Origin of the sequence: Pseudoxanthomonas sp. CCNWLW251 (genome assembly GCF_037402255.1) — a bacterium.
Classification (GTDB): Bacteria; Pseudomonadota; Gammaproteobacteria; order Xanthomonadales; family Xanthomonadaceae; genus Pseudoxanthomonas_A.
This window is the reverse complement of sequence record NZ_JBBEGA010000005.1, coordinates 170,976-284,031: the sequence shown is the minus strand read 5'-3', so window position 1 is coordinate 284,031 and position 113,056 is coordinate 170,976. Positions and strand designations below refer to the sequence as shown.

104 protein-coding genes and 1 pseudogene (2 of these 105 only partly in view) are annotated in these 113,056 nt (G+C 66.7%); 37 read left to right on the top strand and 68 right to left on the bottom strand.

The features are described 5' to 3' along the window. The 3 genes from WBN46_RS17855 to WBN46_RS17845 all read left to right on the top strand — a co-directional run. Positions 1-418, top strand: partial view of a hypothetical protein gene (locus tag WBN46_RS17855; protein ID WP_337732745.1) — the final stretch only. Its footprint begins 1,751 nt before the window's first position; 418 of the gene's 2,169 nt are visible here — the last part of the coding sequence; the start codon falls outside the window, past its left edge; its stop codon occupies positions 416-418. Between the two features lie 228 nt (positions 419-646). Further along, positions 647-3,829 carry a DUF11 domain-containing protein gene (locus tag WBN46_RS17850; RefSeq protein ID WP_337732744.1) on the top strand — a complete coding sequence of 1,061 codons (3,183 nt, stop codon included), beginning with the start codon at positions 647-649 and terminating at the stop codon, positions 3,827-3,829. Between the two features lie 139 nt (positions 3,830-3,968). Continuing rightward, positions 3,969-6,842 carry a serine/threonine-protein kinase gene (locus WBN46_RS17845; protein ID WP_337732743.1) on the top strand — a complete coding sequence of 958 codons (2,874 nt, stop codon included), beginning with the start codon at positions 3,969-3,971 and terminating at the stop codon, positions 6,840-6,842. Between the two features lie 175 nt (positions 6,843-7,017). On the opposite strand, the gene WBN46_RS17840 is transcribed toward WBN46_RS17845, so the two are convergent. The 7 genes from WBN46_RS17840 to glyQ all read right to left on the bottom strand — a co-directional run bounded on the left by WBN46_RS17840 (position 7,018) and on the right by glyQ (position 19,823). Further along, the gene (locus WBN46_RS17840) at positions 7,018-7,221 is read right to left on the bottom strand and encodes an oxidoreductase-like domain-containing protein (RefSeq protein ID WP_337732742.1); all 204 of its coding nucleotides are present in this window, start codon (positions 7,219-7,221) and stop codon (positions 7,018-7,020) included. Continuing rightward, on the bottom strand, positions 7,218-9,362 hold the full coding sequence (locus WBN46_RS17835; protein WP_337732741.1) for a S46 family peptidase: 2,145 nt from the start codon (positions 9,360-9,362) through the stop codon (positions 7,218-7,220). The genes WBN46_RS17840 and WBN46_RS17835 overlap by 4 nt, the downstream gene beginning before the upstream one ends. Positions 9,363-9,435: 73 nt before the next feature. Further along, entirely contained in the window at positions 9,436-10,488 is a 1,053-nt protein-coding gene (locus tag WBN46_RS17830; RefSeq protein ID WP_337732773.1) for a winged helix DNA-binding domain-containing protein, read from the bottom strand. Positions 10,489-10,493: 5 nt separating this feature from the next. Beyond that, a complete protein-coding gene (locus WBN46_RS17825) occupies positions 10,494-14,324 on the bottom strand; it encodes a translocation/assembly module TamB domain-containing protein (RefSeq protein WP_337732740.1) in 3,831 nt (1,276 codons plus the stop codon). Further along, complete coding sequence (locus tag WBN46_RS17820) at positions 14,321-16,105, bottom strand: autotransporter assembly complex family protein (RefSeq protein WP_337732739.1); 1,785 nt, start codon at positions 16,103-16,105, stop codon at positions 14,321-14,323. The genes WBN46_RS17825 and WBN46_RS17820 overlap by 4 nt, the downstream gene beginning before the upstream one ends. A 546-nt stretch (positions 16,106-16,651) precedes the next feature. After that, entirely contained in the window at positions 16,652-18,748 is a 2,097-nt protein-coding gene (gene glyS / locus WBN46_RS17815) for a glycine--tRNA ligase subunit beta (protein WP_337732738.1), read from the bottom strand. A gap of 145 nt (positions 18,749-18,893) precedes the next feature. Further along, on the bottom strand, positions 18,894-19,823 hold the full coding sequence (glyQ, locus tag WBN46_RS17810; protein WP_337732737.1) for a glycine--tRNA ligase subunit alpha: 930 nt from the start codon (positions 19,821-19,823) through the stop codon (positions 18,894-18,896). An 83-nt stretch (positions 19,824-19,906) separates the two neighbouring features. Between glyQ and WBN46_RS17805 the strand changes: the two genes are divergently transcribed. Further along, entirely contained in the window at positions 19,907-20,632 is a 726-nt protein-coding gene (locus WBN46_RS17805; RefSeq protein ID WP_337732736.1) for a glutamine amidotransferase, read from the top strand. Between the two features lie 32 nt (positions 20,633-20,664). Next, positions 20,665-21,546: a BPSS1780 family membrane protein gene (locus WBN46_RS17800; protein WP_337732735.1), complete on the top strand. Its 882-nt coding sequence runs from the start codon at positions 20,665-20,667 to the stop codon at positions 21,544-21,546. A gap of 36 nt (positions 21,547-21,582) precedes the next feature. On the opposite strand, the gene tatC is transcribed toward WBN46_RS17800, so the two are convergent. The 4 genes from tatC to WBN46_RS17780 form a co-directional block, all read right to left on the bottom strand. After that, positions 21,583-22,338 (bottom strand): twin-arginine translocase subunit TatC, encoded by a 756-nt coding sequence (gene tatC, locus WBN46_RS17795; RefSeq protein WP_337732734.1) that lies wholly within the window; start codon positions 22,336-22,338, stop codon positions 21,583-21,585. Continuing rightward, positions 22,335-22,805: a Sec-independent protein translocase protein TatB gene (gene tatB / locus WBN46_RS17790; RefSeq protein WP_337732733.1), complete on the bottom strand. Its 471-nt coding sequence runs from the start codon at positions 22,803-22,805 to the stop codon at positions 22,335-22,337. Before tatB ends, tatC begins: the two co-directional genes overlap by 4 nt. A gap of 24 nt (positions 22,806-22,829) precedes the next feature. Further along, positions 22,830-23,051, bottom strand: coding sequence for a Sec-independent protein translocase subunit TatA (tatA, locus tag WBN46_RS17785; RefSeq protein ID WP_062353690.1), 222 nt, complete (start codon positions 23,049-23,051; stop codon positions 22,830-22,832). A gap of 84 nt (positions 23,052-23,135) precedes the next feature. Further along, a complete protein-coding gene (locus tag WBN46_RS17780; RefSeq protein WP_192203270.1) occupies positions 23,136-23,993 on the bottom strand; it encodes a lipid-binding SYLF domain-containing protein in 858 nt (285 codons plus the stop codon). 170 nt (positions 23,994-24,163) lie between these two features. Here WBN46_RS17780 and hemH point away from each other — a divergent pair, with 170 nt between their 5' ends. Continuing rightward, on the top strand, positions 24,164-25,126 hold the full coding sequence (gene hemH / locus WBN46_RS17775) for a ferrochelatase (protein ID WP_337732732.1): 963 nt from the start codon (positions 24,164-24,166) through the stop codon (positions 25,124-25,126). Beyond that, on the top strand, positions 25,123-25,968 hold the full coding sequence (locus tag WBN46_RS17770; protein ID WP_337732731.1) for an alpha/beta hydrolase: 846 nt from the start codon (positions 25,123-25,125) through the stop codon (positions 25,966-25,968). Before hemH ends, WBN46_RS17770 begins: the two co-directional genes overlap by 4 nt. Here WBN46_RS17770 and WBN46_RS17765 read toward each other — a convergent pair whose 3' ends face one another. The 4 genes from WBN46_RS17765 to ttcA form a co-directional block, all read right to left on the bottom strand. Beyond that, a complete protein-coding gene (locus WBN46_RS17765) occupies positions 25,969-26,568 on the bottom strand; it encodes a hypothetical protein (RefSeq protein WP_337732730.1) in 600 nt (199 codons plus the stop codon). A 146-nt stretch (positions 26,569-26,714) separates the two neighbouring features. Beyond that, positions 26,715-27,503, bottom strand: coding sequence for a SprT family zinc-dependent metalloprotease (locus tag WBN46_RS17760; RefSeq protein WP_337732729.1), 789 nt, complete (start codon positions 27,501-27,503; stop codon positions 26,715-26,717). Between the two features lie 81 nt (positions 27,504-27,584). Then, positions 27,585-28,487, bottom strand: coding sequence for a recombination-associated protein RdgC (locus WBN46_RS17755; protein ID WP_337732728.1), 903 nt, complete (start codon positions 28,485-28,487; stop codon positions 27,585-27,587). Positions 28,488-28,649: 162 nt separating this feature from the next. Then, complete coding sequence (gene ttcA / locus WBN46_RS17750; protein WP_337732727.1) at positions 28,650-29,573, bottom strand: tRNA 2-thiocytidine(32) synthetase TtcA; 924 nt, start codon at positions 29,571-29,573, stop codon at positions 28,650-28,652. Positions 29,574-29,623: 50 nt separating this feature from the next. Here ttcA and WBN46_RS17745 point away from each other — a divergent pair, with 50 nt between their 5' ends. Together WBN46_RS17745 and WBN46_RS17740 are read left to right on the top strand one after the other, a co-directional pair. Then, complete coding sequence (locus WBN46_RS17745) at positions 29,624-29,830, top strand: YdcH family protein (RefSeq protein WP_142122766.1); 207 nt, start codon at positions 29,624-29,626, stop codon at positions 29,828-29,830. A gap of 276 nt (positions 29,831-30,106) precedes the next feature. Then, entirely contained in the window at positions 30,107-30,826 is a 720-nt protein-coding gene (locus WBN46_RS17740; protein WP_337732726.1) for a hypothetical protein, read from the top strand. An 86-nt stretch (positions 30,827-30,912) separates the two neighbouring features. Here WBN46_RS17740 and plsB read toward each other — a convergent pair whose 3' ends face one another. The 4 genes from plsB to WBN46_RS17720 all read right to left on the bottom strand — a co-directional run bounded on the left by plsB (position 30,913) and on the right by WBN46_RS17720 (position 36,552). After that, positions 30,913-33,597 (bottom strand): glycerol-3-phosphate 1-O-acyltransferase PlsB, encoded by a 2,685-nt coding sequence (plsB, locus tag WBN46_RS17735; protein WP_337732725.1) that lies wholly within the window; start codon positions 33,595-33,597, stop codon positions 30,913-30,915. A 125-nt stretch (positions 33,598-33,722) separates the two neighbouring features. Beyond that, positions 33,723-34,664, bottom strand: coding sequence for a hypothetical protein (locus WBN46_RS17730; protein WP_337732724.1), 942 nt, complete (start codon positions 34,662-34,664; stop codon positions 33,723-33,725). 257 nt (positions 34,665-34,921) lie between these two features. Continuing rightward, entirely contained in the window at positions 34,922-35,647 is a 726-nt protein-coding gene (gene pyrF / locus WBN46_RS17725) for an orotidine-5'-phosphate decarboxylase (RefSeq protein ID WP_337732723.1), read from the bottom strand. Further along, positions 35,644-36,552 (bottom strand): 5'-nucleotidase, lipoprotein e(P4) family, encoded by a 909-nt coding sequence (locus WBN46_RS17720; protein WP_337732722.1) that lies wholly within the window; start codon positions 36,550-36,552, stop codon positions 35,644-35,646. Before WBN46_RS17720 ends, pyrF begins: the two co-directional genes overlap by 4 nt. A 117-nt stretch (positions 36,553-36,669) precedes the next feature. Between WBN46_RS17720 and WBN46_RS17715 the strand changes: the two genes are divergently transcribed. After that, positions 36,670-37,323: a DUF480 domain-containing protein gene (locus WBN46_RS17715; RefSeq protein WP_337732721.1), complete on the top strand. Its 654-nt coding sequence runs from the start codon at positions 36,670-36,672 to the stop codon at positions 37,321-37,323. Positions 37,324-37,326: 3 nt separating this feature from the next. Here WBN46_RS17715 and WBN46_RS17710 read toward each other — a convergent pair whose 3' ends face one another. Beyond that, positions 37,327-37,869 carry a DinB family protein gene (locus WBN46_RS17710; protein ID WP_337732720.1) on the bottom strand — a complete coding sequence of 181 codons (543 nt, stop codon included), beginning with the start codon at positions 37,867-37,869 and terminating at the stop codon, positions 37,327-37,329. 160 nt (positions 37,870-38,029) lie between these two features. On the opposite strand from WBN46_RS17710, the gene WBN46_RS17705 reads away from it, so the two are divergent. Together WBN46_RS17705 and WBN46_RS17700 are read left to right on the top strand one after the other, a co-directional pair. Beyond that, the gene (locus WBN46_RS17705; RefSeq protein WP_337732719.1) at positions 38,030-38,650 is read left to right on the top strand and encodes a hypothetical protein; all 621 of its coding nucleotides are present in this window, start codon (positions 38,030-38,032) and stop codon (positions 38,648-38,650) included. A gap of 52 nt (positions 38,651-38,702) precedes the next feature. After that, positions 38,703-40,109, top strand: a complete 1,407-nt coding sequence (locus WBN46_RS17700) for a DUF2235 domain-containing protein (protein ID WP_337732718.1) — start codon at positions 38,703-38,705, stop codon at positions 40,107-40,109. A 16-nt stretch (positions 40,110-40,125) separates the two neighbouring features. On the opposite strand, the gene WBN46_RS17695 is transcribed toward WBN46_RS17700, so the two are convergent. Genes WBN46_RS17695 through WBN46_RS17685 form a run of 3 tightly spaced genes read right to left on the bottom strand, consistent with a single transcriptional unit; the run spans position 40,126 to position 42,956 of the window. Then, complete coding sequence (locus tag WBN46_RS17695) at positions 40,126-40,500, bottom strand: VOC family protein (RefSeq protein WP_192203256.1); 375 nt, start codon at positions 40,498-40,500, stop codon at positions 40,126-40,128. A 34-nt stretch (positions 40,501-40,534) separates the two neighbouring features. Beyond that, a complete protein-coding gene (locus tag WBN46_RS17690; RefSeq protein WP_192203255.1) occupies positions 40,535-40,921 on the bottom strand; it encodes a hypothetical protein in 387 nt (128 codons plus the stop codon). A gap of 58 nt (positions 40,922-40,979) precedes the next feature. After that, the gene (locus tag WBN46_RS17685) at positions 40,980-42,956 is read right to left on the bottom strand and encodes a UvrD-helicase domain-containing protein (protein ID WP_337732717.1); all 1,977 of its coding nucleotides are present in this window, start codon (positions 42,954-42,956) and stop codon (positions 40,980-40,982) included. A gap of 97 nt (positions 42,957-43,053) precedes the next feature. Here WBN46_RS17685 and WBN46_RS17680 point away from each other — a divergent pair, with 97 nt between their 5' ends. Together WBN46_RS17680 and WBN46_RS17675 are read left to right on the top strand one after the other, a co-directional pair. After that, positions 43,054-43,761, top strand: coding sequence for a hypothetical protein (locus WBN46_RS17680; RefSeq protein ID WP_337732716.1), 708 nt, complete (start codon positions 43,054-43,056; stop codon positions 43,759-43,761). A 31-nt stretch (positions 43,762-43,792) separates the two neighbouring features. Then, positions 43,793-44,416: a thymidine kinase gene (locus WBN46_RS17675; RefSeq protein WP_337732715.1), complete on the top strand. Its 624-nt coding sequence runs from the start codon at positions 43,793-43,795 to the stop codon at positions 44,414-44,416. A gap of 6 nt (positions 44,417-44,422) precedes the next feature. Here the strand turns inward: WBN46_RS17675 and WBN46_RS17670 are convergent, their stop codons facing one another. The 4 genes from WBN46_RS17670 to WBN46_RS17655 all read right to left on the bottom strand — a co-directional run bounded on the left by WBN46_RS17670 (position 44,423) and on the right by WBN46_RS17655 (position 49,555). After that, the gene (locus WBN46_RS17670; RefSeq protein ID WP_337732714.1) at positions 44,423-47,227 is read right to left on the bottom strand and encodes a serine/threonine-protein kinase; all 2,805 of its coding nucleotides are present in this window, start codon (positions 47,225-47,227) and stop codon (positions 44,423-44,425) included. A gap of 24 nt (positions 47,228-47,251) precedes the next feature. Next, the gene (locus WBN46_RS17665) at positions 47,252-47,818 is read right to left on the bottom strand and encodes an ECF-type sigma factor (RefSeq protein WP_142122751.1); all 567 of its coding nucleotides are present in this window, start codon (positions 47,816-47,818) and stop codon (positions 47,252-47,254) included. 83 nt (positions 47,819-47,901) lie between these two features. Next, positions 47,902-48,729 (bottom strand): bifunctional DNA-formamidopyrimidine glycosylase/DNA-(apurinic or apyrimidinic site) lyase, encoded by an 828-nt coding sequence (gene mutM, locus WBN46_RS17660; RefSeq protein ID WP_337732713.1) that lies wholly within the window; start codon positions 48,727-48,729, stop codon positions 47,902-47,904. Beyond that, positions 48,722-49,555 carry an ATP-binding cassette domain-containing protein gene (locus WBN46_RS17655; protein ID WP_337732772.1) on the bottom strand — a complete coding sequence of 278 codons (834 nt, stop codon included), beginning with the start codon at positions 49,553-49,555 and terminating at the stop codon, positions 48,722-48,724. Before WBN46_RS17655 ends, mutM begins: the two co-directional genes overlap by 8 nt. 120 nt (positions 49,556-49,675) lie before the next feature. Here WBN46_RS17655 and WBN46_RS17650 point away from each other — a divergent pair, with 120 nt between their 5' ends. Next, the gene (locus tag WBN46_RS17650) at positions 49,676-50,008 is read left to right on the top strand and encodes a calcium-dependent protein kinase 21 (protein ID WP_337732712.1); all 333 of its coding nucleotides are present in this window, start codon (positions 49,676-49,678) and stop codon (positions 50,006-50,008) included. 6 nt (positions 50,009-50,014) lie between these two features. Here WBN46_RS17650 and WBN46_RS17645 read toward each other — a convergent pair whose 3' ends face one another. From WBN46_RS17645 to WBN46_RS17635, 3 genes are all read right to left on the bottom strand, one after another. Further along, on the bottom strand, positions 50,015-50,395 hold the full coding sequence (locus WBN46_RS17645) for a tautomerase family protein (protein WP_337732711.1): 381 nt from the start codon (positions 50,393-50,395) through the stop codon (positions 50,015-50,017). Positions 50,396-50,517: 122 nt separating this feature from the next. Next, positions 50,518-52,179 (bottom strand): MFS transporter, encoded by a 1,662-nt coding sequence (locus WBN46_RS17640; RefSeq protein ID WP_337732710.1) that lies wholly within the window; start codon positions 52,177-52,179, stop codon positions 50,518-50,520. An 11-nt stretch (positions 52,180-52,190) separates the two neighbouring features. Then, positions 52,191-53,576, bottom strand: coding sequence for a DcaP family trimeric outer membrane transporter (locus WBN46_RS17635; protein ID WP_337732709.1), 1,386 nt, complete (start codon positions 53,574-53,576; stop codon positions 52,191-52,193). A 321-nt stretch (positions 53,577-53,897) separates the two neighbouring features. Here WBN46_RS17635 and acs point away from each other — a divergent pair, with 321 nt between their 5' ends. Beyond that, a complete protein-coding gene (gene acs / locus WBN46_RS17630; protein ID WP_337732708.1) occupies positions 53,898-55,841 on the top strand; it encodes an acetate--CoA ligase in 1,944 nt (647 codons plus the stop codon). Between the two features lie 116 nt (positions 55,842-55,957). After that, positions 55,958-56,626, top strand: coding sequence for a response regulator transcription factor (locus WBN46_RS17625; RefSeq protein WP_192203304.1), 669 nt, complete (start codon positions 55,958-55,960; stop codon positions 56,624-56,626). 23 nt (positions 56,627-56,649) lie between these two features. Here the strand turns inward: WBN46_RS17625 and WBN46_RS17620 are convergent, their stop codons facing one another. Further along, a complete protein-coding gene (locus WBN46_RS17620; RefSeq protein ID WP_337732707.1) occupies positions 56,650-57,042 on the bottom strand; it encodes a Na+:solute symporter in 393 nt (130 codons plus the stop codon). An 87-nt stretch (positions 57,043-57,129) separates the two neighbouring features. Next, positions 57,130-57,525, bottom strand: coding sequence for a hypothetical protein (locus WBN46_RS17615; RefSeq protein WP_337732706.1), 396 nt, complete (start codon positions 57,523-57,525; stop codon positions 57,130-57,132). A 130-nt stretch (positions 57,526-57,655) separates the two neighbouring features. On the opposite strand from WBN46_RS17615, the gene WBN46_RS17610 reads away from it, so the two are divergent. Together WBN46_RS17610 and WBN46_RS17605 are read left to right on the top strand one after the other, a co-directional pair. Continuing rightward, on the top strand, positions 57,656-58,717 hold the full coding sequence (locus WBN46_RS17610) for a Gfo/Idh/MocA family oxidoreductase (RefSeq protein ID WP_337732705.1): 1,062 nt from the start codon (positions 57,656-57,658) through the stop codon (positions 58,715-58,717). Further along, positions 58,714-59,871, top strand: a complete 1,158-nt coding sequence (locus WBN46_RS17605; protein WP_337732704.1) for an NAD-dependent epimerase/dehydratase family protein — start codon at positions 58,714-58,716, stop codon at positions 59,869-59,871. Before WBN46_RS17610 ends, WBN46_RS17605 begins: the two co-directional genes overlap by 4 nt. Positions 59,872-60,171: 300 nt before the next feature. Here WBN46_RS17605 and WBN46_RS17600 read toward each other — a convergent pair whose 3' ends face one another. Continuing rightward, complete coding sequence (locus WBN46_RS17600) at positions 60,172-60,441, bottom strand: DUF2798 domain-containing protein (RefSeq protein ID WP_337732703.1); 270 nt, start codon at positions 60,439-60,441, stop codon at positions 60,172-60,174. Positions 60,442-61,452: 1,011 nt separating this feature from the next. Here WBN46_RS17600 and WBN46_RS17595 point away from each other — a divergent pair. Beyond that, positions 61,453-61,596, top strand: a complete 144-nt coding sequence (locus tag WBN46_RS17595; protein ID WP_337732702.1) for a hypothetical protein — start codon at positions 61,453-61,455, stop codon at positions 61,594-61,596. Positions 61,597-61,651: 55 nt separating this feature from the next. On the opposite strand, the gene WBN46_RS17590 is transcribed toward WBN46_RS17595, so the two are convergent. From WBN46_RS17590 to WBN46_RS17500, 19 genes and pseudogenes are all read right to left on the bottom strand, one after another. After that, the gene (locus WBN46_RS17590) at positions 61,652-62,089 is read right to left on the bottom strand and encodes a hypothetical protein (protein ID WP_337732701.1); all 438 of its coding nucleotides are present in this window, start codon (positions 62,087-62,089) and stop codon (positions 61,652-61,654) included. Between the two features lie 69 nt (positions 62,090-62,158). Beyond that, positions 62,159-62,509: a hypothetical protein gene (locus tag WBN46_RS17585; protein WP_337732700.1), complete on the bottom strand. Its 351-nt coding sequence runs from the start codon at positions 62,507-62,509 to the stop codon at positions 62,159-62,161. 880 nt (positions 62,510-63,389) lie between these two features. Continuing rightward, on the bottom strand, positions 63,390-63,695 hold the full coding sequence (locus WBN46_RS17580) for a hypothetical protein (RefSeq protein ID WP_337732699.1): 306 nt from the start codon (positions 63,693-63,695) through the stop codon (positions 63,390-63,392). Positions 63,696-64,921: 1,226 nt separating this feature from the next. After that, on the bottom strand, positions 64,922-65,290 hold the full coding sequence (locus tag WBN46_RS17575; RefSeq protein ID WP_337732698.1) for a hypothetical protein: 369 nt from the start codon (positions 65,288-65,290) through the stop codon (positions 64,922-64,924). Between the two features lie 68 nt (positions 65,291-65,358). Further along, on the bottom strand, positions 65,359-65,610 hold the full coding sequence (locus tag WBN46_RS17570) for a hypothetical protein (RefSeq protein WP_337732697.1): 252 nt from the start codon (positions 65,608-65,610) through the stop codon (positions 65,359-65,361). A gap of 918 nt (positions 65,611-66,528) precedes the next feature. Further along, complete coding sequence (locus WBN46_RS17565; protein ID WP_337732696.1) at positions 66,529-66,858, bottom strand: hypothetical protein; 330 nt, start codon at positions 66,856-66,858, stop codon at positions 66,529-66,531. Positions 66,859-67,716: 858 nt separating this feature from the next. Next, entirely contained in the window at positions 67,717-67,989 is a 273-nt protein-coding gene (locus tag WBN46_RS17560) for a hypothetical protein (RefSeq protein WP_337732695.1), read from the bottom strand. Positions 67,990-68,102: 113 nt separating this feature from the next. Further along, complete coding sequence (locus WBN46_RS17555) at positions 68,103-68,471, bottom strand: hypothetical protein (RefSeq protein ID WP_337732694.1); 369 nt, start codon at positions 68,469-68,471, stop codon at positions 68,103-68,105. A gap of 21 nt (positions 68,472-68,492) precedes the next feature. Further along, a complete protein-coding gene (locus WBN46_RS17550; protein ID WP_337732693.1) occupies positions 68,493-68,924 on the bottom strand; it encodes a hypothetical protein in 432 nt (143 codons plus the stop codon). 1,157 nt (positions 68,925-70,081) lie between these two features. Next, a pseudogene (locus WBN46_RS17545) lies at positions 70,082-73,552 on the bottom strand (PAS domain-containing hybrid sensor histidine kinase/response regulator). 65 nt (positions 73,553-73,617) lie between these two features. Further along, a complete protein-coding gene (locus WBN46_RS17540; protein WP_337732692.1) occupies positions 73,618-75,015 on the bottom strand; it encodes an FAD/NAD(P)-binding protein in 1,398 nt (465 codons plus the stop codon). 64 nt (positions 75,016-75,079) lie between these two features. Next, entirely contained in the window at positions 75,080-76,489 is a 1,410-nt protein-coding gene (gene cls / locus WBN46_RS17535) for a cardiolipin synthase (RefSeq protein WP_337732691.1), read from the bottom strand. Between the two features lie 253 nt (positions 76,490-76,742). Beyond that, positions 76,743-76,907 (bottom strand): 50S ribosomal protein L33, encoded by a 165-nt coding sequence (gene rpmG, locus WBN46_RS17530; RefSeq protein WP_027070918.1) that lies wholly within the window; start codon positions 76,905-76,907, stop codon positions 76,743-76,745. A gap of 13 nt (positions 76,908-76,920) precedes the next feature. Beyond that, positions 76,921-77,157: a 50S ribosomal protein L28 gene (gene rpmB / locus WBN46_RS17525; protein ID WP_142125930.1), complete on the bottom strand. Its 237-nt coding sequence runs from the start codon at positions 77,155-77,157 to the stop codon at positions 76,921-76,923. A 359-nt stretch (positions 77,158-77,516) separates the two neighbouring features. Next, positions 77,517-79,289, bottom strand: a complete 1,773-nt coding sequence (locus tag WBN46_RS17520; RefSeq protein ID WP_337732690.1) for a DUF885 family protein — start codon at positions 79,287-79,289, stop codon at positions 77,517-77,519. A gap of 223 nt (positions 79,290-79,512) precedes the next feature. Beyond that, on the bottom strand, positions 79,513-80,409 hold the full coding sequence (locus WBN46_RS17515) for a ParB/RepB/Spo0J family partition protein (protein ID WP_192202826.1): 897 nt from the start codon (positions 80,407-80,409) through the stop codon (positions 79,513-79,515). Continuing rightward, entirely contained in the window at positions 80,409-81,206 is a 798-nt protein-coding gene (locus tag WBN46_RS17510; RefSeq protein ID WP_142125932.1) for an AAA family ATPase, read from the bottom strand. The genes WBN46_RS17515 and WBN46_RS17510 overlap by 1 nt, the downstream gene beginning before the upstream one ends. Positions 81,207-81,392: 186 nt before the next feature. Further along, positions 81,393-82,049: a 16S rRNA (guanine(527)-N(7))-methyltransferase RsmG gene (gene rsmG, locus WBN46_RS17505; protein ID WP_337732689.1), complete on the bottom strand. Its 657-nt coding sequence runs from the start codon at positions 82,047-82,049 to the stop codon at positions 81,393-81,395. After that, the gene (locus WBN46_RS17500; protein WP_337732771.1) at positions 82,049-82,672 is read right to left on the bottom strand and encodes a 4'-phosphopantetheinyl transferase superfamily protein; all 624 of its coding nucleotides are present in this window, start codon (positions 82,670-82,672) and stop codon (positions 82,049-82,051) included. Before WBN46_RS17500 ends, rsmG begins: the two co-directional genes overlap by 1 nt. Before the next feature lie 177 nt (positions 82,673-82,849). Here WBN46_RS17500 and WBN46_RS17495 point away from each other — a divergent pair, with 177 nt between their 5' ends. Next, the gene (locus WBN46_RS17495; protein WP_142125935.1) at positions 82,850-83,107 is read left to right on the top strand and encodes a GlsB/YeaQ/YmgE family stress response membrane protein; all 258 of its coding nucleotides are present in this window, start codon (positions 82,850-82,852) and stop codon (positions 83,105-83,107) included. A gap of 96 nt (positions 83,108-83,203) precedes the next feature. On the opposite strand, the gene xth is transcribed toward WBN46_RS17495, so the two are convergent. The 3 genes from xth to WBN46_RS17480 form a co-directional block, all read right to left on the bottom strand. After that, positions 83,204-83,974, bottom strand: coding sequence for an exodeoxyribonuclease III (xth, locus tag WBN46_RS17490; RefSeq protein ID WP_337732688.1), 771 nt, complete (start codon positions 83,972-83,974; stop codon positions 83,204-83,206). A gap of 28 nt (positions 83,975-84,002) precedes the next feature. Then, positions 84,003-85,559 carry an MFS transporter gene (locus WBN46_RS17485; RefSeq protein WP_337732687.1) on the bottom strand — a complete coding sequence of 519 codons (1,557 nt, stop codon included), beginning with the start codon at positions 85,557-85,559 and terminating at the stop codon, positions 84,003-84,005. Positions 85,560-85,657: 98 nt separating this feature from the next. Next, entirely contained in the window at positions 85,658-87,055 is a 1,398-nt protein-coding gene (locus tag WBN46_RS17480) for a coniferyl aldehyde dehydrogenase (protein ID WP_337732686.1), read from the bottom strand. A gap of 56 nt (positions 87,056-87,111) precedes the next feature. On the opposite strand from WBN46_RS17480, the gene WBN46_RS17475 reads away from it, so the two are divergent. Together WBN46_RS17475 and WBN46_RS17470 are read left to right on the top strand one after the other, a co-directional pair. Beyond that, a complete protein-coding gene (locus WBN46_RS17475; RefSeq protein ID WP_337732685.1) occupies positions 87,112-87,660 on the top strand; it encodes a gamma carbonic anhydrase family protein in 549 nt (182 codons plus the stop codon). 42 nt (positions 87,661-87,702) lie between these two features. Next, positions 87,703-88,083, top strand: a complete 381-nt coding sequence (locus WBN46_RS17470; protein WP_337732684.1) for a VOC family protein — start codon at positions 87,703-87,705, stop codon at positions 88,081-88,083. 13 nt (positions 88,084-88,096) lie between these two features. Here WBN46_RS17470 and WBN46_RS17465 read toward each other — a convergent pair whose 3' ends face one another. Further along, positions 88,097-88,294 carry a proteinase inhibitor gene (locus WBN46_RS17465; protein WP_298120827.1) on the bottom strand — a complete coding sequence of 66 codons (198 nt, stop codon included), beginning with the start codon at positions 88,292-88,294 and terminating at the stop codon, positions 88,097-88,099. 230 nt (positions 88,295-88,524) lie between these two features. Here WBN46_RS17465 and WBN46_RS17460 point away from each other — a divergent pair, with 230 nt between their 5' ends. The 7 genes from WBN46_RS17460 (at position 88,525) to WBN46_RS17430 (ending at position 96,451) form a co-directional block, all read left to right on the top strand. Beyond that, the gene (locus WBN46_RS17460) at positions 88,525-89,205 is read left to right on the top strand and encodes an RDD family protein (RefSeq protein WP_192202834.1); all 681 of its coding nucleotides are present in this window, start codon (positions 88,525-88,527) and stop codon (positions 89,203-89,205) included. After that, positions 89,202-90,200, top strand: coding sequence for a stage II sporulation protein M (locus WBN46_RS17455; RefSeq protein ID WP_192202835.1), 999 nt, complete (start codon positions 89,202-89,204; stop codon positions 90,198-90,200). The genes WBN46_RS17460 and WBN46_RS17455 overlap by 4 nt, the downstream gene beginning before the upstream one ends. After that, complete coding sequence (locus WBN46_RS17450) at positions 90,190-91,752, top strand: DUF4129 domain-containing protein (RefSeq protein WP_337732683.1); 1,563 nt, start codon at positions 90,190-90,192, stop codon at positions 91,750-91,752. The genes WBN46_RS17455 and WBN46_RS17450 overlap by 11 nt, the downstream gene beginning before the upstream one ends. Continuing rightward, on the top strand, positions 91,749-92,948 hold the full coding sequence (locus WBN46_RS17445; protein ID WP_337732682.1) for a DUF4350 domain-containing protein: 1,200 nt from the start codon (positions 91,749-91,751) through the stop codon (positions 92,946-92,948). Before WBN46_RS17450 ends, WBN46_RS17445 begins: the two co-directional genes overlap by 4 nt. A gap of 38 nt (positions 92,949-92,986) precedes the next feature. Next, positions 92,987-93,946 carry a MoxR family ATPase gene (locus tag WBN46_RS17440; protein WP_192202983.1) on the top strand — a complete coding sequence of 320 codons (960 nt, stop codon included), beginning with the start codon at positions 92,987-92,989 and terminating at the stop codon, positions 93,944-93,946. Between the two features lie 163 nt (positions 93,947-94,109). Further along, the gene (locus WBN46_RS17435) at positions 94,110-95,408 is read left to right on the top strand and encodes a DUF58 domain-containing protein (RefSeq protein WP_337732681.1); all 1,299 of its coding nucleotides are present in this window, start codon (positions 94,110-94,112) and stop codon (positions 95,406-95,408) included. 8 nt (positions 95,409-95,416) lie between these two features. Beyond that, on the top strand, positions 95,417-96,451 hold the full coding sequence (locus tag WBN46_RS17430) for a DUF4380 domain-containing protein (protein ID WP_337732680.1): 1,035 nt from the start codon (positions 95,417-95,419) through the stop codon (positions 96,449-96,451). Between the two features lie 6 nt (positions 96,452-96,457). Here WBN46_RS17430 and WBN46_RS17425 read toward each other — a convergent pair whose 3' ends face one another. From WBN46_RS17425 to aroE, 4 genes are all read right to left on the bottom strand, one after another. Next, positions 96,458-97,231 carry a ThuA domain-containing protein gene (locus WBN46_RS17425; protein WP_337732679.1) on the bottom strand — a complete coding sequence of 258 codons (774 nt, stop codon included), beginning with the start codon at positions 97,229-97,231 and terminating at the stop codon, positions 96,458-96,460. A 79-nt stretch (positions 97,232-97,310) separates the two neighbouring features. Next, a complete protein-coding gene (locus tag WBN46_RS17420) occupies positions 97,311-97,661 on the bottom strand; it encodes a hypothetical protein (RefSeq protein WP_225591164.1) in 351 nt (116 codons plus the stop codon). A 112-nt stretch (positions 97,662-97,773) separates the two neighbouring features. Continuing rightward, positions 97,774-98,166 (bottom strand): hypothetical protein, encoded by a 393-nt coding sequence (locus WBN46_RS17415; RefSeq protein ID WP_337732678.1) that lies wholly within the window; start codon positions 98,164-98,166, stop codon positions 97,774-97,776. Then, the gene (gene aroE, locus WBN46_RS17410; protein ID WP_192202842.1) at positions 98,163-99,011 is read right to left on the bottom strand and encodes a shikimate dehydrogenase; all 849 of its coding nucleotides are present in this window, start codon (positions 99,009-99,011) and stop codon (positions 98,163-98,165) included. Before aroE ends, WBN46_RS17415 begins: the two co-directional genes overlap by 4 nt. A gap of 363 nt (positions 99,012-99,374) precedes the next feature. Here aroE and WBN46_RS17405 point away from each other — a divergent pair, with 363 nt between their 5' ends. Then, positions 99,375-100,100 (top strand): porin family protein, encoded by a 726-nt coding sequence (locus tag WBN46_RS17405; RefSeq protein ID WP_337732677.1) that lies wholly within the window; start codon positions 99,375-99,377, stop codon positions 100,098-100,100. Positions 100,101-100,170: 70 nt separating this feature from the next. Here WBN46_RS17405 and WBN46_RS17400 read toward each other — a convergent pair whose 3' ends face one another. The 4 genes from WBN46_RS17400 to WBN46_RS17385 all read right to left on the bottom strand — a co-directional run bounded on the left by WBN46_RS17400 (position 100,171) and on the right by WBN46_RS17385 (position 103,056). Next, positions 100,171-100,632 carry a GNAT family N-acetyltransferase gene (locus tag WBN46_RS17400; protein ID WP_337732676.1) on the bottom strand — a complete coding sequence of 154 codons (462 nt, stop codon included), beginning with the start codon at positions 100,630-100,632 and terminating at the stop codon, positions 100,171-100,173. After that, positions 100,633-101,622, bottom strand: coding sequence for a porphobilinogen synthase (gene hemB, locus WBN46_RS17395; protein ID WP_337732675.1), 990 nt, complete (start codon positions 101,620-101,622; stop codon positions 100,633-100,635). A gap of 95 nt (positions 101,623-101,717) precedes the next feature. Next, entirely contained in the window at positions 101,718-101,966 is a 249-nt protein-coding gene (locus WBN46_RS17390) for a hypothetical protein (RefSeq protein ID WP_337732674.1), read from the bottom strand. Between the two features lie 70 nt (positions 101,967-102,036). Next, complete coding sequence (locus WBN46_RS17385) at positions 102,037-103,056, bottom strand: pteridine-dependent deoxygenase (protein ID WP_337732673.1); 1,020 nt, start codon at positions 103,054-103,056, stop codon at positions 102,037-102,039. Positions 103,057-103,188: 132 nt separating this feature from the next. Between WBN46_RS17385 and WBN46_RS17380 the strand changes: the two genes are divergently transcribed. Then, positions 103,189-103,650, top strand: a complete 462-nt coding sequence (locus WBN46_RS17380; protein WP_192202848.1) for a hypothetical protein — start codon at positions 103,189-103,191, stop codon at positions 103,648-103,650. A gap of 61 nt (positions 103,651-103,711) precedes the next feature. Here WBN46_RS17380 and WBN46_RS17375 read toward each other — a convergent pair whose 3' ends face one another. From WBN46_RS17375 to WBN46_RS17365, 3 genes are all read right to left on the bottom strand, one after another. After that, complete coding sequence (locus tag WBN46_RS17375; protein ID WP_337732672.1) at positions 103,712-104,164, bottom strand: cytochrome c oxidase assembly factor Coa1 family protein; 453 nt, start codon at positions 104,162-104,164, stop codon at positions 103,712-103,714. Positions 104,165-104,180: 16 nt separating this feature from the next. Then, positions 104,181-106,406 carry a DPP IV N-terminal domain-containing protein gene (locus WBN46_RS17370; RefSeq protein WP_337732671.1) on the bottom strand — a complete coding sequence of 742 codons (2,226 nt, stop codon included), beginning with the start codon at positions 106,404-106,406 and terminating at the stop codon, positions 104,181-104,183. 140 nt (positions 106,407-106,546) lie between these two features. Beyond that, a complete protein-coding gene (locus WBN46_RS17365; protein WP_337732670.1) occupies positions 106,547-107,257 on the bottom strand; it encodes a glutathione binding-like protein in 711 nt (236 codons plus the stop codon). A gap of 106 nt (positions 107,258-107,363) precedes the next feature. Here WBN46_RS17365 and WBN46_RS17360 point away from each other — a divergent pair, with 106 nt between their 5' ends. The 4 genes from WBN46_RS17360 (at position 107,364) to WBN46_RS17345 (ending at position 111,280) form a co-directional block, all read left to right on the top strand. Next, positions 107,364-107,993, top strand: coding sequence for a TIGR00645 family protein (locus WBN46_RS17360; protein ID WP_192202852.1), 630 nt, complete (start codon positions 107,364-107,366; stop codon positions 107,991-107,993). A 7-nt stretch (positions 107,994-108,000) separates the two neighbouring features. Next, positions 108,001-108,504 (top strand): GNAT family N-acetyltransferase, encoded by a 504-nt coding sequence (locus WBN46_RS17355; protein WP_337732669.1) that lies wholly within the window; start codon positions 108,001-108,003, stop codon positions 108,502-108,504. Between the two features lie 49 nt (positions 108,505-108,553). Continuing rightward, positions 108,554-110,755: a DNA helicase II gene (gene uvrD, locus WBN46_RS17350; RefSeq protein WP_337732668.1), complete on the top strand. Its 2,202-nt coding sequence runs from the start codon at positions 108,554-108,556 to the stop codon at positions 110,753-110,755. Positions 110,756-110,833: 78 nt separating this feature from the next. Then, positions 110,834-111,280: a universal stress protein gene (locus WBN46_RS17345; RefSeq protein WP_337732667.1), complete on the top strand. Its 447-nt coding sequence runs from the start codon at positions 110,834-110,836 to the stop codon at positions 111,278-111,280. A gap of 9 nt (positions 111,281-111,289) precedes the next feature. On the opposite strand, the gene WBN46_RS17340 is transcribed toward WBN46_RS17345, so the two are convergent. After that, positions 111,290-111,583: a DUF2782 domain-containing protein gene (locus WBN46_RS17340; RefSeq protein WP_337732666.1), complete on the bottom strand. Its 294-nt coding sequence runs from the start codon at positions 111,581-111,583 to the stop codon at positions 111,290-111,292. Between the two features lie 107 nt (positions 111,584-111,690). On the opposite strand from WBN46_RS17340, the gene polA reads away from it, so the two are divergent. Continuing rightward, on the top strand, positions 111,691-113,056 hold the beginning of the coding sequence (gene polA / locus WBN46_RS17335) for a DNA polymerase I (RefSeq protein ID WP_337732665.1). 1,400 nt of this gene lie beyond the right edge of the window; the window shows 1,366 of its 2,766 coding nt (coding positions 1-1,366); the start codon lies at positions 111,691-111,693; its stop codon lies off the right edge, out of view.

Genomic DNA, 113,056 nt, shown 5'->3' with positions numbered 1-113,056 from the left:
TGCGACGCCGGACCTGGCCGCGCGCACGGTCGCGCTGGATGCCGCCGCGACGGCACCGGGCAGCGACATCGTGTGCACGTTCACCAATACCCTGCAGCAGACGGATATCCAGGTGGTGAAGACGGCCTCGCCGGATCCGGTCGTCACCGGGGATGTGGTGAGCTACCAGATCGTGGTCAGCAACAACGGTCCGCAGGCGGTCACCGATGTCCTGCTGACCGACGTGGCAGGGGCAGGGCAGGACTGCACCACACCCAGCACGACCGCGACCTGCCTGGCCGGAGGCGGCGCGAGCTGCCCGTCGCCGACGGTGCCGGTGAGCAGCCTGCTCGGCGCGGGCGTCACCATCCCGACCCTGCCGGTCGGGGGGGCGGTTACGTTCGGCTTGCAGTGCAGGGTGACCGCCAGCGGCCTTTGAGGCCGCAATCGCTTCGCTGGTTTCCGGCGCAAGAAGGGTCTGGAAAGCGCTGTGATGTCCTTGAGCGGGCACGGCGCCGCAATGTGATGTCCTGAGGGACAAGCCGAGTACGATCTACCCAACCATCAATGTGACAAGCGGCGTTGCGGCTTGTTGTCCGGTGTGGCAGTTTGTCGCACGGCGCCGCAAGGTGCCGTGGCGATACAGGATTCGCCAAAGGGGGCGGTGATGGATGGAGTGATCGGGACTGCGGACTGGCGCGATCCCGTTCGCGGCGCGCGCGTAGTCGATATTACGCAGCAGCAGGAAAGCTGCCTCCCTCGGCACAGGCCGCTGCAGGCCACCGGCCGCATGCTGTGCTGGCTGGCCATGGGCATTCTGCTGTTGCTTGCGCCCCGAGAACTCTGGGCACAGGCGGCCAACCAGTGCACGCTGGCCAACACACTGCCCATCATCACCTCGCCGGCCGACAGCGGCTGGCTCAACGACAATTCCCCGGGCCTCACCCACACGCCGACGCTCAACGGCAACCAGACCAGCACGCGCTATGGCATCCAGACCAATGGCGCCATCGTGATTGCCGGCGACCTGCAATGGAACAACCCCGCAGGCGGCAACTCCGGCCGGGCCACCATGGAGATCCGGGTCAACGGCGTGACCTACGCCACGTTGTTCACCTCCGAAGCGGTTGCGGGCACGAACAGCACCGCAGGCGAGTTCTGGCCCGGCAACGGCTCGCTCGTTTCGGTCAGCGGTAGTGCGGAAACCGCGACGCAGCAGGCATTCGTGGGCGATGCGACATCCATCGGGCGCACGTATCGCCCCTTCACCGTTCGCCTGCCGACGACGGTCACGCAGGTCACCAGCGTGCAGTACGTCTACCGGTCCGACTACAGCGACAACACGGCCGACGACGATATCCGCTTCCGCAACATCCAGATCAACCAGTGCAAGGCCACGCTGCGGTTGCAGAAGCAGATCGTGACCGGGCGCGAGAGCGGCACCGACCAGTTCGCGCTGTCCATCGCGAGTGGCGGGTCGCCGCTGGCGAGCACCACGACCACCGGTGCCGGCACCACGGTCACTGCCGGGCTTGCCACATTGGCGCCGTTCAATCCCGGCGTGCTGCATACGCTGTCCGAAGCGGCTTCCGGCACGACGGACCTGAGTGACTACACCTCGACCTACAGCTGCGCCAACGCATCCAGTGGCACGGGGACAGTACTGCCGAGCGGCACGGGTACCAGTTTCAGCCTGACACCCGCCTCCGGCGATGACATCACCTGCACGGTCGTCAACACGCGGCGGCCCGTCACCCTGACGCTGACGAAGATCAGCCAAGGCGGTACACGCGCCTTCACTTTCACCGGCAACAACGGCTGGACCAGCCAGACGCTGACCACGACGGCGACCGGCGTGGGCGTTACCGGTACGGCGCAGACGCTCACCAATCCCCTGGTCGCCACCACGATCAACGAAGCGTTGCCATCCGGGTTCCAGCTGAGCAATGTGACCTGCACCGGCATGGGCACCGGGGGCACGGTCACGCAAGGTGCAAGTTCGTTCACCCTCAATGCGGCGGCGGTCGATGCGGGGAGCAACATCGCCTGCACCATCACCAATGCCGTGCAGAGCCAGCCGGCGTTCGCATCCTGTTCGTCCGGCATGTACCTGTCGCAGAGCCCGAACATAAACACCAACACCACGCTCTACGACATCGTCACCGCTACCAATCCCTTCACGTATCCGCCGATCGGGCAGGGTTCCAACGTCTACAACGCCATTGGCTTCAATCCCGTGGACAACTTCATCTACGGTATCAATGCGGGTGGCGGCACCGGCAATCGCTTGATCCGGGTCGGCGCAGACGGCAGCTCTGTCGACCTTGGTCCGGTGGGCGGCGGGATGGCGACCGACAGCTGGATCATGGGCACGTTCTCGGACACGGGCGTCATGTATGCGCTGGCAGGCGGGGGGTCGACCAACCTGCGGGCGATCAATGTGCAAACCAACACATCGACGCTGATCACGCTGTCGTCGAGCGTGCAGGCTTCGGACATGGCGTGGATCGGCGGATTGATCTACACCGTGCAGGGTAATGGTCAACTGCGCTCAATCAATCCTGCGACAGGCGTAGTGACCAATATCGGGTCACCCACTGCGGCCGTTGACTATGGCGCGATGTTCGGCTCGCCCACCGGCCTGTTTGGCAGTGCGAACGGCGGCGGCTTCTATAGTTTCGATCTTGTTACCGGCGCCCGAACATTGATTTCCGGCTCACCCGGTTCGAACGTGAATGATGGCGCCAGTTGCCCGACAGCGCCGATCCAGTTCAGCGCGGACCTGGCGGTGACCAAGACCAATACGCCCGCATCGGGCCCCAGCGATCTGGCCGGCGACGGTTATGTGCCGGGACAGGCGCGCACGTACAGCGTCGTGGTAACCAACAACGGTCCGTTCGGGGCACAGAACATCACGGTGAGCGATCCGGTGCCGGCGGGAATCAATGCCGCGACCATGAGCTGGACCTGTGCATCCACATCGGGCGGCGCGGCATGCGGCGCCGCCAGCGGAACCGGGGCCCTGAACGACACGGGACTCGATCTGCCTGCCGGCGCGGTTGCAACTTATCTGGTGACCATGACGGTGCCGACCGGCTTCACTGGCGATCTGGTCAACACGGTGACCATCACGCCACCGGTCACGATCAATGACACGAATGCGGCCAACAATTCCGCCACCGACGTAGACCAGTCCGTACCGCGGCTCACGATCCGGAAGATCAGCGTGGGCGGCGTGGACAGCTTCGGTTTCAGCGGCGACAACGGCGTGCAGACGCAGACCCTGACCACCACCACCGCCGGTACGGCTGTGGCGGGTGCCACGCAGACACTGGCCGCCGCCGCAACCGTCACCACGATCATCGAAAGCACGTCGCCCGCGACGTACCAGGTCACCGGCATCACGTGCACGGGGCTGGGTGCGGGTGGAACAGCCACGCCGGATCTGGCTGCCCGCACGGTGGTGCTGGACACGGCGGCGACGGCGGTTGGTGCCAGCATCGAGTGCACTTTCACCAATACCCTGCGCCAGGCGGACATCCAGGTGGTCAAGACCGCTTCGCCGGATCCGGTGGTCACCGGGGAGGTGGTGACGTACCAGATCGTCGTGACCAACAACGGGCCACTGGCCGCTGACGGCGCGGTGCTGACCGATGCGGCCAGTGCCGGGCAGGACTGCACCACGCCCAGCACGACTGCGATCTGCGCCGCGACAGGCGGCGCCAGCTGTCCCTCGCCGACCGTGCCGGTGAGCAATCTGTTGGGCAGCGGCATCACGCTCCCCGTCCTTCCGGTGGGGGGGCAGGTCACCGTCACATTGCAATGCACGGTGACAGCGAGCGGCCTGTGAGCGCCGATGCGTATTGCCGACAGCGGGCGCTCGCTGGACCGCACCACGCGGTCAAGGCGAGAACGGCTCTTTTCATGACGTCGGCAAGAGGGAGTGTGTCGTTCCTGCTCGCCCAGGAACGGCCGAGTGGGAGCGACCGATGAATCCCGCCAGGATTCGGGCGCTCGCTCTTCTGGGCGACTACCTCGCTCTCAAGGCCAGTGATCGGGAAAGAGAGCTGCGCGCGCTCGAGAAGCGTGAACCCGAAGTCCACCGTCTGGTTGCCGCCATGCTCCGCATGGACCAGGCCGAGCATCCACTGGATCACCTTCCCAGCGAGGTGCTCGAGCGCCTTGAGAAGACGGACCAGACGCACGCTGAGGCGCGCCTTGGTAGCCGATTGGGGCCGTGGTTGATCACGGATGTTATCGGTACTGGCGGAATGGGGACCGTGTACAAGGCCAAGCGGGACGACGGGCAGTACGAACAGCAGGTCGCGCTCAAATGCGTGCGCAGGGAGTTGACCTCGGAGGCGCTTGTGAATGCCTTCATTCGCGAGCGCAACACCCTGGCCCGGCTGAGCCATGTTGGAATCGCGCCCCTCCTTGATGGAGGCGTGGACCTGCATGGACATCCCTGGTTTGCCATGCGACTGGTGGACGGAGAGCCCATCGACCAGTGGTGCGACAGAAGAAGGTCGAGCATCGAAGCGCGCGTGCGGCTTCTGGAAAAAGTCTGCGAGGCACTCGATTACGCGCACCGACACATGGTTCTGCACCTCGACATCAAGCCGTCCAATCTGTTGGTCACCGCGGATGGCAACATCCAGATCGTCGATTTCGGGCTTTCCACGGTGCTTAACGGTGAGCGTGAAGCGCCTCGCATCGCCGTCTCTCCGGGGTACACGGCGCCGGAGGCGCTGACCGGGACCCTGCCAACCGCAGCGTTGGACATCTACTCGATGGGCATGGTGATGCGCCGCCTCCTGTGGGGGGCGCTGCCGAAGGATGCAAGCCCGCTTCGCATGGTGGATCCGTCGGGGCCGATGACCCACGAGACGGCATCGATTGCCAACTCCGGCACGCTCAAGGATGCCGAGGCGCGGGGGCTCCCAGACGCCCGGGCATTGGAGAAGCGCTTGAGTGGCGACCTTGAAGCCATCGCGGCGTGCTGTACCTCCTACGATCCAGCGACGCGATATACGTCATTGCTGGAGCTTCGGGACGACCTCGACGCATGGCTGCATGGAATGCCGGTACGTGCTCGAAAGGGGGGCGCGGCCTATCGAGCCATGAAATTTCTGCAACGGAACCGGGCCACGGTTGCAGTGTCCGCCCTTGCCGCAGGACTGCTGGTCGCAGGTGCGCTGACCCTCCACATCCAGGCGAAACGCTCCGCGGACGAGGTGCTCGCCCATGACGCCATGGCGGCCATCTTCAGCAAGACGCTGGGGATGGCTACGCTCTCCGGGCTTGCACAAAGCCCCCACTCATCGGATGACCTGCTGCGGAAGACGGAACTGCAGATGCGGAGCCTGTCGTTGCAGGAGCATCCGGAGATCCTGGCACGGGGTCTGCTGGCTCTGGCAAGAAGCCATTCCATGATCGGCCAGCATCGCAGGGCGAAAGTCCTGGCCGATGAAGCGGCGCAGCTGGCGGAGGAAAAACCGCTCGTGCAGGCCGAGGTTCAGGCGACTCGCGCAGCCCTGTTCAACATCGAAGGAGAGCCGAAGAACGCCTTGGCCGTGGCCCACTCTGCCCTGGGTGTCCTGCCCGGCCCGAACGAAGAGCAGTGGGTGCCAGTGCGGCTCCAGCTCATGGTGGAGCTTGCCCGCGCGCAATGGAATCTCGTCCGCCACAGGGAAGCACAAAGTACTCTCGACAAGGCGCTTGACCTTGCCAGGCGCCATCAGTCGGCGTCTCCGGAGCCCTACATCGAGCTCCTCACCATCCAGGGGTACTGGTACTTTCAACAGTATCGATTCGGCACCGGGATAGAGCATCTGCGAACGGCCATAGAACTGGCCGAGCCGAGGTATCCCCTGCTCGCCGCAAACGCGGAACGCGTTCTTTTCGAAAGTCTCGCGCACCTGGGAAAGACGGAAGAGGCAAGGAAGTACGCCGAGCTGCAGTGGAACAGCACGCTCAAAGCCGTCGGCGAATCGCATCCGAGCATGGGGAGCGCCTGGCTGGTGCTTGGCAACGCAAGATGCAACGCAGGGGAGCTCGTGCGTTGCCGCGAAGCCATCCGGAAGGGTGAGGAGCGCATTCTCGCGGGATACGGTGAAAGCCATCCCGAGTACGCCCTGGCACTGACCTACCGTAGCTGGCTGATGAAGTTCGAAGGCGGCCAGCGCGAAGAGATGCTTGCGCTTACCCGAAGGTCGCTGGCGATTCTCCGGCAGTACTACCCGCTGTCTCACGAGAAGGTCGCGAGCGTACAGGTTGGATTGGCAGGCCGGCTCGTCAACAACATCGAGAGCGAGCCCGAGCAGGAGCGCATGGCCGCCATCCAGGCGTCCATGGCACTGCTCAATGAGGTGATGAAGGCATGTCGCGAGGATGGTGTTCCACCTCCACCTTTTGCCCGGCGAACCCTGGCTACGCTCCACGTCATGCTTGGACGGGAAGAAGATCTTCAGCGTGCGCAAGAGCTCCTCGAGGAGAACAGGGACTTCATCATCGAGCACGAACTGGTTGAAACGTTCTACTACAGCACCAACCAGATGGCACTTGCACACCTCTACTTCAAGCGGGGGCGCCTTGATGACGCGGACAGTCTGTACGGAAAGCTGCAGGCCAGCGCTGTCGGGAAACTGCCTGACCCGAATGCCTACAGCAGGCTCAATGCAGCCGTACTCATGCGCGCCGATATCGCATCCAGGAAGGGGCGTGTGGATCAAGCGCTCGCACTGCTGCGCAGCACCTATCCGAGCCTTGCGGCGCAGTATCCGGACGACCACCGGTATGTCACGGGCATGCAGGACGCCATAAGGCAGCTCGAGACGACAGGCAGGCTCAGGCCGCAGTTGTGAGATGGACCGGGCGGAGGGTGCCCGCCGCACCCGGCAGGGCCGGCTAGATCTGGCCGTCGTTACGAGAGCGGTTCGCCGCCATCGGTTTTGAACCGCTCCCGGACCCGTGCTTCCGCAAAAACAGAAGGGCTCACAAGAACGGGCCCCGAGCGTTGTTCATGTCGAAAGTCCGGCTCTATGACCCGCGGGGCTCTGGGTCATGGCCATCAAGGTCCGGCGTTGCGGGATGCCTGACATTCCACGCCGCCAGCTGTTCGCGGTAGTGCTGCAACTGCTCCGCATACAGGTCGTGCACGCAGATGGGACAGCCGCTGTTGCAACAGTCGCTGGGCAACGGCGGTTCCGGTTCCACCGGTCGCGGGTCGTCGTCCGGGGTCACTGTGCGCCCATCTCCTCCAGCAGGTGCGGCGCCGGATAGACCTTGCCCATCAACCAGCGCAGGTAGCGCATGTCGACATGGACGGCGCGTTTGTAGCGCGGATCGAACATCCAGCTGGCACTCACGGATTCCCAGTTGCTGTCGAAATTGAGACCGATCAGTTCGCCACGCGCGTTGAGCACCGGTGAACCGGAATTGCCGCCCGTGGTGTCCAGGTTGGTCAGGAAGTTGACCGTCTGCGTCTTCAGTACGGGATCTTCCGTGCCGGCGAAGTCGCCCTTCGCGATGGCATCGAGCAACGGCCTCGGCGCGTCGAACGGCACGTCACCGGTGTTCTTCTCGACGATGCCGGCCACCGTCGTCACCGGCGTATACCGCACGCCGTCGCGCGGGGAGAAACCATCCACCCTGCCGAAGCTGACGCGCAGCGTGCCGTTGGCGTCCGGATACAGCGCACGCCCTTGCTGCTGCCGCCAGGCGAACAGTGCGCGCATGTAGGCGGGACGCAGGCGCAGCTGCTCGCCCTCCCGGGTCTTGCGCTCCTGCTCCAGCGCCAGTTGCACGGGCACCAGCTTCGCGGCGAGGCCGATCAGCGGATCGGCGGCCATCAACTTGCCTTCCCGTGCAGCAGCGAAACGCGACAGGCGTTCGGCTTCGTCGCCCAGTTTCGTGCCGGCATACAGCGTGTCGAGCGCGTGCTTCAATGCGGCCGGCGTGCGGCCGAAGGCAGCATCGAACCCCGGCAGCCGCTGCGCATCCGGCAGTTGCTGGTAGCGCGTCAGCAGCACCGTGAGCAGGGCTTTCTCCACGTCCGGCGCATAGCGGCGCTGCACCTGTTTCAGGAGGCCTTCGATCAGGGCGTGGTCGCGTACCTGGTAGCCGCTCTCGCGTTCGGCATCCGGCTTGGCGGATTCCACCCGCAACCGTTCCAGCGTGATCGCCGCGCGCATCAGCTGGGACTGGGAACCGAACAGGGCCAGCAACAGCTCGCGTTCGCGCACGGCCGAACCGTCGGCGATCGACGCATTCAATGCATCAATGTCCGTCCGTTCCTTCGCGGCCGCCTCGGTAGCGAGCATGTCGCGCTCGTCGTCGGCACGGACGCGGACCGCATCGCTGCGACGCAGGCCTTCCAGCTCGCCGACGGCGCGCTTGCGATTGTTCTTCAGCGACTGCAGCTGTGCGGCGTACCGCGTCTTCGCGTCGGCATCCCGGACACCGGCCATTTCCACGACATCGATCAGCTGGTCGAACACGGCCACGCGCGCGGGCAGCGTCCAGTTGACCTGTTCGTCGAATTCGGCGGCGGTGCGGTGGCGGTAGGTGGTGCCCGGATAGCCGGCCAGCATCGCGTAGTCGCCCGCCTTCGGGCCGTCTTTCGCCAACGGCAGGTGCGCTGGCGCGCGATAGGGCACGTTGTCGGCGCTGTAGGCGGCCGGCTTGCCGTCCTTGCCCACGTAGGCGCGCAGCAGGGTGAAGTCGCCGGTGTGGCGCGGCCACATGAAGTTGTCGATCTCGTCGCCGTAGTTGCCGATCGCGCGCGGCGGCGCGTAGACCAGGCGGATGTCGCGCAGTTCCAGCTGCCGGATGCGGTAGAAGTCGGTGCCGTAGTACATGTTCGCCACGCTGCAACGCACGCCGCCTTCCTGCTCGCACTCGGCGACGATGGCCTTGCTGGCGCGATCGATGGCATCGAAGTACGCCCGCCCGGTCTTGCCGGCCGCATCCTTCAGTACGGCGTCCGTGACCTTGTCGTAACCCACCGTCACCAGGACGCGGAAGTCCGGATTCGCCGGTAGTTCGCCGGCACGGTCGGCGGCGGTGAAGCCATCGTCGATCAGGTTGCGCTCGGGCCTGCTGTTGTACTGGATCACGCCGTACGCCACGTGATGGTTGGTCAGGATCAATCCGTCCGGCGAGACGAACGCACCCGTGCCGCCGCCTGCGCGCACCACCGCGCTCAGCGGGGCGGCGGTGACGTCGGCCAGCGCCTGCGGTCTGCCCTTGAAGCCCGCCTCGCGCAGCGGCTTGGCCAGTTGCGGCAGCTGCGAGGGCATCCACATGCCTTCGTCGGCATGGGCGGGCAGGGACAGGGCGGCGCCCAGGGCGAGGGCGGAGGTCGAGAGTCGGCGGCGCATCATCAGGCTCCGGCGGAGAGGACTGCGACGATATCGGCAGAGCCGGGATGCGGCAATGCCGGAAGCCATCGAATGATCAGCGCGCGGTGTCGAGGAAGTGGTGCTGTCGCTGCGCCGCGCGACGGATGCCGGTGTGTTCCGCCTCGCTCAGGATACGCAGGGGAGCGAGCGTGATGTCGTCGCCGGCCGCATCGCGTTTCCATGTCGCGGCCACCCGGCCACCGATGATCGCCGTTGCGCTGACCAGGCCGTTCACGCCGATCACGCGCCGTGTATGTGCGGCGTCAAGCACGGGCGTGCGGTCGCGGTAGCCGATGAGATATTCATCGAATGCCGGCAACAGATGCACCGCATTCGAGCGCGCAGGCGCAGCCGCATCGGCATGCGACCACCACGTCGTCCCGTCATGCGTTTCCTGCACCAGCGCGGATGCGGCGGATGCAAGGGCCTGCATGGCCTCCTTGCGCGTCAGTCCCGACCACCATGCCAGGTCGGCCGCTGTCGCCGGCCCGTGCCCTTGCAGATAGCGCAGTGCCAGCTGCTGGAGTGCTTCGTCGCGAGCCAGCGGTGCGCTCGGCGGCACCCATGCATCGAGCAGGACGAACGTCGGCTGCTTGCCATGGCGCGGCCCCTGGCAGATGACGCCCTCATGCGCCAGCCAGTTCAGAAGATGCAGGCCCCGCTGGCCGCCGCTGGGAATGCCGGCTGCCTCCATGCAGGCATAGAGGTCGGCGCGGGTAACGGGCACGCCTTCCTTCAATGCCTGTTCCAGCACGCGTCGACCGTGCATGAGCGTGGAAGCATCCAATCCGAGATCGCGCGCGATCCGCGCCGCATTCGCGGCCTGCACGCGGGGTGCCAGCAATGCCACCATCCAGCGGACGTCCTCGCGCGCGAGCCAGTGCAGGGTGCCGCGCATCGGCCAGGTGCGGACGATCTTGCCGCACGCGATGGCGTCTTCCACCGTTGCCCGCGTCGCGCCGCGGGTGCGCAGGCCGATGGCCCACAGCGATGCCGCATAGTCTTGCGCCTGCATTGCCCCCATGCGGCGGACGGCATCGGCCGGATCCGCCGCCATCGGTGCCGCGATGCCGTGCCGCTGCAGGCGGCGGGCCGTCAGGGACGGCATCACGCCTACTTTTCCTTGCGCCAGTTGATCGAGCCGCGCGTCTCGGTGGTGCTGGACTCGATCTCCACGTCGAAGCCCTTGCGCAGCAGGTATTTCAGCGTGACCGCGGAGCCCGATCCGACCATGGAGACGCCATAGCTTACGTAGAGCTTGGGCGACAGGTATTTGCCCACGCCGAACACCGAGCCGCCGAGCGTGCGTGATTCCAGCACGCCGGCATCATCCAGGCCGATCTTCGCGCCGAGCTGCGATGCCAACAGGCCCGCACCCGCGCCGAGCGCGGACGAAGCGGCGTTGATCTGGCGGCTCTCGTCGCTGCTGGCGGTGTTGAGCGAACGGCCGAGCACCAGGTACGCCAGCGCTTCGGATTCGGACATCGACGGATTGGACCAGACGCGGGCGCGCGGCTGGCTGGCGCGGCCGGTGACGTCGATGCCGGCAGTGACACTGGCGCTGACCACTTCGCGTTCGGCGCGGATGTTGATGCGCGGATCGGAGATCGCGTTGTTGCTCCAGGTCAGTTCGCCACGGGTGATGCGCAGTTTCTGCCCGTAGGCTTCGTAACGCCCGTCCACGTCCAGGCGACCCGTGCCCAGCATCTCGCGGCCGGGCTGCGAACGCACGTGCAGGGTGCCGGCCAGCGTGCCTTCCAGGCCATAGCCTTTCAGGTTGACCTCGTCGCCGACCTTCAGGGCGAGGTCCAGGTCCAGTCGCGAACTCGGTGCGCGTTCGGGATCGGCGGGATCCAGCACCACCACGTCTTCCGACGCGGACACGCCGTCATCCAGTTTCTCCACGTCGATGGTGGCCGAAGGAATGCCCACTTGGCCACGCACGCGGATGGTGTTGTCGGCGAAGCCCACCTGGATGTCCGGGGACGCGACCGCACGCAGGTCGGTGGTGTCCGCCACGAGCACGTTGTCGCCGCGCACCTGGAACTGCAGCGGCGTGGTGTCGTTGTTCCAGCCCAGCGTGCCGGACACGTTGAGCACGCCGCCGGTCCCGGTGCCGCCGGTCGACGAGACCGTCTTCATGCTGCCGTCGATGCGCGCGCTGCCATCCGACAGCGCGACCAGTTCCGCGCCGCCGTCCGCCAGCGACACGCCGAGCGCGGGCAACTCGCCGGTGAATTCGGTGAGCGTGGCTTCGCCGCTCAGCAGCGGATGGCCCCGCGTGCCGGCAACGCCGATGTGGCCGGCCAGCTTGCCGCGCGGGCGCACCAGGTCCGGCGAGAACAGTTCCATCCAGAACAGGCGCGAGTTGTGGAAATACAGGTCGCCCTTGAGCGGCGCGAACGCATCCCAGCCGGTGGCGAAGGTGGCATCGACATAACCGTCGCCCTTGAAGCCGGTACCGAGCCGGCCCTGGATGCGCTGCGGGTTGAAGTCGGCATCGAAGGTGAAGTTGTCGTAGCGGATGATCTCGCCGCGGGCGCTCGTGCCCATCTTCAGGCCGCCATCCAGCGAGGCCAGGTGCACTTCGCCCTGCCATGCATTGCCGGCGGGCCGCAGCGTCGCGTCGAGGGTGAACTCGCCGCGCAGCGTCAGCGGTCGCCCGCTGCTGGGTGGCAACCAGGGCTGCACCAGGGCCAGCGACAGCGCTTCGCCACGCACCACCAGTCCTTGCCGTGGCCAGTTGGCGGTGGCGCAGAGGGCGCCGCCGATGTCGGAGCCCAGGCAGCTCTCGGACAACGTCCACGCGCTGCCGTTCTGCGCGTAGCGTGCGGGTTGCCGCAGCGTCCACGGGTTGCCCTTGGACGGCGCGATGCGCAGCGAATCCAGCGTGCCCTGCCAGTTGGCGCCACGCTTCCGTGCGCTGCCCGACAACGCCACCGCCCCCATCGCATTGCGTGCATCGCCGTCGACCCGCAGGTCTTCCACCGCGCCGCGCGCGCTGATCTGCACGCTGTCCAGGACGGTGCCCACGTCGACGGCGCTGCCCTGCAGGGTGAGTTCGCCATTGCCGCTGCGCCAGGGCAGGTTGCCGCGCAGGCTCAGACTGCCCGCGCTCCAGTCGTTCCAGCGCAGGCCGTCGCCGCCGAGGTCGGCATTGAGGGTGGGTGCCGTGCGCGCGCCGGTCAGTTTCAGCGTGCCGGCCAGGGTGCCGCTGGCGTCGGGTAGCAGGTCGGCCAGGTTGAGCGGGCGGAACGTCGCATCGATATCCAGGGTGTCGCCGACCTTGCCCTGCGCGGCGACGCGGCTACCACCCAGCGACAGGTCCAGCTCGCCTTCACCGGCGTTGCCGTCGAGCGCGAACGTGCCGCGTGCTTCCAGCGCGCGGTCACGCAGGCGGCCCGTGAGTTTCGGCACGTCGAGCGTGCCCTGGAACTGGCCGTCCTCGCGCTGGCGTCCCTTCGACGCCAGCGCGCCCGAGAGGTTGCCCTTCCAGCCTGCAGCGAAGTAGCCCGGATCGAAACCGGCCAGCGTCGCCTTCACGTCCCAGTCCAGCACGGGGGACCAGCCCACCATGCCGGTGGCGTCCAGCGTGCCGGTGGGCATGCGTGCCTGCAGTTTCTGCAACTGCACGCGCTCGGCATTGCCACGGCCATCGAACTCCACCACCGCGCTGTCGTCGCCGCGGGTCAGCGTGGCCTTGCCGATGGCGGCCCATGCTTCCAGTTTGCCGGCCACGCCGAAATCGCCCTCGGCACCGATCATGCTGTCCGCTTCCGTGCCCCAGCGCAGGCCGCGTGCGTTCACCGCGAAACGGAAGGCGGGGTTCTCCGGCACGGTGAAGTCCGCGCGACCCCGCAGCGCGGCATAGCCGTCGAACGCACGGATCGCCAGCGGCTCCACGGTCAGGACTTCGCCGTCGATGCGCGCGTGCGAAGGTTCGATCACCACGGCGATGTCGCCCTGCTGCACGGTGCCCTGCAGGTCCGCGGCACCGCCCGCGCCCTTGGCCGCCAGGTCGAAAGAGACGGGCGTGCTGTCCTCCATCACGCCGAGCAACGACAGGTCCAGTGCTTCCGTCTTCGCGGCGAGGGTCCATGTCGGCCGGGTTTCGCCGCGCAGCGTGAGCGTGACGCGCAACGGCGCGGGCGCGGCACCGGAAATGCCCACGTTCATGCGGGCGCGATTCCCGCGCGCGACCAGTCCGATGCGGGCGGGGGTGCGCCCGGCAGCGGCCGCGAACACGCCGGTGGCCGTCAGGTCGGTGTCGTAACCGTCGCGGGGTTCGTAACGGCCGTGCACGCCGAAGGTGCCGCGATCGCTCGCGATGGCCAGCTTCTCCGCATGCACGTAGCCGTCGCCGATATCGATGCCGCCGCCCGCATGCGCGATGTCGATCAGGGGCTGCCCGCTCTGGCGGATCAGGAAGCGGTCCACCTCCAGCCGGTCGGCCTGGATCGCCAGCGGCATCTCGATCTGCGGCAGCATGTCGGGCCAGTGCGGCAGCTCGAACGGTTCGTCGCTTTCCGGCACATCGAGCATCGCACCGCGCAGCTTCAGCACATCCAGTCGCAGGCGCTTGCCGAGCAGCGGGCGCAGGTCCGGCTCCAGGTAGACCTCGTCGGCGGTGAAGCGGATCCTGTCCCAGCGGAAGTCGACGCCACGCAGCGTCAGCGGGCCCGCGATCGGGCCGTCCACTTCCCTGTATTCCAGCGAGGCGTCGGCCGGCAGCCGTGCCTTGATCTGCGCGAGCAGCATGTCGCGGCCCGCGACCGTCTGCAGCAACCAGTACAGGCCGATGCACAGCAGCAGCGTCAGTACGCCGGTGCCGATGGCGCTGCGGATCGCCAGCGTGCGCATGCGTGCCCTGCGGCGCGCGCGCAGTTCGGCGATGCGGGCGTCGCGCTCTTCCGGCGTCAGGTTGTCGGGTACGCGCTTCTTCACAGATCGGTCCCGATGTTGAGGTAGATCTGGAAGCTGGAATCCGGATCATTCAGCCCGTGCGCCACGTCCAGGCGCACCGGGCCCACCGGCGAGCGCCAGCGCAGGCCCACGCCGATGCCGGTGCTCAGGTCCGGGCGGGTGCCGTCGAAGGCGCTGCCGGTATCCACGAACACCGCGCCACCGTAGGGGCCGCCCTTCGGATAGAACTCGTACTCCACGCTGCCGGTGACCACGTTCTTCGCGCCCAGTGCGTAGTCGCCACGGCGCGGGCCGACTTCGCGCCACGCATAGCCGCGGACGCTGCGGTCGCCACCGGCGAAGAAACGCAGCGACGGCGGCATCGCCACCAGCGAACTGGTGAACGTATGGCCATACTCGCCGCGCACGATCAGCGCGCTGTTGGTCTTGTACCGCTGCGACCAGCGCGCACGCATGTGGAACTGCAGGAAGTTCGCATCCGAGCCCGCGCCATCCACGCCGCCGCGCAGCAGGATGGACCCGGCCAGCTGGTCGGGACGGTTCGAGCCGACCGGCGAGTTGGTGTAGTCCGCGCGCAGCGAGGGGTAGGTGAAGGTCGCGTACTGCACGGTGGTGTCGGGCAGGCCGGTGACCGGATCGTCTTCGACATAACGCCAGCGTTCGCGCAACGCGTGGATCGACGCCACCGCAGTCCAGTCTTCGCTGACCTGTCCGCTGCGGCTGCCGGTGAATTCGACATGGCGCAGGTCGATGTAGTCGGTCTGTTCGTCGCTGGCCTGCACGCCGACGGTGTACCAGCCGTCCAGCCATTTGAACGCGGGGATGCGGTACTGGGTCAGCAGCGTCTTGCGCTTCTGCGCGTAGTCCAGGTGCGTGGACAGCTTGTGCCCGCGCGAATTCACGTAACGGCGATCCAGCCCCAGCCGGATACCGGGCCCGCTCTCCGTGCCGTAGCTCACGCCGGCGGTGTAGATGTCGCGCTTGGCCAACTCCAGGTTCACGTCGACCGGCACGCGACCGTCCACGGCCTTGTCGGGGTTGGCCTGGATGTCGATGTTCGCGAAATAGTCCAGGCCGACCAGCGATTCACGCAGGCGGTCCAGCTTGCCCTGGTGGAAGTAGCTGCCTTCTTCCCAGTACACCAGCTTGTCCAGCAGGCCCGGATCGAACTTGTCCTGGTGGAACGTGGTCGGCCCCATGTCATAACGGATGCCGCTGACCCAGCCCAGCGCGATGTCGGCGGCGTGTTCGGCCCGCGTGACTTCCACCCGGCGGTGGGTGAAGTCCGCATCGAAGTAACCGCGATCCGCCAGTCGCCGCACGATGACCAGTTTGCTGGCTTCGTAGGTGGTGTGGTCGAAGACCTCGCCGACCTTCGGCGCGAACGCGTCCAGGTCCTCCTTCAGGTAGCGGTCGTCGCCGCCTTCGCCTTCGATGGACAGGTCGCGTCCACGCACGCGGACGGGTTCGCCGAGGGCGATCCGCAGGGTGATGGTGAGCCGCTCGTCGTTGGCGCCTTCGGTGCGCGGCGCATCCACGGTGATGGTGGGCGAGTAGTAGCCGAACGGCTCCAGCGCTTCGCGCGTTTCAGCGACGGCTTCACCCAGCAGGTATTCCAGACGCGACTCGCCCAGCCGCTTGCCGAGCGAATCGTTGAGCGACAGCGCGGTGTTGACGTTCTCGATCATCAGCTCGTTGTCGAGCCCTTCGATCTGCACCTTGTCGACGATGGCCGCGGCCCAGGCCGGACCGGTTGCGGCAAGCAGGACCACGGCGGTGGCGAAGCAAGGGAGTCGACGCATGCGGGCAGGATAACCGGTGAGGGTTAAGCGGGGTGAAGGGGGGCGGCCGTTGCGCGAGTCGTGGTTCACGAGAAGTCACACTGTTGGCGTATGCGGAATGATCCCTCGCCCCGCATGCGGGGCGAGCAACTGTCTTGATTCAGGCACTGTGGGAAAAGGAAGTTTTCCGCAGGCATCCGGTGTTCGGTCAGCCGACAGTGGCTGCGCTGCAAGGGTCGGCGCGAAGAGCGCCCCTCATCCGCCCGCGTATCCAGTACGGGGCAGGCTCTTTGGGCACCTTCTCCCCGCAGGCGGGGAGAAGGGAACGGATATGGCATGCGCGAGAGGCGGCGCTGCAGTCCGGGTGCATCCAGGATCCGTGGAGTTTGACTCCCTCTCCCCGCGTGCGGGGAGAGGGTGCCGAAGGCGGGTGAGGGGCGAACGGAGGGGTGATGGTGCTGCGCCCGATGGGGTACAGCGCTCGGTCCCTCATCCGCCCCCGTCTCAAGTAAGGGGCAGGCCCTCCGGGCATCTTCTCCCCGCATCTGCGGGAGAAGGAAACGCGGCTCAGTTCGACAGATGCTCGATCGCCGCAACCGCACGGAAGCGGTCGGCCAGGCGCTTCAGCAGGGCCAGCCGGTTCGCGCGGATGGCCGGGTCGTCGGCATTGACCATCACGCTGTCGAAGAACGCATCCACCTGCGGGCGCAGGCGGGCGAGGTGGTTCAGCACGGTGACGTAGTCGTGGTGGTGCAGGGCCTCGTCGGTCTCGCCGAGTACGGCTTCCACCGCTTCGGCCAGCGCACTTTCCGCCGGATCGGTCAGCAGCGCGCGGTCGATCGCGTGCGGGATGGCGATGTCGGCCTTCTTCAGGATGTTGCCGATGCGCTTGTTGGCCGCAGCCAGCGCTTCGGCTTCCGGCAGCGTGGCGAACGTGCCGATGGCGTCGAGGCGCGTGTCGAAGTCGTACAGCGACGCCGGCTTCAGTTCCGCCACCGCGGTGAAATGCGCGGCCGGAACGCCCTTGTCGGCATAGTAGCCGCGCAGGCGATCGAGGATGAAGTCGTAGAGTTCGTCCGCGTCCGCCGTGGCAGTTGCGCCGTTCTTGCCGGTCGGCAGCGGGCCGATGGCGTCCACGGCCTTCGCGATCAATTCCTTGATCGAAACATTGAACCCACTCTCAATCACCGTCCTTGCCAACCCCAGCGCATTCCGCCGCAGCGCAAACGGATCCTTGTTGCCGGTCGGCTTCAAACCCGCCGCGAAGCCACCCGCCAGCGTATCCAGCCGTTCCGCAATCGCCAGCACCTTGCCCAGCGGCGACAGCGCGATGTCGTCACCGGCGAAGCGCGGCTGGTAGGCCTCGTCGATGGCCAGCGCGATCTCCTTCGGCTCGCCCGCCGCAATGGCGTAGTGGCGACCCGCGATGCCCTGCAGCTCGGGAAACTCGTTGACCATGCGCGACTGCAGGTCGTTCTTCGCCAGTTCCGCGGCGCGACGCGCCTGTGCCGGATCGGCGCCGACCTGCGCGGCGATGGTTTCCGCCAGCGCCGCGACGCGCGCGACCTTGTCGGCGACACTGCCCAGCTTGGCCTGGTAGGTGACGGTCTTCAGGCCGTCGCCCATCGATACGAGTCCCTGCTTCAGGTCCTCGTCGAAGAAGAACTTCGCATCGCTGAAGCGCGGACGGATCACGCGCTCGTAGCCCTTGCGCACTTCCTCGACGTTCTGCGATTCGATGTTGGCGATGCCGATGAAATGCTCGGTCAGCTTGCCGCCGTCGCTCAACACCGGGAAGAACTTCTGGTTGATCTCCATCGTCTCGATCAGCGCTTCCTGCGGCACGGCCAGGAACGCGGATTCGAAACTGCACAGCACCGCCGCCGGCCATTCGGTCAGGCAGACCACCTGTTCCAGGTTGTCGTCGGTGATGCGCGCGCTGCCGCCGGCCTGCGCGGCGGCCTTCTGCACGTCGGCGACGATGCGCGTGCGGCGTTCCTCCGGATCGACCAGCACGCGGGCGCCACGCAGGGCGTCCACGTAATCGTCCGGGTCGCCGATCCATACCGGCTTGTCGTGTTCGAAACGGTGCCCACGGCTCATGCGGTCGGACGTCACGCCCAGCACATCGGCCTCCACCACGTCCTTGCCCAGCAGCAGCACCAGCCAGTGCACCGGCCGCGCGAATGCATAGTCGTGGTTGCCCCAGCGCATCGGCTTGGGGATCGGCATGGCGGCCAGCGCTTCGCGCACGATGTCGGCCAGCAGGTCGGCAGTCCTCGCGCCCGGCTTCACCGCGCGGTGGACGAAGCGCTCGCCCTTGCCGTCGGTGGTGCGCTCCAGCTGCGTCCAGTCGATGCCGGCCTTGGCGGCGAAGCCTTCCAGCGCCTTGGTCGGCGCGCCGTTCGCGTCCAGCGCGATGTTGAGATAGGGGCCCAGCACTTCGGACTTCTGTTCTGGCTGTTCCACGTCCACGGCGGGCAACAGCACCGCCAGGCGGCGTGGCGTGTAAAGCGGCTTGGCATCGCCGCGCTCGAAGCCGATGGCGCGCTTTTCAAGCGCGGCGATCACGCCGTCGAAGAACGCCTGCGCCAGCCCGGGCAACGCCTTGACCGGCAGCTCTTCGGTGCCGAGTTCGACCAGCAGGGATTTTTGTTCGCTCATGTGCATGCAACCTTGAGTTGTTCCCTTCTCCCAGTGGGAGAAGGTGCCCGAAGGGCGGATGAGGGTACGGCGGAGTCCGTGGCAGTCAACCATCCGGGTGTCGCCGGACCCTCTCCCCAACCCCTCTCCCGACGGGAGAGGGGCTTCAAGCGGATTCTTTCTTCAAACCAGGAAACCCCAGCTTCTCCCGCTGCGCGTAGTACGCCTCGGCCACCGCCTGCGCCAGCTTGCGCACGCGCAGGATGTAGCGCTGGCGTTCGGTCACGGAAATGGCGCGGCGCGCATCCAGCAGGTTGAAGCTGTGGCTGGCCTTGCAGACCTGCTCGTAGGCGGGCAACGGCAGGCCCACGTCGACCAGTTTCAGCGCTTCCTTTTCGCACGCGTCGAAACGGTGAAAGAGCTCGGCCACATCGGCGTGCTCGAAGTTGTACGTGCTCTGCTCGACTTCGTTCTGGTGGTACACATCGCCGTACTTCACCACGCCCTGCGGACCGACCGTCCACACCAGGTCATACACGTTGTCGCAGTTCTGCAGGTACATGCACAGGCGTTCCAGCCCGTACGTGATCTCGCCCAGCACCGGGCGGCATTCCAGGCCGCCGGCCTGCTGGAAGTAGGTGAACTGGGTGACTTCCATGCCGTTGAGCCACACCTCCCAGCCCAGGCCCCAGGCACCGAGCGTCGGCGACTCCCAGTTGTCCTCGACGAAGCGCAGGTCGTGCACGCGCGGATCGATGCCCAGCGCCTTCAATGAACCCAGGTACAGATCCTGGATGTTGTCGGGGTTGGGCTTCATCACTACCTGGTACTGGTAGTAACGCTGCAGGCGGTTGGGGTTCTCGCCGTAGCGGCCATCGGTGGGGCGGCGGCTGGGCTGCACGTAGGCGGCATTCCACGGCTCCGGCCCCAGCGCACGCAGGAACGTGGCCGGGTGGAAGGTGCCGGCGCCCACTTCCAGGTCCAGCGGCTGGATCAGCACGCAGCCCTGGTCGGCCCAGTACTGGTTCAGCGTCTGGATCAGGTTCTGGAATGTCAGGCCCTGGAAAGTTGCCGGTGAAATTGTCTGTCCGGTCATCGACTTATCGTGCACTGCGGAAAAGCGGGCTAGTATACGGGCAAGCCCTTTTCCCGCTGATGTTTGCCGTCGTGGATGCCGCCGTGAAAGCCCCTTTCCTCATCGTTGAAACCGGCCAGCCGGTGCGCTCGATGCGACGGTATGGCGGCTTCCCGCACTGGATCCGCGTGGCGGCCGGGCTGGAGGCGGACGAAACCGTGGTGGCGAACGTGGAGCGGGGCGACGCATTGCCGCGTCGCGAAGGTTTTGCCGGCATCATCGTCAGCGGCTCGGCCGCGATGGTCACCGACCGGGCCGACTGGAGCGAACGCAGTGCGGACTGGCTGCGCGACGCGGCCCATGAAGGCCTGCCGCTGCTGGGCATCTGCTACGGCCATCAGCTGCTGGCGCACGCGCTGGGCGGCGAGGTGGCCTACAACCCTGCCGGGCGCGAATCCGGCACCGTCCACATCGACCTGCATCCGCAGGCGCAGGACGACCCGCTGTTCGGCGCGCTGCCGCTGAAGTTCACCGCCCACGCCACCCATGTGCAGACCGTGGCGCGGCCGCCGGAAGGCGCCACCGTGCTGGCGCGTTCCGAGCAGGACGATTGCCATGCGTTCCGCTGGCGCGACCACGCCTGGGGCGTGCAGTTCCATCCTGAATTCGCCACCCACCACATGCGCGGCTACGTGCATGCCCGCGCCGACCACCTGCGCAGCGAAGGCCGTTGCCCCGGCAGCATCGCCCGCAGCGTGACGGCGGCGCCGCAAGCCCGCAAACTATTGCGGCGGTTCGTCCGCCATGCGCGTGGCCTGCACGCGCGCTGAGTCCACCGCTGCACCCTCTCCAGAGAACCCCGATGTCGACGATCAACAAGGTGCCGGCCAGTGCCGGCGCGGAATGGCTGCTGGCGGGCTTCGCGCTGCTGAAGCGCGCGCCGGTGCCGCTGGCCACGCTGGCCGTGCTGTGGGGCCTGCTGTCGATGGGCGTGATGCTGGTGGCGGTGTCGCTGCCGGCCATGACGCTGGCCATGCAGTTCCTGCTCGTACTGGCGGGTCCGTTGTTCTTCGCCGGCATGCTGTGGGCGGTGCGCGAGGTTGACCAGGGTCGCGCCGCACGGCCCTCCAACCTGCTGCAGCCCGTGCGCGACGGCCATGCGCCGGCCTTGTTGGCCACCCTGCTGCCGCAATTGCTCGCGGCCCTGGTGATGGGCGCGCTGCTGTTCGTACTGGTGGGCACCGAACAACTGCAGCATCTGGCCGACGTCTACCAGAAGATGCAGACCATCGCCGAAGCCGGGGGCCAACCCGATCCTTCCCTGGTGGAAGGCCTGCCTGCCGGTCGCCTGCTGTTGTGGCTGCTGCTGGTGGCGATCGTCTTCGTGGCCGTGAAGTGGATGACCTTCATCGCCTCGCCGCAGATCCTCTTTTCGGGCACCCATGTCATGGAGGCCATGCGCAACAGCCTGCGCGCCTGCCTGCACAACTGGGCCGCGATGCTGGTGTTCTACCTGCTGGCGGGGATCGCCATCTTCGCGGTCGGCGTCGGCTCCTTGCTCGTGGCCTCGATCCTGGCGCTGGCAGTGGGCGCGACCATCGCGATGGGGCTGTGGCAGTTCACCCTGATGGCGGTGGTGATGCCGGTGCTGGCCGGTGCGGCGTACGCAGCATGGCGGCAGATGCTGGGCGAGGGCGTGGTCGCTCCGGGTGCATCGGTGGCGCCGACCAGGATCGAAGTCTGAGCTTCGACATCGCCATGCGGCGGGCCAGGGCCCGCCCTACGATGCGGATTGTTCTTTCGGTTTCAGCCAACCCGCCGCGATGATGCCCAGTTCGTACAGCAGGCACATGGGGATGGCGAGCATCAGCTGCGACACCACGTCCGGCGGGGTGATCAGCGCGGCGACGACGAACACGCCGACGATCGCGTAGCCGCGGCCCTCGCGCAGTTGCTGCGGTGTCACCCAGCCCAGCAACACCATGATCACCAGCGCCACCGGCAGCTCGAAGCTCACGCCGAAGGCCAGGAAGATCACCATCACGAAGTCCAGGTACTTCGCCGGGTCCGGCGCCAGCGTCACGATGTCCGGCGTGAACACCGTCAGTGCGTGGAACACGCTGGGCAGCACCAGGAAATACGCGAACGCGCAGCCTGCATAGAACAGCACGATGGCCGACGCCAGCAACGGCACCGCCAGCCGCTTCTCATGCTTGTACAGCCCGGGCGCGACGAAGCTCCACGCCTGGTAGAGCAGCCACGGCGAGGACAGGAACAGGGCGGTGAAGAAAGCCAGCTTGATCGGCGCGAAGAAGCCCGAGGTCGGGTCGCTGGCGATCATCTGCGCGGCCTGTCCGGCCGGCAGCTGCGAAATCAACGGCTGCGCCAGGCGGTCGTAGAGCTGGCGCACGAAGGGCAGCAGCGCCAGCAGGATGACCCCCGTGCCCGCCAATCCGCGCACCAGCCGCGTGCGCAGCTCCAGCAGGTGTTCCATCAGGCTGCTTTCGGCTTCCTGGTTCGAGGATTCGCGGTTCATCGCGTCTCCCTCGGCGGGAACAGGTCGGGCGTGGTGCCGGTCTCGGGCGTGTCGGTGGCATCCGTACCGGCGGGCGTGTCGGTAGCGTCAGGCACCTCTCCGGTCGCCGCCGGCGGCCTTGCCAGCGCGGGTGGCGTGATCGCCGATGCAACGTCGTCATGCAACGCCTTCGCGTCGTCGCGCGCGGCCTGGCGCACTTCCTCGAACTGCTGCTCGGTTTCGCGGGCGCTGTCGCGGATGCGTTGCTCGGTCTCGCGCATCGCGTCCTTGGCGTCCTGCAGGTTGCGCTTCAGTTCGTCGGCGGCGAGTTCGCGTTCCAGCTCGTCCTTCACCGAATACCACTGCGCGCGCGCGCGCCGCACCCACAGGCCGGCGAAACGCGCTGCCTTGGGCAGGCGCTCGGGGCCCAGCACGATCAACGCGACGATGGCGATGACCAGCAGTTCACTGAAACCGATGTCGAACATGGCCGCGGCCGCGATGCCGCGCGATCAGTTGGCGTCGCGGTCGCGCTCTTTGGCGGCGCTGGATTCATCGGTGCGCGACTGGTCGTTCAACTGGCCGGCCGGCTTGTCGTCGTCCTTCATGCCTTTCTTGAAGCCCTTGACCGCCTCGCCCAGGTCCTGGCCGGCGTTGCGCAGGCGCTTGGTCCCGAAGACGAGCAACACGACCACCAGCACGATGATCCAATGCCAGATGCTCAAACCGCCCATGGTGTGTACTCGCAGGAAAAGTCGGGGCGCTCAGGATAGCGCAGGCGGACCGCCGGGATGGCGATCCACCGCCCATTACTTCCGTTACGGGTTGCCGTCCAGCGGTTCGGTGCGCACTTCGCCGTCCTGCACCGGCTCGAAGCCCTGCGCCTGCGCGGGGGCTTCCACCACGACCGGCGCGGTGACAGGCGCGGGCGTGGAGGCCGCCACCTGCGTGGACGTCCCCGTGGTGCCGCGGTTGCCCCGCGCGAGTTCGGTGACTTCTTCCAGCTGGTCGCGGAAGCCGACCACGGCGCTGGAAGGCTGGCCGGCGCGGCTCTCGAAGATCGCGCGTGGCGTCGCGGCGCTGCCGTAGACCGACGTGTTGGCCTCGTCATCGATCTGCAGCACGGCGCCATCCAGTGCGACGCCGGCGAACAGGCCGCGCGCGCGCGACCACGACCAGATTTCGGCCTTCAGCTGACCATCGGTGGCGGCACTGGCGTTGCGGCCCACCGGACCCGCCGCCACGCCGGCATCCGCACCCAGGGTGAACTTGCCATTGACGATGGAGTCCAGCGAGCGGTCATTGCGGAACACCAGCACCACGTCCGAAGACTGCACGCCGGCCTGGAAACCGATGCTGCCGCCGGTGAGCTTGACGAACACCGGCTGCGACCAGCTGCCATCGGCGCTTTTCACCGACATCAGACCGTGGCCACGACGGCCACCGATCACCAGTCCCGCCTTCAGCGTGTCCGGGATGACGATGATGGCCTTGCCTTCGTCCAGCAGCTTGTCGGGGATGCCGTTCTCCGGAATGCGCTGGATTTCGTTGAGCACGCGCACCGCGTTGTTCGCGCGCTCGTCCTCCTTCGGACCTGCGATGGCCTGCCCGGCGAACAGGGCGGCGGCGAGCGCGAGGGCGGTGGGCGGCAGCAGGCGGCGGGACGTGCGGTTCATGGGGGGCTCCAGAAGCGGATTGGCAGCAAGTTACTGCAATCGCTTGAAAATAGGCGTGAATGGATGAATCGCCACTGACGCTGGACGGTGCTCGCCGCGGTTCGCGGGGTTGATAGCCGCACTGGGATTTCCGGATCGGTGTGCGTGCACGGCTCTGCCACAATAACGGGATGCCCGATACCTCTCCCACCGCCTTGCTCGCCGTCAATCTCGGCACCCCGGAAGCGCCGACGGCGCCCGCCGTGCGCCGGTACCTGTCCGAGTTCCTGCACGACCATCGCGTGGTCCAGCTGACCCGCTGGCTGTGGTGCCCGCTGCTGCATTTCCTGATCCTGCCCCTGCGCGGTCCCAAGGCGGCGGCGAAGTACGCGAGCATCTGGATGCCGGAGGGTTCGCCGCTCGCCGTGTACACCCGTCGGCTGGCCGGAGCGGTGCAGGCGCGGCTGCCGGACTGGCACGTGGTCGATGCGATGCGTTACGGGCAGCCCTCCGTGCGTGCGCGCCTGGAGGCGATGCGTGCCGCCGGAGTGCAGCGCGTGGTGGTGCTGCCGCTGTATCCGCAGTACTCCACCACCACCACCGAATCCGTGCGCGACGTGGTTACCCGGGAAGCCGCAGGGCTGGAGGTGCACTTCATCGAGGACTACTCGGTCGATCCCGGATGGCTGGCGGCCGTGACGGCATCGATCCGGCAGTGGCGGCGGGCGAACGGCGCCGGCGAGCACCTGCTGTTCTCGTATCACGGACTGCCGCAGCGGCTTGCCCGCAATGGCGATCCGTATCCGCAACGCTGCCAGGCGAGCACGCACGCCATCGTGCAGGCGCTGGGACTGCGCGACGACGAATGGACCCTGACCTACCAGTCGCGCTTCGGCAAGGAACGCTGGCTGGAACCTGCCACCGACGTGACCTTGCGCGAACTCGCTGCGCGTGGGGTGCGCAAGGTGGACGTGGTGTGCCCCGGCTTCGCGGTCGACTGCCTGGAAACGCTGGAGGAGGTGGGGATCGGCTTCGCCGAGGAATTCGCGCATGCCGGTGGCGAGCTGCGCTACCTGCCCTGCCTGAATGACGATCCTGCCCATGCCGATGCGCTGGCGGCACTCGCGCAGCGCGCCGTCGGCACCCCCGCATGATGTTGCGCGAGTTCGAGGTCGACATTCCGCTGGGCCGGGTCACGGGACTTCGTGGCGACGATGATGGCCCGCGCGTGCTCGCCCTGCATGGCTGGCTGGACAACGCGGCGAGCTTCATTCCGTTGGCCGCCCACCTGCCCGGGGTGCAACTGGCCGCGCCCGACCTGCCGGGCCACGGCCGCAGTGCGCATCTGGCGCCGGGAGCGGAGTACACCAGCGGCGTGGCGGTCAATGCCGTGCTCGACATCGCGGATGCGCTGGGATGGGACACGTTCTCGCTGCTCGGTCACTCGATGGGTGCCGGCATCGCGAGCCTGGTGGCCGCGTCGGTTCCGGATCGTGTTCGCCGGCTGGTAGCCATCGAAGCCTTGGGCGGGCTGGCCGAAACCGTCGAGCGCACGGCCGACCGATGGCGCGAAGCCATTGCCGCGGCGCGCGCGCTGCCGGGCAAGCAACTGCGCGTGTTCGCCGACCTGGCCGCGCCGGTCCGCGCGCGCATGCAGGCAAACCAGTTGAGCGAGCCTGCCGCTCGGTTGCTGGTCGAGCGCGGCGTCCGGCCCGTGGAGGGCGGCTTCGTCTGGAGCAGCGATCCGCGCCTGACGCTGCCTACGCCGCAGCGCCTTTCCGAGGCGCAGCTGGCGCGTCTCGTGGCCGGTATCGTGTGCCCCACCACGGTGATCTATGCGGACCCGCCGCAAGCCTATTTCCCGGAACCGTTGCGGACACAGCGCGCCGCGCTGCTGCCCGATGGGCGCCTGCATGTACTGGCGGGCACCCATCACCTGCACATGGAGGATCCGGCGGCGGTCGCCGCACGGATGCTGGCGTTCCTGCGGCAGTGATCAGCCGCGCTTGGCGCGCTGGAAATCCAGCGCCAGCCGGATGTCGCCCTTGCGGATCGGAGCGGTACTGCGCCACCACGCCGTGGTGACCGCGTCGAGCTCGGGATCCTGCTGGGCCAGTCGCCGCAGGAGGGTGATGTCTTCCGCGCTGGCCAGCTGCTCGTCCGGCAGGTAGTACTGCTCGAGTGGGAGGCGTGCGGCGTCCGGCGTGCGCGTGAGCCGCGCGAGCAGCGCCACCGCCGCCAGCGCCAACACGACGTAGCCGGTCAACAAGGTGGGGAGGGAGTTCTGGATGCTGCCAACCCAGGCCAGTGCCGCAGCGGCGGGCACCAGCAATGCCAGCAGCCTGGCGCGGCGGTCGAATCGCTGGATCTGGCTGGCCGCGTGCCGACGCTCCCGCGCCCGCACGCTGATCTCCTCCACGGATACACCCTTCCGGCTCATCAGCGCGCGCCGCGCGGCAAGGCTGGTGGCGGTTTCCGAACCTGGCATGGCGTACAGCGAAAAGGCTTTCAGCGAGGCCACGGTGTCGGCCTGGCGGACTGGCCCGGTTGCGGCCGGGGTCGCGGGAATCGCGCGCGAGGGGGCGGGACGGGTCATTGAGCGGGTACCGGAGAAGACGAGGTGCCGGAGTGCAGGCCCGCTCTCCGTGCGGGACCTGCCATCTCCGGCATGTCTTCTTGATTCGTGACGCATGTCTCATTCCGGACATCGGCGCCGGAAGTCTGCGGGTTCGCAGGCCGGTGTCAGGGGGTGGCCAGCAGCCTGTGCAGTCGTGCTTTCAGGCGGCGGCCCTCGGCATGGAAATAGGCGCGCTCGTCGCGCCAGGCGGGGAAGCGCGCTTCCACTTCCTGCCAGAAGGCCGGCGAATGGTTGGCCTGCAGCAGGTGGCACAGCTCGTGGACGAGCACGTATTCGAACGCCGAAGGCCGCCCCAGCACGAGGGCCAGATCCAGTGCCAGCGTCCCGTCGGGAGCCAGTGAGCCCCACAGGGACGACATGGTCTTCAGCCGGATCTGCCGGGGTGCGCGTGGCAATCCCGCCAGATAACCGGGCAGCCAGCGGCCGATGTCGGCCCGCGCCTGCGCTTCATAGAAGGCACGCAGGGTGCGCTGCAGGCTGGCCGCACTGGTCCGCGACGTCGTGTGCATGTGCAGCGCATCACCGACCCGCTCGATGCGCGCGTAACGGCCCTCGTGCCACTGGAGCGGCAGATACTCGCCCCGCAGCGGCAGGCGATCGGTCTGGCCGGGCACCAGTGTGTCGTCCCCGTCGTCCGGCGCATGCCGGGTGAGCTGCGCTGCGAGCCAGTCGCGGTGTTGCTGCAGGAAGCGGTCTCCCGCCACCAGGCTGGCGCGCAGAGGGAGCGTCAGGCGCGCACCGCGCTCGTCGATGCTGAGCTTGAGGCGCTTCGCACGTGGATCACGGACGCGTTGCACGTCCAGGATGCGTCCGTCATCGAGTTCCAGGGTGATGGTGTCCCGCTCGACGCTGCGTGGCGCGCGGGCGATCAGGAGAGAGTGCAGCGAAGGCATGCCCACGATTGTAGTGGGCATGCGCGGGCTGGAGGTGGCGGATGCGATTCAGCCGCACCCGATCCCGCTTCCCTGGATGGCTCAATCCGCCTTGCTGAGCTTGAGCGCGTGCTCCAGCACCAGGAACAGGCGCTTCACCTCGCCGGACATCAGTGCGAAGCGGGCATCCAGTTCGGCGCGCAGGTCGTCGTGCTCGGTGTTCTCGAGCTGGTCGACCGCGCCGTCGAGGAACTTCAGCTTGCGCACGATCAGGTCCTCGCCGAGGACGAACGACACGTGGTCGTCCAGCACCAGCGCCAGCTTGGTGACCTGTTTGCCGGCGTCCAGGTGCTTGGCGATCTCGTCGCTCTGCAGGTCCTGGTTCTGGCACTTCACCACCGCGCCGCCTTCCATCGCGTCCTTCAGCTCGCACTCCTCGCCCAGCGACAGACCTTCCGGCAGCGGTTCGCCGGCGATCCAGCCGGTCAGCACGCTGCGCGGCGCCACTTCGGCATTCAGCGGCAGCGCGGGGAAGCTGCCCAGCGCGCGTCGGACTTCCGACACCACGTTCTCGCCGGTCTTGCGCGACGATGCATCGACGGCGATGAAGCCGTGCTTCAGGTCGATCAGCGCGTCGGTGCGCGAGGGTTTGACGAAGGCGCGCGGCAGCAGTTCATGCAGCAGGTCGTCCTTCAGTCGCTTGCGGGTCTTGCCGCCGGGCTTGCGGCCTTCCTTCGCCTCGATTTCCTGCAGCTTCTTCTGCAGCAGGTCGTTGACCACGGCGCCGGGCAGGATCTTGTCCTCGCCACCCACGCTCAGCCAGATCGCGTCGTTGATGCGGTGGGACAACGTGTCGTCACCGCGGCCGAACGGCGAGATGAAACCGCGCGAGGACAGTTCGAGTGGGCCGACCGGCTTGAGTACGGCTTCGGGAAGCAGTTCGTCGAGTTGGGAGAAATCCAGCGAAGTCGGGAAGCGGAACAGGGTCAGGTTGCGAAAGAACATCAGGGAATCAGGGTCCGGTAAATGAGGGGGATGCGCGTTGTTGCTTTGCCCGCCGTCCCGGCCAAGACCGGGATCCATTCTGCTTCTGCTGTCCGTCAGCCCGCTGGAGCGCAACTGCAAGGATCCGGCTTTTGCCAGGATGACGGCGGGCGTGTGGCGAGGTCAGGTGTCCTCGTCCGCCGAGGTGGGGTGCGGTTCGCCCGCCAGCCATGCCTGCGCATCGGGCAAGGCGGCGCCGTCGCGGTGGCCCAGGGAGAGGAAATCGAACAGGTTCGGATCGCTGAGCTGCGACGGGCGGATATCGCCCAGCGCGCGCGCGATGGTCTCGATGCGGCCGGGCGTTTCGCGCTCCCACGCATCCATCATCCTCTTGACCTGTTTGCGCTGCAGGTTTTCCTGGCTGCCGCACAGGTTGCAGGGGATGATGGGGAATGCCTTCGCCTCGGCGTACTGGGCGATGTCGTCTTCGCGCACATAGGCCAGCGGGCGGATCACCACGTGCCTGCCGTTGTCGGACAGCAGCTTGGGCGGCATGCCGGAGAGCTTGGCGTGGAAGAACATGTTCAGGAAGAACGTGGCCACCAGGTCGTCGCGGTGATGGCCCAACGCGATCTTGGTGAAGCCGTTCTCCTCGGCGTAGCTGTACAGCGCGCCACGGCGCAGGCGCGAGCACAGCGAACACATGGTCTTGCCTTCCGGGATCACCCGGCTGACCACCGAATACGTGTCCTGCTCGATGATGTGGTACGGCACGCCCGCACGTTCCAGGTATTCCGGCAGCACGTGCTCGGGAAAGTCCGGCTGCTTCTGGTCCAGGTTGACCGCGACCAGTTCGAAGCTGACCGGCGCCTTCTTCTGCAGTTGCAGCAGGATGTCCAGCATCGTGTAGCTGTCCTTGCCGCCGGACAGGCACACCATGACCTTGTCGCCCTCCTCGATCATGCCGAAGTCGGCGATCGCCTGGCCCACCTGGCGGCGCAACCGCTTGGCCAGCTTGCCCTGTTCGTGCGCGGCGCGGCGCGGATCGGCGGCAGGGCGGCGCAGGACGGGGTCGGGCAAGGGCAGGACGGTACTCATGGGCGTCATTGTACCGGGGTGCGGTGACGCCCTTGCCGCCGCCGGTGTACGCTCGCCGCGTGGAGATCAGCAACCCCGCCGACATCACCCAGAAGGTCACCGAACTCAAGCTCGAGCACCGCGAGCTGGACGAGGCGATCGCGCGCCTGGTGGATGATGCCGACGCCGACGAGGTGGCGATCAAGCGCCTGAAGAAGCGCAAGCTGTGGCTGAAGGACTGCATCGCGCGGCTGGAGAGCGCGTTGATTCCCGACGAGCCGGCCTGAGCCCGCGCGCCGCGCGACAGCCCGGATCTGACGCTGTGCGTCACCCCCTGCCGGTGTGGACGCATGCGTCCTGCACGTCGGGGTCGCCAGAAGCCTGAAATACCCGTCCGTGGCCCCCGTGGTTCCCTTCCGGGGCGATCGGCACAGTTGGCCCGATGCTTGCTTGATTTCCCGGCGTGGGGGTTTTCCCTACGACTGACCGTTTGCCGTCCTGCCGGCGCCGCGGTTCCCAATGACTGGCTGCGTGCGCCTCCGGCGCCGTGGCGAGGGAGTGGCATGGAGCAGGACAAACCGTTCAATCACCGCACGCCATCGTCGGCCCGCGAGGCACGACTGGTGGCGGCGTCGGCGGACGAGGCGATGGCCGGGCTGGGCCTGCGCGCGCATCGCTTCGCGCCGGGCGATTCCCTGGGCGACGTGCCGCGCCTGCGGCGCGAGGTGTATTTCCACGAGCGGGGCCAGTTCGGCGACCGGAGCAAGCGTGTCACCGACGGTCTGGACGCGTGCGGCACCACGCTGGCGGTGGAAAAAGGTACGCAGGCGATCGCCACCCTGCGTCTGCACGACTTCGCGCCGCTGGCCGTGCAGGTGGAGTACGGCAGCCTGTTCCAGATCGACGCCTTCGCCCGCTCCTGGCCCCTGGCGCAGGTCGCGGTGGGTACGCGTTTCGCCGTGCAGGCCGACCAGCGCAGCAAGCCGGTGGTGGACCGGTTGATGGAAGAGGCGTACCGCTGGGCGCAGGAAAACCGCATCCAGTTCTGTCTGCTGGCATGCGAGCCGTTCCTGCACGATGTGTTCGAGCACTATGGCTTCCGCGAGTACCTGCCCCCGGCCATCCTGCCGGGCGGCGTGGACCTGCTGCGGATGGTGCTGGTGATCGAGGACGAGCCCTATCTGTCCGAATGCGGCTCGCCGCTGCACCGCCTGATACGCGATCCCTCGCGCGCATTGCCGGCGAAGGCATGGCTGACGCGCTCGTTCAATGCGGTGTCCTGAGCGGCGCCGCCATGCGAAAACGAAACCGGTTGGTCAGCTCCTGCATGATGCGGTGGGCATGACCATCAGCTTCCGGTAGCAGGACCTCAGTCCTGCGGCGTTGGTGTCGGCTCGGCCGGTTTGGCGGCTTCCGGACTGACCTTCTCGATGGTGTGGCGCAGTTCGCGGCCGAGGATGGCCTTGGCGTCGCGCGCCCAGGCGTCTAGGCGTTCGTCGAACAGCAGCTTGCTGTTCTCGTCGGGCCACACCAGTTTCAGTTCGCGCAGTTTCTGGATGAAGCCGCGGAACAGGGTCTTGTCGAAGAATTCCGGCGCGGCGGGCGCGTACAGCAGGCTCAGGCGCTGTGCGGCCTGCTGGCACAGGCTCTCCAGCTCGGCGGCGCCCAGCGTGCCGGGGCCGTTCTTCACCAGCACCGAGATGGCGATGTAGTAGCGCTCGAACGCCTGCTGCAGCGAGTGGCCGATCGCGCGCAGGCGGAACACTTCGTCGGTCTGGCCGGCGCTGCGTGCCAGGATGCCACCATCGTCGTCGTTGACCTGCTGCAGCAGGCCCTCGCGGATGAACACCTCGATGGTGCGTTCCATGCGTTCGGCGAACTCGTCCTCGCTCCATGGCAGGAACAGCTCTTCCTGCAGGAACGGATACAGCGTGCGGCCCAGGCGCAGCACGCCGGCACGGCTCATGCGGCGGTTGTTCTGGAAGCAGCAGGCGATCCACGACGAGGCCGTGAACAGGTGCAGCACGTTGTTGCGGTAGTAGCTCAGCAAGACGGCGGTGTCGTCGTCCACGCTCAGCACATCGCCGAGCGGATGCTTGATCCGCTGCAGCATGTTGATCTCCTCGGCATGGGAGATGATGCGGTCGGGCGAGTGCGGGGTGACGGTCACGCGGTCGGAATACGGCAGTTCCGCCAGCAGCGTCTTGGACAATTCGATCTGCGCGACCAGGTCGGCTTCGCCCATCGCGTGCTTGGGCGTGGACAGCAGCGCCAGCGCCAGCAGGTTGATCGGGTTCACGTCGGCGGCGCGGTTGATGTTGACCTGGATCTGCTGGGCCAGCGCATCCACGATCTCGGACAGCCACGCGGGTTTTTCCTCTTCGCCCACCGGCGTGCCGTCCCACTCGGGCGCGTACTTGGCCAGGGCGTCGTTCAACGGAATGGGTTCGCCGAAGTTCACCACCACCTGGCCGTAGTTCTGCCGCAGCACCTTGGGGATGCCCCACAGCACGGCCCAGATGGATTCCTTTTCCTTCGGCCGGCCACTCAGTTCGTCCAGGTAGCTGGTGCCTTCGAGCAGCTTTTCGTAACCGATGTAGACAGGCTGGAACAGCACCGGCTTGCGTGGCTGGCGCAGGAAGGCGCGCAGCGTCATCGAGATCATGCCGCCCTTCGGCGGCAGCAGCCGGCCGGTGCGCGAGCGTCCGCCTTCGATGAAGTACTCCAGCGAGTAGCCGCCGGACACCAGCTGCGCCACGTATTCGGTGAACACCGCCGAGTACAGCGGGTTGCCGCGGAAGCTGCGGCGCATGAAGAACGCGCCGCCCTTGCGCAGTAGCGTGCCCACCACCGGCAGGTTGAGGTTGATGCCCGCCGCGATGTGCGGCGGCACGATGCCGCGTTCGTACAGCAGGTACGACAGCAGCAGGTAGTCCATGTGGCTGCGGTGGCAGGGCACGTAGACGACTTCGTGGCCGGGCGCGGCTTCCTTGAACTTGTCCAGGTGGTGGACCAGCACGCCGTCGTAGATCTGGTTCCAGACGTGACTCAGGAGGAAGCTGGCCGAGCGGACCACCGGGTTGGAGTAATCGGCGGCGATTTCCCAGGCATATGCGTGCGCCTTCTTCCACGCGTCCTCGGGCTTGGACTTGTCGCGGCGTGCCTGCTCGACGATGGCTTCCTTCACCGGTTCGGCGGCCAGCACCTGGTCCACCAGCAGGCGGCGCGTGGACAGGTCGGGGCCGATGATGGCTTCGCGGATGCGGTGGAAGTGCGTGCGGAGCACGCGCGACAGCTTGCGCACGGTGCGTTCCGGTTCCAGGCCTTCATCGACCGTGCCGCGCAGCGAGACGGGCGGCGCGAACCGCACGATGGTGCCGCGGCCGTTGAGCAGGATCGCCAGCAGGCGGCGGAAGCGGCCGACGATGGCCCAGTTCTCGGAGAACAGCACCGAGAACCAGCCGCTCTGCTTGTCCGGCGCGCGGCCGACGAAGATCGACACCGGCACCAGTTGCACGTCCAGCCCGGGGTTGGCCCGATGCGCCTGCAACAGCTTGGCCAACGAACCGGAATGGGTCTTGGCGCTGACCTGGTCGGGGATCAACGTGCTGGCGTTGCGGCGCGACAGCGCCACGTAGGCGCGCTTGCGGCCGAGCGGGTTGCCGCCGACCGGCAGCGGCACCAAGGGCGAGGGCAGGCCGGCGTCGCGGCAGGCGCGATCGAGGATCAGCGCGTTCGACAGGCCGTAGTCTTCCAGCACGTAGCAGACCGGGCGTCCGTCCAGCAGGCCACCCGGCGATTCGGGTTCGATGTTCAGGGCCAGCCACGGATCGGCCACTCGACCGAGCAGGCGCGCCCACAACGGCCGCTTGGCCTGGCGATGGGCGGGCGGCGTCATCGGGACACCCGCCGTGACGGGCGCATCGGCGACCACCTGGGTGTCCGGGGTGTTTCCGGGCGCGGCGGGGTCCGTCGCACCCGGGGTCTTCTCCGGCGGCGTCGGTTTCGGGGCGTCCGGGAACGGCAGGGGATTCTGTTCAGGCATCCGGCGCATTATGGCGCACGCCCGTGACCGGCTGGGAAGCGGTTACAGGTTCAGGCAGGCGCCCTCTGTCCATCGGGACCGGCCGGGTGGCCCTGCGACGGCAGCAGGGTTCCCGGGTGCGCGGATGCCACTGCCTAGGGCGTCGGGCCGCCACTGCCCGGCGGCGAGCCCGGAGGGGTCTCGATTGCAGGTGGCGCGATCGGGGGCGCAGGCACTGCCTCCAGCACGCCCTCGGCATGGCGGAGGTAGTCGGTCAGGTACCACTGCCCGCCGCGCCGGGTCAGGCTGACCACGGTGTCGATCTCGCGTTCGGCCAACGGATAGTGGATCCGCACCGTGGCGGTGTCGCCCTTCTGTTCGACCAGGCCGGTGCGCAGGTCGGCGAAGGTCGCATCCAGGGGCAGCCCGTAGCGGGCGAAGCTGGCCTTGGTCTCGATGAAGAAGGGCCTCAGCCGCTGCAGGCTGGCCTGCATGCCGGCCTGGCTCAGGGCGTCTTCGCTGGTCAGGCCGCTGGTGCGGGCGGCGGGTGCGAGCCGGGCCAGCGTGGTCCGTGCCAGCGCCGGGTCGCCCAAGGGCGCCTGTTGCGCCCACTCGCCCAGCGCGGCGATGACCTGCGCGTAGTGGTCGCGTTCTTCCTGCGTGTAGTCGCCTTCGTTCTTCACGTACTGCACGCCGAACAGGCCCAGCGTGCGCGCGGCCTCCTTCAGGTCCCGGTCCTGCCGCCCGAACTGTCGGTCGAAGCTGCGTTGCAGCGTCTTTTCCGAATCCTTCGCGGCCAGCGCGGCCAGCATCGGCACCAGCTTGTCGTCCAGTGGCAGCTCGGTCAGCGGCCAGCGACTGTGGCCCTGTCGCCAGGCAGCGTCCAACCGTGCATGCACGTCAGCGGGAACGGCGTCGCGCGCGAAGGCCGCCAGGTCGTTGCGCTGCAGGTGGGTTGCCAACTGGCGCACGGCGGCGGCGGGTTCGCTGGCGGCGCCGGCGAGCTCTTCGGGTTCGCGTTTGCAGGCGGCCAGCAGGACAAGCGACAGCCCGAAGGCGGCCAGCGCGCGCAGCAGGGACGCGGACGGCGTGGACATGATGCGGTGACTCCCCAGTCTTCCCGCATCTTCACGTCAGTCGGGGGAGAGCGGCAAGCATGGCCGTCGCAACTTGCCTTGCAGGCAATAAAAAAGGAGGCCGGGTGTCTTGCGACGCCGCGGACCTCCTGAAGTCCGACCGAAGCCGGAGGACGAAGTGTTGTGGCACATCTCCGGCCGAAGGCCGGATGCGCACAGCCTACCTGCGCCCGAATGCTAAGGCAATACCTGAAATAACTCGATTTATCTTATTGATTTTATTGGAGCGCTAGGGCGATCTCGGCCTGAATGGCCTCGGCCGCCGAGCGCGGATCGCTCGCCTTGCTGATGGGCCGGCCCACCACGATCGCGTCCGCGCCCAGCGCGAACGCTTGGGCCACGCCGACGGTGCGCTTCTGGTCGTCGCCTGCCGGCCCCCCCGGCCGGATACCGGGACACACGATGGAGAAATCGGGACCGGTGGCGGCGCGGATCATGCCGGCCTCCTGGCCGGAGCAGATCACGCCATCGATGCCGGCACCCTGCGCCACAAGCGCGCGCTGTACGACGATCCCGGCCGGATCATTGCTGGCGATGCCCATGGCGCGCAGGTCGCCGCCGTCCATCGAGGTCAGCACGGTCACCGCGAGCAGCCGCAGATCGCCGCCCCGGGCCTCGGCGGCGGCTTCCATCATCCCGGCGTGCCAGCCATGGATGGTCGCGTAGGTCACCGGCCAGCGCGACAGGCCACGGATCACGCCGGCCACGGTGGCGGGGATGTCGAAGAACTTCAGGTCGACGAACACGCGCTTGTCGCGGCGAGCGAGCTCGTCCAGCACGGTGAAGTAGTCGCCGCTCGCCAGCAGCTCCATGCCGATCTTGTAGAACTGCACCGCATCGCCCAAGCGGTCCACCCAGGCCAGCGCGTCGGCGCCGGAGGGTGCGTCCAGCGCGAAGATCAGTCGCTCGCGCGCGGTCAGCGCGACCGGGCCACGCGGACTCACGGCGCGTAATCCAGCGCGTCGCGCTTGGCCTGCGTGCGTGCGGCGGGCGGCTGGTCCCAGGCGTTGTTGAACAGCGCCGGCTCCCACGAGCCGTAGGTCGGGTTGGGCAGCATCCACCAGCGCTCGCCGAACCAGTCGTCGTATTCGTCGAACAAAGCCTGGCGGCCGTCGCGGGTGTTGGCTTCCACCTGCACGAAGTCACCGATCTGGTCGCCGAACTGCATCAGCACGCGGTACTGCTGCCCGGCCAGGCGGCGCCGACAGTTCTTCTCGCTGCCGTTCTGCTCGCAGCCTTGCAGCACCGTGCCCAGGCCGAGGAACACGCTGTCGTCGGCCACGGGCAGGCCCGCTTCGCGCAGGTTGGCCAGCGTGGCCTCCTTCAGGTGCACGGCGCGGTTCGAGATATACAGGATGGTCACGCCCTTCTCGGCAGCGGCCTTGGCGAAATCCACCACGCCCGGCAGCGGCTTGGCCTTCTTCTCGGCCACCCACTGGTCCCAGCTGATCTCGTCGTATTCCTTGCCGTCCCGGATCAGGCGGGCCTGGTAGGGCGAGTTGTCCAATACCGTCTCGTCCACATCCATCACCACGGCCGGCTTCAGTCCGATGGCGGCGTTGCCGCGCTCGTCGGGCACCAGCGCATCCCAGTTCTTTTCCTTCAGTGCGGCATCCAGGTGGTCGGCAGCAGCGCGGAAGGTCTGGGTGGTGATGGCGCGGTACTCCACCGAGGTCTGCACCCACGCCACCGCGTTGAGGTTGTCGTGCGCGCCGGTGGGCTTCGCCGGTGTCGTGGCCGTGGGGGGTGCCGTGGCTTCGGCGGGCGCAGCTGCGGGTTCGGTGCGCTTGCACGCGGACAGGGTCAGCAACGAAGCCGCCAGGCCGGCGGCGAGCAGGGAAACGCGCATGGGCAATCCGGTCTTCTAGGTGCGTGGATTCTAGCGGACCTGTGTTGCAGTCGGTGTCCGGCGCCGTCCGGGACACGGGTTATCCTGCACGCCCTCGCATCCGACAACTGTTTCCCCATGGAAGACACCGCGCCCGTACTGAATGCCGCCGAGGCCCGTTTGCTGGGCTGCCTGATCGAGAAGGAAGCCACCACGCCGGAGACCTATCCGCTGACGGTCAACGCCGCGCAGGTCGCGGCCAACCAGAAGACCGCGCGCGATCCGGTCATGGCGCTGGACCATGGCGCGGTGAACCACGCGTTGCGTCAGCTGGAGCAGAAGGGGTTGGCGAAGCAGGTGTTCTCCTCGCGCGCCGAGCGCTACGAGCATCGAACGGCGGCCTTCTTCGGCATTCCGCAACAGCAGGCGGTGCTGCTGGGCTTGCTGATGCTGCGCGGCGCGCAGACCGTGCACGAACTGCTCGCGCGCAGTGAGCGGCTGTGCAAGTTCGCCGATGCCGATGACGTGCGCCATCACCTCGAACGCCTGATCCAGCGCGAGCCTGCGCTGGTCGTGCAGATCCCGCGCGGGCCCGGCCAGCGGGAAGATCGTTACATGCATCTGCTCAGTGGACCGGTGGACGTGGTGGCGATCGCGGCACGGCTGCCGTCGGCTTCGCTCGCTGGCGAACCCGCGAATGCAGAACTCGAAGCACGCGTCGCGGCCCTGGAGGGCGAGGTCGCCGCCTTGCGCGAACAATTGGCCGGCCTGCTTGCGACGCGCGAAAGCTGAGCGTCAGCCTTCTTCCGGTACCAGCGCCAGCAGATCGGTCACGCCCACATCCACGCCTGCCTGCGACAGCAGCGTGGTGACCTGCCCACGGTGATGGGTCTGGTGGTTGAACAGGTGCGTGAGCAGGCCTTCGGCGCTGCGCGTGAAGGCCGTTCCCTTCGTGTTGACATAGGTCAGGCGGGCTGACAACTGCGTCGGCGTGAGGGTGCCCACCCATCGCAGGATCATGGCGTCCAGCCAATCGCGCCGCTCGCGCAGCACGGAAAGCGTCTGGTACGGCATGGCATCCAGCGCCGTCGGCATCGGCGTGTCGTCCAGCGCCGCAAGCACTGCGGCAGCGCCGGGCGCAACAGCGAACCGCTTGAGCCAGATCGTGTCGGTGACGACCAGATGGTTGAGCGTACCGAGGATGGAGCCGAAGAAGGCGCCGCGATCCGCAACCAGCGTGTCATGCGGCAATGTCGCCGCCGCATCGTACAGGCGCCGGTTCATCCATTGGTTGTACGACGCCAGCAGTGTCAATCGCGCATCGCTCGCCATGCTCATGCTTCCCCCGTGGTTCTCACATTCCTGCTTTCGCATCGACCACATCATCTGGCGCGCGAGAAATGAGAGAGCAGGTTCATGTGAACATCTTCTAGCGATGATTGCAGGCACCGCCAACCCACGCTAACGTCGGCATCGCCGACAGGCCAGGAATGCCATCATGGAACGACGCCTTCTCCGGAGCTTCGCTACCAGCGCGCTGATCTCCGTTGCCACGACAGGATGCCACGCCACCATGTCCACGCCACCACCTTCCAGCACTCCCACGGAATTGCCGGAAGGCGGGTACAGCAATGTGGGGACGGAGTGGCCGCTGAAGTTCAGGGCACACAGGTTCAGCGTGTCGACGTACAGCACGTATGGCTGTCGCGTGGTGTATGGCGGCAGGGTGCGTGCCGATGATCCCGAGGCGAAGTTGCAGTCTTCATCCGAAGCGCTGGGGTCGCGGTATCCCGACAACATGACAGCAAGCATGGGACCCATCGGCAACTTTCCGCCGCCCGCCAAAGTTACGTGGCGATCGAGGGACGGGACCCCGCTTGAGGCGGAGATCGATATCGGCGAGATCTTCAAGGATGAGCTTATCCGCCACCATGTTGCACGGGAGGATGCGCTGGATCCGGCATCAAGCGGAACGCCCGGGATCATTCTCGAAGTCAACGACCGCACCATCAATGTGTACATGCGGGACATGATTGCGTTGAAGAAGCCCCGGTTCCCGGATCGCCCTCATAGTGATTTCCGCGATGATCTGATCAAGGTATTCAGTCGCACCTACTGAGCAAGGAGTGCTCGTCATGGGTTCAAGTCAGTCAGGCCGCCGCGATGGTGGCGTGGACGTGGAACTGGCAGGTGAAGTCGGCCGCGACAGCTATGATGCAGCGGAGAATGATGTTGGGCACATGCGCATTCCCGTGCTGCTGCACAGCGACCGACCACATGAGCGACTCTATGTTGCGGCGATGGATGGAACCGGGAACAGTCTGTTCGACGACAAGCAGGAGAGCTGGAGCGCCGTAGCGAAGATCCATCTTCAGGTGAGGGCGCTTGAGGACGAGGGGATCCGCAACATTGCGACAAGCTATGTCGAAGGCACTTACACCCAGAATGGGCTCCTGAAACTGCCGGAGAAGTGGTCGGACGGCCGCTTCGGCCATAGCTTCGACGAGCGGGTCGAGACAGCCTATCTGCAGCTCTGCCTGCAGGCCAAGAAATGGATCGAAGAAGATCCCCGGGCGCAGGTCCGGATCGCAGGTGTCGGGTTCAGTCGCGGGGCGGAGGAAATTGCCGCCCTGCAGCGCATGGTGCACGAGCGGGGGATCCGTGACCCGCTGGGTGCGCAGGTCGAGCGCGACGATGAGGAGCTCGTCACACGCATCCGGTACGCCGACCGTCCGCTGCTGGTCGAGCCCGGAAGGACGTTGCAGGCAGCCCTGCTGCTGGACCCCGTCGGTACGGGCGTGGACGAGCATGATCGGCGGCTGCCACCTTCGACCCTGTCCACACTGCAGATCACGGCACAACATGAGCGCCGCGATCTTTTCCCATCCAGCGAGCATGTGCCGTCGGGTTTCAGTGAAGACCATCGCAACTACAACGCATGGTTGGCGGGCAGCCATAGCGACATCGGCGACACGTATCAGCGCAACGGCCTCGGCACGCTGAGCTTCAATCTCGGCGTGGAGTTCCTCAACCGGCTGAGTGACCGGCCCTATCTGGAGAAACCACCCGCTCCCGAGGACGCAGCACAGTTCGTCATCCACCGATCCGACCAGCACATGGGGGGCCTGTACGGCACGCGCGGTTACGACCGGGACGGCGCGCGTGATCACGTGGACGATCTCGCGCCCGGGCATATATGCCGGCGCGGCGTGGTCGACGATTGCAATCGCAAGGAGCCGATCGACGAGGCGCTCGATGCGCGGGTCGAGCGCCGTACCGGGCCATCGTTGCGGGCGCCCGGGCAGGCCGGGGACGCTGATGTTGACCGCGCGGGGGATCGATCCGCCTGCCCCGGGCTGAATGAGATCGTGCAGCGGGCGTCCCGGGCAGGAGCAGCAAACGGCGGTGACCCGATGTCGGCGCTCGTCAGTGAATACCTTCGCGGCCCGTGGGCCCGTCAGTTCCAGGCGGATGTCGCGAGGGAACTGGCGGCGAGGGAGGAGCCGCCGCTGCACGTGGCGCCCCCACAGCCGCCACCCGCAGAACCCGCCCGCGAACCGCCCGCGCTGGTGCGTTGAGCGCGCCAGGCGCGGGTCAGCGTTTCTCTTCCATCAACCCCACCAGGTTGCCGTCCGGATCGCGCAGGAAGCCGGTCCAGAGTTCGTGGTCCGGCATGCGTGCGGCGAGTTGCGGTGGCCGCTCCTCCGTCGCGCCGCGCGCGACCAGCGCCGCCTGGGTGGAGACGATGTCCTGCACCGTGAAGTAGAGGATCGAGTTCGCGCCCACCGCACCGGCGCCCTGCGGCGTGGTCAGCATCAGCCGTACGCCGCCGGCATCGAGGAATGCCAGCTGTGCTGCGGGCTGGAACAGGAACGCCAGCCCCAGTGCATCGCGATAGAAGCCCAGCGCGGCCTCCACATCGCTGACGGTGATCGCGATCTGACGGATCTCGGACAGGTGCGGTGTCATCGGCAAGCCTTGTCAGTAAGTCGAGGGGAGGACATCACCCGGGGCGCCGGCTGCTGCGCAGCAGGAAGAGGCTGCCGATGAGCATGCCGACCAGGGCCGTTGCCAATCCCAGCCCGAGGCCCACGGCCACGTCGGCAACGGCCAGGCCGGGGCCTTCCACGCCATGGCGGGCATCCAGTCCGAGCCGCACGAGGACCGCGGCCGGCACTGCCATCGCGATGAGCAGCCACAGCGGCAGGAAACGTCCGGTGCCGAATGCGCGCAGCAGCATGGCCACCACGCCGACCGCCACCAGCCCTGGACCGTAGAGGGCGCGCGGCAAGCCGGCGAGTTCCGGCGCGAGTTGCCAGTAGGGGAAGCCCACGCCGACGAAGGCGATCAGGAATCCGACCCACCGCCAAATCCTGCTGTCGCGTGTCATGTCGCGCTCCGCCTGCCTGCGATGCCGCGCAGCGTAGCGCAAGCGCGGGCGGCGTGGGTCAGTCGAACATCGCCTGGATCGCCGCCAGGCCGGCGCTGGCACGTTCTTTCTTGCGTTCCGCGTCGGCGGCGGGATCGGCGCCATCGCGCTGGAGTTCGTCGGCCGGCAGTTCGTCGATGAAGCGGCTGGGCTGCAGGCGCAGACGTTCGCCGAAGCGGCGCGTCTCGCGATTGTGGCTCAGCCACAGCTGTTCCTTCGCGCGGGTGATGCCCACGTACATCAGGCGCCGCTCTTCCTGCAGGTTGCCTTCCTCCACGCTGGTCTCATGCGGCAGCGTGCCGTCCTCGCAACCGACGATGAAGACGTAGCGGAACTCCAGTCCCTTCGCCGCATGCAGGCTCATCAGCCGCACCTGGTTGCCGCCGTCGTCCTTGTCGTTGCGCGACAGCAGCGCGAGCTGGGCGGCGAGGTCGCCGGCCGAACTGCCACGCGGGCCCCCTTCGAACCAGTCCGCCAGTTCGTCCAGGTTGGCGCGGCGACGCTGGAACGAGGCTTCGTCCTTGCACTGGGCGCGCAGGTCGGCGAGCAGGCCGGAGCGTTCGCTCAACCGGCGCACCAGGTCGGCCGGTGGCAGCTCCTCGGCATGCCGGCGCAGGTCGCGGATGATATCGACGAAGGCACTGAGGCCGTTGGCTGCGCGCGGTGGCAGCGCCTTCAGCGCGCCCATCGACTCGGCCGCGCGCGACAGCGGCAGATGTGCGTGCTGCGCCATCTCGGCGAGTTTCGCCAGCGACGTGGCGCCGACTTCGCGCTTGGGCGACTGCACGGCACGCAGGAAGGCGGCGTCATCGTCCGGGTTCACCAGCAGGCGCAGCCACGACATCGCATCTTTCACTTCCTGCCGCTCCAGGAACGCGGTGCCGCCGGTCAGGTGGTAGGGAATGCGCAGCAGCTGCAACGCCTTCTCCAGCGCGCGCGACTGGTGGTTGCCGCGGAACAGGATGCAGAAGTCGCTCCACGCCGCGCTCTTGGACGCATGCACGAACGAGATCTCGGCGGCGACCTTCTCCGCCTCGTGCTCGTTGTCGCGGCATTCCCACACGCGGATGCGCTCGCCATCCGCCTGGTCGCTCCACAGCTTCTTGGGGTGCTCGTGCGGGTTGTTGGCGATCAGCGCGTTGGCGGCGCGCAGCACGCGGTTGCTGCAGCGGTAGTTCTGCTCCAGCTTGACGATCTGCAGTGCCGGGTAGTCCTTCGCCATCTGCAGCAGGTTGTCTGGGTTCGCGCCGCGCCACGCATAGATGCTCTGGTCGTCGTCGCCCACGCAGGTGAAGTCGCCGCGCTCGCCGGCGATGGCCTTGAGCAGGCGGTACTGCGCGTCGTTGGTGTCCTGGCATTCGTCCACCAGCAGGTAGCCGATGCGCTCCCGCCACGCGGCGACGATGTCGGGGTTGTTCTCGAGCACCTGCACCGGCAGCCGGATCAGGTCGTCGAAGTCCACCGCATTGAACGTGGTCAGCCGGTCCTGGTAGCGCTGGTACAGCAGTGCGGCTTCCTTCTCGCGGTTGGTGCGCGCTTCGGCAAGGGCCTCTTCGGGCGACAGGCCGGCGTTCTTCGCGCGGGAGATCAGGTTCTTCGCCGCTTCCACGTCGTCGGGCTTGGCGCCGTACATCAGGTCCTTGACCTGTGCGTTGGCGTCGTCCGCGTCGAAGATGGAGAAGCCGCGCTTCAGGCCCACCACCGCGTGTTCGATCTGCAGGAACTTCAGCCCCAGCGCATGGAACGTGCAGATGGTCAGCCCTTCGGCCGCGTCGCCCTTGATCCGCTTGGACACGCGCTCGCGCATTTCCTTGGCGGACTTGTTGGTGAAGGTGATCGCCGCGATCCGGCGCGCCGGGAAATGGTTGCCGGCGATCAGGTGCGCGATCTTCTCCACGATGACGCGCGTCTTGCCGCTGCCGGCGCCCGCGAGCACGAGCAGGGGGCCCTTGCTGTGAAGGACGGCGGCGCGTTGGGGGGGGTTGAGACCGTGCATGGGAGTACTTCTGCGTAGGCCATCAGTTTACAGACAACGGCGCCCTGCTTCTCCTAGCATGTCGACACTCCAGGCTTCCGGATGCAGGCGTATCGCCATGAATGCCCTCCGTTGCTGTGTGCTGGTCATGGTGGCCCTGTTGCCGATGCGGCCGGCGACGGCCCAGGAGCCGAAGCTCGATCAGGCGGTGTTGACCGAAGGCTTCCTGGCCGCGCACCCGGACCTGCGCTGGCGGTCGGAGGGCGCGCGCGCTTACGAACGGCAGGACTATGCCGGCGCGCTGGAACGGTTCAAGCGCGCGGCTTTCCATGCCGACAAGCCATCGCAGGCGATCATCGCGGACATGTACTGGCAGGGCACCGGCGTCGCGCAGGATCGCGCCATCGCCTACGCATGGATGGACATCGCGGCCGAGCGGCTCTATCCGGACTTCCTCGCCCAGCGCGAGGTCTACTGGGCGCGACTGGACGACGTGCAGCGCAAGGAGGCCATCGAGCGCGGGCAGGCGATCCTGGCCGAATACGGCGACGAGGCGGCCAAGCCGCGGCTGGAGAAGATCCTGCGGCGGGCCATGCGCAGCATGACCGGCAGCCGCGTCGGCTACGTGGGCAACCTCACCATCATTCCCCACACCGGGCCGCTGGCCGGCACCGGCATGACGGTGCGGGGCGACCAGTACTACGACCGCAAGTACTGGCAGCCCGAGCACTACTGGCGGCTGCAGGACGCGATCTGGAAGGCGCCCATGAGGGGCAAGGTCGACGTGGGCGAGGTGGAGCCGGTGAAGGCGCCCGAAGGCGGATAAGCGGGAAGCCCGCCCGTTTTACAATGGCGGCATGGCCAAGCTCTATTTCTACTATTCGGCGATGAACGCCGGGAAGACCACCACGCTGCTGCAGTCGGCGCACAACTACCGCGAGCGCGGCATGCGCGTGGCGATCCTGACCCCGCGACTGGATGACCGTGCGGGAGCCGGCGTGGTGGCATCGCGCATCGGTCTGCGTGCCGATGCGGTGGCGTTCGAGCGCGAGGATGACCTCGAACGCCTGATTCGCGATGACATCGCCGCGCACGGCAAGCTCGACTGCGTGCTGGTGGACGAAGCGCAGTTCCTCAGTCGCGCGCAGGTCTGGCAACTCAGCGAAGTGGTGGACGCGCTGCGCATCCCCGTGCTGTGTTACGGGCTGCGCACCGATTTCCGCGGCGAGTTGTTCGAAGGCAGCCAGTACCTGCTGGCCTGGGCGGACGAGATGAGCGAGATCAAGACCATCTGCCACACCGGCAAGAAGGCGATCATGACCGTGCGGGTCAACGAGCAGGGACTCGCCGTGCAGGATGGGCCGCAGGTGGAGATCGGCGGCAACGAACGCTATGTGTCGGTCAGCCGCGCGGAGTTCAAGAAGATCGCGCGCGGCGAGGGGCGCATCGATCCGCAGCAGCCCGGGTTGCCGCTGGAGTGAACGGCCTCAGCGGCAGGCGGCGCGCAGGTCGGCGACTTCGCGCGGAATGATGCCGCCGTCGGGCAGCGCGCTGCGCAGTTCTCCCGCGAGGGCATCCAGCTCACGACGCGCGCGCTCCTTCTCGCCCATGCCGCAACGCGCTTCGGCCAGATAGGCCCGTGCGAGCCAGCGCAGCTTGGGCGCTTCGCTGCCGCCGCCCTCGTGGCGCGTGAGTCCTTCCAGCGGGGCGATGGCGTCCTGCGGCCGCCCCAGCCGCGTCTGGTGGCGGGCCATGGACAGTTCGGCGAACCAGGTGCGCGGATGCTCCGGACCGAAGCCCACGCGGGTCAGGCGCACGGCGCGGTCGAAGCGTTCGCTGGCGCCCCGCAGGTCGCCCTTGGCCGCCAGCACTTCGCCGATCATGCGGTCCGTCTCGCCGATCAGCGCATGGCTGGCGCCGATGGTCGTCACCCGCATCTGCCGCGATTCTTCCAGTGCCGCGAGCGCTTCGTCGTGGCGGCCGGCGCTGTGCAGCACCATGCCGTAGTTGAACAGCCCACCGGGCAGGATCTGCAGGCTCTCGTTGCTGCGCCAGATGGCGACGGCCCGGGCGACATTGCGTACCGCCGTGTCGTTGTCGCCGCGCTCCCAGGCGATGATGCCCATCGAGTTCCAGCTCGATGCCGTGTCGCGATGCTGCGGGCCCAGCGACTCCAGCGTCATCGCGTGCAGGCGGCGGAGTTCCTCGTCGGCTTCGCGCAACCGGCCCAGGTCGACCTGCACGGCTGCGATATGGCGGCGCAGGGCCTGGGTGAGCGGATGGCGCGCGCCGTGGATGTCCTCGGACAGCTCGCGTGCGTGCTGGAACGAGGCCAGCGCCGCATCCGTATCGCCGCGGTTGCGGTACAGCAACGCCAGGCTGCGCTGGATCTCGATGGCCAGCGTATGACGTGCATGGCCGTGTGCCTGCAGGTGTGCCAGTGCGGCACGGTAGCCGCGCGCGCCGGCATCGGCGTTGCCCAGTTCGACATCCAGCTGGGCCAGGTCGCGCATGTTTTCCGCAACGCCCGCTTCGTCCTTCAGGCTGCGGCGGATCTCCAGCGAGCCGTCGAACATCTGGCGCGCCACCTGCTTCTCGCCTGCATCGGCACGGCAGCGTCCGTTCTGCGACCTGAACTCGGCTACCGGAAGCGGCAATCGGGAATCGAGCGAGGCCAGCCGCGCCTCCATCGGTGCCATCACCTGCACGCACTGGCGCGAACGCCCGAGCAGGCGCAGCACGCGCCCGTGCTGGGTCGCGGCCTGCAGGCGCAGGCTGTCAGGCGCATCGTTGGTCGTCGCGAGTACCCGCGCCTGCTTTTCCAGCAGCGCCAGCGATTCGTGGTAGTCGCCCAGGCCCAGCCGCAGGCGGGCGATCACGCCCAGCAACTCGGCCTGGGCGCGCGGCTGGTTGGCGAGTTCGCGAGCGCCGCGCCGTTCGCCGGCCGCCAGCAGTTCGCGCGCATCGAAGGTGTTGCCCTGCTGCGACGCGCTGGCGTTGTCGAACAGTCCGATCACGAAGTTCTGCATGGCCTGCGCACGCGCCGCCTCGCGCATCGCCTGGCGGCCCTGCCAGATGCTCACCGCCAGCGCGGTCAGCAGCACCGCGGCCGCCAGCCCGCCGAAGGCCAGTGTCCAGCGCTGCCGGATGAGGTACTTGTGCAGCCGGTAGCCCATGCTCTGGGGACGCGCCAGCACGGGGCGCCCCTCGATGTGCCGCCGCAGGTCCTGCGACATCGCTTCGACGGACGGATAGCGCTGCTCCGGTGCCTTCTGCAAGGCCTTCAGCGCGATGTTGTCCAGGTCGCCGGCCAGCCTGCGGGCATTGCGGCGGGCATCCGGACACCGGCTGCGGCTGCCATCGGTGGTACGCAGCGTCGCCACCGAGGGTTTCAGCGGTTCGACGGCGAGGATCGCCTGCTCCCATTCGGCATCGGTCTGCCGGCGCAGGCGGTAGGGCTTGGTGTCCGCGATCAGTTCGTACAGCACCACGCCCAGCGAGTACACGTCGGTCATGGTGGTGACGAGCTCGCCGCGCACCTGCTCCGGCGCCGCGTAGTGCAGGGTGAAGGCGCGCACCTCGGTGCGTGGATGCACGGGGGCGGGCTCCGGATCGTCGAGCAGCTTGGCGATGCCGAAGTCCAGCAGGCGCACCTCGCCATTGGGGGTGACGAGGATGTTGGAGGGCTTGAGGTCGCGGTGGACGATCAGGTTCGCGTGCGCGTGGCTGACGGCCGCGCAGATCTGCAGGAACAGGGTCAGCCGGGCGTCCAGGCCGATGTTGTTGGCCAGGCAGTAGTCGGTGATCGACACGCCTTCCACGTATTCCAGAGCCAGATACGGCTGGCCTTCGCCGCCGATGCCGGCGTCCAGCAGGCGCGCGATGTTGGGATGCTCCAGGCGCGCGAGGATTTCGCGTTCGCGGGTGAAGCGCAGGCGCAGGTTGGGATCGGCCAGGCCGGGGCGCAGCAGCTTCAGCGCGACGCGGCGCTGGTACAGGCCGTCCGCGCGCGAGGCCAGCCACACCATGCCCATGCCGCCTTCGCCCAGCATCGATTCCAGCTGGTAGGGCCCCACGCGCATCCCGGGCTTCAGCTGGCCCGGCTTGTCGACCAGGGGCTGGTCGATGAAGTCGTCGCCTTCTTCTTCCAGGGCGAGCAGCTTCTCCAGCTCGCGGGCGGCGTCGGGATCGTCGGCGCGCAGGATTTCCAGCTGTTGCGCGCGCGCGTCCGGGTCAAGCTCCAGCAGGACGTCCAGCAGCGGGGACAGGCGTTGCCAGCGTTCGGCGTCCATCGCAGGGGGCGCGCAGTACGGGTCTCAGCTGTCCTGCATGACCGACAGCAGGAACATGCGCGCCTTCTGCCAGTCGCGCCGGATGCTGCGTTCGGAGCGCTGCAGCAGCTCGGCGATCTCCAGCTCGGACAGGCCGGCGAAATAGCGCATCTCCACCACCTGCGCCAGGCGCTCGTCGGCGGAAGCCAGCTTCTCCAGCGCGTCGTTCAGCGCCAGCATGTCTTCGTCCAGGCGCAGGTTGCCTTCCACTTCCTCGGGAATGTCCGCCACGCGCTTGAGGTCGCCGCCGCGCTTGCGCGCCAGCCGGCTGCGGGCGTAGTCCACCACCACGCTGCGCATCGACGAGGCGGCGTAGGCGAAGAAGTGCGCGCGGTCCTCGAATTTGGCCGTACCGGTGGAGCCGAGCAGCTTCAGGTAGGACTCGTGCACCAGCGCGGTCGCATCCAGCGTGTAGCCGTGCTGGCCAGACAGCTGGCGGCGCGCCATGGTGTGCAGTTCCTGGTACAGCGTGGCCAGCACGCGGTCCAGCGCGGCGCGATCGCCGCTCCGGGCCGAGTCCAGCCACAAGGTGATGTCAGGTGCGTCGGCCATCCGTCTTCCCCACGAGCCAAGGGCGCGAATATAACGTCATTTCTCTCACAGGACGTGATCGTGGCAGGGGCCCGCCCGGGTCGTCAGCGCTGGCAGTACCCGCACCAGACCGTGGTCCGCTGGCCGATGGCGGCCTGCTTCATCGCCCGGCCGCAGCGCGGGCAGGGTTCGCCGCCCCGGCCGTACGCCGACAGTTCCTGCTCGAAATACCCCGGTGCACCGTCCGGATCGAGGAAATCCCGCAGCGTGGTCCCGCCGCGGGTGATGGCATAGGCGAGGATGTCCTTCACGGCCGCCGCCAGCGCCACGTAGCGCTCCCGCGACACCTTGCCGGCCGCGCGCAGCGGCGAGATGCCGGCGCGGAACAGGCTTTCCGCCGCGTAGATGTTGCCCACGCCCACCACCACGGCCTGGTCCATCAGGAAGGTCTTGACGGGCGCCCGTCGGCCGCGGCTGAGCGCGAACAGGTAGTCGCCGTCGAATGCGTCCGACAACGGCTCCGGCCCCAGCCCCTGCAGCAGCGGATGCACCTGGCCGACGGGCTGCCACAGCAGGCAGCCGAAGCGCCGGGGGTCGGTGAAGCGCAGCACGCGGCCGGACCTGCCACGTTCGCCGTCCAGCGCGATGTCCACGTGGTCGTGCGCGCCGACCGGGGTGGTGGCCGGCAGCACGCGCAGGCTGCCGGACATGCCCAGGTGCAGCACCGCGCTGCCTGCGGCGGTGTCCATCAGCAGGTACTTCGCACGGCGCCGCACGGCATCGATGCGCTGGCCGGGCAGTTCGCGCGCCACTTCCGGGGGAATCGGCCAGCGCAGGTCGGGCCTGCGCAACGTCACCGCCTGGATGCGGCGGCCCTCCACGTGGGGCGCCAGGCCACGGCGGGTGGTTTCGACTTCGGGCAGCTCAGGCATGGGCGGGCATCGCGCTGTAGAAGCCGCCTTCGTGACGCACCTGGATCGGTCCGCCGAAGGTCCGGCTCAGTTGCGCGTCCGTCAGCGTCGTGGCGCGGTCGCCGTCGGCATGGACGGTGCCGTTGCGAAGCAGCAGCACGCGGTCGATTTCCGGAATGATCTCCTCGATGTGGTGGGTCACCAGCACCAGGGTGATGCCGCGCTGTGCCAGGCTGCGCATCAGGTCCAGGAAGTGCTGCCGTGCGACCAGGTCCAGGCCGGCGGTGGGTTCGTCCAGCAGCAGCGCGTCCGGCTCGTGCACCAGCGCCCGCGCGATCAGCACGCGACGCATCTCGCCCGTCGACAGTTCCGCCACCTGGCGGTCGGCCAGCGGGATCGCGCGCACCTGCTCCAGTGCGTGCCGTGCACGGGCGCGCATGCCGGGATCCACCTGCCGGTGCGGGGGGACTGCGAAGCTGGAGAAGAAACCCGTCACCACGGCGTCCTCCACGCGCAGGTACGGCATCTGCTGCAGGTCGCGGGTCAGGTCGCTGGTGACCAGGCCCAGGCGGTTGCGCAGTTCGTTCACGTTCCAGCGGCGCAGGCCGAACACCTTCACCGGCGCGTCGCCCTCGCGTGCCAGGGGATACAACTCGCGATTGATCAGCTTGATGAACGTCGATTTGCCACAGCCGTTCGGACCGAGGAGGGCCGTGTGCTGGCCCAGCGGGATGCTCAGCGACAGGTCGTGCAGGACGCGCGTGGCGCCGCGTACCACCGTGGCGCGATCGAGTTCGAACAGGGGCGCGGCGAACGTGGCCGCAGAGGTGGACGCTGGCAGGTTCATCATGGAGCGGGGGTCGAATGCCGGTGCAGCGTACCCCAATATCCGCGACCGACGAGGGCCGCCCGATGGCGGGGCTGACCGCGTGCGCGCCCACACGGCCGGTCGCCCTACAATGCCGCCATGCGCCTGTTCCTTTCCGCACTCCTGCTCACCGTCGTGCCCCTGCCCCTGCTGGCCCAGGTCACCGCCACCGGCGATTACCTCGCACGCATGGACACCGACCTCGACGGGCGCGTCAGCCTGGCCGAATACCAGGCCTGGATGAGCTACGCCTTCGACGGCATGGACCGCAACCGCGACGGTGTGCTGTCCGTGGAGGAACTGCCGGGCGGGCGCGGCAAGCCGATCACCCGCGCGGCGCATCTGGCGCAGCTTGCCGACCGCTTCAGGCGGCAGGATGCGGACGGCAACGGCTTCCTGAGCGAGAAGGAACTCGCTGCGCCGCCGCGCTGATCCGCCTCACGTATGGACCAGGCGTCCGCCTGCGAACGCCCAGTTCTCCCATGTGGTTTCCTTGAAGCAGACCATCACGTTCTCCGGATTCCTGCCGGCAGCGGCCAGGCGCTGCATCAGATCCGCGAGCAGCGCTTTCTTCACTTTCACGCTGCGTCCCGCCGACCACAGGATTTCGATCAGCACGAAGTCCTCGTCGCGTGCACCGGAGACATCCGGATAGGTCGGGTCGTAGCGGAAATCCTCCGCCGACAGTTCCAGCACGCGCTGGAAACGATCAGTAGTGGGCACGCCCGAGGCCACCAGCGCGGCATGCACGGCGTCCAGCACGGATGACTTGAATGCGTCGTCCTTGGGCTTGCGGATGGTCAGGGTGATCAGTGGCATGGCGCCTGCCCTCGTGGCGGGAGGGCCAGCTTACATCCGTGAAAGCACCCAAAAGAAAACGCCGGCCACGAAGGCCGGCGTCCGGGTTGCCGGCCCTGGAGGGGCCGGCGGGGGAGGAGCGTTTACTTCGTGATGTCGACGTGGTTGGTCTCACGCAGGAACAGCGTGCCGATGATCAGCGTCATCACCGCGATGCCGATCGGATACCACAGGCCGTAGTACAGGTTGCCCGTACCCGCGACCAGGGCGAACGAGATCGCCGGCAGGAAGCCACCGAACCAGCCATTGCCGATGTGGTACGGCAGCGACATGGAGGTGTAGCGGATGCGCGTGGGGAACAGCTCCACCAGGTACGCGGCGATCGGGCCGTAGACCATGGTCACGTAGATCACCAGCACCCACAGCAGGAACAGCGTCATCGGGATGTTGATGCGCGCGGTGTCCGCCTTCTCCGGATAGCCGGCGCTGGTCAGCGCGCCCTTCAGCGCGGCGCCGAACTCGCCCGACTTCGCCTTCAGGTCATCCTTCGACAGGCCCGCCGCCTCGAACGACGCCACAGCGGCGCCACCGACCTGGACCTTGGCCACTTCGCCCGCCGGACCCGGCTGGATTTCATGCGGCACGCCGGCCTTGGTCAGCGCAGCCGTGGCCACGTCGCACGAGCTGGTGAACTTGCGGATGCCGACCGGATCGAACTGGAAGCTGCAGGTGGCCGGGTCGGCGACGACAACGGCCGGCGACGACGTGCGGGCTTCCTCGATGGCCGGGTTGGCGTAGTGGGTGATGCCCTTGAAGATCGGGAAGTAGGTCAGCGCGGCCAGCAGGCAGCCCGCCATGATGATCTTCTTGCGACCGATCCTGTCCGACAGCCAGCCGAAGAACAGGAAGAACGGCGTGGCCAGCAGCAGCGCACCGGCGATCAGCAGGTACGACACCGTCGGGTCCACCTTGATCATGCTCTGCAGGAAGAACAGCGCGTAGAACTGGCCGCCGTACCACACCACGGCCTGGCCGGCGGTGGCGCCGAACAGCACCAGCAGCATCAGCTTCAGGTTGCCGCCCTGCAGGCTGTCGCGGAACGGCTTCTTCGAGCCCTTGCCTTCGGCCTTCATCTGCTGGAACAGGGGCGACTCGGCCAGCTGCAGGCGGATCCACACGGACACACCCAGCAGCACGATCGAGCCCAGGAACGGAATGCGCCAGCCCCAGTCCTCGAACGCCTCGGTGCCCAAGGTCAGGCGGCAGGCCAGGATCACGGCCAGCGACAGGAACAGGCCCAGCGTGGCGGTGGTCTGGATGAACGCGGTGTACAAGCCACGCTTGCCGGCCGGTGCATGCTCGGCCACGTAGGTGGCTGCGCCACCGTACTCGCCACCCATCGCCAGGCCCTGCGCCAGGCGCAGGATGATCAGGATCACCGGCGCGGCGAAACCGATCGTCGCGTAGTTGGGCAGCACGCCGACCAGGAAGGTCGAGATGCCCATGATCAGGATGGTGACCAGGAAGGTGTACTTGCGGCCGATGCGGTCGCCGAGGCTGCCGAAGAAGGCAGCGCCGAACGGACGCACGAAGAAGCCTGCCGCGAACGCCAGCAGCGCGAAGATCATGCCGGTGGTTTCGTTGACGCCACTGAAGAACTGCTTGGCGATGATGACCGCCAGCGAGCCGTAGAGATAGAAGTCGTACCACTCGAACACGGTGCCGAGGCTGGAGGCGAAGATGACCTTCTTGTGGCCCTTCGTCAGCTCGCCCGACGCCGAATGCTGCACAGTCGTGGAACTCATGTGGTTTCCCCTCAGAAAGTGTATTTGACGGTGGTGTGCAGACGCTTCAGGTCGCCCTCGCGGTCATCCTCGAGCGAACGCTGTCCGTAGATCAGCTCGGCGCCCAGGTCCAGCTTCGGGAACGGCGAATAGATGATGTTGGCGTGCATTGACTGGGTGCGCTCGGTGACGCCGAACCCGGTGAGCGCGGCGTCGTTGTCGAAGTGCGAGGCGGAATACATCAGGTTGGTGCGGATCTTCGGGCTGAACACGTGGCGCCATGCCACGAAGCCGCCGTAGCCATCCAGCGCGCTGATGTCGCCATCGGCCTCGGTGACCACGTCGCTGCCCACGCCGAACGCCAGGTAGCGGCCGATGCCCTGGCCGGCATTCACCGCATAGCGGATGTCGTCGCTCTTGCCCAGGTTGAACTTGCCCGACACGCTCACCGAACCGCCGGTGTCGGTTTCGTCCGCGACCTTGAACTGGCGCACCATGCCGGCGACGGTGAAGTGGCCCCAGTCGCCCTTGGTCAGCCAGCGCGCGGTGACGTCCGGCGCGGCGTTGTCTCCGCTGTTGAAGCGGGCGCCGGTGAGGTACGGGGTGACGGTGGTCTGCGGGTTCTCGATCGAGAACGACCACGGACCCTTGGTGTAGCGCAGCTGGGCCTGGCGCACGAAGATCGTGCCGTCGGTCGGGCCCACGAAGTCCACCGCATCCGGCAGCGCCGCCGCGTCCATGAAGTTGGACCAGGTCTGGCCGGCCAGCCAGTTGTTCCAGCTGACATACGCATGACGCAGGGTGACGGCGTAGGTATTGGTGGCGGTCTCGTTGCCGGCCAGCGCGTTGCTGCCGCCGCCGAAGAAGTCCATCTCGACGAAGCCCTTGAGCTTGTCGCCGCCCTCGGTCACATGGTCCGCACTCAGCCAGAAGCGCGAGAACTGCGCATGGAAGTCGGCATAGGCATCGCCGCCGTCGGCGGTCGGGCCACCGACCGGAATGGTGCTGGGCACGTAGAACAGGCGGCCCGACGAACCATCGGCGATGCGGCCGTCGCTGGTGTCGGTGGCCATCGCGTCCATCTTGATGAAGCCGCCATAAGAGAACGTGCTCCCCGGGTTGGCTGCGGTCAGGATGGTGGTGTTCTGGATCGGCTGCTTGCCGGCGGGCACGGCGGCCGGTGCCGTGGCCTGCTTGGCCTGCACCTGCGTCACCTGCTCCTGCGTGGTGGTGATCTGGGTCTGTTGCTGCTGCTGCGCGGACAGCAACAGCTGGACCTGCCGCTCGAGGTCGGCCACGCGGGCCTCCAGCGCTTTTTCCTTGGCGGTCTGTGCGAACGCCATCCCCGGCGCAATGAGGGCGACGAAAAGCGCAGCGGCCAGTGGCCGTCGCGCCATGAGTGCGGAACGTTGGGTCATAACCCCTCCCGAAAGGTTGATGGCCGCGTTGCGCGGCTGACGGAGACTTGCGCCTGCGCGCCGGCAGCGCCTATTCGCCATTAGTCGTAATCGCACCACCGGGCAGGCAAACCCTTGCCACAGAAGGGGTGCGGCGATCGGTCGCAGGGAGCGCATGGCCGCTTTACGACCATTGTCTAAGCCGGATGCTGCGATGCCGCACGACCGTATGCGTCAAACTCGGCGTGCCGGATGCACCGCACGACGTACCTCCGTCGCCTCGCCCGGTCTTCGTCCATGCTTCAGAATCGACGCTTCACAGGAATGTCCCGGGAGGACCTCATGACTGATCTCTATCCGGTCAAGCCGGAATTCGCCGCCAGCGCGCGCATCACGCGCGAGCAGTACCAGCGCGACTACCAGGCATCCATCGACGATCCCGAGGCCTTCTGGGGCAAGGCGGCCGAACGCCTCGACTGGTTCACCAAGCCGACCCGGATCAAGGACGTCAGCTACGCCCTGGACGATTTCCACATCCGCTGGTTCGCCGACGGCGAACTCAACGCCAGCGTCAACTGCCTGGACCGCCAGCTGGCCGAGCGCGGCGACAAGGTCGCGCTGCTGTTCGAGCCCGACGGTCCCGACACGCCGTCCTACGGCGTCACCTATCGCGAGCTGTACGAGCGCACCTGCAAGCTGGCCAACGCCCTGCGTGCGCTGGGCGTGCAGAAGGGCGACCGCATCACCATCTACCTGCCGATGATCCCGGACGCCGCCGTCGCCATGCTGGCCTGCGCGCGCATCGGCGCCATCCACTCGGTGGTGTTCGGCGGCTTCGCGCCCAATTCCATCGCCGACCGCGTGGCCGACTGCGGCAGCAAGCTGATCATCACCGCCGACGAAGGCTTGCGTGGCGGCAAGAAGGTGCCGTTGAAGGCGAACGTGGATGCCGCGCTGAAGCTGCCCGGCACCAACTCCGTCGAGACCGTCCTGGTCGTGCGCCACACCGGTGGCGCCGTCGACATGCAGATGCCGCGTGACCGCTGGTTCGATGCCGTCGTCGACGCGCAGCCGGCCGAATGCGAGCCGGAGCGCATGAACGCCGAAGACCCGCTCTTCATCCTCTATACCTCCGGCTCCACCGGCAAGCCGAAGGGCGTGCTGCACACCACCGGCGGCTACCTGCTGTACGCGGCGTATACGCACGAAGCCGTGTTCGACCTGCGCGAGGATGACATCTACTGGTGCACGGCCGACGTGGGCTGGGTCACCGGCCACAGCTACATCGTCTACGGCCCGCTGGCCAACGGCGCCACCGCGGTGATGTTCGAAGGCGTGCCCAACTACCCCAACGTGTCGCGCTTCTGGGACGTCATCGACAAGCACAAGGTCACCATCTTCTACACGGCCCCCACCGCGATCCGCGCGCTGATGCGCGAGGGCGAGGCACCGGTGAAGAAGACCTCGCGTGCCTCGCTGCGCCTGCTGGGCAGCGTGGGCGAGCCGATCAATCCGGAAGCCTGGCGCTGGTACTACGAGACCGTCGGCGATTCGCGTTGCCCCATCGTCGACACGTGGTGGCAGACCGAAACCGGCGGCATCCTCATCACGCCGCTGGCCGGCGCCATCGACCTCAAGCCCGGCTCGGCCACGCTGCCGTTCTTCGGCGTGCGGCCGGCGCTGGTGGATGCGAATGGCGAGCAGCTGGAAGGCGCCACCGAAGGCAATCTGGTGCTGCTGGATTCCTGGCCGGGCCAGATGCGCACCGTGTACGGCGACCACCAGCGCTTCATCGACACGTATTTCCGCACCTATCCAGGCACCTACTTCACCGGCGACGGCTGCCGCCGCGATGCCGATGGCTACTACTGGATCACCGGCCGCGTCGATGACGTCATCAACGTGTCCGGCCACCGCATCGGCACCGCCGAGGTGGAAAGCGCGCTGGTCGCGCACCCGAAGGTGGCCGAAGCGGCGGTGGTCGGTTTTCCGCACGACATCAAGGGCCAGGGCATCTACGCCTACGTCACCCTCAAAGCCGGCGAAGCGCAGAGCGACGAACTGCTGAAGGAACTGGTGGCCTGGGTGCGCAAGGAGATCGGCCCCATCGCCACGCCGGACCACCTGCAGTGGGCGCCGGGCCTGCCGAAGACGCGTTCGGGCAAGATCATGCGCCGCATCCTGCGCAAGATCGCCGAGAACGCGCCGGAGCAGCTGGGCGACACCTCGACGCTGGCCGACCCGTCGGTGGTGGAATCGCTGGTAGCCGAACGCAAGGTCAAGTAGGCACGACCGGCCCGTCGCGGGGAGGCGGCGGGCCAGCAGCTGCGGGCATGTGACGCCCGCCGCTGTGCAGCACGCACCCCACGGATTACCCTTCCCCCACGATGGACCGCACCGCCATGCCCACCCTGCTGATCGCCGACGACCACCCGCTGTTCCGCGAAGCGCTGCGTGGCGCCGTGCAGCGCGTGATGCCGGGCGTGAAGCTGCATGAAGCCGACAGCGTCGATGCGCTCTACGTGCTCGTCGACGCGCACCCGGATGCCGACCTGCTGCTGATGGACCTCAACATGCCAGGCGCGCACGGCTTCAATGCGCTGGTGCACCTGCGCGCGCTGCATCCGCAGCTGCCCGTGGTCATCGTGTCGGCACGCGAGGAGCCCGCGGTGATGCGGCGCGCGCTGGACCACGGCGCGCTCGGCTTCATTCCGAAGTCCGCCGATTCGGACACCATCGGCCAGGCCATCGGTGCCGTGCTCGATGGCGAGCGCTGGGTGCCGGACGAGGCGCACAACGCACCGGCCACCAGTCGGGACGAACAGGAAACCGCGCAGCGCCTGCGCGACCTCACCCCGCAACAGTTCAAGGTGCTGCAGATGCTCGGCGCCGGCCGCCTCAACAAGCAGATCGCCTACGACCTGGGCGTGTCCGAAGCCACCATCAAGGCGCACGTCACCGCCATCCTGCGCAAGCTGCACGTCACCAACCGCACCCAGGCCGTGCTCGCGGCCGGTCGCTTGGCGGTGGACCCGGACGGCATCGTGTTGCCGCCGGAAGAAGCGGAGTAGGGCGCACGACGCGTGCGCGCGAGTTATTGGCGAGGCGCCACCGACACGCCGAGCAGGCGCATCGCCGGTCCCGTGAGCAGCGCACCGATGATCGCGCATGGCGTGCCCCACATCAGTACCGCCACGTAGATCATCGACGCACCGCCACCCTGGTACGGCCGTACGCAATCGGTGTAGTACGCCAACACCAGCCACGGTGCGAACAACAGGCACGCCCCCACCGCCCGCAGCGGATTGGCCGTCAGCAGCGAGACCAGCGCGGGCAGCAACGGCACCAGCACGAACATGCCCACCACCTGTACGAACGTCGGCAACGTGTGCCTGTAACAGCCAACGCTGTTGAACGCCTGCAGCGCAATGACCAGTGCGATGGCGGTCATGCCGGTGGTCAGGGCCTGCCTGCGGGAAATCAGCATGGAGTGCACCGGTTTGCGAGGGCGCGCCGAAGATACCGTGAAGCGCTAGCGAAAGCATGCGCAGGCGCCCTCCGATCGGATGCGCGGTCAGATCCTCGCGGATCGCGCGGAAACGGAGCCGACAAGTGCGGCGCAGACGGCCACCAATAGTCCGGTGAAGACGAACGGAGGACGCCATTGCGCATACGTCAAGGCGCTCAGCACCGCCGCCAGGAACAACAGGCAGGTCGCTAGGCGTGGACTAACCATGAGGACGAGACTTCCGGTCGCCAGCAGCCCGCTGGCTGACGCCCATGCCATGGCGGTCAGTACGCTGATTCCGCCGTCACGGAGTTGGCTGAGGGTCGTGGGGGCATAGAGTGCCACCACCAGCGTCTGGAAAGCCGCGAGGGAAAGCACGATGGCGATCCATCGGCGCGGTACGCGTGTGGATCCGGGGGCGGCGGACGATGCAGGCGCCTGATACGGGTTGTCTGGCGTCATCGTGCCTGGCCCCTTGGTGCGGTGGATCAAGCCTATCGTAGATGCCGGGCGTCTGGCATGCGTGCCTGGCCGGGTGAGAACCGCAGTTCGCCGCAAGGCCGGTCGATGGCCCAATTCACGTATCGCTAGTGTGCTGACACGGAGAGGGACCTTGACGAGCTTTGATTCCAACCAGCCCGTACGGCTTGGCATTGTCGGGTGCGGGGCGATCACGCGCGAGGCGCATCTGCCCGTGATCATCGGGGACCGTCGGGTCGAGGTGACCGTGCTTTGCGACCGCGACCGCGGCAACGCCACGCATGCGGCGCGCGCCAGCGGTGTCGAGGCGGAGATCACTACCGAGCTCGCCGGGCTTGCCGGCAAGGTCGACGCCGCCATCGTGGCCGTCCCGCCGCGCTTCCACGCACCCGTCGCGATCCAGCTGATGGAAATGGGGATCGACGTCCTGTGCGAGAAGCCGCTGGCGATCACGGTCGCCGACGGCCGGAAAATGGTGGAGGCGGCGCGCAGGACCGAGCGGGTGCTAGCCGTCGCCCTCATGATGCGGTTCTTCCCGCACAACCGGTGGCTCGCGGACCTGGTGGAGGAAGGGGAGATCGGTGAAGTCCGCGAGGTGATCGTCGAAGATGGCGCGCCGCTCGATTGGCCGATGGCGAGCAACAGCTACTTCGATCGCAACGCGACCGGCGGGGGCGTACTGTTCGATACCGGCGTGCACCTGCTCGACCGGGTGCTCTGGCTCTTCGGCGACCTTACCGGGATCGCTTACGAGGACGATGCATTCGGTGGCTTCGAAAGCAACGCGAAGCTGACCGGCGTCCTGCAGATCGGCGGACGACCGGTGCCCGCGCGGCTGGAATTCAGCTGGTCGCACCGCCTGCGCCGCAGCATCCGGGTAGTGGGCGAGCGCGGCACGCTCGAGGCTTCGACCTCGGATCCCCGCACCCTGACCCTCCACCGGACCACGCGGCGTGGTCCGATGGAGATGCAGATCCTGTGCGCCAAGCGATGGGACGGGCGCAGCCACTACCGCGCGCAGCTCGATGACTTCGTCGGTGCGGTCCGCGAGCGGCGCGCACCGTTCGTGACCGGGGAGTCGGCGCTGCACGCGCTCGCCGTCATCGAGACGGCGTATGCGAGGCGCACATCCATGGCGCAACCCTGGCTGGCACGCATGGAGTCCTCGGCATGATGCCCACCAAGATCCTCGTCACCGGCGCCACCGGGTTCATCGGTTCGCGCCTGTGCGAACTCCTGTCGCTCGAGTACCGGCTCCCGTACCGTGCGCTGGTCCGCGACTTCTCGCGCGCCGTGCGGATCGCCCGGCTGGATACCGAGCTGGTCGCGGGCGACATGCTCGACGCCGCCAGCCTTGCGCGGGCGGTGGAAGGATGCGACGCCGTCGTCAACCTTGCCCACGGCGACGACGAGAGCGCCAGGACGCAGGCCACGCAGCTGATCGAGGCCTGCACGCGTGCCGGTGTCCGTCGTTTCGTCCACATCAGCTCGATGGCCGTGCATGGCCCGTCGCCGAAGCTGGACGTGCTCACCGAGGCCACCGCGCCCATCCAGCGATGGAACGAGGCCTACTCCGATGCCAAAGCGGCGTCCGAGGCCGTGGTGGTGGCAGCCGGTAAGCGGGGCGCGCTGGAGACCGTCGTGCTCCGTCCCACCATCGTCTACGGGCCCTACAGCTTCTTCGTCACGCCGATCGTCCAGGATGCGCGCGCGGGCCGGATCAGCCTGATCGATGGCGGCCGGGGCATCTGCAACGCGGTGTACGTCGACGATGTCTGCGAGGCGATCATGGCGGCGCTCGAGCGCGACGACGCGGTCGGCGCGGCGTTCCTGATCAACGGTGATGCCCGCATGACCTGGGGGGACTTCATCACCACGTTCGCCGGCATGGTCGAGGGAGAGAAGACCCTCCATGACTACTCGCTCGATGAGATCGCCCGCTACTGGCAGGCGAAGCGTCCGCGTGCGCGCGACAGCGTCACCGCCGCGATCCGCCTCGCCGCCTCGCCGGCCTTCCACGCCCAGCTCGGCACCATCCCGCCCGTCGGCAAGCTGATCCGCGGCACCAAGGAAATGGTCGCCCGCCGGATCACCGCCGAGCAGAAGATGATGATCAAGTCCCGGCTGCAGCGCCGCAGCACCGCAACACCGGCCGACGATGTACCGGCACTGCGGATGCCCAGCGAGGGTCGCGTCGTGCGCGAAGCGTACCGGTCATGGGTATCGAATGATCTGGCCAGGACCCGGCTCGGTTGGACGCCCACCCACTCGTTCGAACTCGGCGCCCGGCGCACGGGCGAGTGGATGCGCTTCGCGCGGATCGTTTGATCTGGAGATAGCCGGGCTTCCGGCTACTGCAGTGATGGTGGGTATCGACTTCCTGTTCGACGCTGGATTCACTGCTGCGTGCAATGAGACCTGCTGTGGAGCAAGGGCCGAACCATAGTAAAACTCCATCTGGCCGGCGCGGTTGGCGTGCTGGGAGCGCGGCTTACCGATGAGCGCAGCTGAGGCGCCAGGATCAATGCCGAAGGCTACGCTTCCAACTTGAGTGAAGGGACAGGTTTTTACGGCGCCCGACACCTGAATCAAACCGCGCCGCGAAGCGGCGTCGGCTTGAATGAATTGTTAGGCCGCTCGCACGAGTGCTGCGGTTACCTTGCGAACTATAGGCAGTACCAACAGCAATACCGGAAAGGCGATCAGCCACGAGACACCCCAGGCCGCAAGCCATTTGGACGCGAATTGAGGCGACATGCCAATGCTTTTGAACGTGCTGACCAAGGACACGATGCAGGTCATTAGGATAGACAGCAGCAGAGGCATGACCAGCGAGCCGTAGCGCGCGGGGAGTTTGGGAATGCCAAAGAGGACGGTGGATTTGTTTGAAGCGTTCATGAGTGATCTCCTGGATCCGGTCAAGCAAAGGCGCCTTTTACCCGTGAACGGGTAAACAGCCCCGGCAATGCCGGAGATGATGGGCGCGTTGGTTGACGTGAACGCTTACGGCCGACCGCGAGAACCGCGATGGCGGAGGAAATGTTAGGAGTGGCGGCGCGTCTTGGCAAGAGCGGCCTAACACCAGAATTAAGCCGGCCCGCGAAGCGGGTCCGGCTTGAATGAATTGTTAGGTGCCATGGCCGAGATCACTGAGCGGAGATCCTCCACGGCACGTTGTCGAATCTTGGGGGACTTGATATGGCCAGGCAACCGGCTGAGCCAGTGACTGCTGGGGCCGTGCCCGCCACCGCGAATAGCGGACAGGCGGCGCGATGTCGGAAGGGGCTTGCGCCCAAGGACATCGACACACTCGGCAAGCTGTGCAGCGGAGGAGAAGCGGAAAACAAAACCCTGTGACTCCACGCAAAGCACGGTGTAGCCGTTGCGATCCTCGGCTCTAGGGGCCGGCGGGCTGTATGACTCAGACGCACGCCATGCGGCACCGCCCAGCTCTAAGTGAACCCAGTAGGCCATCGGCTCATCGCGCCAGTCCTGGGTGTGTTCGATCCAGTTGCGGGCAACCTTTCCCATGGCACTTAACGCCTGAATCAAGCCAATCCGCGAAGCGGGTTCGGCTTGAATGAATTGTTAGGCTCCGGCCACATAAGCACCTGGTGGCATTTTTCGGTCAATGAGGAGCTCGGTGAAGTAATCAGGGTCTGCCATCGCGTCCCAGGGGCTGAACCCATGATAGGCCTCCATGAACTGGCGGATGATACCGGAGCCCTGAATCGAGACGCCGACCCAATGGACATCACGGAAGCCCTCCCACGTTAGATGATCGGCTGAAACCATCACAGGGCGATTGCCTAGAATCGGCCAATAGCGTCGTTGAAGCAGGTCTGGGGTCGAAAGCACTACGGAACTAGGCTGGCCCAATGGTGGTACCGGGTGGGACGGACGATGTGTATGATCAAACAAGGCGCATCCAACAGCTCCGAGATCCTCGACCCAAGCAACAACCTGTCCGAGAGCTTGATCGCCGTCGGGCAGCGGGATGGCAAAGACATCGCCAATTTCAGGTTTGAGCAGTCTTCTCCCCAAGGGGCCTAACACCTGAATTAAGCCGACACGCGAAGCGGCGTCGGCTTGAATGAATTGTTAGCACTCACTCCGCAAACTTGATCTGAGTGGCGCTGTCTACTTGCACATGAGTTTGATAGTAGTACTTTCCAGTCGGTTTGCCATCAGTCACGAAGTCTATGCGGTTACGCTTTGCAACACCGAGAACGACAAGCCTGCGATTCTTGAGATCTTGGAACTTGACGCCAAGGCGTTGCTCAAGCTTTGGAACCACTGAAGTTGGCATGCGGATAGTGAGGTTCCGTTGATCACGATAGTCTTTCTCAGAGTTCAGGAAAGATCGCTCCGGATAGGAGTCAAGTGCTTTGACGGTGATGATGAACTCACCGCGCACGCCGTTTCTTGGGTCATCGTTTGCCGCGCGAATTGCGTCGATAGGCTCGATCCAGCCTTTTGAGTTGGTCGGAACGGTTGAGCAGGCGCAGATAAGAAGCGCAGCGGCAATGACGACCAAAGAACGCATGAAACCTCCAGTGAGTGCTAACGCCTGAATCAAGCCGACCCGCGAAGCGGGTTCGGCTTGAATGAATTGTTAGCCCTCAAGCAAGCGCTGCCTAAGCTGGTGGATGATCTCTTGAGTGATCTCGTAGTTGATTGATGGATTAGCCAAGCAAAATAGCAGGTCATCCAGGAGTTCCTTCTTCTCTGACGCGAATCCTACATCTTCGCGCTGTTCAAGATTCTCGGCCCATTCCTCAAGCTGGTCGGCGGTAAGTCGGTCAGACAAGAAGCGGTCCATAACACTAACGAAGTGCTCTGCCGTAAGTATGAGCAGCGGCTCATCAGACCAATCCCAGCCCATGGATCGAAGCTCATCGATGAGTGGGGCGGATGGCTCTTCAAAGCGGGCGAGCCTGGAAAGGATTGCAGCGCGAGTATCCATTGAGGGCTAACGCCAGAATTAAGCCGGCCCGCGAAGCGGGTTCGGCTTGAATGAATTGTTAGGGCCCTCTACGTGATAGCTGGCATGAGACTCGATCCACACGCCGCGAGTAGAGGGATCTTGTAATGACGCGGGAGGCGAGGTGAACAGCTCAAGGTGCACGGTCTCTCGGTTGGCCCAGCGAGCGCCAACGTAACGGAGGCGTAGAACCAAGTGCGATCCTGTGACTCCGTTAGAGGTGACCGGCTCATCTAGCCGGATGAGCGCAGCAGATTGACCGTTCTCGCCTTGGATGAAACCGACGCACTCCCCGAAGTGGGCGATCCGGCCATTGAGCCATTTCGGCTCCATGTCGTAGCCGCCATCTAACCGAACCCGATTACCGGCACGAAGCCGGTGGCCTAACAGGTTGGCTAAGAAGGAAAGTGCCATGAAGGCCCTAACGCCTGAATTAAGCCGACCCGCACTGGACCGGCACCGAAGCCGATAGTACCTAGAACCAACCGAAGTTAGCTAACCTGATGCGGGTTCGGCTTGAATGAATTGTTAGGCGTCACGTCATTGTTACGAAGACACCTATCGGAACAACAACAACTCCCAGCCAGAACGCCACCTTTGAAAAGCTCCTCTCATTTGAGGAACTGCCTCTAGGGCTATAGGACTCTCGGCCAGAAATCGTTGTAATGAAGGCGAGAACGGTCCACCACCACAATGATGGGGGCAGGCCGAGATCTTTTGCAGAGAACGCAATAATGCAGGCTCCAGCCAGAAGCAGCCATGCTGTGATTGTCCAAGTGCCCCGCGAGAGTTTCATGTGACGCCTAACACCTGAGTTAAGCCGACCCGCGAAGCGGGTTCGGCTTGAATGAATTGTTAGGCCTCATTGGGATGAATCCTGTTTGGTGCGCGGTGAGCCGGGACATAAAATAAAAAACTCGATCAACGCAGCTGCGGGAACTATTGAAGCAATTCCCGTAAGCCAGGCGTTGCGCCCTTGAGGCTTTGCTGCTTGCGACAAGAACCATGCTGCCGGAAGGTTGACAGTCCAGACAAAGACTATGGCAAGAGGCGCTAAGTTGAACTGGTACAGCAGCAATGCGAGGAATGCACTGCCGAAGACAACCACCAGCAGGGTGTAGCCCGCCCTGCGGAGGTTTGTATCCAGTTGTGCAAGCTCTTTGAACATGAGGCCTAACGCCAGAATTAAGCCGACCCGCGAAGCGGGTTCGGCTTGAATGAATTGTTAGGTGCCATGGCAGAGATCACTGAACGGAGATCCTCCACGGCACGTTGTCGAATCTTGGGGGACTTGATATGGCCAGGCAACCGACTAAGCCAGTGACTATTGGGGCCGTGCCCGCCGCCACGAATGGCGGATAGACGGCGCGATGTCGGGAGGGGCTTGCGCCCAAGGACATCTACACACTCCGCAAGCTGCGCCGCGGAAGAGAAGCGGAAGACAAAACCCTGCGACTCGACGCAAAGCACGGGATAGCCGCTGCGACCCTCGGCCCTGGGAGCCGGCGGGCTGTATGACTCGGACGCGCGCCATGCGGCACCGTCAAGCTCCAAGTGAACCCAATAGGCCATCGGCTCGTTCCGCCAGTCCTGCGTGTGTTCGATCCAGTTGCGGGCAACCTTCCCCATGGCACCTAACACCGGAATTAAGCCGACCCGCGAAGCGGGTTCGGCTTGAATGAATTGTTAGGCGGCAACCGGCCACCTGGACGGCCTACCGGCACGAATGTAATCAAGGTACTCAGACTGGGCAACCCCGACGTTGACCCATCTGGCTGGATCAGCGGCGAGATGCCCGCTTGCATAAATGATGGCGGCCTGTGGGTCCTGAAACGTAGCCACAGGTCCGTCAGGACCGTCTGGCTCGAGCCATGGGAAAGCATAGAGATCCAGATAGTCCTCGCTGCCTATGTCCTCGACGTCGTAGACCCAAACCTCGATCAACCCATCCGAAGGACGCAACTCAACATGACGAAGACAGTCTGGCTCTGCAGGCGCTTGGCCAAGAAATTGCTCGACAGAACTGCCGCGACGAAGTGAGTCTTGCACATCAGTGGTGAGTAGATGTCGCATTGCCGCCTAACACCAGAATTAAGCCGAGCCGCGAAGCGGCTTCGGCTTGAATGAATTGTTAGGCTGCGACGGCGATGCAGCTACCAGACGAACCTCTCCTGGGTATGCATGATCAGCCAGGTAGACGACCCACTCTTGGCCGGTTGATAAGTCGCGGAAGAGTGAATTGTAGTGAGGTGACCCCGCATCCCAATCCAGCACCTCCTCGACGAGGCCGGATTGAACTTGAGCCATCGACCAACGACGCAGCGCCTCTACCTCGGCGGGTGCTTTCGTATTGTGGATTTGCACGAGCTTTCCCCTAGCAGCCTAACACCTGAATTAAGCCGAGCCGCGAAGCGGCTTCGGCTTGAATGAATTGTTAGGCGGCAGCTCGTAGGCCACAACCTCGACGCCTCCTGCCAACAATTGCTGATGCAACTCCAAGTAGCGGTCTGGCTCGACTTGCGTGAGCGGAGCTACTTGAAGTGCGTAGTCTTGCGTTGGGTTTTCACGAATGTCGTGCTCGGGTTGAGGAGGGCCAAGCAGGACGATCTCCAGATCCGAGGTCGCCCCAACGAACGACGGATATTCCTCAAAGCGCCCAGACATTTCAGGCTCCAGCCGCGTGGCCAATGCCGCGCCGATGCGCTCAGCCGTTTCAGCTAGCGAGATGCTCGGCTTGATTATGAAGACGCTGCCAGTTGCCATGATGTATCTCTGCCGCCTAACACCGGAATTAAGCCGACCCGCGAAGCGGGTTCGGCTTGAATGAATTGTTAGACCGCATCCCGCTGCCTGACCTTGTCCGCAATCCACCAGCACAAGCCGGCAGCAAGGAGAAGGGAAAAGTACAGCGTGATCGATGAAGGAAGGTCACCAATCTTTGCGCCGACACTTGAGGATCCAGTCGAGGCAATCTCATAAACCCGATCGTAAGAGTTGTTGATCTGACGCAAGCTATAGAAGAGCAAGCCGGCCCCAAGAACGTTGAGTGTCAGAGCAAGAGGCTTTGCCAGAGAACTTTTCATGCGGTCTAACACCAGAATTAAGCCGACCCGCGAAGCGGGTTCGGCTTGAATGAATTGTTAGGCCACGCTACCGCCACGGCCGAAGATGCCTAGTGCCAGAAACTAGCATGAACAGCCCCGCTAGCCCGAAAGCGGTTATGCAAAATCCCGCAACCGAGCCGGTGCAATTCACCCCTCTCATCTCGAATGAGGGAAATCCGGAAGAAAGCCATGCAAGTGCACGAGATCCCCAATAGAGCACGAACAGGGCCCCGCATAAAAGCATGATCCATTGCTTGGTGCGATCAATCTCTGACATGCGAGGCCTAACGCCGGAATTAAGCCGCGCCGCGAAGCGGCGTCGGCTTGAATGAACTGTTAGGCACTACGAGTACTCCTCGGTCCCCGGAGGTAGTGCATTACCCAGAAGATGCCGATAGAGAACCCCATTGCCATACACAATCGCGAAGTGATCTGAAATTGCAAGCTGAATGAGAAGGCGCAACTTGCCAATCAGTGAAAGAGCCCTAGCCCTAAAGAGCAAGGGCTCTATCCGAATGACGGGAGCGCCATGTGGTGGGTGGCACGTGCCAAGAAATTCTCTCCACGCGATTGGGCGAGCCGAGATCTCGCGCTCTAAAGATCTTAGGCGCTCAAGAGCCTCTGGCAAATCACCGTCTTTCAACACAATCAGCACATTGATCGAGTGAATGTCTATTCCCGCGTCTCTCTGAGCATAGTCCTCAAATATCGGTGTTATGAGATCGAAATAGCCCATGGTTGGGAAATCTGACGTGTCGAATCTCCAGCGCTCGTGAGGTGCGAGTGGCCACGGATTCTCTTGATTTCGATTTGCCAGACCGATCGCATGATGCATGGTGTAGTGCCTAACGCCTGAATTAAGCCGACCCGCGAAGCGGGTTCGGCTTGAATGAATTGTTAGGCCTTGAGTGCGCCATATGTCATTCCCGAAAGCACGAGGACGAGGAAGATCGTTACCGCAACGTAGAGTAGCCGAAAGCAATGGTCACCGAGGGCGTTGAGGTGAGTGTCGCCGATCTCTCTATAGGTCCGCTGGGTGACAAATCTAGTAACCGGAGCAGAAACGGACGGCTCCGCAAGTGAATCTGGCGCGATCCTGCGCCAAGTGTCTGGGTGCCTCTGCTGAAGATAGCGGTTAAGACGGTTGGAGCTATAGATGGACGCCGCGAAAACAGGCAGGATCGCAATTGCGGAAAGAAAGAATACGGCTGCGATGAATTTTTCCATCAAGGCCTAACGCCTGAATTAAGCCGACCCGCGAAGCGGGTTCGGCTTGAATGAATTGTTAGAGCCCATGCCGGTGTCCATGCCCGTTGCTCGAGTCCTGCATATCTGCTGATGACGCAGGGCGAGCCTTGCGGTAAATGCGGGAAACGCAAAATAGAGCCCACCCTGTCAGGGCAAAAACTAGAGACATCACGTATCCGAGCACGGACTCATTAACTTGGTCAGGAGGAATGGTTGCGTCGGCGTGCAGTGCAGCTACCAGGAATAGAACAGCGACCAACCATGAGACTACAGCTAGAAGCAGCGTCACGAATCTGACGATGGCTGCGGACTTGATCATGGGCTCTAACACCTGAATTAAGCCGACCCGCGAAGCGGGTTCGGCTTGAATGAATTGTTAGGTGCCATGGCAGAGATCACTGAGCGGAGATCCTCCACGGCACGTTGTCGAATCTTGGGGGACTTGATATGGCCAGGCAACCGACTAAGCCAGTGACTATTGGGGCCGTGCCCGCCGCCACGAATGGCGGATAGACGGCGCGATGTCGGGAGGGGCTTGCGCCCAAGGACATCTACACACTCCGCAAGCTGTTCCGCGGAAGAGAAGCGGAAGACAAAACCCTGCGACTCGACGCAAAGCACGGGATAGCCGCTGCGACCCTCGGCCCTGGGAGCCGGCGGGCTGTATGACTCGGACGCGCGCCATGTGGCACCGTCAAGCTCCAAGTGAACCCAGTAGGCCATCGGCTCGTTCCGCCAGTCCTGCGTGTGTTCGATCCAGTTGCGGGCAACCTTCCCCATGGCACCTAACACCGGAATTAAGCCGACCCGCGAAGCGGGTTCGGCTTGAATGAATTGTTAGGTGCTCAGCCCGGAGACCAACACCTGCTTATGCTCGCGGCAAATGTACTCTCCGTGGCCATTGTGCGGATCATCCAGCAGTCGAAACTCAACGCCGACCGGTACCGGATGCTGGGCGGCACGGCGAAGAAGCCATACGGTACCTCCGCCTAGTCCCCAAGAAGCATTCGCCTCGTTGATGCGATTACCGCGTGCTAACTCAGCCTCAAGTAGAGAGCGTAGCTCTGGGCAAAGCTGCTCGACAACTGCCGGATCGATGAGATTGATCATGAGCACCTAACGCCTGAATTAAGCCGACCCGCAATGGATCGGTTCCGAAGCCGATGATACCCAGAACCCAACGAAGCTAGCCAACCTGATGCGGGTTCGGCTTGAATGAATTGTTAGGCGCGCTGCAGCACATGGTTGGTGCCCGGCTTGCCTTTGAAAGAGGTGGTAAGCGTAATGTTGTCCCTGTCACGGGCAAGCACCAGACCCATTGGCAGGTCCAAAGCCTCGAACGAGATCTCAGTTTGGGAGCGAAGCTGCCCGGTCAAGTGAACCACGTTGGGTAGGCCGAGTTGGACAAAAAGCTCAACTGAGTTGCCGGAAGCGCCAACAACTCCAGCGATTTGCACTTTATCTCCCAAGCGGAACTCAATTATCTGGCCGTATCCGACACGCGTAATTAAAAGCGAAGCTAGCCCATCGGACGAGCTATACGTTCCGATCAAATTCTGCATGAACTCGAGAGCTGGGATACGAGTAATCATTTCGAGCGCCTAACGCCTGAATTAAGCCGACCCGCGAAGCGGGTTCGGCTTGAATGAATTGTTAGGCCCGAACCGGCGCCTGTAGTTGCGGGCGAACCAGAGTCCAAGCAGCCCGAATATGAGATGCATCCAGGCCTGGCGCGTTACGTAGTTGTGCCACGTGACCTCGAATTGGGTTTTGAGTGCGAGATACAGAAAAACGGCAAGTGGGCCACTAAGGAGGCCGCTAAGGTACGCAATCCAATCACTGCGGAGCTTTGACAGCACAGCTTGAATCGGCGCGCAGACCAGCAAGAGAAAGAAGGCAGTAAGAGTCAGGGCAATCGCCCAAGCGTAGTGATCGTCACTAGCCCAGAACCAACCTATGTGCCACCAGCCGATGCATAGCCACGCAAGGAAGCCAGCCGTGCCGAGGAGGATGATCTGCTTTATGTAGAACGCGATGATCTTCATCGAGGGCCTAACGCCTGAATTAAGCCGACCCGCGAAGCGGGTTCGGCTTGAATGAATTGTTAGGCCCCGTCCCCGTGATGGGCGGCCCAGGCCTGCTCTGCCTCCTGAACTACGGTGCCAGCACACCCGGCCATGCCTTTCTCCCAGCACGCGCCAATGCTAATGCCAAGATACTTCGATGATTTGTCCGTAAAGACAACTACATACTGAAAGTTTGTCTGGCCACGAACATCCTGCCAATAGATGTTGGTTGGGATTGTAAGAACCAACCCCGCGTTGTTGTTGGATGTAGGCGTGGCCAAAGATTCAGAGTTTGATAGCGCGTCGGTAACTGCCTGCGCAAATCTAGAGGTGAGCCCGTCATCACCCGTCACCCAGAACTCGGTTGGAACCTGTCCGTCAGTTTCTTTAGCGTGCGCGAGCGCAGAAGATGCTGAGAGAAGCAGAGCTAATGCGTATGCGGAAACTCTTATGGCCATTTCGGACTCTCTCTTAGGGGCCTAACGCCTGAATTAAGCCGTGCCGCGAAGCGGCATCGGCTTGAATGAATTGTTAGGGGGCGACGCTGCGATCATTGTCGCGGCCGAATGTTGCGTATCACCTGTGCAACTAGGGCTGCCCCGCCCGTCAGTATCGCAATACCACCCAATGCGACGCCCACAAAGGCCAGCTTACGCCACTCGAAGTGCTCTGCCAGGATCACAAGTCCAAAACAGAGCAGTGCAACCAAGAATGCTGCCGAGAACAGCGTGTATGACTTGGCATACGCTGCGTTTGATCTTGGCGGCTTCATGAATGCTTGGTGCGCCCCCTAACACCTAGTAGACCCCATTTCGGGGTAATAGCGCGGAGTATTCAGGCGGCGAAGTGAGGCGTCAACAGGAAGATGACCTTCTCATTCAACCCCTTGCCGGGGCCAGAAGTCGAGCGCTCGGGATCTGCCGTCGGTGTTATCTGCGTGAAGTAGGGTGGCGATCAAATAGCAAGGCGAATGCGAGGTGATAACGGGATCGGTTTGTGCGGGCAACTTGCGTAATGGATCGCCAAGGTTTGTCGCTCACCGATACGGACTCTGCGATCCATTGCTACATGAAACTGGTTCCCATCCTGCGGCCTGGTTCAGTCGCGGAACGTGAGTGCATGCGCGGCGGGGCTGCTCAATCCACCGCGGGTAGCGATGCGGACACGTGGTGGGCGGCAAGGAAGGCGCGTAGCGAGGCGGGCTTGACCGGCTTCGTCAGCAGCCGGTAGCCGCGTTCGCGGGCTTCGCGCTTCAGTTCGTCGCGGCCATCGGCGGTGAGCAGGGCGCCGGCAATGGGGCCGGGGCTGGCGGCGCGCAGGGCGTCGAGCGTGGCAAGGCCATCGAGGCGGTCGTGCAGGTGGTAGTCCACCAGCATCACGGTCGGTGCCTGTGCGATCTTCTCGAGCGCTTCGTCGACCGTGGTGGCGGTGAGTACTTCCACCTGCCAGCGGCCGAGCAGGGCCTGCATGCCGTCGATGATTTCGCGGTCGTTGTCCACGCACAGCACGCGCAGCCCGGCAAGCGAATCGTTTGCAAGCGCGGTGCGTCGTGGCGACGCGCGCCGTTCGCTGGTGGGGCTGCCGCGCGGCACGACGATGGAGAACATGCTGCCGTGGTCGACCTTGCTGCGCGCATCCAGTTCGTGCTGCAGCAGGCGGGAGATGCGCTGACAGATCGACAGGCCGAGGCCGAGGCCACGTTCGCCCCAGTCGAACGGCTGCTGGTAGCGGTGGAACTCGTCGTAGATCTGCCGCATGTGGTTTTCGGGAATGCCGGGGCCGGTATCCCAGACCTGCAGGACCACCTTGTCGGCCTGTGCGCGCATGCCGATCACGATGCGCCCGTCGCGCGTGTAGCGCAGCGCATTGGCGAGGAAGTTCTGCAGCACGCGGCGCAACAGGCGGCGGTCGCTGCGCACCGGAATGGGACGTGCGTGCACGCGCAGGCTGATCCCGCGGCCTGCGGCGACCGGCGCGTACTGTGCGGCGAGTTCACGCAGCAGTTCGCCCGCATCGAAATCGCTGATCTGCGTCTGCAGTCCGCCGGCATCCAGGCGGGAGACATCCAGCAGGCCGTCCAGCAGTTCCTCGGCGGCGCGCAGCGAGGCGTCCACGCGCTCGGCAAGGTGCTGGCGTTCCTGGGCCTGTGCATCCGCACCCTGTTCGCTGTCGCGCAGCGCGCTGACGAACAGGCGTGCCGCGTTCAGCGGCTGCAGCACGTCGTGGCTGATGGCCGCAAGGAAGCGCGTGCGCGACTGCTGCGCATGCTCGGCGGCCTAGCTGCGTTCGGCCACGCGCTGTTCCAGCGTCTCGTTGGTTTCCAGCAGCTGTGCTTCGGCATGCTTGAAGTCGGTGATGTCGTTGTAGCTGGTGACGTAGCCACCTCCGGGCAGGGGTTGCCCGCGCATCTCGATGACCTGGCCATCGGCGCGCACGCGCTCGAAAATATGCGGCGAGCCAGCGCGCATGTAGCGGATGCGCTTGTTGATCTGTTCGTCGATGTCGCCATCGCCCAGTTCGCCGCGTTCCGCGTTGTAGCGGATCAGGTCGGCCACCGGACGGCCCACGTAGAGCATGCCGTCGGGATAGCCGAACATCTGCTGGTAGCGGCGGTTCCAGGCCACCAGCCGCATGTCGGGATCGACCACGCTGACACCGGCGCTGATGTTCTCCAGCGTGGTGGACAGGATCTCGCGGTTGAAGCGCAGCTCCTGGCCGGCCTGGTCGAGTACCGCGACCACTTCGCCCAGCTCCATGCCGGAGCCGCGCAGCACGCTGGTCAGCACGATGCGCGCCGAGGCGGCGCCGATGGCGGCCGCGAGCAGGCGTTCGGTGAACTGTACCCAGACGCGGTCGGCGGGCACATTCGGCTGCAGTTCGCGTTCCAGCAGCTGCGCCTGTTCGGCGAATGCACGCCGCGCATGGCGCTCGCCGACCACGCGTTCCGCCAGCGTGCACAGGTCACCCACGCGCACGCTGCCGGGCCATTCGCCGGCCACCAGCGCGGGGCGCTGTGCGTAGGGGTCGAGGAAGGGCGCGGCCCGCAGGCGTTCGTCCACGCCGGGGCGCGAGCGCGCGGAGACGATCATCATCGCGCCGGTGTTGACCAGCAGCGACCAGAACGTTCCGTGCGTCAGCGTGTCCCACCCGCTCAGACCGAACAGCTGCTGCGGCCGCAGCCAGGTGATGCCGAACGGACCGGCATGCAGCCAGTGCGGATCGAACCAGCCGGCCTGGGTCATCGTAGGCAGCAGCAGCGTGTATATCCACGTGGCGAAGCCCAGCACCATGCCCACTTCCACGCCGCGCCGGCTGGCGCCACGCCAGTACAGGCCGCCGATGAGGCCAGGGGCGAACTGCGCCACCGCGGCGAACGCCATCAGGCCGTACGACGCCAGCGTGCTGTCGTTGCTGCTGCTGCGGTAGTACGAGTAGGCCGTCAGTGCGAGCAGCAGGATCGCCACGCGGCGGATCCACAGCACACGCGAGGCCACGTCCGCTTCGGCATGGTGCTCGGCCCAGCCGCGGCGCAGCAGCACCGGCATGATCAGGTCGTTGCTGACCATGGTGGCCAACGCGATGCTGGCGACGATCACCATGCCGGTCGCCGCGGAGAAGCCGCCGACATAGGCGACGATCGCCAGCGCGGTGCGTCCCTCCGCCAGTGGCAACGCCAGCACATAGCTGTCGTCGGCCACATTGGTGCCCCCGAACAGCGCGATGCCGGCGGCGGCGACCGGGACCACCATCAGCGAGAACAGCACCAGGTAGCCACCGAACAGCCAGCGCGCCTTGCGGATATCGCCCACATCGCTGCATTCCACCACCGCCACGTGGAATTGGCGAGGCAGGCATACGATGGCGAGGAAGCCGAGCAGCGTCTGCGCGATGAAGCCGACCGGAGGCGCGTTCTCGAACAGCGTGCGGGCCGAGTCCGCGACGTGGATGTTGTTCCCGCCCAGCCACAGATAGGCGAACACGCCCACCGCGATCATCGCCACCAGCTTCACCACCGACTCCAGCGAGATCGCCAGCATCATGCCGTGGTGGTGCTCGGTGGCGTCCACCTGGCGGGTGCCGAACAGTGCGGCGAACAGCGCCATCAACAGCGCGACATACAGCGCAGGGTCCGTGAAGAAACCATGCGTGCTGTCGCCGCCTTCGCCGCTGAGCACGCTCAGGCTCATGGCGACGGCCTTGTACTGCAGCGCCAGGTACGGCACCACGCCGATCAGCGCGATCACGGTGACCAGTGCGGCGAGACGGCGCGAACGGCCGTAGCGGGACGAGATGAAGTCGGCGATCGACACCGTGTTCTCGCTACGCGCGATCAGGGCCAGCCGTTCGATGATGCGCCAGCCGAACAGCAGCAGCAGGACCGGGCCGAGATAGATCGGCAGGTAGCCCAGGCCGTTGCGCACCGCGCTGCCGACCGCCCCGTAGAACGTCCACGACGAGCAGTACACCGCCAAGGCCAGGCTGTAGACGACCGGCCGCAACCACGGGCGGTCGGGATACATCGGGCGACGGTCGCCCCACCACGCCACGCCGAACAGCAGCGCGGCATAGCCGACGGACACCAACAGCAGGATCCAGCTGGAAACCAACGCCCTCTCCCCCGGCGCTCAACCCGTCGCCGAGTGTACTGCGTGGCGCGTGCCGCGGCGGGCGATCAGGCGGGCGTGGTGGCGAGCAGTTCGCGTACGGCGGTCTCGGCCTGGCCGCGCAGTTCGGGAATGGCGATGCTCTCCCACACGCAGCCGATGCGCAGGCTGCCGAGGATGAACACGCGCGGTTGCGGGTTGCCTTCCGCGTCGACCATGCGGCCATCGCGCGCCGCCTTCAGGCCGATGCCATGCGGACCCGCCTGCGCATGCCCCTTGCCCAGCAGGTCGTGCAGCAGCGGATTGCGCATGGTCTGCGCGCGCATCTCCACCCCCGTGGCGTTGACCACGTAGTCGACGTCGAACTCGTCGGTACGGCCGTCGCGGGTATGCGTGGTCACGCGCAGGCAACGCCCCTCGGCCATCACCGTGTCCAGGCGGCCGCGGTGCAGCCGCAACTGGCCGCGATCGAGCAGGGCCTGCAGTTTCGCGTGCACCTCCGGCGCGATGCGGTGCCGGTGCACATCCCACTGGCGCACCACGTGGCGCAGGAACCGGCGCTGGTCGGCGACGGACATCGATTGCCACAGCGCCTGGCCGTGCGGGCGGATGCGCTCCATGGCCGCCTGCCACGGCAGTCCGTCGGCGACCGCCTGCTTCGCTGCCGCACGCAGGAAGCGCATGCGTGCGCGCAGGTCCATCGTCTGCAGGGGAGCGGGATCGTAGGTCGCAGCCGGTCCGTGGCAATGCGGCAGCGGCAGCAGCGCGTGCCGCGACAACACGTGGATCGTGCCGGCGTGGCCGTTGTCGGCGAGGCTGAGCACGGTGTCCACCATGCTGAGGCCGGAACCGACGATGCAGAGGTCGGCATCCACGGGAATTGCCTTCACCGCATCGAAATCCCACGCGGCGATCGAATGGCCTTCCGGCAGTTGCGGCGCACCCCGTGCCGGTAGCGGCTTGGGCGTGTTGCCGACGGCCAGGACCACGCCACGTGCCTCCAGCGCGCCATGCCCGGCCAGTCGCAGCGTCGCGCCGTCGTCGCGCGCGTCGAGCTCAAGCACGCTGTCGTGGACAACCTGCAGCAAGGCTGGACTGGCCGCGATGGCTTCCTGCAGTCGCGTGCGCAGGTAGTCGCCGTAGCGGCGACGCTCGATGAACGCATGCGCCAGCGTCTCGCGGTCGGGACCGCCCGTGGGCGTGGTGGCCACGACATGGTCGAGGAAATCGGCAGGCCGGTCGTCGAAGGCGCTCATGCGGCCTGCGGGGACATTCAGCACGTGCTCGCCATGGGACGTCGCATACGCGACGCCCTGCGCCAGCACGTCGCGAGGCTCGATCATCACGATGCGCAGCGGCGTGGTGGCCTGGCGCAGTGCCTGCATCGCCGCCAGTACGCCACCGGCACCGCCACCGATGATCGCGAGGTCGCAGGGCGGCAGGCGGGGTGTCGTGGCAGTGCTCATGTCGCCATTGTAGGCGAACGGCATGCCGGCCCTCATGCGCAAGCCGCATGAGGGTGTGCCCACCCTACATCAGCGAGTCGGCCAGCCGTGCGATGCCTTCCCGGCTGCGCTGCCAGCCGGGGCGTCGCCGCCAGGCATCGCGTTCGACGTGGTCCGCATGCGCCAGGTAGTCGGCCTCGATCGCGCGGATGTGCGCGACCACCCCGGTGTCGTAGCAGACCAGGCCGATTTCGGCATTGAGCGCGAACGAGCGGATGTCCAGGTTGATCGAGCCGACCAGGGCGATGCCGTCGTCCACGGTCAGGTGTTTCGCATGCAGGAAATGCGGCCTGTACAGCGCGATCTTCACCCCGCAGGCCAGCAGCTCTTCGTAGTACGACTGCTGCGCCCACGCGGTCAGCGTCTGGTTGTTGGTGGCCGAAAGCACCAGTTGCACGTCCACCCCCGACAACGCGGCGATGCGCAGCGCGCTGAGCGTGGCGTCGTCGGGGACGAAGTACGGTGTGGTCAGCACCACCTTGCGGCGTGCCAGGTGGATGAGTGCATTCACCGTGTCGCGCGCGTTCTCGAATGGATACGCCGGTCCGCTGGGCAGCAGTTGCGCGGCGACATCCTGTGCCTGCACCGTCAGGTCGGGGTGCACCTCGAGCCGCTGGCCGGTTTCGATGTACCAGTCGCTGGCGAACACGCCCTCCAGGTGTGCGACCACGGGGCCCCGCACGCGCGCCACCAGTTCGCGATTCGGATGGCCGGGAACGAACGTCGCAGTGGCCAGGTTCTGCGAGCCCACGTAGCCGATACAGTTGTCGATCACCGCCACCTTGCGATGGTTGCGAAGGTCCATGCGCCCGCTGCGTCGCCAGCGCAGGCCACCTGGCAGCATGTCGTGTACGTCGACACCCGCGGCGCGCAGGCGTGTTGCATAGGCGCGCAAGCCGCGCTTCGCCCCGACGGCATCGAGCAGCATGCGGCAGGCCACGCCGCGTGCGGCGGCCCGGCAGAGTGCGGCGGCGATCGCTTCGCCCACCGCGTCGTCGAACATCAGGTAATACAGCAGGTGGACCTGCTGCGTGGCGGCGTCGATGTCGTCGAGCAGCGCGCGCAGCGAGGCGTCGTAGTCGTCCAGCAGGTCCACGGCATTGCCATGGGTGGGCATGAAGGCGCCCTGGCGTTCGATCAGGGGCGCCATTTCGACGGCAGCGCCCTCGCATGGGGACCAGCGCAGCGCGCTGAGCGGACGCTGTTCCTCGCGGATCACGTCGGTGGCCCGCGACTGCCGGTCAATGCGCTCGCGCGACAGCCAGGGATGGCCGAGCAGCAGATAGAGCGGCAGACCCAGCAGCGGCACGAAACCGACCAGCAGCAACCAGCTGCGTGCGGCAGCCGGCGTGGTGCGGCTGGGAATCCACCACAGCGCCGCCAGGCGGATCAGCCAGTCGACGATCAGCAGGGCGGTGCCGAGGGACCAGTCCATGTGGTGGATCCGTCCAAGTGGGATGGATCGATTCTGCTGGTGCTCGCGGGTAAAGAAAACCCGAAGGTAGTTCCTTCTCCCCGCAAAGCGGGGAGAAGGTGCCCAGCGGGCGGATGAGGGGCAGCTTTTGACTCTCCGAAGCCGAAAAGCAGAAAGCCCCGCCGAAGCGGGGCTTTCTGGGAGGCGCTGGACCCCGGCCTTCGCCGGGGTGAAACAGCGGCACAGGCGCATGCAGAGCATGCGCGCCGCTATTTCACTTGATCTTGCCTTCCTTGTAGATCACGTGCTTGCGCACGACCGGGTCGTACTTCTTGATTTCCATCTTGCCCGGGGTGTTCTTCTTGTTCTTGTCCGTCGTGTAGAAGTGGCCGGTGTTGGCCGAGGAGATCAGACGGATCTTGTCGCGCTTGGATGCCATGTTCGATTACTCCTCAGATCTTCTCGCCGCGCGCGCGCAGCTCGGCCAGGACGGAGTCGATGCCGTTCTTGTCGATGGTGCGCAGTGCATGCGCGGAGACTTTCAGCTTGACCCAGCGGTTTTCGCTGGCGACCCAGAAACGGCGCTCGTGCAGGTTGGGCAGGAAACGACGACGGGTCTTGTTGTTCGCGTGGCTGACGTTGTTACCCGTCATCACACGCTTGCCGGACACTTGGCATACGCGGGACATACGCACCTCGATGGATAATTGTGTCGCCCGTAGCCCGGGAGACGGCGGCCCGGCGGACGGCCTGCAGGGCAGGACGGACACCACGCGATACGGCAGGAAAACCGCTGCTGACCCAAGCCGGAATCGCGCTTCCGGCCGCAGATCCGGTCATGCCGGACGCAGCGAGCCGCGCATTATGCCGATGTTTCCCTTGCCCCGCAAGCACTTAGGTGGAGTGTCGCGGGGTCGATGGCGGAGGCGGGCCGGGCCCGCCCTACGGGACTGCCGCCGGGCGTAGGTTGGGCCCTGGCCCGGCATCGTGGCGTTCGGATACCGGAGGGCCGGATCTGGCAAGGTGGGCCAGGGCCCACCCTACGGAATCACGGCGCCGCGGCCGCCGCCTTGCCCGGGCTCGCCTTGCTCTCGGCGATGAAGGCCCGGATCTGGCTTTCCAGCACCGGCAGGGTCACCGAGCCCTGCTTGAGCACGGCGTCGTGGAAGGCCTTGATGTCGAACTTCGGGCCCAGCTCGCGCTCGGCCTCGCCGCGCAGGCGGACGATGGCGATCTCGCCCAGCTTGTAGCTCAGCGCCTGCGCCGGCCAGGAGATGTAGCGGTCCACCTCGGTGGTGACCTCGTGTTCGGACAGGGCGGTGTGGTCGCGCAGGTAGGCCAGCGCCTGGTCGCGGGTCCAGTTCTTGTGGTGCACGCCGGTATCGATGACCAGGCGGGCGGCGCGCCACATTTCGTAGGTCAGGCGACCAAAATCTTCGTAGGGCGTCTCGTAGATGCCCATCTCCCTGCCCAGCTTCTCGGTATACAGCGCCCAGCCCTCGCCGTAGGCGGAGATGTAGTTGTCGCGGCGGAACGCCGGCTGTGCGCCCTGTTCCTGCGCCAGTGCCGCCTGCAGCGAATGGCCGGGTGAGGATTCATGCAGGGTCAGGGCCGGCAGGTTGTACAGCGGGCGCGACGGCAGGTCGTAGGTGTTCAGCCAGTACGTGCCCAGGCCGCCGCGGCCGGCGGTCCAGAACGGCGCGATGTCGGCCGGCACCTCGACGATGGTGAAGCGCCCGCGCGGCAGCGTGCCGATGTACTTGCCGACTTCGCCATCCACGCGCTTGGAGATCCATGCCGCGCGGTCGAGCAGCTGTTGCGGCGTCTTCGCGTAGAACTGCGGGTCGGTGCGCAGGAAGGTCAGGAACTCCGCGAACGTCCCCTTGAAGCCGGCCTGCTTGATGACGTCCTGCATCTCGGCCTGGATGCGTGCCACCTCCTTCAGGCCGATCTGGTGGATCTGTTCGGCGTTGAGGTCCAGCGTGGTGTATTCGCGGATCTGCTGGGCGTAGAAATCCTTGCCGCCCGGCATGGCCTCCGCAGCCAGCGTGGTGCGCGCCTTCGGCACGTACTCGGTGCGGAAGAAGGTCAGCAACGTGCCGAACGCGGGCACCACCTGCTGGCCGATCGCGTCGCGCACTTCCTTGCGCAGCGCTTCCTGTTCCGCCGCCGGGATGCTGGCCGGCATCTTCCTGTACGGGGCGTAGAACGTGGATTGTTCCGGATCCTTCACCTCCGCCACCGTGGCGATGGAGACGTCGCGCCCGTCCAGCACCGCACGCGGCACGCTGAAGCCGCGCTTCAGGCCTGCACGCATGTTGACGATGTGCTGGTCGAAGTAGCGCGGCACGTCGCGCAGGCGCGCGGCATAGGCGCGGTAGTCCTCGGCGGTCTTCATCGGCCGGCGCGCCATGAACGACAGGTTGGACCAGAACGACGAGTCGGAATTGAACGGCATCTCGTAGGCGCGCAGGCGCACCTCGGCGGCAAGATTCTCGACCTGCGGCCGGTAGATGGCCAGGTTGATGCGGTTCTCCGGCGACAGGGCCGCTGCGTCGATGCCATCCAGGTCTTTCAACACCTGTTCCCAGACCTTCAGTCGCGCCTGATGCGCCTCGGCGCCCACGTCCGGCAGGCGGCGCTTGTCGCCGCTGGTATCGGTGTCCTCATCGGCCTGGCCGGTCTGTTCCTGCCGCCACTTCCATTCCTTCTCGTAGAGCGCCTGGAAGCGCTGGTCGGCGTCGGACGGGGCGAAGGCGAACGCCTGCAAGGGTGCGCAGGCGAGCAGCAGGGCGGCGATGCGGAGGTTCAAGGCGGGCATCCGGTGAAAGCGGAAACCGGATGGTAATGCAGCATCGGCATCGGTGCTTTCTGTAGGAGCGACGTAAGTCGCGACCATGGCGCCGACACGCGCGATACCCGCGTCGTGCCGTGGGCTGCGGCACGAGACTGGTTTCTGGTGTCAGCGCCCGCCTCGGGAGTGAGGCGCGATGGCCTGATGGCGTGCGGTCGCGACTTACGTCGCTCCTACAGCAAGCACAAGCTCACACCCGCGGGCGCAGCCGCTCCAGCACGCCGTCCAGGGTGTCCAGGTCGGTGTATTGGATGATCAGCTTGCCCTTGCCGCCGCGGCCGTGGGCGATGGTGACGCGCGTGCCGAGGCTCTCGGACAGTTCGGTTTCCAGCGAGGCGATGTCGGGCTGCGGCGCCGCCTTGGCGGGCTTGGCCTTCTTGCCGTTGACCGGCACCTTGCCGGCGGCGAACTGCTGCGCGCGGTGTTCCACTTCGCGCACCGACCAGCCCTGCTCGGCGGCATCGGAGGCGAGCTTGCTGGCCAGGTCCGGCGACAGCGTCAGCAGGGCGCGCGCGTGGCCCATTTCAAGACGGCGCGCTTCCAGCAGCGCGCGGATGGCCGGCGGCAATTCCAGCAGGCGGAGCAGGTTGGACACGGCCGCGCGCGAGCGGCCTACCGCTTCGGCAGCTTCGGCGTGCGTCAGCGCGAATTCGTTGATCAGGCGCTGCAGCGACTGCGCTTCCTCGAGCGGATTGAGGTCTTCGCGCTGGATGTTCTCGATCAGCGCCATCGCAATGACGGTACGGTCGTCCAGGTCGCGCACGACCACCGGTACTTCGGCCAGGCCGGCTTCCTGCGAGGCGCGCCAGCGGCGTTCGCCGGCGACGATCTCGAACTTGCCGGGCGAAAGTTCCCGAACGACGATCGGCTGGATCACGCCTTGCGCCTTGATCGACTCGGCCAGCTCGGTCAGCTTGCCGGGGTCCATCGCCGTGCGCGGCTGGTACTTGCCCGGTTGCAGCTGCTGTACCGGCAGCGTGCGCAGGGCTTCGCCCGGCTGGGCTTCCGGCGGCGGCGTCTCGGCGGCTTTGGGGCCGAGCAGGGCTTCCAGTCCGCGACCCAGGCCGCGCTTCTTCGGGGCGCTCATCACGCATGCTCCATATGCTGCTGTTGCTTCTTGCGGTCGGCCTGGCGGCGCAGGATCTCGCCGGCCAGGCCAAGGTACGCCACGCCGCCGCGCGAGGTGCGGTCGTAGCCCACGATGCTCTGGCCGTGGCTGGGCGCTTCGGCCACGCGCACGTTGCGCGGCACGATGGTGCGGAACACCTTGTCGCCGAAGTGGGTGGTCAGTTCGCCGGAGACCGCGTTGGCCAGGTTGTTGCGGATGTCGAACATCGTGCGCAGCACGCCTTCGATTTCCAGGGTGGGGTTCAGGCGTGCGCGCAGCGCTTCGATGGTTTCCATCAGCGCGGACAGGCCTTCCAGCGCGTAGTACTCGCACTGCATCGGCACCAGCACCGAGTCTGCGGCGGTCAACGCATTGAGCGTGAGCAGCGACAGCGCGGGCGGGCAATCGACGATGATGAAGTCGTAGTCGCCACGCAGCGGTTGCAGCGCGCTCTTGAGGCGCTGTTCGCGGCCGTCCGCATCCATCAGCTGGATCTCGGCCGCCGTCAGGTCGATGTTGCCCGGCATCAGGTCGAAGCCTTCCGGGGTGGTCACCACGGCGGCCTTCGCCTCGACCTCACCGAGCAGCACGTCGCAGGTCGAAGCCTCGACCTCGCGTTTGTCCACGCCGCTGCCCATCGTGGCGTTGCCCTGCGCATCCAGGTCGACCAGCAGCACCCGCTGCGGCGCGCGTGCCAGCGCGGCGGCCAGGTTCACGGCGGTGGTGGTCTTGCCGACTCCGCCTTTCTGGTTGGCGACGGCGATGATGCGGGCCATGCGAGGGGCGCCTTATCGAGTACGGGGTGAGGGGGGATTATGCGGGCTCGGGCGGGGCCGTGCGAAATGAAGGGTACGCACAAGGCGCCCACTCCCGGTCAGCCCGAGGGACAGCCCCGCGCCGGCATTCGGGCGTGACCAGTCTTTTCAAGGAGTTACAGGTTTCGCGTGGCCGCGTTGCGCCGATCAGTCGCGGCGCACGATGACCATGTGGCGTTCACCGACCAGACCCGGGACCGTCAGCGGGTGCAGGGCTTCCAGCGACCAGCCCGCCGGCAATGCCGCGATCTCCTCGTCAGGCCGTACGCCCTTCATCGCCAGCAGTGCCCCGCCCGGTTTCAGCAGGTGGCCGCCCACCTCGATGATGCCCGCCAGCACGTCCAGGGCCCGGGCGGTGAGGGCGTCGTAGGCCTGTGGTTCGTCCAGCGCCTCGGCGCGGGATTCGGCCACGCGGGCGTTGTCCAGTTTCAGGGTGCGCACCGCTTCGCGCAGGAAGCGCGCCTTCTTGCCGTTGCTCTCCACCAGGGTCACGCGCAGTCCCGGCTTGGCGATGGCCAGCGGAATCCCGGGCAGGCCCGGGCCGGTACCGAGGTCGGCGAGTGCGCCACCGTTCGCGGCGAGTCCGTCCACGAACGGGTGCATCGCCAGCGAATCCAGCAGGTGGCGCGTGACCATCTCGCGCGGGTCGCGGATGGCGGTGAGGTTGTAGGTCTTGTTCCAGCGATCGAGCAGGGCGAGGTACGCGAGCAGCCGTGGCGCCAACACCTCGGCATCCAGGCCGAGGGCGGCCAGGCCATGGTGCAGGGTTTCGCGCATATCGGCGGGAAAGGCGGTGTCGTTCATCACGGCATTATCGCAGGCCGCCACGCGGCCCCGCGCGGATGCCAGGCCAACGCGGCGCGGTAGTCCGCGCGCGGCGCCCATTCGTGCAGGTGCCAGTCGTCGGCATGGCCGAGCGCGGGATCGCATGCCGCCAGCCATGCGCGATCCCCGTCGAGGCGGACATGGAAGCGGTGCAGGCCGAAGGAGATGCCCTGGCCGTGCGCCTTCAGCACAGCTTCCTTGGCGCACCACAGGCGCACGAAGGCCAGCATGCGTGCATCCTCGTCGAGCGAATGCAGCCACGAGGTTTCCTGCGGATGATAGAAGCGCTGCGCCAGCTCCATCGCGCGCGGGCGCGGGCGCAACCGCTCCAGGTCCACGCCCAGTTCGATGTCCTCGCCCAGCGCCAGCAGCAGCGCCTCGCCGCTGTGGCTCCAGCCGGTTTCCAGCGAGTGCAGCGGGGCGATGAAGTGCGGCCGTCCCAGCGTGTCGCGCGTGATCGGCAGCAGGTGCGGTGCGAGGTCGAGCACGCGCGCCAGCTGCTCGCGCGCTGCGGGCTCGCCACGCAGCCGCGGGGCATGCGGCAGCAACCACAGGGCGATGCCGTCCAGCCGCCAGTCCGCGGCCACGTTGCGCCAGTTCATCCCGCCAGACCCGATGCGTGGTGCGGCACGGCGTGCAAGCATGCTGCGATGGCGCTATGTAGCAGGGGCAGGGACGCTTCCCCCATGTGAGTTAACGGCGGTTTCACGCCGCGCGTTGAAGATTCAAGCGTGCCCCGCACCATGGGGTTCTGTCCATTCAAGGGAGGAAGCAACGAAATGAATTTTCTCATCTATCTGATCGTGGGTGGCGTCGCCGGTTGGTTGGCCAGCCTGGTGATGAAGCGTGACGGGTCGCAGGGCATCATCCTGAACGTCGTGGTCGGCATCATCGGCGGCTTCCTGGGCGGTTGGCTGCTGCCGACGCTGGGCCTTGGCCTGGGCGGTGGCTGGGTAGGCTTCCTGATCACCGCCTTCATCGGTGCGGTGGTATTGCTGCTCATCGTGAACCTGTTCACCCGGGGCAGGGCGAGGTAACGGTTTCGCTGCGGCCGCGTGCGCGCTTGAGACGCACCCAAGGCCCGTGGCAAGGAGAAGGCCCGGCATCCGCCGGGCCTTCTTCGTTTCCGTCGATCAGCCGCCCAGGCGCACCCACGCGGGCGCATGGTCGCTGGGGCGCTCCCAGGTCCGCGGTTCGCGGTCGATGCCGGATTCCACGGCGTGCCCACGCAGCGCGTCGGAGACCAGGGTCAGGTCGATGCGCAGGCCCAGGTTGCGGCGCAGGCCACCCATCCGGTAGTCCCACCAGCTGTAGACGTTGGCTTCGTCGCTGTGCAGGCGGAAGGCATCGTGCAGGCCCAGTGCGTAGAGCCGGTGAAGGGCGGCGCGCTCGGCGGTGGAGGTGAGGATGTGGTCGTCGTTCCAGACCTTGGGGTCGAACACGTCGCGGTCGTCCGGCGCGATGTTGAAGTCCCCCATCACGACCAGCTTCGGGTGCGCCTGCAGTTCGGCGGCGACCCAGTCGTGCACCGCATCCAGCCAGCGCAGCTTGTAGGCGTACTTGTCGGTACCCACGTCCTGGCCGTTGACCACGTACAGGTTCACGATGCGAACCTCGCCCACGGTTGCGGCGATCACGCGCTTCTGCTCGTCCTCGAAGCCCGGTATGCCGATCTGCACATCGCTGACGGGTTCGCGCGAAAGCAGCGCCACACCGTTGTAGGTCTTCTGCCCGGCGAACACGCTGCGGTAGCCGAGCTCGGCCAGCGCGGTGTCCGGGAAGCGATGGTCCTCCAGCTTGGTTTCCTGCAGGCCCACGATGTCCGGGGCGAACGCACCCAGCCATTGCGTGAGGTGCGGCAGGCGCACGTTGAGCGAGTTGACGTTCCAGCTGGCGATCTTCATGGCGGCGATTCTAAGCCAGGCGCGCCGGTCAGGCGCCGGCTCCCTCGTCGGCCATGGCGGCATGCGCGGCACCCTCGCCGTCGCGCATCAGCCGCGCCGACATCCAGGCGGCCAGCAGCATCATCGCCATGCCGAACAATGCGATGGCGCGCATGGCGCCGGTGAACGCCGCACGTGCGGTGTCGCCAACCAGCGTCCCGGCCTGGCCTCCCAGTTCGCCGGCTACCGCGACCGCGCCGCCCAGCGTGGACAGCGCGCGTGTCGCGTCGGCGTCACCCAGCGTCGCGGGCAGGGCGGGATCCAGCCACAGCCGGTAGGCGAGCATGCCGGCGCTGCCGAGCACGGCGATGCCCAGCGCGCCGCTGAGCTCGGCGCTGGTTTCCGCCAGCGCCGAGGCCGCGCCCGCCCGTTCCGGCGGCGCGGTGGTGATGATCAGTTCGTTGCCCACCGTGAACACCGGTGCCATGCCCAGGCTCATCGCCAGCATGCCGGCGATCAGGATCCACAGCCCGTATGGCGGAACAACCAGTGCGGTGATGCCGAAACCCAGGGCGGCGAACAGCAGGCCCCGCACCATCACCCGTCGCGCACCCCAATGGCGTGCCAGTCGCGGCGCGAGCAGCGAGCCGACGGTGAAACACAACGACCACGGCACCGTCGCGATGCCTGCCTGGAGCGGAGTGAGTCCCAGCACCAGTTGCAGATACTGGGTCATGAAGATGTACACGCCCATCATCGACAGGCCGGCCAGCGCGTAGGCGACGATGGCGGCGGAGAACGCCGGCCGCCGGAACAGCGTCACGTCCAGGAACGGATACGCCAGATGCTGCTGGCGACGCACGAACAGCACCCCCAGCCCCAGGCCGAGCAGCAGCACCGCGATGCCGCGGACATCCATGCCGTATTCCGCGATGCGCTTGAGGCCGTAGACCACGGCGAGCACCGCGAACAGCGACTGCACCATGCTGGCCGGGTCGAGCTTGCCGGCATCGGGGTCGCGGTACTCCGGCAACAGCTTCGGGCCCAGTACCAGCAGCAACACCATCACCGGCACCGCCGCCAGGAAGGCCGCGCCCCACCACCACCATTGCAGCAGCACGCCGCCGACCAGGGGCCCGATCGCACCGCCGACCGAGAACGCCGCGATCCATACGCCGATGGCGAACTGGCGTTCGTGTTCGTCATGGAACATGTTGCGGATCAGCGACATCGTCGAAGGCGCCAACGTGGCGCCGGCCACGCCCAGCAGCGCACGCATCGCGATCAGCATTTCGGCACTGCGCGAGAACGCCGCCATCACCGACGCCGCGGCGAACGCCGCCGCGCCGATCAGCAGCAGCTTGCGCCGGCCGATGCGGTCGCCCAGCGTGCCCATCGTGATCAGGAAGCCGGCCACCAGGAAGCCGTATACGTCGACGATCCACAGCAACTGGCTGGCCGTGGGGTCGAGTTCGGCGCTGATGGCGGGCAGGGCCAGGTTCAGCACGGTCAGGTCCATCGCATAGACCATGCAGGGCAGCGCGATGATCGCCAGCCCGATCCATTCGCGGCGGGTGGCTTTGGCGGGTACGGCGGTGGTCGACATGGCGGTCCGTCAGCAAGGGGTCATCCCGTTCGACGAACGGGAGCGACGATTCTCGACGAAGACGCGGACCAACACCGCCCGCAATGGAACGGACCGGCTCAGCGAATGATGAAGTCGATGAACTTCGATACTTTGGAGTAAGGCGGCTTCAGCAGGTCGCTGCCGGCCCACCGCGGCTGCCACAGCACGGGCAGCGCCTTGCTCATCGCGTCGAACCCCGCGCGCCCGTGGTAGGCGCCCATGCCGCTGGGGCCGATGCCGCCGAACGGCAGCGCATTGATGCCGAAGTGCAGCACGGTGTCGTTGACGGTGACGCCGCCAGCCAGCGTGCTGCGCAGGATCTTCTCCACCCGCGCCCGGTCGTGGCTGAAGGGATACAAGGCCAGCGGCCGGTCGTGCGCGTTGACGTAGGCGATGGCCTCGTCCAGCGAGCCGACCGTGCGGATCGGCAGGATGGGGCCGAAGATCTCGTCCTGCATCACCTTCGCATCGTCGCCGGGTTCGATCACCAGGGAAGGCGCGAACAGCCGCTCCGCGCGGTCATGCGCCGGTGCCAGCGCGACCACCTCGTGGCCGCGTGCGCGGGCATCGTCCAGGTAGCCTTCCAGCCGCGCGAACTGTCCGTCGTTGATGATGCGGGTGAAGTCGCCGGCATCGGACAGGTTGCCGTAGCGCGCGGCGACCTGCTCGCGCAGCGCCTGCACCAGCGCATCGCGGCGGCTTCGACCCACCAGCAGCACGTAGTCCGGCGCGATGCAGGTCTGGCCGCCGTTGAACCACTTGCCGGTCGCCAGTCGCGCGGCGGCCTGTTCCACGGGGAAGTCGTCGCAGACGATGGCAGGCGACTTGCCGCCCAGTTCGAGCGTCAGCGGGGTCAGGTTCGCCGCCGCCGCCGCCATCACCTTGCGGCCCACGGCGGTGGAGCCGGTGAACACCAGATGGTCGAACGGCAGCGCGGCGAAGGCGCTCGCCACGTCGGCGCCACCCGTGGCGACCGCGACGCGCTCCAGCGGGAACACCTCCGCCAGCAGCGAGCGCAGGAACGCGGTGGTATGCGGCGTATGTTCGGATGGCTTGAGGTAGACGTGGTTGCCTGCGGCGATGGCGGTGGCCAGCGGAATCAGCGCCAGGTTGACCGGGTAGTTCCACGGCGAGATCACGCCCACCACGCCGACCGGCTCGCGCCGGATTTCCGCGCGCGCCGGCCAGAACCGCCAGCCCACGCCCACGCGGCGCGGCTTCATCCATCTGCGCAGGTGCGAGGCCAGGTGGTCGATCTCGTTGAGTACGGTCATGCCGTCGGCGATCAGCGACTCGTGGCGCGAGCGATGGCCGAAGTCGGCGGCGATGGTGTCCGCCATTTCCGGCAGCCGCCGCTTCAGCGCGTCGCGCAGGCGTTGCAGGTCGTCGCGGCGCTGGGCCAGGTCGGGCTTCTTCGCCTGCCATGCCTCGCGCAGGCGTTGCAGGGTGGCGCTCAGGTCGGGCGTGGCGGTCATGTCCATACGCCGGAGTGTAGTCCGGCCGCATCGGGCCTGCTCGCTACAATGCGCGAATGACCTCCCTGCGCCCCTATCTTGACCGTTTTCCCGTCCTCGGCCCGCGCGTCTACGTGGACCCCGCGGCCACCGTGATCGGCGATGTCGAACTGGCCGAAGACGTGTCCGTCTGGCCGGGCAGCATCCTGCGCGGCGACGTCAATTTCATCCGCATCGGGGCCCGCACCAACGTGCAGGACGGCACCATCGTCCACGTCAGCCACCACAGCCCGTACAACAAGGCCGGGTACCCGACGCTGATCGGCGAGGACGTCACCATCGGCCACGGCACCATCATCCACGCGTGCACCATCGAGGACCTGTGCCTGATCGGCATGGGCGCCTGCATCCTGGACGGCGCCACGGTGAAGAAGTACGGCTTCCTGGGTGCCGGCGCGGTGCTCGGCCCCGGCAAGGTGGTCGGCGAGGCCGAACTGTGGCTGGGCAATCCCGCCCGTTTCGCACGCAAGCTCACCGACAAGGAGATCGAGAGCCTGCACTATTCCGCCGCGCACTACGTGCGGCTCAAAGACCATTACCTGCCACCAACACCGCCTGCGGCATGATGCCGCGTGGCGCATCCGGCGCCGGCATCACAGGAGGGCCGCATGGCCTGGAAACCGGAAGGCTATACGTCGGTCGCGCCCTACCTGGTCGTCGACGGCGCGCAACGTACGGTCGAGTTCCTCCTCACCGTGTTCGACGCCGAACCGCTGCGCATGCATCCGGTCGGCGCAGGCCGGCTGGGACATGCGGAAGTCCGGATCGACGACACCGTGGTGATGCTGGCCGACGCGGCCGATGGCTGGCCCGCGATCGCCAGCCACGTGCATCTGTATGTGCCGGACGTCGATGCCACGTGGGCGCGTGCGCTGTCGGCGGGCGCCGACCCGGTGCAGGTGCCGGAGGAAAAGGGCGACGGCGACCGTCGCGGCGGCTTCCGCGATGCCGGCGGCACCACGTGGTGGATTTCCACGCAGGTGGCGTGACGTCGTGCCGGCGTCAGGGCGTTGTCGCGTGCTCGAGCGCGGCAAGCAGTGCCAGTGCCTCGGAGCGGCTGGCACCGCACATGTCGGGGCCCGGTTTCAGGGTGCCGCAGAACGCGGGGCGTTCCGGCCTGCCGAACAACCGGCAGCGCAATGCATCGTCCAGTTGCACGCACGCTACGCCTGCCGGCTTGCCGTGCGGCATGCCGGGGATGGGCGAGGTGATCGACGGCGCGGTGCAGCAGGCCGCGCAGCCCGGGCGACAGGAAAAGGATGTGTCCATGATGGCGCGCAGTGTAGTGCGGCTGGGCAAGCGCGACGCGGCCGGCTAAAGTCGCAAGGCACGGGGAAGGCGCATGGACAGCGGAACACGCCACTTCAATCACATCGGACCGGTCGCGGCCACCACGCCGCCAAGGGCGCAGCGCCCATGGTGAACGGCTGATGCTGGACACCTACCGCGAAGTCATCACGCCCGAGGGCGTGGGCCTGCACCTGCCCGCGGCGGGCCCCGTGCCGCGCGCGCTGGCGTGGGGCATCGATCTGGCCATCCGGCTCGGCGTGCTGATGATCATGGGCATGGTGCTGGCCATGCTGGGCAAGGTGGGTGAAGGGCTGTACCTGATCGGCCTGTTCCTTGTGTTCTGGGCCTATCCCATCGTGCTGGAATCCGTGTGGCACGGGCAGACGCCCGGCAAGAAGGCGCTCGGACTGCGCGTGGTATCGGCCGATGGCGCGCCGGTGGGCTGGCTGGCGGCGATCACGCGCAACCTGCTGCGCACCGTCGACATGCTGCCCTTCGGCTATGCCGCCGGGCTGGTCGCCTGCCTGGCGGACCCGCATGCGCGCCGCCTGGGCGACATGGTGGCCGGTACGCTGGTCGTGCATGCCGGCAACGAGCGCGAACACGCGCCGGCACCCGTCAACACGGTGTTCGTGCCGCCGGCGCGCCTGCTGCCAGAAGAGCAGGGCGCGATCGTGGCGTTCGGCGAGCGCGCGCCACAACTGACGACCTCGCGCCAGGAAGAGCTGGCCAACCTCGCCGAGCCTGTCACCGGTGCGCGTGGAGAGGTCGGCGTGCAGCGCCTGTACGGCATGGCCAACTGGCTGCTGGGGCGGCGATGAGGCAGGAACAGTTCGTCGCCCGCCACCAGCCCGAATGGCTGGCTTTCGAATCCTGGTTGCAGGCGCGTGGTGGCAGCGCCCGCAGCGCGCGCCGCGAGCGCAACAACGGTGTGCTCACCGATGAAGACGTGCCGGCACGCTACCGCCGCATCTGCCAGCAGCTGGCGCTGGCGCGCAAGCGCGGCTACAGCCCCGTGGTGGTGGACCGTCTGCAGGCACTGATGCAGCAGGGCCACGGCGTCATGTACCGGACGGCGCCACCGCGCTGGCAGCGCGCGGTGCGCTTCCTGCTGGCGGAGTTCCCGCGCCTGGTGCGCAGCGAGGCCGGGTGCATGTGGGTGGCCGCGGCCGTGTTCGTGGTGCCGCTGGTGCTGATGTTCGTGCTGCTGCAGGTCCGACCGGAGCTGGTGTACAGCATCGTGTCGCCCGAACAGGTGGCGATGTACGAGCGCATGTACGACCCGAGCGACACGCGCCATGCGCTGGGGCGCGAGAGCGGCAGCGACTGGCAGATGTTCGGCCACTACATCTGGAACAACATCAGCATCGGCCTGAGGACTTTCGCCGGTGGGCTGCTGGCGGGCGTGGGCGCGCTGTTCGTGCTGATTTTCAACGGCATCGGCATCGGCACGGTGTTCGGCCATCTGCAGCAGATCGGTTACGGCGATCCGCTGTGGCGCTTCGTCTGCGGGCACGCACCGTTCGAACTGACCGCCATCGTGCTGGCCGGCGGCGCGGGCTTGCGACTGGGCCTGAGCCTGGTGGCGCCGGGACGCCAGCGGCGCGTCGATGCGCTTGCCAGCGCGGGTGCGAAGGGTGCGCGGCTGTGCCTGGGCGTGGCCTTCATGTTGCTGGTGGCCGCGTTCATCGAAGCCTTCTGGTCATCCACGCAATCCATCCCGGCTGCGGTGAAGTACAGCGTCTCCGGTGTGCTGTGGACCCTGGTGGCGCTGTGGCTGGGCGTCGGCGGACGCGGGATGGCCGATGAGGATTGAGCAGCTGACCGTCCGCCTGCGGGCACGCTCGGACTGGGAGGCCGTCGAGCTGGGCATGGCGCTGGTGCGCCAACATGCCGGTGCGGTCTGGAAGCCCTGGCTCTGGCTGACCCTGCCCGTGTTCGCGCTGCTCAACCTCGGCGCGTGGTGGATCGACCAGTTCTGGCTGGCCATGCTGCTGATGTGGTGGCTGAAACCGGCCTTCGACCGCATCCCGCTGTACGTCATCTCGCGTGCCGTGTTCGGCAGCGCGCCCGGTACGCGCGAGACAGTGCGGGCGCAGCGGCAATGGGGCCTGCGCACGCTGCCGCACCTGCTCACCTGGCGGCGCTTCAGTCCCGTGCGCTCGCTGTACATGCCCATCGACCTGCTGGAAGGCGTCCAGGGGGATCGCCTGCGCCAGCGTCGTGGCGTCCTCGGTGGGCAGGCGTACGGCACCGCGATCCTGCTGACCTGGATCTGCCTGCTGTTCCAGGCCGTGCTGGTGATGGGGGGCGTCGTCGCCGTCGTCATGTACCTGCCGCAGGACCTGCTGCCGGACAGCATGCAGACGGCCTTCCGCATGGTGGCCATCGAATGGCCGGCGTGGCTCAAGCTGGCGTGGAATGCATTGGCATGGGCTGCCATCAGCGTGGTGGAGCCGTTCTACGTCGGCGCGGGGTTCGGCCTGTACCTCAACCGCCGCACGCAGATCGAAGCCTGGGACCTGGAGATCGTGTTCCGCAAACTGCGCGCACGGCTGGCGGCGGTCGCGCCGATGCTGTTGGCTGCGGTGCTGTGGGCCGGCATGGGCGTCGCCGAGGCGCAGGAGCGCCACGGCGCACCGCCGGCCACGACCGCGCCGCAAGCCGAAGCTCCCGCCAAGCCGACGCCGCCGACGGTGCCCATCGTGTTCGGCGACCAGCGCGTCGACGACCGTGCATTCCGCAAGGCCGCCGATGAGGCGTACCGCGATCCCTTGCTGGATCGCACGCGCACGCAGGCGTCGTGGGAGCGTCGCGACACGGCGGAAGAAGAAGATCCCGACGAAACGCTCGACGGCGACAAGGCCTGGCTTTCCGGCTTCGGCAACGTGCTCGCCTTCATTGGCGAATGGGGCCTCTGGCTGGTGGTGGGCGTGCTGGTGCTCGCCTTGCTGGCGACGGCACGCTACTGGTGGCCGTGGATGCGCGGCATCTCAGGCGCGCGCGCGCTGCCGCCGGATGCGCCGCAGTCGGATGCACTGGTACTCCCCGAGGCGCTGCCGGACGACATCGCCACAGCGGCGCGCGCGCTGTGGCGCGAGGGACGTCCGCGGCACGCGCTGGGGCTGCTCTACCGCGCGAGCGTGGAGAGCATGAGCCAGCGCGCGGACATCGCGCTGCCGCCGGGCGCGACGGAAGCCGAATGCCTGCGCGCATCGCGACGCATGCCGCAGGCGGAAGACCGGCATGCCTTCGCGCGCATCGTCAGGACCTGGCAGTACGCGGCCTATGCCGAGCGGTTGCCGGGCGAAGACGAGTTCGATGCGCTGGTGGGTGAACTGCAGCGCCGCTACGGGTGGGCGTCATGACGTCCGCGCGCCGCAATGGTCGCCTGGTGGGTGTGGGCCTGCTGGTCGTGTTCGTGGTGGTGGCACTGCTGGCCGTGTGGTTCCGGCATACCTTCCACCGTGTCGAAAAGACGTTCTATCTTCCGCCCGATGGCGAAGCGGCCTACAACCCGCTGTACGCGCTGGCGAAGACGCTGGAAGCCGACGGCGTGAAGGTCAACGCACGCCAGCGCCTGCTGCTGGATGACAACGCGCTGTCGCGCGAGGACACGTTGTTGCTGTTCAACGATCCGCGCGCGCTGTCGCCACCCGAGGCCGATCGCCTGCTGGCATGGGTCGAGGCCGGCGGGCATCTTCTGGTCCGCACGCCACTTTACTCGCCGGGCGAAGACCTGGCCGGGCCGGATGCACCGCAGACGGCCATGCTGGATCTGCTGTCGGTCTGGCTGGTGGACGGGGAGCCCGAGTGCGAAGCCTTCCAGGTGGAAGGCGAAGACCATCATGTCGAGTTCTGCGCCGGGCGGCGTTTCGCTTTCGATGACGTGGAGCCCGAACTCGCCTGGGGCAACCTGCAGGACGGCTATGTCTACGCGCGGCTGTCGCAGGGGCGTGGCCACGTGGATGTGCTGGCCGACTTCGATTTCATGGCCAATACCGAAATGCGGGCGCTCGCGCGCGGTGCGCTGGACGAGCCGCCGAAGGGCGGCCTGCGCGACGGTCCGCATCGCGCGCTGGCGCGGCAGGTGCTGGCGCCCAACTACGGTCGCGGCACCATGCACCTGGTCTATGCCGCCGAGATGCCGTCGCTGTGGCGCATCCTGTTCGTCCGCGGCTGGATGGTGTGGGCGCCGCTGCTGCTCGCGCTCGCCGCCTGGTTGTGGATGCGCATGCAGCGGTTCGGTCCATCGATGCCGTCACCGGCCGGCGAGCGCCGCTCGCTGCTGGAGCACGTGCGCGCGAGCGGCGAACATCTCTACCGCTACGGTCGCGGGGTGATGCTGTACGCGGCGGTCCGGCAGGCATTCCTCGCCCGGCTGCGCCGACGCGATCCTGTCGCCGCCGCGCTGTCCGGCGATCCCCAGGTGGCCGCCATCGCGGAGCGCACCGGCCTCCCGGCCGAGCGCATCCGCGTGGCCCTCAATGCGCCCGCCTCGCACGACAGGCAGGCATTCCGTGACCGCATTTCCCTGCTGATCCAACTGAGAAACCGCCTATGAACGACGAGACCGCCGCCGCGCCGCCCGCGCTTCCGCCGATGCCGGAAAATGCGCTGTCCCAGCGCGTCGATGCCGTACGCGAGGAAGTGTCCAAGGCGTTCATCGGCCAGCCGGATGTCCTCGACCAGATCCTGATCGCCCTGCTGGCGGGCGGCCACGTCCTGATCGAAGGCGTGCCGGGGCTCGGGAAGACGCTGCTGGTGCGGGCGCTGGCGCAGGCACTGGAACTGACCTACGGACGCGTGCAGTTCACCCCCGACCTGATGCCCAGCGATGTCAGCGGCCACGCCGTCTATGACCCGAAGACGGAGAGCTTCAAGATCCGGCGCGGGCCGGTGTTCACCAACATCCTGCTCGCCGACGAGATCAACCGCGCCCCCGCCAAGACCCAGTCCGCATTGCTGGAGGTCATGCAGGAAGGCCAGGTGACCATCGAAGGCAAGTCCTTCGAGCTGTCGCCGCCGTTCATCACGCTCGCCACCCAGAACCCGGTCGAGCAGGAAGGCACCTATCCGTTGCCGGAAGCGCAGCTCGACCGCTTCCTGCTGAAGGTGCTGATCGACTATCCGGCGCTGGACGACGAGAAGCGCATGGTCGACGCCATCACCACCGGCCGGACTGCATCCGACTTCGATCTTTCGCAGGTGGCGCGCGTGCTGGGCGCGGACGACATCATCGCCATGCAGCGCGAAACCGCCGCCGTGCGCGTGGATCCGGAAGTCATCGACTACGCCGTGCGTATCGTCGCCGCCACCCGCAAGTGGCCCGGCATCGCACTGGGCGCGGGCCCGCGCGGCAGCATCGCGCTGGTGCGCGCCGCACGCGCGCAGGCCGTCCTGCAGGGACGCGATTTCGTCACCCCCGACGATGTGCGCGACATCGCCCGCCCGGCGCTGCGCCACCGCATCACCCTGGCGCCGGAACTGCAGATCGAAGGGCAGTCGCCTGACGATGCGTTGCGCGCGCTGCTGGCGAAAGTGGACGCGCCGCGGAAATGATCGTCCGCGTGGCCCCGACCTATCTCGCGATCAGCTCCCTCCTCCGCCTGCGGGGGAGGGTCGGGGTGGGGGAGAGCGATCAACCTGATCGTTTGCCGACGTATCCGGTCTCCGATTGCCCCCATCCCAGCCTTCCCCCGCAGGCGGGGGAAGGAGCGCCACAATGAGGCCTGCGCCGCTGCTGATCCTGCTGATCGCCTGCTGGGGCCTGGCTGGCCTGGCCGTGCCGTTCCTCGGCTGGCCGTTGTGGCAGTGGCAGGCGGTCGGTGCGGGGCTGCTGGTGCTTGCCGGGCTTGATGCATGGCGGCTGCGCGCGCGACCGCTGCCTGACGTGGTGCGCGAGCTGCCTGAGGCCCTGCCGCTGGGCATCGAGCGCGACGTCGCGCTGTGCTTCGAGTCGCGGGTACGGCAGCGGCTCGAAGTGTTCGACCTGCATCCCGGCGGCTGGCCGTCGTCCGGCATGCCGCGGCGGCTCGCGCTCGCCCCGATGTCGGCGACCCGCATCACCTACCGGTTGCGGCCCAATGCGCGCGGCGATGCCGCATTCGAGGGCGTGCAGCTGCGCCTGCGTTCCGTGCTGGGACTGTGGCGACAGTCGCGGGTTGCAGGCGCGCCGCAACGCGTGCGCGTGTATCCCAACTTCGCACCGCTGACGCGTTTCGCGCTGTTCAGTGCCGAACAGGCGTCGCGCCTGGTGGGCGCGCACCTCAAGCGGCGACGCGGCGAAGGCACCGACTTCAACCAGATGCGCGAGTACCGCGTGGGCGACAGCCTGCGCCAGGTCGACTGGAAGGCGACGGCGCGCTCGCGCAAGCTGATCTCCCGCGAGTACCAGGACGAGAAGAACCAGCAACTGGTCATGCTGATCGATACCGGTCGCCGGATGATGGCGCGCGAGGATGCGCTGGGGCATTTCGACCACGTCCTGAATGCCGCACTGGTGGTGTCGTACCTGGCGTTGCGCCAGGGCGATGGCGTGGGCCTGCTTGCGGCGGGTGGCGACAGCCGCTGGGTGGCGCCGCAGCGCGGGATGGCGGCCATCGACACGCTGCTGCGCGCCAGCTACGACCTGCAGCCGCGCGCGGTGGCCACGGACTACCTGGCGGCGGCCACCGAGCTGAGCCTGCGGCAGCGCCGGCGGTCGCTGGTGATGCTGGTCACCAACGTCCGTGACGAAGACATCGAGGACCTGCTGGCCGCCGTGCGCCTGTTGCAGCGCCGCCACCTAGTATGCGTCGCCAGCCTGCGCGAGACCTCGCTGGATGAGGCGCTCGACGGTGACGTCCGCGACCTGCAGGGGGCCATCCATGCCGGCGCGGTGGCGCGCTACCTGGAGCAGCGCACGGCCGCGCACGATGCATTGCGCAGCCACCGGGTGATGGTGCTGGATGTTTCCAGCGACGAACTGCCCGGCGCGTTGGTGGAGCGCTACCTGGCGGTGAAGCGGGATGGCGTGCTCTAGTGCCGCGCATGCGCTCGGCCTCTGCCTGCCTGCTGCTCATGGCGGCCCTGTGGCCGCAGGGCGCGACGGCGCAGCAGTCCACGGAGGTGGAACGCGTTCGCCTGCAGTCCGGCGACGTGGTGCTCGACGTCACGCCCGCCCTGGGTGGGCGTGTGTTGCGGTTCGGGCTGGCCGATCGACCCAGCCTGATCAAGGTCGGCGATCCCGTCGCCTCGCAACCTGCGCCGGCCGTATCGCCCGATGCGGATGACATCGGCTATCTCGGCCACGACGTATGGCTGGGGCCGCAGAGCGGCTGGTGGTCCGACCAGCATGTGAATCCTGCGCGTCGCGCTTCGAAGGCGGTGTGGCCGCCGGACCCTTACCTGGCCTTCGCCGAGACCCGCGTGGTCGCGCGTTCGCCCGGACGGCTGGTGCTGGAGGGCATCGACAGCCCGGTCACCGGCGTGCGGCTGCTGAAAGCGTTCGCGTTTGATCCGGTGGATCCGTCCACCGTCATCGTGGCGGCGACCGCACGCAACATCCGCGACCGCCCGGTCGCGCGCGACCTGTGGTTCAACACCCGTACCTCGGCGGCCACGCGCGTGTACGTACCCGTTGCCGACACGCGCGACGTGCGGGTGGAGGCCGCAGAGGGAGCCGCGCCTGCCTGGACGATCGAAGGGGGCGTGTTCTCGTTCCTGCCCATGCCGCAGGAGATGGAGATGCGCCGTGGCAAGGTGTTTCTTCAGCCATCCGCAGGCTGGATGGCCGGTTTCGCGCACGGGCAGGTGTTCGTGATCCGCTTCGATCACCTGCCACGTGCCGTGATCCATCCGGAACATGGACAGGTCGAGCTCTATCTCGACCACGCCGGCGACATGCAGGCCGGCTTGCTTGAGATGGAGGTGCACGCTGCCTTTCGCACGCTTGCATCCGGTGAGGCGATGCAGGCGCGCGAGCGCTGGACGGTGTTGCCTTACGAAGGTCCCGAGACGCGGGACGCGCAGGTGGCGTTCCTGTGTTCACGGCTGCAGCTCTGCGCCGGACCTGCCGTGCGCTGACGCGGATCAGCGCGGTTCGTCGATGCCCTGGCCGGTCGCGGCCCACCAGATGCCGCCGTACAGGTGCGCGAGATAGAGCGGATCGTCGTAGAGCGCGGGGGTATGGCCGAGTGCGGTGACGAAGACGCGACCACCGTCGTAGGCGTGGTACCACGCGACGGGATGTTCTTTTCCCATACCGTGCGCGGTCTGGCCCGGCCAGATGCGGGAAGGATCGTAGGTGGATTCATCCACGCTCAGCACCGTCCGCAGGCCGCGCGTGACCGGGGCATTGAACTCGTACCATTCGTCCGTCCAGACCCACTGCGCCGGCAGGCCGAAGGTAGCGGGAAACGCAGGGTCTTCCACGCGCATGGTGGCGGTCTGCACCATCGGATGGATGCGGAACGTGCGTCCGATCAGCCGTTCGAACCAGGGCCACTCGCCAGGCGGGTTGAAGATCAGCGCGCGGTGCACCGCCACCACGCCGCCGCCAGCGCGCACGTAGGACGTCAGCCTTTCGCGCTGTGGGCCCTTCAGTTCATCGCCCGGCGTGTTGAGCAGCACGATGGCGGCATAGGCCGAAAGATCGCCATCGAACGGCGTGCTGTTCCACGACCACGTGAGGTCGAACGCATGCCGCTGCGCCATGCGTTCGAACTGCGGCCTGGCGACCACGGCGTAGTCGTGGTGATAGCGGTTGGGAATCGCGACGACCAGCACCTTGAACTGACCCTGCGCGAAGGCGGGCGCGGCGAGTGCGGCGATACACAGCAGGGTGAGCAGCAGCAGGCGTTTCATTCCGCGATGCTAGCCCGGTCGGTGCCGGGCGGGTGCCTTTTCGCTATTCCGATTTCGGCGACGCCTATGCGGATATCGCCTATGCCGTCCGCGCTGCCTGCATGGCCTTGCAGGCGCCCCAGACCAGCAGCACCAGTCCGACGGCGGACACCACGCTCAGCAGCATGCCGAACGCGCCGAACAGGGACATCATCCCGCTCAGTGAGGCGTAGCCGTCAGCGGTGTTGTTGATCAGCCATGCCTGCCACACGCTCATCGCCACGCGCAGCAGCGTGGTGACCAGCATCAGTGCGACGCCGGCCAGCGCCAGCTTGCGGCCGGGCGCTGCCGGCACCCACATCGCCAGCATGGCGACACCCGCCACGCAGGCCAGTAACTCGGGCAGCTGGTAGCCGAGCATCGTCAGCAGTTGGGTGAGGAATCCGTCCATGCACTAAGTTCCTTGAAAGTTGGGGGAGCTGTGTGAGTTTCTTCAGACGGTGCGCGTCCGGAGGCGCGCACGGTCGGAGTCGTTGAGAATCGCAGGGAGTTGTCGGGAATTGTCACCCGGATTCTCCTTGGTCTTTTCGCAGGCGGGGGATGGACGCTACGGCAAGCGCGAACGAGAGCGCTACCAAGAACGCAAGCAATGTGTCGCCAGCGATCACCGCGTTCTCAGCCATTGCGGCCTGGTCGAGCGTTGCGAGCGCTCCTCGAGCGTTGTTGCCTGTCGTCGTTATTGGAAAGGGGGCATGGGATGGTGTCAGGACATCGCGAAGCGTTGACTGACCCCCTGCGAGCCACAACGCATTCGTGGCCAGCGCGATCAATAGAGAGAGGCTGGGAAGGTTGCGCAAGCGAACATGGAGCATGACGCAGCCGGCGAGGATCAGCACCAGGCTTCCCGTACCTGCGGCTTTACCAATCATCAGGAAGCTGGAGTCCGCGATAGTCAATCCGCCGTCACCAGCACCTTGTCCCTGTCGCGCAACGCGGTGTAAACCGCATCGGTTTCCGGGCGCACGCCGTGCCACTGCTCGAATGCCTCGGCTGCCTGTTCCACCAGCATGCCCAATCCATCCACGGCATCGTGGCAGCCGGCGGCGCGCGCCCATGCGAGGAAGGAAATCGCGGCTTCGCCGTAGTTGAGGTCCACCGCCAGCGTGCGCGGCGTGGCCAGGTGGAAGGGCAGGCTGAACTCGCCGTGGTCCTGCCGCGAGGCGGACGTGGCGTTGACGATCAGCGAGAAGTCGCCGAGGTCGCGCAGATCGTCCCAGTAGCGCGAATGCGCGCGCTCCGGCTCGCCCAGCGCGTCCGCCAGCGCATCGGCGCGGTCAGGCGTGCGGTTGACGATGATCAGCTCGCTGATGCCTGCATCGAGCAATGCCGGTGCTACGCCGCGTGCGGCGCCACCGGCACCCAGCAGCAGTGCACGGCGTGCGCGCAGGTCCAGGCCATGCCGACCGGTGAGGTCGCGCACCAGGCCGGCGCCGTCGGTGTTGTCGCCATGCCATTGGCCGTCGTTGCGGGTCAGCGTGTTCACCGCGCCGGCGCGTCGCGCGCGCTCGGTAGTCCGCGCGCAGATCGCGAAGGCGGCTTCTTTCAGTGGCAGCGTGACATTGGCGCCCGCACCCCCGTCGCCCACGAAGCGATCGAGCGTGGCGACGAAATCGTGCGCCGCCACGTCAATGGCGGTGTACTCCAGCGTGATGCCGACCTGACGCGCGAACGCCGCATGGATGCGGGGCGACAGCGAGTGGGCGACGGGATGGCCGAAGACGGCGTAGCGATGGCTGGACATGGCGCAGGACCCCGTCGGGAGAAAGGATGGGATGCCGCAGAGGCGCGCCGCGAATGCGGGAGGCCGCTGCCGCTTCGATCCGAGTCTACCGCGCACGGCGGTCCGCTTGACAGGCAGTGCTGCCCGGCCTCACTGTGCGGCCGCCGAAAAGGGGCGCCAGGGATCAAGGCGACAGGCAGGCCGGGCTGGGGAGTCCGGTCGCCATCCATCGAACCCTGCTGCTGCGAGGGCGCTCGCCGACCGCGAATCGGTCGGACGGGCGCCACGTGCGCGCGCCGGGCCGGCTGTTTCCGCGACACATCACTCACCCCGCCGGTACCGCAAGGACGCGGGGATTCCACCACGACCGAAAGGGAGAATTCCATGAAGCCGTTGTTCCGTTGCCTGCCGCTCGCGCTGGCGGCCTTCGCCCTGCATGCGCAAGCGCAATCCATCTCTCCCGCGTACGAAGCCTTCCGCAAGAAGGAGGCGTCGCAGCCCGCCGCCAACCCGCCCGTGACGCCGGCGACGCAGGTAGCCGCCCCCCAGCCCGCACCGCCGGCCCCTGCGCCGACGTACCCGGCGCCGGCTCATGTTTCTCCCGCGCCTGCCCAAGAAGAGGAGGACGGCGGTTTCTTCGTCGGCGTACAGGCGGGCCAGGGCTGGATCTACGAAGACGTCGAACAGGATGCCGTCGCCGTGAGCGCGGGCTACCGCTGGCAGGCGGGTCCGTGGGCGCAGGTGGGCGTTGAACTGTCGGGCGGCCGCCTGGACGAGACCACCGATGGCGACTGGCGGTTCGCGAAGGCGACCTACAAGGCCATCGGCGCGAATGCACGCATGAACTTCGGCGACAGCCCGTGGTTCGCCACCGTGCGCGGCGGCTACTTCGATGCCGAGGTTGACGGCGCCGACGAGGAATTTTCCGCCGATGGCGGGTATGCGGGCGTGGCGATCGGCGTGGACATCAATCGCCATTTCAACATCAGCCTCGGCTATACCGCGTTCGTCTACGCCGACGACTACACCTACGACGACTGCGACGACGATCTCGACTGCGATTTCAACCGTGCCGACACCGTGATGCTGGGCATCGAAGCGCGCTTCTGAGCGTTGAACGAAAACGGGAGCCGGACGGCTCCCGTTTTTTCCTGCGCCGTCGATGCCGCGAAGTATCCGCTCAATCGCCTGCCGGCTGTGCCAGCCGTCGCACGTAGGCATGCTGGGTCTTGGCGAGCGTGAAGCCTGCTGCCGGATAGAACGCATGCGATTCCGGACGCAGGATGTTGGAGCGCACGAAGACGTCCGTGCCGCCCTGGTCCCGTATCCAGTCGCAGGCCGTATCCACCAGGCGCCGCGCCAGACCGAGGCGTCGCGCCCGCGGGTCGACGATCAATGCCGTGATCTCGGCGCGCCCGCCGAACTCGATCATCAGCCGCCACTCCGCAGCCGCCATTCCCATCAGGCCGCTGTCGTCGTCCGCTGAGGCGGCAACCATCACGGCATGCGCGGGCGATGCCAGCAGGATGGCCAGCCGTCCGGCCATCGCGGCGCTGTCGACGGGATAGGCGAGCAGCGTGCACAGGCGCGCCAGTTCGCCTGCATCGTCTTGCCGCGCATCGCGGATGACGATGGACGTCACTCAGCTGCTCCGCAGCCAGCGTGCCGCATCCAGCGCGAAGTAGGTCAGCACGCCATCGGCGCCGGCACGCTTGAATGCGGTCAGCGCTTCCAGTGCACAGGCCTTCTCGTCGAGCCAGCCGTTCGCGGCCGCCGCCTTGATCATCGCGTACTCGCCGCTGACCTGGTAGGCAAACGTCGGCACGCCGAACTCGTCCTTCACCCGGCGGATCACATCCAGGTACGGCAGGCCAGGCTTCACCATCACCATGTCGGCGCCTTCGTCCAGGTCCAGCGCGATCTCGTGCAGCGCCTCATTGGAATTGGCCGGGTCCATCTGGTAGGTGAACTTGTTGCCCTTGCCGAGGTTGCCGGCGCTGCCCACCGCGCTGCGGAACGGGCCGTAGAACGCGGACGCGTACTTGGCCGCGTACGACATGATGCGGGTGTTGATATGGCCGGCGTTCTCCAGCGCCTCGCGGATCGCGCCGATGCGGCCGTCCATCATGTCGCTGGGCGACAGGATGTCCACGCCGGCGGCGGCATGCGCCAGCGACTGCTTCACCAGCGCCTCGATCGTCTCGTCGTTGAGGATGTAGCCGGTGTCGTCGATCAATCCGTCCTGGCCGTGCGTGGTGTACGGGTCCAGGGCCTGGTCGCTCATCACGCCCAGTTCGGGGAAACGGGATTTCAGTGCGCGGATCGCGCGCGGGATGATGCCGTCCTCGTCCCATGCGATGCGGCCATCGGCGGTCTTCGCCGACGGATCCGGCACGCCGAACAGGTCCAGCACCGGCACGCCCAGCTCCAGCGCTTCCTCGCCCACGCGCAGCAGCTCGTCGATCGAAAGCCGCTCCACGCCCGGCATCGACGCCACCGGCACCCGGCCCTTCTCCTCGTGCACGAACACGGGGTAGATCAGGTCGTTGGTGGTCAACACGTTCTCGCGCATCAGGCGACGGGAGAACTCGTCGCGACGCATGCGGCGCGGGCGGGTATGGGGATAGGCCATCACGGGCTCCTGGCAGAGCGGCGAATGATACGCCCGCCGCCCGCCGGCCAGCCTGCGACGGGCGGTCGCAGTACGGAACGCTGCATCCGGTGGCGTCAGATGATCCCGCCGCCCAGCGACAGGCGGAAGATGCCGACGACGATGACGATGGCGTTCAGCACCAGCCCCGCCTTCGCGCGACCGCGGTGTTCCGTGCGGGTGAACAGGATGCCGATGGCGGCGATCACCGCGCCGACCGCCGCGAACGGGATCAGGAACCAGTTGCCCCAGCCCAGCAGCGGGATCAGGGCCAGCACCATCCACAGCATCGCCACGATGCCCCACAGCAGGCTGATCAGTCCCATGTCGCGGTTTCCATGCGGGCGTGCGGAAGGTCGCCCCGTGTTTCCACTATGCGGACGGTCGCCGGGCGCTTCAAGCACCTACGCCGTGCATGCCCTCGATCTCGACCAGCAGCTCGCGCCGGCAGACGTCGGCATGCAGCATCAGCCATGGCACGCGCGTGCCCAGGCGGGCCTCGAGTTGCGCGGCCACGGTGTCGGCGTCGGCGGCATCGCTCACGTAGACCTTCAGGCGCGAACTCGTGTCCAGGTGCGCCGGCAACGTCGCCGCGTGCGTGCGCGCCGCGCCCAGCAGGCTGTCGAGGTTGGTGAGGGTCTCGTCCAGCTGCGCGCGCAGCGAGTCCGCGTGCTGCGACGCATGGCCGACGATACTGGCGGTGCCGGACAGCAACAGGGGTACCTGGTGCGACGGAGGCAGCAACGCGCGCGCGAAGCTCGGGGATTGCGGGCCGTATTCGCGCGGATAGCGGTAGGCACTGACCTGGCGCGGATTCTCGAGTGGCGTACCCGGTTCACGTGCGGCGAGCCAGTAGACCTGCAGCACGCGGCGGCCATCGCGACTGCCTATCGCCGTGGCGGCGGGCAGCGCGCGCGTATCGATATCGCCCAGGCCCTGCACGCGGCCGATGCAGAATTGCCGGTAACGTTCACCGTCGCCTTCGCCCTGCGTGATGGCATCGAAGTAATTCCAGATGCGCAGCAGGTGCGGATATCCGCTGTCGCGCCAGAAGGCGGCCATCGCGGCATATGCATGCGCGCTTGCGTGCAGGATGCCGCCTTCGGGTTCTTCCCACTCCACCACGCCGAACATCAGCGCCCCGTCGTGGCTGTAGCGCACCGCGCCTTCGCGGCCTGTGGTCACGGGGCCCGCCGCACGCCAGACTTCGTACGGGGCCGCGGCTTCGCGCAACGGCGACAGCGGCACGCGCAGGTAGCGCGGGTCGTCGATGGTCGAGGTAGCGGGCGCCAGCGCGCCGAAACCGAACACGGCCAGCGTCTCCGGCAGGCCCAGCAACGCCCGTGGCGTGGGCGCATGGATGTAGTCGACGGCCAGCCGCTGCGGCGCGGGTGGATGGTCGGGGGCGGAGCTCATCGTGCGGGAAACGGGGGGCATGTCGGGGCGAAATGATAACCCGCCCATCCCGTCACGCCGGACGCCTGCCGGCTGTGCCAGTATTCAGCGGCATCGGCGGAAGATCGCCGCAGGTCACCGGGAGAAGCCGCCATGTCGTTCCGTATCGCTGCCATCGTGCTCGTCGCCGCGCTCAGTGCCGGCTGCGCCAGCAGCTCCAAGGTCATGCTGGGGCAGGCGCGCCCCGCCATCGATCCTGCGCAGGTCCAAGTCTACCGCACCGCGCCTGCGGGGTCGCTGGAAATCGCGCAGCTTGAATCCAAGAGTGCCGTCGGCTTCGGCACGCAGGGCCAGACCGACGCCGCCGTGGCACGCCTCAAGCGCGAAGCCGCCGCCCTCGGCGCGAACGGCGTGGTGCTGGTCGGCGTGGGATCCAGTGGTTCCCCGGTCGGCATGTCGGTGGGCGCCGGCAGTTACGGCCGGCACTCGGGCGGCGGTCTGAGCATGGGCATTCCCACCACCCAGAAGCAGGCGGCGGGCGTGGCGATCTACGTGCCGCCGGGCACGGCGGTGGACCCCACCCTGGTCGTGCCGGACCCGGCGCCGAAGAACTGAGCCGGCCACCTGCCGGATGCGATCCGAAGGCGGCCCATGGCCGCCTTCGTCGTTCGTGGGGTCAGGGAGATGCCGGCCCGTCGTTGCCGGCTTCCAGCACGATCCGTTCGCCGCCGTCCACGTTGACCGCCAGCGTTTCGTAGTGCCATTCACCGGCGCGCTTCTCCGCCACCACGAACAGCGTGCCATCGGTCTTGCCGCCATCAAGCGGGATTGCCAGCTCTGCCTCGCCGCCCGCTCCACTGCTGTTGAGGCTGCCCTGCACGAACCAGCCCGGCTTGATCGGGGTGCCCAGTGCGGCGACCACGGCCGCATCGGCCTGCGCCCGTGCCATCGCATGCCGGTAGGGTTCTGAGGATTTCATCGCGCCGAAGATCAGTGTCATCAGCCCGGCGATGAAGGCCAGGAACGAGGCCAGCAGCACCACCGCCAGCACGGGCACGCACCATTTCCAGTTGCGGCTCCACCAGCCCGCTTTCACGGCGGCGGGCATCGGCGGCGGGGAAGCGGACATCGGTGTCTCCTTCGTCTCAGGGCTTCAGGCAACGACCGAAGAAATCCTCGGTCAGGCGGTAGCGGTGCAGCAGGTCGCTGCCGCGCAGTCCGTGCTTGGCGCCGGGGTAGGTCATCAGCTCGAACGGCGTACCGCGCTTCTGCAGGTCACTCATCAGCTTCGTCGAGTTGGAAAACAGCACGTTGTCGTCGGCCATGCCGTGGATCAAGAGCAGCTTCGAGTGCAGGCCGTCCAGGTGGGTGAACACGCTGGCCTCGCGGTAGCCGGCTTCGTTCGCGTTCGGCAGGTCCATGTAGCGCTCGGTGTAGTGGGTGTCGTACAGCGCCCAGTCCGTCACCGGCGCACCGGACACACCGCAGGCATAAGCCTCGCTGTGTTTGGCCAGCAGCATCAGCGTCATGTAGCCGCCGTTGGACCAGCCGTGCACGCCGATGCGCGCGGCATCGACGAACGATTGCGACTTCAGCCATTCGACGCCGCGCAGCTGGTCGTCCACTTCCACCGTGCCCTGCTTGCCGTACAGCGCGCCACCGAAGGCTGCGCCACGGCGTGGCGTGCCGCGGTTGTCCAGCGAGAACACCAGGTAGCCCTGCTGGGCCAGGTACTGGTTGAAGAAGGCATCGCTGCGGCCGGGCCAGGCGCGGGTGACGGTCTGCGCCGCCGGGCCGCCGTACACGAAGACAACCACCGGGTACTTCTTCTTCGGGTCGAAGCCGGCCGGCTTGATCAGGCTGTAATGCAGCGGCGTGCGGCCGTCAGCGGCCGTCAGCGTGCCGAAGGTCGTCGGCTGGTGGGCGGCGAGGTACTTCGCGTAGGGGTGCGCCGCATCGGTCGCATCGTTGGTGAGCAGGGTCGCCAGCTTCGTGCCGTCGGCCTTGAACAGCTCGATCTGCGGCAGCGTGGTGTCGCTGGACCAGCTGTCGACGAAGACACTGGCATTGCGGGCGAAGGCGGCGGCATGCATGCCGGGCGCCTGCGTCAAACGACGCGGCTCGCCGCCGGACAACGGCACGGCATACACGTGCGTCTCGGTGGCGCCATCACGCGTGCCGCTGGCGTAGGCCAGGCCGGCGGCTTCGTCGACGGCCAGCAGGCCGTCGACCACCCACTCGCCCTGCGTCAATGCGGTCAGCTCGGACCCGTCTTCCGATGCCATGTACAGGTGTTCGAACCCGCTGCGCTCCGACGACCACAGGAAGCGCCCGTCCTTCAGGAAGCGCAGGTCGCTGTGCAGTGGCACCCAGGTCTTCGAGGTTTCCGTCACCAGCGTGCGCTGCGTGCCGGTGGCCAGTGTGGTTTCGATCAGCTCGAGCTTCTTCTGGTCGCGCGACTGGCGCTGGAAGGTCAGGCGTTGCGGGTCGCGCCAGTCGACGCGGGCCAGATAAATGTCCTGGTCGGCGCCCAGGTCGATCCAGCGCGGCCTTGCGCCGGCCTTCGGTGCGATCACACCCAGTTGCACCAGCACGTTGTCATCGCCCGCCGCCGGATACCGCTGCTCGATCACCTCGGTGCGGTCGGGGTACACCTCGTAGCGCTTCTGTACCGGCACCGGCGTTTCGTCGATCCGGGCGAAGGCGATGGCGGAATCGTCCGGCGCCCACCAGTAGCCGGTATGGCGATCCATTTCTTCGTCGGCTACGAACTCCGCCACGCCGTTGCCGATCACGTCGCTGCCGTCGCGGGTCAGCTGTGTTTCCCTGCCGCTGGCCAGCTCGATGACCCACAGGTTGCGGTCGCGGATGAAGCTGACGAAGCCCCCCTTCGGCGATATCTTCGGATCGGTGGCAAAACCACCGCCATCCGTCAGCTTGCGCACCGCGTCCTTGCCGGACTTCGCCAAGTCGTAGAAGTAAAGCTCGCCGCCCAGCGGGAACAGCAGTGCCTTGCCATCCGGCGACCACTGGTAGTCGACGATGCCCGACAGCGCGGCGATGCGCTGGCGCTCGCGACGCGCCTTTTCCTCATCGCTCAGCACTTCCTCGCCGGGCAGCACCACTGACGAATCCACCAGCAGTCGCGTCTGCGCGCTGGCGATGTCGTATTCCCACAGGTCCAGCCGGTTGCGGTCGCTGTCCTTGCCGCGCAGGAAGGTCACCCGCGATCCGTCCGGCGCGACCTGCGGCTTGGTCAGCGTCGGGCCGGACAGGGGCGCGCTGCCGGTGATCGCTTCCAGGGTGAGTTTTTCGGCGTGGGCGGGCAGGGCGGTGGCGAGTGTCATCAGGGCGAACAGGGCGAGGCGCATCGGATTTCTCGGGCGGCGGGGCCGGTCAGGCCCGGATTATTGCATTGGCCGCCGCGCGCGCGTCGTAGAGCGGCGCTCGCTTCGCCGCTCGCGGGCCGGATACGTCCTGATGCGGCGCAGCCGAGCAGGCTCGGCTCCGTCTACCGTGAGGGCTGGCCGAACAGGTGCTTGCGCTCCTCGTCGCTGAGCGGCTGGCCCGCGTTCGGATTGACCTGCGACTGCAGCGCATACGCGCGCTGCACGGCCGGCCGCGCCGCGATCTCCGCGTGCCAGCGCTGCAGGGCGGGATAGGGCGACAGATCCAGCGGCGCCTTGTCGTAGGCGTTGATCCACGGATGCGTGGCCATGTCGGCGATGCTGTAGTCGTCGCCGGCGATGTAGGCATGTTTCGCAAGCTGCGTGTCCAGCACGCCGAGCAGGCGCTGCACCTCGCGCGTGTAGCGGTCGATGGCGTAGGGAATCTTCTCGGGCGCGTACACGGTGAAGTGGCCGTACTGGCCGGTCATCGGCCCCAGCCCGGCCATCTGCCACATCAGCCACTGGTTCACCGCTACCTTCTGGCGCGTGTCGTTGCCGAAGAAGCGGCCGGTCTTGTTGGCCAGGTACACCAGGATGGCGCCGGATTCGAACACGCTGATCGGCGCGCCGCCGTCGGCCGGTGCGTGGTCGATGATCGCCGGCATCTTGTTGTTGGGCGAGAACGCCAGGTATTCCGGCTTGAACTGGTCGCCCTTGCCGATGTCGACCGGCACGATGCGGTAGTCGAGCTTCGCGCCTGCCTCGGTCAGTTCTTCCAGCATCAGCGTGATCTTGTGGCCGTTGGGCGTGGGCCAGTAGTACAGGTCGATCATGGCGGTTCCTCGCGGGGGAGAGCCGCAGTCTAGCGGCGGCAGCGGACTTGGCAGCGTCAAATCCGGCCGCTACCCTGCGCCATCCTTGGAAAAGACCGTTCCCCACATGACCGATCCCAAATCCGCGCGCCTCGGCCCGCTGCCTGCCCTGATCTTCAGCTCGCGCTGGCTGCAGCTGCCGCTGTACCTGGGCCTGATCGTGGCGCAGGGCGTGTACGTCATCCTGTTCCTGAAGGAGCTGTGGCACCTGGTCCATGGCGCCACCAGTCTCAGCGAGCAGGACATCATGCTGCTGGTGCTGGGCCTGATCGATGTGGTGATGATCTCGAACCTGCTGATGATGGTCATCGTGGGCGGTTACGAGACTTTCGTTTCGCGCATGGGCCTGGAGAAGCATCCCGACCAGCCGGAATGGCTGAGCCACGTCAATGCCAGCGTGCTGAAGGTGAAGTTGGCCATGGCGATCATCGGCATCTCGTCCATCCACCTGCTGAAGACCTTCATCGGCGCCAGCACGCTGGGTGGCCTGCCGCTGTGCGGCACGCCCGAAGCCTTTGCCGCTGCGGAAGCCGCGAAGACGGCCGGCTGGCTGGCGAAGACCTGCAGTGATTTCACCGCCACCGGCGTGATGTGGCAGACCATCATCCACGCCATCTTCATCCTGTCCGCCATCGGCATCGCCTACACCGACAGGCTGATGAACAACGGCGCGCAGACCAAGCACGCGGCGCACTGATCCCGGCATGCAGGCAGGTGCATCCCTGATCCGCGCGGCAGGCGATGATGACCTCAACGCCATCGTCGCCCTGAATGCCGCGGAGGTCCGCCATACCAGCCCGATGGACGAAGACAGGGCGCGCCACCTGGCGAGCCTGTCGGCCTATCTCCGCGTGGCGACGCTCGACGGCCGCGTTGTTGCGTTCCTGCTGGCGATGCGTGCGGGCGCGGACTATCGCAACGACAATTTCGACTGGTTCGCTGCGCGCTACCCTGACTTCCTCTACGTGGACCGCATCGTCGTGGATGCCTCGGTGCAGGGCCATCGCCTCGGGTCCGCGCTCTACGGCGACCTCTTCGCCTTCGCCCGCGAACGCGGCATCCCGCGCATCACCTGCGAGTTCAACGTAGTGCCGCCGAACGAGCCCTCGCGCCTGTTCCATGCCCGGCATGGCTTCGTGGAAGCGGGCCAGCGGTGGCTGGGCGATGGCCACAAGCAGGTCTCGATGCAGGTCGCCGAACTGGCCTGAACGGACTGCGTCTCAGGGTTTGGGTCGCTGCAGGCCGTAAAATGCGCGGATGGATGTTTCCCACCTGCTCGACCACCTGAATCCCGCCCAGCGCGACGCCGTTTCCGCAGCGCAGGGGCATTACCTCGTCCTGGCCGGCGCCGGCTCCGGCAAGACCCGCGTGCTGACCCACCGCATCGCCTGGCTCAACGAAGTCTTCGGCGTGCCCACGCACGGCATCCTGGCGGTGACCTTTACCAACAAGGCGGCCGGCGAAATGCGCGCCCGCGCCGACGTGCAGTTGCGCAACGGCAGCCGCGGCATGTGGATCGGCACCTTCCACGGCCTTGCCCATCGCCTGCTGCGCCTGCACTGGCAGGAAGCGAAGCTGCCCGAGACCTTCCAGGTACTGGACAGCGATGACCAGCAACGGCTGATCAAGCGCGTGGTGCAGGCGATGGAGCTGGACGAAGGCAAGTTCCCGCCCAAGCAACTGGCGTGGTGGATCAACGAGCAGAAGGACGAGGGCCGCCGCCCCGAGCACATCCAGCCGGCGCCGAACGACGAATGGCTGGACATCCGCCGCCAGGTCTACGCCGGTTACCAGGAACGGTGCGACCGCGCCGGCCTGGTGGATTTCGCCGAACTGCTGCTGCGCGCGCACGAGCTGCTGCGCGACACGCCGGCCTTGCTGGCGCACTACCGCACGCGTTTCCGCGAGATCCTGGTGGACGAGTTCCAGGACACCAATGCCATCCAGTACGCCTTCGTGCGCGTGCTGGCGGGCGATACGGGCCACGTCTTCGTGGTGGGCGACGACGACCAGAGCATCTACGGCTGGCGCGGCGCCAAGGTCGAGAACATGCAGCAGTTCCTGCGCGACTATCCGTCCGCGCGGACCATCCGGCTGGAGCAGAACTACCGGTCCAGCGCGAACATCCTGGGCGCGGCCAACGCCGTGATCGCGCACAACCCCGGCCGGATCGGCAAGCAGCTTTGGACCGATACCGGCGACGGCGAACCGATCGACCTGTACGCCGCCTACAACGAAATGGACGAAGCGCGCTTCGTCGTCGAGCGCATCCGCCAATGGGTACGCGACGGCGGCAGCCTCGGCGATGCCGCCATCCTCTACCGCAGCAACGCGCAGTCGCGTGCGTTCGAAGAGGCCCTGTTGTCGGAGCAGGTGCCTTATCGCGTGTATGGCGGCATGCGCTTCTTCGAGCGCGCCGAAATCAAGGATGCCCTCGCGTACCTGCGCCTGATGGCCAACCGGGCGGACGACGCGGCGTTCGAGCGCGTGGTCAACACGCCCACGCGCGGCATCGGCGAGCGCACGCTGGACGAAGTCCGCCGGCTGGCGCGCGGCGCACGCGTATCGCTGTGGGGCGCGGCGATGCTGGCGGCGCAGGGCAGCGACCTGGCCGGGCGCGCGCGCAATGCGCTGGCCGCATTCGCCGCATTGGTCGACCAGTTGGCCGAGGAGACTGCGGAGATGACGCTGGCCGAGCGCGTCGACCACGTGCTGGCGCGCTCCGGCCTGCGCGAGCACTGGGCACGCGAGAGCCGCGGCGGGCTGGATTCGGAATCGCGTACCGAGAACCTGGACGAACTGGTGTCGGTCGCGTCGCGCTTCGTGCGTCGCGAAGACATCGCCGATGACGAGAATGGCAGCGAGGGCATGAGCGAGCTGGTCGCCTTCCTGTCCTACGCCGCCCTGGAAGCGGGCGAAGGCCAGGTCGAGGCCGGTGAGGATGGCGTGCAGCTGATGACGTTGCACTCGGCCAAGGGCCTGGAATTCCCGCTGGTGTTCCTGGCCGGGCTGGAGGAGGGGCTGTTCCCCAGCAACCGCTCGCTGGACGAGAGCGGGCGACTGGAAGAAGAGCGCCGCCTCGCCTACGTGGGCATCACCCGGGCGCGGCAGAAACTGGTGCTGAGCTTTGCCGAGGCGCGACGCCTGCACGGGCAGGACATGTACGGGATCCCCTCACGCTTCCTGCGCGAGATCCCCGCCAACCTGCTGAACGAGGTGCGGCCCCGCGTGCAGGTCAGCCGACCGGCCTCCGGCTTCGCTACCCGGGCGACGCCGGGCCATGCCAGCCTGGAAACGCCCGGCCTCAAGCTGGGCCAGACCGTCACCCATGCCAAGTTCGGCCATGGCGTGGTCACCGATTACGAAGGCAGCGGCGCCCACGCGCGGGTGCAGGTGAACTTCGACAGCGAGGGCAGCAAGTGGCTGGTGCTGGCCTACGCGAACCTGCAGGCCGTCTAGGCCGCGATTGATCCAGATCACGGCGCACTAAGCCCGCCAGGCGTGTAATGGCCGCACCCCATCACCCTGAGGTGCGGCATGTACCGGCATATCCTGATCGCGACCGACGGTTCCGAACTGGCAGGCAAGGGCGTGGAACATGGCCTCGCGCTGGCGACGCGACTGCAGGCCAGGGCCACCGTGCTGACGGTCAGCGAACCCATCAATACCGGCTTCGATGACGGCCTGGGCTGGAGCGCGGTAGGCACCTCGTTGCCGGAATTCCAGGCGGCCCGCGAAGAGGCCGCACGCCGGGTGCTGGACGGAGCCGTCGCACAGGCGACCCGGCATGGCATCGAGGTGCAGTGCCTGCACGTCGCTGACCGGTACGCCGCGGAAGCCATCGTCGAAACCACCGAACGCCAGGGCTGCGACCTCATCGTCATGGCCTCGCATGGCCGACGTGCGCTCGGGCGCCTGCTGCTGGGCAGCCAGACCAGCGAAGTACTGGCCCGCTGCGGTGTGCCGGTGCTGGTGATCCGCTAGCGCGGCATCTCACCAGCCATAGAGCTTCCAGTAGACGGGCGATACGTCGACGTTGTCCTTGCTCTTGTCCAGGCGCCCGTCGCCGTCGGAGTCGTACAGGTAGTAGGGCGCGCCGCGCGGCGGCGTGACCTTGACCATTCGCAGGTTGCCGGCCACGCGGTATTCCTCGATCACGTCGCCATTTTTCTCGGTGCGGACGGCGACCTGCGCGTTGGCGAGGTCGACGTTGGCGGGATCGCTGCCGGTCGATGCGCAGCCGGCCAGTGCCAGCAGGCAGGAGAGCAGCACGGCACGCTTCGTCATGCGGGTCATCGTGGCGACCTTTCGGGGGATGGATGGCCCGATTATGCGCCCAACGCCGGGCGGCGCGCGTGACGCCGCATGCAAGGCACGCGGCGTAGAATGCCGGCATGACACGACTCGTACTCATCGACGGCTCCAGCTACCTGTTCCGTGCGTTCCATGCGCTGCCACCGCTGACCAATGCGCAGGGCGAGCCTACCGGCGCGCTCTTCGGCGTGGTCAACATGCTGCGCGCGACGCTGAAGGAAAAGCCCGACTTCGTGGCCTTCGTGCTCGATGCCAGCGGGCCGACCTTCCGCGACGAACTGTATCCGGACTACAAGGCCAACCGCCCGCCGATGCCGGAAGAGCTGCGCGCGCAGGTGGAGCCGATGATCCGCATCGTGCAGGCGCTCGGCTTCCCGCTGCTGCGTGTCGAGGGCGTGGAAGCGGACGATGTGATCGGCACGCTTGCGTTGCAGGGCGCGGCGCAGGGCATGGACGTGACCATTTCCACCAGCGACAAGGATTTCGCGCAGCTGGTGCGTCCTGGCGTGGCACTGGTCAACACCATGAGCGGCAGCCGGCTGGATTCCACCGAGGCAGTGGTGGAGAAGTTCGGCGTGCGGCCGGAGCAGATCGTCGACTTCCTTGCCCTGATGGGCGACACCGTGGACAACGTGCCCGGCGTGGAGAAGTGCGGTCCGAAGACCGCCGCCAAATGGCTGGGCGAATACGGCACGCTGGCTGAGATCATCGACCGGGCCGGCGAGATCAAGGGCAAGATCGGCGACAACCTGCGCGCGGCCCTGCCACGCCTGCCGCTGAATCGCGAGCTGGTCACCATCAAGACCGACGTTGCACTCGATGGCGGGCCGGAGACGCTGCCGCTGCGCGAACGCCATGTGGATGAGTTGCGCGAGTTGTACGCCCGCTATGGTTTCAATCAGGCGCTGAAGGAGCTCGAGGGTGGCACTGTCGACGCGTCCGCGGTGGCAGAAAAGGAGCCGGGTCGTGCACGCGGCACCGGTCGCGTGGCGGCGGCGATCGCGGACGATGCAGTCATCGACGCGTCGCTCGGCGTTGCGGGCGAATACACGGCCGTGACGGAGCCCGCGCAGCTTGAAGCGCTGGTGGCGCGGCTGGAGCAGGCGGACGAATTCGCGTTCGATACCGAAACCGACAGCCTAGATCCGATGCGCGCGAACCTGGTCGGCCTGAGCTTCGCCACCGAACCCGGCAAGGCCGTGTACATACCGGTGGGCCACGACTATCCCGGCGCGCCGCTGCAACTCGGCCGCGAGGCGGTGCTTGCGGCGCTCGCACCCGTGTTCGCCGATGCAGGCCGGCGCAAGCTCGGCCAGCACGGCAAGTACGACCTGCACGTGTTGCGCCGCCACGGCGTGGACGTGCAGGGCTACGCCGACGACACGATGCTGGAGAGCTTCGTGCTGAATGCCGGCAGCAACCGGCACGACATGGACAGCCTGGCCA

Excerpts from the sequence above, each read along its gene's own strand:
- WBN46_RS17585 (WP_337732700.1), bottom strand. The coding sequence starts at position 62,509 with ATGGATACTCGCGCTGCAATCCTTTCCAGGCTCGCCCGCTTTGAAGAG.
- WBN46_RS17360 (WP_192202852.1), top strand. The coding sequence starts at position 107,364 with ATGACCGATCCCAAATCCGCGCGCCTCGGCCCGCTGCCTGCCCTGATC.
- aroE (WP_192202842.1), bottom strand. The coding sequence starts at position 99,011 with ATGTCCAGCCATCGCTACGCCGTCTTCGGCCATCCCGTCGCCCACTCG.
- WBN46_RS17370 (WP_337732671.1), bottom strand. The coding sequence starts at position 106,406 with ATGCGCCTCGCCCTGTTCGCCCTGATGACACTCGCCACCGCCCTGCCC.
- WBN46_RS17440 (WP_192202983.1), top strand. The coding sequence starts at position 92,987 with ATGCCGGAAAATGCGCTGTCCCAGCGCGTCGATGCCGTACGCGAGGAA.
- WBN46_RS17830 (WP_337732773.1), bottom strand. The coding sequence starts at position 10,488 with ATGCCGTCCCTGACGGCCCGCCGCCTGCAGCGGCACGGCATCGCGGCA.
- WBN46_RS17755 (WP_337732728.1), bottom strand. The coding sequence starts at position 28,487 with ATGTTCTTTCGCAACCTGACCCTGTTCCGCTTCCCGACTTCGCTGGAT.
- WBN46_RS17510 (WP_142125932.1), bottom strand. The coding sequence starts at position 81,206 with ATGGCCCGCATCATCGCCGTCGCCAACCAGAAAGGCGGAGTCGGCAAG.
- WBN46_RS17580 (WP_337732699.1), bottom strand. The coding sequence starts at position 63,695 with ATGTTCAAAGAGCTTGCACAACTGGATACAAACCTCCGCAGGGCGGGC.
- WBN46_RS17645 (WP_337732711.1), bottom strand. The coding sequence starts at position 50,395 with ATGCCACTGATCACCCTGACCATCCGCAAGCCCAAGGACGACGCATTC.
- WBN46_RS17715 (WP_337732721.1), top strand. The coding sequence starts at position 36,670 with ATGGAAGACACCGCGCCCGTACTGAATGCCGCCGAGGCCCGTTTGCTG.
- mutM (WP_337732713.1), bottom strand. The coding sequence starts at position 48,729 with ATGCCTGAGCTGCCCGAAGTCGAAACCACCCGCCGTGGCCTGGCGCCC.
- WBN46_RS17720 (WP_337732722.1), bottom strand. The coding sequence starts at position 36,552 with ATGCGCGTTTCCCTGCTCGCCGCCGGCCTGGCGGCTTCGTTGCTGACC.
- WBN46_RS17575 (WP_337732698.1), bottom strand. The coding sequence starts at position 65,290 with ATGGCAACTGGCAGCGTCTTCATAATCAAGCCGAGCATCTCGCTAGCT.
- WBN46_RS17485 (WP_337732687.1), bottom strand. The coding sequence starts at position 85,559 with ATGTCGACCACCGCCGTACCCGCCAAAGCCACCCGCCGCGAATGGATC.
- WBN46_RS17665 (WP_142122751.1), bottom strand. The coding sequence starts at position 47,818 with ATGGCCGACGCACCTGACATCACCTTGTGGCTGGACTCGGCCCGGAGC.
- WBN46_RS17675 (WP_337732715.1), top strand. The coding sequence starts at position 43,793 with ATGGCCAAGCTCTATTTCTACTATTCGGCGATGAACGCCGGGAAGACC.
- WBN46_RS17380 (WP_192202848.1), top strand. The coding sequence starts at position 103,189 with ATGTCGTTCCGTATCGCTGCCATCGTGCTCGTCGCCGCGCTCAGTGCC.
- uvrD (WP_337732668.1), top strand. The coding sequence starts at position 108,554 with ATGGATGTTTCCCACCTGCTCGACCACCTGAATCCCGCCCAGCGCGAC.
- tatC (WP_337732734.1), bottom strand. The coding sequence starts at position 22,338 with ATGAACCGCGAATCCTCGAACCAGGAAGCCGAAAGCAGCCTGATGGAA.
- WBN46_RS17460 (WP_192202834.1), top strand. The coding sequence starts at position 88,525 with ATGCTGGACACCTACCGCGAAGTCATCACGCCCGAGGGCGTGGGCCTG.
- WBN46_RS17565 (WP_337732696.1), bottom strand. The coding sequence starts at position 66,858 with ATGGAAAAATTCATCGCAGCCGTATTCTTTCTTTCCGCAATTGCGATC.
- WBN46_RS17555 (WP_337732694.1), bottom strand. The coding sequence starts at position 68,471 with ATGATTACTCGTATCCCAGCTCTCGAGTTCATGCAGAATTTGATCGGA.
- WBN46_RS17765 (WP_337732730.1), bottom strand. The coding sequence starts at position 26,568 with ATGACCCGTCCCGCCCCCTCGCGCGCGATTCCCGCGACCCCGGCCGCA.
- WBN46_RS17420 (WP_225591164.1), bottom strand. The coding sequence starts at position 97,661 with ATGGACGGATTCCTCACCCAACTGCTGACGATGCTCGGCTACCAGCTG.
- WBN46_RS17625 (WP_192203304.1), top strand. The coding sequence starts at position 55,958 with ATGCCCACCCTGCTGATCGCCGACGACCACCCGCTGTTCCGCGAAGCG.
- WBN46_RS17365 (WP_337732670.1), bottom strand. The coding sequence starts at position 107,257 with ATGATCGACCTGTACTACTGGCCCACGCCCAACGGCCACAAGATCACG.
- glyS (WP_337732738.1), bottom strand. The coding sequence starts at position 18,748 with ATGAGCGAACAAAAATCCCTGCTGGTCGAACTCGGCACCGAAGAGCTG.
- cls (WP_337732691.1), bottom strand. The coding sequence starts at position 76,489 with ATGGACTGGTCCCTCGGCACCGCCCTGCTGATCGTCGACTGGCTGATC.
- WBN46_RS17730 (WP_337732724.1), bottom strand. The coding sequence starts at position 34,664 with ATGTCCACGCCGTCCGCGTCCCTGCTGCGCGCGCTGGCCGCCTTCGGG.
- acs (WP_337732708.1), top strand. The coding sequence starts at position 53,898 with ATGACTGATCTCTATCCGGTCAAGCCGGAATTCGCCGCCAGCGCGCGC.
- WBN46_RS17710 (WP_337732720.1), bottom strand. The coding sequence starts at position 37,869 with ATGAGCATGGCGAGCGATGCGCGATTGACACTGCTGGCGTCGTACAAC.
- WBN46_RS17670 (WP_337732714.1), bottom strand. The coding sequence starts at position 47,227 with ATGGACGCCGAACGCTGGCAACGCCTGTCCCCGCTGCTGGACGTCCTG.
- WBN46_RS17760 (WP_337732729.1), bottom strand. The coding sequence starts at position 27,503 with ATGCCTTCGCTGCACTCTCTCCTGATCGCCCGCGCGCCACGCAGCGTC.
- WBN46_RS17480 (WP_337732686.1), bottom strand. The coding sequence starts at position 87,055 with ATGACCGCCACGCCCGACCTGAGCGCCACCCTGCAACGCCTGCGCGAG.
- WBN46_RS17820 (WP_337732739.1), bottom strand. The coding sequence starts at position 16,105 with ATGCGTCGACTCCCTTGCTTCGCCACCGCCGTGGTCCTGCTTGCCGCA.
- WBN46_RS17680 (WP_337732716.1), top strand. The coding sequence starts at position 43,054 with ATGAATGCCCTCCGTTGCTGTGTGCTGGTCATGGTGGCCCTGTTGCCG.
- WBN46_RS17355 (WP_337732669.1), top strand. The coding sequence starts at position 108,001 with ATGCAGGCAGGTGCATCCCTGATCCGCGCGGCAGGCGATGATGACCTC.
- rpmB (WP_142125930.1), bottom strand. The coding sequence starts at position 77,157 with ATGTCCCGCGTATGCCAAGTGTCCGGCAAGCGTGTGATGACGGGTAAC.
- plsB (WP_337732725.1), bottom strand. The coding sequence starts at position 33,597 with ATGCGCCGGATGCCTGAACAGAATCCCCTGCCGTTCCCGGACGCCCCG.
- WBN46_RS17340 (WP_337732666.1), bottom strand. The coding sequence starts at position 111,583 with ATGACGAAGCGTGCCGTGCTGCTCTCCTGCCTGCTGGCACTGGCCGGC.
- WBN46_RS17640 (WP_337732710.1), bottom strand. The coding sequence starts at position 52,179 with ATGAGTTCCACGACTGTGCAGCATTCGGCGTCGGGCGAGCTGACGAAG.
- WBN46_RS17570 (WP_337732697.1), bottom strand. The coding sequence starts at position 65,610 with ATGAAAAGTTCTCTGGCAAAGCCTCTTGCTCTGACACTCAACGTTCTT.
- WBN46_RS17455 (WP_192202835.1), top strand. The coding sequence starts at position 89,202 with ATGAGGCAGGAACAGTTCGTCGCCCGCCACCAGCCCGAATGGCTGGCT.
- xth (WP_337732688.1), bottom strand. The coding sequence starts at position 83,974 with ATGAAGATCGCCAGCTGGAACGTCAACTCGCTCAACGTGCGCCTGCCG.
- WBN46_RS17405 (WP_337732677.1), top strand. The coding sequence starts at position 99,375 with ATGAAGCCGTTGTTCCGTTGCCTGCCGCTCGCGCTGGCGGCCTTCGCC.
- WBN46_RS17620 (WP_337732707.1), bottom strand. The coding sequence starts at position 57,042 with ATGCTGATTTCCCGCAGGCAGGCCCTGACCACCGGCATGACCGCCATC.
- WBN46_RS17520 (WP_337732690.1), bottom strand. The coding sequence starts at position 79,289 with ATGCCCGCCTTGAACCTCCGCATCGCCGCCCTGCTGCTCGCCTGCGCA.
- ttcA (WP_337732727.1), bottom strand. The coding sequence starts at position 29,573 with ATGACGCCCATGAGTACCGTCCTGCCCTTGCCCGACCCCGTCCTGCGC.
- WBN46_RS17560 (WP_337732695.1), bottom strand. The coding sequence starts at position 67,989 with ATGATCAATCTCATCGATCCGGCAGTTGTCGAGCAGCTTTGCCCAGAG.
- WBN46_RS17595 (WP_337732702.1), top strand. The coding sequence starts at position 61,453 with ATGATCAAACAAGGCGCATCCAACAGCTCCGAGATCCTCGACCCAAGC.
- hemB (WP_337732675.1), bottom strand. The coding sequence starts at position 101,622 with ATGGCCTATCCCCATACCCGCCCGCGCCGCATGCGTCGCGACGAGTTC.
- tatA (WP_062353690.1), bottom strand. The coding sequence starts at position 23,051 with ATGGGCGGTTTGAGCATCTGGCATTGGATCATCGTGCTGGTGGTCGTG.
- WBN46_RS17390 (WP_337732674.1), bottom strand. The coding sequence starts at position 101,966 with ATGGGACTGATCAGCCTGCTGTGGGGCATCGTGGCGATGCTGTGGATG.
- WBN46_RS17475 (WP_337732685.1), top strand. The coding sequence starts at position 87,112 with ATGACCTCCCTGCGCCCCTATCTTGACCGTTTTCCCGTCCTCGGCCCG.
- WBN46_RS17435 (WP_337732681.1), top strand. The coding sequence starts at position 94,110 with ATGAGGCCTGCGCCGCTGCTGATCCTGCTGATCGCCTGCTGGGGCCTG.
- WBN46_RS17500 (WP_337732771.1), bottom strand. The coding sequence starts at position 82,672 with ATGAACTGGCGCAACGTGGCCGCGGACTGGCGGCTGGACGGCATCGCC.
- WBN46_RS17600 (WP_337732703.1), bottom strand. The coding sequence starts at position 60,441 with ATGAACGCTTCAAACAAATCCACCGTCCTCTTTGGCATTCCCAAACTC.
- WBN46_RS17845 (WP_337732743.1), top strand. The coding sequence starts at position 3,969 with ATGAATCCCGCCAGGATTCGGGCGCTCGCTCTTCTGGGCGACTACCTC.
- WBN46_RS17495 (WP_142125935.1), top strand. The coding sequence starts at position 82,850 with ATGAATTTTCTCATCTATCTGATCGTGGGTGGCGTCGCCGGTTGGTTG.
- WBN46_RS17740 (WP_337732726.1), top strand. The coding sequence starts at position 30,107 with ATGGAGCAGGACAAACCGTTCAATCACCGCACGCCATCGTCGGCCCGC.
- tatB (WP_337732733.1), bottom strand. The coding sequence starts at position 22,805 with ATGTTCGACATCGGTTTCAGTGAACTGCTGGTCATCGCCATCGTCGCG.
- WBN46_RS17800 (WP_337732735.1), top strand. The coding sequence starts at position 20,665 with ATGTCGACGATCAACAAGGTGCCGGCCAGTGCCGGCGCGGAATGGCTG.
- WBN46_RS17615 (WP_337732706.1), bottom strand. The coding sequence starts at position 57,525 with ATGACGCCAGACAACCCGTATCAGGCGCCTGCATCGTCCGCCGCCCCC.
- WBN46_RS17590 (WP_337732701.1), bottom strand. The coding sequence starts at position 62,089 with ATGCGTTCTTTGGTCGTCATTGCCGCTGCGCTTCTTATCTGCGCCTGC.
- WBN46_RS17690 (WP_192203255.1), bottom strand. The coding sequence starts at position 40,921 with ATGACACGCGACAGCAGGATTTGGCGGTGGGTCGGATTCCTGATCGCC.
- hemH (WP_337732732.1), top strand. The coding sequence starts at position 24,164 with ATGCCCGATACCTCTCCCACCGCCTTGCTCGCCGTCAATCTCGGCACC.
- WBN46_RS17655 (WP_337732772.1), bottom strand. The coding sequence starts at position 49,555 with ATGAACCTGCCAGCGTCCACCTCTGCGGCCACGTTCGCCGCGCCCCTG.
- WBN46_RS17650 (WP_337732712.1), top strand. The coding sequence starts at position 49,676 with ATGCGCCTGTTCCTTTCCGCACTCCTGCTCACCGTCGTGCCCCTGCCC.
- WBN46_RS17695 (WP_192203256.1), bottom strand. The coding sequence starts at position 40,500 with ATGACACCGCACCTGTCCGAGATCCGTCAGATCGCGATCACCGTCAGC.
- WBN46_RS17635 (WP_337732709.1), bottom strand. The coding sequence starts at position 53,576 with ATGACCCAACGTTCCGCACTCATGGCGCGACGGCCACTGGCCGCTGCG.
- WBN46_RS17430 (WP_337732680.1), top strand. The coding sequence starts at position 95,417 with ATGCGCTCGGCCTCTGCCTGCCTGCTGCTCATGGCGGCCCTGTGGCCG.
- WBN46_RS17550 (WP_337732693.1), bottom strand. The coding sequence starts at position 68,924 with ATGAAGATCATCGCGTTCTACATAAAGCAGATCATCCTCCTCGGCACG.
- WBN46_RS17470 (WP_337732684.1), top strand. The coding sequence starts at position 87,703 with ATGGCCTGGAAACCGGAAGGCTATACGTCGGTCGCGCCCTACCTGGTC.
- WBN46_RS17385 (WP_337732673.1), bottom strand. The coding sequence starts at position 103,056 with ATGAGCTCCGCCCCCGACCATCCACCCGCGCCGCAGCGGCTGGCCGTC.
- WBN46_RS17425 (WP_337732679.1), bottom strand. The coding sequence starts at position 97,231 with ATGAAACGCCTGCTGCTGCTCACCCTGCTGTGTATCGCCGCACTCGCC.
- WBN46_RS17705 (WP_337732719.1), top strand. The coding sequence starts at position 38,030 with ATGGAACGACGCCTTCTCCGGAGCTTCGCTACCAGCGCGCTGATCTCC.
- rpmG (WP_027070918.1), bottom strand. The coding sequence starts at position 76,907 with ATGGCATCCAAGCGCGACAAGATCCGTCTGATCTCCTCGGCCAACACC.
- WBN46_RS17685 (WP_337732717.1), bottom strand. The coding sequence starts at position 42,956 with ATGCACGGTCTCAACCCCCCCCAACGCGCCGCCGTCCTTCACAGCAAG.
- WBN46_RS17450 (WP_337732683.1), top strand. The coding sequence starts at position 90,190 with ATGAGGATTGAGCAGCTGACCGTCCGCCTGCGGGCACGCTCGGACTGG.
- WBN46_RS17835 (WP_337732741.1), bottom strand. The coding sequence starts at position 9,362 with ATGATGCGCCGCCGACTCTCGACCTCCGCCCTCGCCCTGGGCGCCGCC.
- WBN46_RS17770 (WP_337732731.1), top strand. The coding sequence starts at position 25,123 with ATGATGTTGCGCGAGTTCGAGGTCGACATTCCGCTGGGCCGGGTCACG.
- WBN46_RS17780 (WP_192203270.1), bottom strand. The coding sequence starts at position 23,993 with ATGAACCGCACGTCCCGCCGCCTGCTGCCGCCCACCGCCCTCGCGCTC.
- WBN46_RS17445 (WP_337732682.1), top strand. The coding sequence starts at position 91,749 with ATGACGTCCGCGCGCCGCAATGGTCGCCTGGTGGGTGTGGGCCTGCTG.
- WBN46_RS17605 (WP_337732704.1), top strand. The coding sequence starts at position 58,714 with ATGATGCCCACCAAGATCCTCGTCACCGGCGCCACCGGGTTCATCGGT.
- glyQ (WP_337732737.1), bottom strand. The coding sequence starts at position 19,823 with ATGACCGGACAGACAATTTCACCGGCAACTTTCCAGGGCCTGACATTC.
- WBN46_RS17345 (WP_337732667.1), top strand. The coding sequence starts at position 110,834 with ATGTACCGGCATATCCTGATCGCGACCGACGGTTCCGAACTGGCAGGC.
- WBN46_RS17515 (WP_192202826.1), bottom strand. The coding sequence starts at position 80,409 with ATGAGCGCCCCGAAGAAGCGCGGCCTGGGTCGCGGACTGGAAGCCCTG.
- WBN46_RS17375 (WP_337732672.1), bottom strand. The coding sequence starts at position 104,164 with ATGTCCGCTTCCCCGCCGCCGATGCCCGCCGCCGTGAAAGCGGGCTGG.
- WBN46_RS17540 (WP_337732692.1), bottom strand. The coding sequence starts at position 75,015 with ATGAGCACTGCCACGACACCCCGCCTGCCGCCCTGCGACCTCGCGATC.
- WBN46_RS17850 (WP_337732744.1), top strand. The coding sequence starts at position 647 with ATGGATGGAGTGATCGGGACTGCGGACTGGCGCGATCCCGTTCGCGGC.
- rsmG (WP_337732689.1), bottom strand. The coding sequence starts at position 82,049 with ATGAACGACACCGCCTTTCCCGCCGATATGCGCGAAACCCTGCACCAT.